Annotated in this window: 117 protein-coding genes and 1 tRNA gene (2 of these 118 running past the window's edge); 49 read left to right on the plus strand and 69 right to left on the minus strand. The window is 64.8% G+C overall.

The features are described 5' to 3' along the window. From M9955_01690 to M9955_01735, 10 genes are all read right to left on the minus strand, one after another. A protein-coding gene (locus M9955_01690; GenBank protein ID MCO5080350.1) for a branched-chain amino acid ABC transporter permease crosses the window boundary here: on the minus strand, positions 1 to 122 show its start. The gene continues 955 nt to the left of window position 1, outside the view; the window shows 122 of its 1,077 coding nt (coding positions 1-122); it begins with the start codon at positions 120 to 122; its stop codon lies off the left edge, out of view. A 12-nt stretch (positions 123 to 134) separates the two neighbouring features. Continuing rightward, complete coding sequence (locus M9955_01695; protein ID MCO5080351.1) at positions 135 to 1,094, minus strand: branched-chain amino acid ABC transporter permease; 960 nt, start codon at positions 1,092 to 1,094, stop codon at positions 135 to 137. A 13-nt stretch (positions 1,095 to 1,107) separates the two neighbouring features. Next, positions 1,108 to 1,257 (minus strand): DUF3096 domain-containing protein, encoded by a 150-nt coding sequence (locus M9955_01700; GenBank protein MCO5080352.1) that lies wholly within the window; start codon positions 1,255 to 1,257, stop codon positions 1,108 to 1,110. Positions 1,258 to 1,268: 11 nt separating this feature from the next. Then, the gene (locus M9955_01705) at positions 1,269 to 2,093 is read right to left on the minus strand and encodes an ABC transporter ATP-binding protein (GenBank protein ID MCO5080353.1); all 825 of its coding nucleotides are present in this window, start codon (positions 2,091 to 2,093) and stop codon (positions 1,269 to 1,271) included. Continuing rightward, positions 2,090 to 4,075, minus strand: coding sequence for an AMP-binding protein (locus tag M9955_01710; GenBank protein MCO5080354.1), 1,986 nt, complete (start codon positions 4,073 to 4,075; stop codon positions 2,090 to 2,092). Before M9955_01710 ends, M9955_01705 begins: the two co-directional genes overlap by 4 nt. A gap of 145 nt (positions 4,076 to 4,220) precedes the next feature. Further along, positions 4,221 to 4,904, minus strand: coding sequence for a hypothetical protein (locus M9955_01715; GenBank protein ID MCO5080355.1), 684 nt, complete (start codon positions 4,902 to 4,904; stop codon positions 4,221 to 4,223). Positions 4,905 to 5,190: 286 nt separating this feature from the next. Further along, positions 5,191 to 7,515 carry an EAL domain-containing protein gene (locus M9955_01720; protein ID MCO5080356.1) on the minus strand — a complete coding sequence of 775 codons (2,325 nt, stop codon included), beginning with the start codon at positions 7,513 to 7,515 and terminating at the stop codon, positions 5,191 to 5,193. A gap of 107 nt (positions 7,516 to 7,622) precedes the next feature. Then, the gene (locus tag M9955_01725) at positions 7,623 to 11,102 is read right to left on the minus strand and encodes an indolepyruvate ferredoxin oxidoreductase family protein (GenBank protein MCO5080357.1); all 3,480 of its coding nucleotides are present in this window, start codon (positions 11,100 to 11,102) and stop codon (positions 7,623 to 7,625) included. Positions 11,103 to 11,224: 122 nt separating this feature from the next. After that, a complete protein-coding gene (locus M9955_01730; protein MCO5080358.1) occupies positions 11,225 to 11,749 on the minus strand; it encodes a hypothetical protein in 525 nt (174 codons plus the stop codon). Beyond that, on the minus strand, positions 11,742 to 12,353 hold the full coding sequence (locus tag M9955_01735) for a CGNR zinc finger domain-containing protein (GenBank protein ID MCO5080359.1): 612 nt from the start codon (positions 12,351 to 12,353) through the stop codon (positions 11,742 to 11,744). The genes M9955_01730 and M9955_01735 overlap by 8 nt, the downstream gene beginning before the upstream one ends. A gap of 86 nt (positions 12,354 to 12,439) precedes the next feature. Between M9955_01735 and M9955_01740 the strand changes: the two genes are divergently transcribed. The 3 genes from M9955_01740 (at position 12,440) to M9955_01750 (ending at position 15,846) form a co-directional block, all read left to right on the plus strand. Then, a complete protein-coding gene (locus M9955_01740; GenBank protein ID MCO5080360.1) occupies positions 12,440 to 13,342 on the plus strand; it encodes a branched-chain amino acid ABC transporter permease in 903 nt (300 codons plus the stop codon). Between the two features lie 132 nt (positions 13,343 to 13,474). Continuing rightward, positions 13,475 to 14,059 (plus strand): TRAP transporter small permease subunit, encoded by a 585-nt coding sequence (locus M9955_01745; GenBank protein MCO5080361.1) that lies wholly within the window; start codon positions 13,475 to 13,477, stop codon positions 14,057 to 14,059. Continuing rightward, entirely contained in the window at positions 14,056 to 15,846 is a 1,791-nt protein-coding gene (locus M9955_01750) for a TRAP transporter large permease subunit (protein ID MCO5080362.1), read from the plus strand. The genes M9955_01745 and M9955_01750 overlap by 4 nt, the downstream gene beginning before the upstream one ends. A gap of 70 nt (positions 15,847 to 15,916) precedes the next feature. Here the strand turns inward: M9955_01750 and M9955_01755 are convergent, their stop codons facing one another. Then, positions 15,917 to 17,023, minus strand: a complete 1,107-nt coding sequence (locus tag M9955_01755; protein MCO5080363.1) for a TRAP transporter substrate-binding protein — start codon at positions 17,021 to 17,023, stop codon at positions 15,917 to 15,919. 311 nt (positions 17,024 to 17,334) lie between these two features. On the opposite strand from M9955_01755, the gene M9955_01760 reads away from it, so the two are divergent. Further along, positions 17,335 to 18,108 (plus strand): gamma-glutamyl-gamma-aminobutyrate hydrolase family protein, encoded by a 774-nt coding sequence (locus M9955_01760; protein ID MCO5080364.1) that lies wholly within the window; start codon positions 17,335 to 17,337, stop codon positions 18,106 to 18,108. A gap of 22 nt (positions 18,109 to 18,130) precedes the next feature. Here the strand turns inward: M9955_01760 and M9955_01765 are convergent, their stop codons facing one another. The 5 genes from M9955_01765 to M9955_01785 all read right to left on the minus strand — a co-directional run bounded on the left by M9955_01765 (position 18,131) and on the right by M9955_01785 (position 23,105). Then, complete coding sequence (locus M9955_01765) at positions 18,131 to 19,108, minus strand: 2-hydroxyacid dehydrogenase (protein MCO5080365.1); 978 nt, start codon at positions 19,106 to 19,108, stop codon at positions 18,131 to 18,133. Between the two features lie 26 nt (positions 19,109 to 19,134). Continuing rightward, positions 19,135 to 20,157 (minus strand): LacI family transcriptional regulator, encoded by a 1,023-nt coding sequence (locus M9955_01770; protein MCO5080366.1) that lies wholly within the window; start codon positions 20,155 to 20,157, stop codon positions 19,135 to 19,137. Positions 20,158 to 20,228: 71 nt separating this feature from the next. Beyond that, positions 20,229 to 21,161 (minus strand): DMT family transporter, encoded by a 933-nt coding sequence (locus tag M9955_01775; protein ID MCO5080367.1) that lies wholly within the window; start codon positions 21,159 to 21,161, stop codon positions 20,229 to 20,231. 86 nt (positions 21,162 to 21,247) lie between these two features. Then, positions 21,248 to 21,715 (minus strand): MarR family transcriptional regulator, encoded by a 468-nt coding sequence (locus M9955_01780; protein ID MCO5080368.1) that lies wholly within the window; start codon positions 21,713 to 21,715, stop codon positions 21,248 to 21,250. 226 nt (positions 21,716 to 21,941) lie between these two features. After that, positions 21,942 to 23,105, minus strand: coding sequence for a fumarylacetoacetate hydrolase family protein (locus M9955_01785; GenBank protein MCO5080369.1), 1,164 nt, complete (start codon positions 23,103 to 23,105; stop codon positions 21,942 to 21,944). A gap of 168 nt (positions 23,106 to 23,273) precedes the next feature. Here M9955_01785 and M9955_01790 point away from each other — a divergent pair, with 168 nt between their 5' ends. Next, complete coding sequence (locus M9955_01790; protein MCO5080370.1) at positions 23,274 to 24,332, plus strand: GTP-binding protein; 1,059 nt, start codon at positions 23,274 to 23,276, stop codon at positions 24,330 to 24,332. 32 nt (positions 24,333 to 24,364) lie between these two features. Then, on the plus strand, positions 24,365 to 25,339 hold the full coding sequence (locus tag M9955_01795; GenBank protein MCO5080371.1) for a WD40 repeat domain-containing protein: 975 nt from the start codon (positions 24,365 to 24,367) through the stop codon (positions 25,337 to 25,339). On the opposite strand, the gene M9955_01800 is transcribed toward M9955_01795, so the two are convergent. Continuing rightward, positions 25,336 to 25,803: a hypothetical protein gene (locus M9955_01800; protein ID MCO5080372.1), complete on the minus strand. Its 468-nt coding sequence runs from the start codon at positions 25,801 to 25,803 to the stop codon at positions 25,336 to 25,338. The genes M9955_01795 and M9955_01800 overlap by 4 nt on opposite strands. Positions 25,804 to 25,918: 115 nt before the next feature. On the opposite strand from M9955_01800, the gene M9955_01805 reads away from it, so the two are divergent. Continuing rightward, entirely contained in the window at positions 25,919 to 26,308 is a 390-nt protein-coding gene (locus tag M9955_01805) for a MarR family transcriptional regulator (protein ID MCO5080373.1), read from the plus strand. Between the two features lies 1 nt (position 26,309). On the opposite strand, the gene M9955_01810 is transcribed toward M9955_01805, so the two are convergent. Next, positions 26,310 to 26,762: a hypothetical protein gene (locus M9955_01810; GenBank protein MCO5080374.1), complete on the minus strand. Its 453-nt coding sequence runs from the start codon at positions 26,760 to 26,762 to the stop codon at positions 26,310 to 26,312. Positions 26,763 to 26,875: 113 nt separating this feature from the next. Between M9955_01810 and M9955_01815 the strand changes: the two genes are divergently transcribed. The 3 genes from M9955_01815 (at position 26,876) to M9955_01825 (ending at position 30,480) form a co-directional block, all read left to right on the plus strand. Beyond that, the gene (locus tag M9955_01815) at positions 26,876 to 28,249 is read left to right on the plus strand and encodes an aspartate aminotransferase family protein (GenBank protein MCO5080375.1); all 1,374 of its coding nucleotides are present in this window, start codon (positions 26,876 to 26,878) and stop codon (positions 28,247 to 28,249) included. Positions 28,250 to 28,280: 31 nt separating this feature from the next. Beyond that, positions 28,281 to 29,669 carry a glutamine synthetase family protein gene (locus M9955_01820; GenBank protein MCO5080376.1) on the plus strand — a complete coding sequence of 463 codons (1,389 nt, stop codon included), beginning with the start codon at positions 28,281 to 28,283 and terminating at the stop codon, positions 29,667 to 29,669. Positions 29,670 to 29,760: 91 nt separating this feature from the next. Then, positions 29,761 to 30,480: a Crp/Fnr family transcriptional regulator gene (locus M9955_01825; GenBank protein MCO5080377.1), complete on the plus strand. Its 720-nt coding sequence runs from the start codon at positions 29,761 to 29,763 to the stop codon at positions 30,478 to 30,480. Positions 30,481 to 30,487: 7 nt separating this feature from the next. Here M9955_01825 and M9955_01830 read toward each other — a convergent pair whose 3' ends face one another. From M9955_01830 to M9955_01840, 3 genes are all read right to left on the minus strand, one after another. Beyond that, positions 30,488 to 30,730: a hypothetical protein gene (locus M9955_01830; GenBank protein ID MCO5080378.1), complete on the minus strand. Its 243-nt coding sequence runs from the start codon at positions 30,728 to 30,730 to the stop codon at positions 30,488 to 30,490. A 325-nt stretch (positions 30,731 to 31,055) separates the two neighbouring features. Beyond that, positions 31,056 to 31,613, minus strand: a complete 558-nt coding sequence (locus M9955_01835) for an HNH endonuclease (protein ID MCO5080379.1) — start codon at positions 31,611 to 31,613, stop codon at positions 31,056 to 31,058. A 103-nt stretch (positions 31,614 to 31,716) separates the two neighbouring features. Next, positions 31,717 to 32,385 carry a DNA-3-methyladenine glycosylase gene (locus M9955_01840; GenBank protein MCO5080380.1) on the minus strand — a complete coding sequence of 223 codons (669 nt, stop codon included), beginning with the start codon at positions 32,383 to 32,385 and terminating at the stop codon, positions 31,717 to 31,719. Positions 32,386 to 32,460: 75 nt separating this feature from the next. Between M9955_01840 and gluQRS the strand changes: the two genes are divergently transcribed. Beyond that, on the plus strand, positions 32,461 to 33,357 hold the full coding sequence (gluQRS, locus tag M9955_01845; protein MCO5080381.1) for a tRNA glutamyl-Q(34) synthetase GluQRS: 897 nt from the start codon (positions 32,461 to 32,463) through the stop codon (positions 33,355 to 33,357). An 18-nt stretch (positions 33,358 to 33,375) separates the two neighbouring features. Here the strand turns inward: gluQRS and M9955_01850 are convergent, their stop codons facing one another. Next, positions 33,376 to 33,762 (minus strand): hypothetical protein, encoded by a 387-nt coding sequence (locus tag M9955_01850; GenBank protein ID MCO5080382.1) that lies wholly within the window; start codon positions 33,760 to 33,762, stop codon positions 33,376 to 33,378. 127 nt (positions 33,763 to 33,889) lie between these two features. Beyond that, positions 33,890 to 34,177 carry a hypothetical protein gene (locus M9955_01855; GenBank protein MCO5080383.1) on the minus strand — a complete coding sequence of 96 codons (288 nt, stop codon included), beginning with the start codon at positions 34,175 to 34,177 and terminating at the stop codon, positions 33,890 to 33,892. Between the two features lie 167 nt (positions 34,178 to 34,344). Here M9955_01855 and M9955_01860 point away from each other — a divergent pair, with 167 nt between their 5' ends. Continuing rightward, positions 34,345 to 35,235, plus strand: coding sequence for a DMT family transporter (locus M9955_01860; GenBank protein MCO5080384.1), 891 nt, complete (start codon positions 34,345 to 34,347; stop codon positions 35,233 to 35,235). On the opposite strand, the gene M9955_01865 is transcribed toward M9955_01860, so the two are convergent. Further along, positions 35,202 to 36,053 carry a YihY/virulence factor BrkB family protein gene (locus tag M9955_01865; protein ID MCO5080385.1) on the minus strand — a complete coding sequence of 284 codons (852 nt, stop codon included), beginning with the start codon at positions 36,051 to 36,053 and terminating at the stop codon, positions 35,202 to 35,204. The genes M9955_01860 and M9955_01865 overlap by 34 nt on opposite strands. 108 nt (positions 36,054 to 36,161) lie before the next feature. On the opposite strand from M9955_01865, the gene M9955_01870 reads away from it, so the two are divergent. The 8 genes from M9955_01870 to M9955_01905 all read left to right on the plus strand — a co-directional run bounded on the left by M9955_01870 (position 36,162) and on the right by M9955_01905 (position 41,777). Further along, a complete protein-coding gene (locus tag M9955_01870) occupies positions 36,162 to 36,986 on the plus strand; it encodes an SDR family oxidoreductase (GenBank protein ID MCO5080386.1) in 825 nt (274 codons plus the stop codon). Positions 36,987 to 37,010: 24 nt separating this feature from the next. Further along, positions 37,011 to 37,202: a twin transmembrane helix small protein gene (locus tag M9955_01875; GenBank protein ID MCO5080387.1), complete on the plus strand. Its 192-nt coding sequence runs from the start codon at positions 37,011 to 37,013 to the stop codon at positions 37,200 to 37,202. An 11-nt stretch (positions 37,203 to 37,213) separates the two neighbouring features. Further along, a complete protein-coding gene (locus M9955_01880; GenBank protein MCO5080388.1) occupies positions 37,214 to 37,789 on the plus strand; it encodes a cob(I)yrinic acid a,c-diamide adenosyltransferase in 576 nt (191 codons plus the stop codon). 33 nt (positions 37,790 to 37,822) lie between these two features. After that, on the plus strand, positions 37,823 to 38,593 hold the full coding sequence (locus M9955_01885; protein ID MCO5080389.1) for a rhomboid family intramembrane serine protease: 771 nt from the start codon (positions 37,823 to 37,825) through the stop codon (positions 38,591 to 38,593). Positions 38,594 to 38,638: 45 nt separating this feature from the next. Continuing rightward, complete coding sequence (locus tag M9955_01890; GenBank protein ID MCO5080390.1) at positions 38,639 to 39,526, plus strand: DMT family transporter; 888 nt, start codon at positions 38,639 to 38,641, stop codon at positions 39,524 to 39,526. Positions 39,527 to 39,624: 98 nt separating this feature from the next. After that, a complete protein-coding gene (locus M9955_01895) occupies positions 39,625 to 39,939 on the plus strand; it encodes a hypothetical protein (protein ID MCO5080391.1) in 315 nt (104 codons plus the stop codon). A 53-nt stretch (positions 39,940 to 39,992) separates the two neighbouring features. Further along, positions 39,993 to 40,742 carry an electron transfer flavoprotein subunit beta/FixA family protein gene (locus tag M9955_01900; GenBank protein ID MCO5080392.1) on the plus strand — a complete coding sequence of 250 codons (750 nt, stop codon included), beginning with the start codon at positions 39,993 to 39,995 and terminating at the stop codon, positions 40,740 to 40,742. A gap of 105 nt (positions 40,743 to 40,847) precedes the next feature. Next, on the plus strand, positions 40,848 to 41,777 hold the full coding sequence (locus M9955_01905) for an electron transfer flavoprotein subunit alpha/FixB family protein (protein ID MCO5080393.1): 930 nt from the start codon (positions 40,848 to 40,850) through the stop codon (positions 41,775 to 41,777). 61 nt (positions 41,778 to 41,838) lie between these two features. Here the strand turns inward: M9955_01905 and M9955_01910 are convergent, their stop codons facing one another. Continuing rightward, complete coding sequence (locus tag M9955_01910; GenBank protein MCO5080394.1) at positions 41,839 to 43,467, minus strand: MFS transporter; 1,629 nt, start codon at positions 43,465 to 43,467, stop codon at positions 41,839 to 41,841. Between the two features lie 279 nt (positions 43,468 to 43,746). On the opposite strand from M9955_01910, the gene M9955_01915 reads away from it, so the two are divergent. Next, positions 43,747 to 44,622: a 3-hydroxybutyryl-CoA dehydrogenase gene (locus M9955_01915; GenBank protein ID MCO5080395.1), complete on the plus strand. Its 876-nt coding sequence runs from the start codon at positions 43,747 to 43,749 to the stop codon at positions 44,620 to 44,622. Between the two features lie 58 nt (positions 44,623 to 44,680). Here the strand turns inward: M9955_01915 and M9955_01920 are convergent, their stop codons facing one another. The 6 genes from M9955_01920 to M9955_01945 all read right to left on the minus strand — a co-directional run bounded on the left by M9955_01920 (position 44,681) and on the right by M9955_01945 (position 51,093). Beyond that, positions 44,681 to 45,787, minus strand: coding sequence for a pyridoxal phosphate-dependent aminotransferase (locus M9955_01920; GenBank protein ID MCO5080396.1), 1,107 nt, complete (start codon positions 45,785 to 45,787; stop codon positions 44,681 to 44,683). Positions 45,788 to 45,871: 84 nt separating this feature from the next. After that, entirely contained in the window at positions 45,872 to 46,897 is a 1,026-nt protein-coding gene (locus tag M9955_01925; GenBank protein MCO5080397.1) for a sn-glycerol-3-phosphate import ATP-binding protein UgpC, read from the minus strand. A 4-nt stretch (positions 46,898 to 46,901) separates the two neighbouring features. After that, entirely contained in the window at positions 46,902 to 47,750 is an 849-nt protein-coding gene (gene ugpE / locus M9955_01930) for a sn-glycerol-3-phosphate ABC transporter permease UgpE (GenBank protein MCO5080398.1), read from the minus strand. A 179-nt stretch (positions 47,751 to 47,929) separates the two neighbouring features. Continuing rightward, entirely contained in the window at positions 47,930 to 48,814 is an 885-nt protein-coding gene (gene ugpA / locus M9955_01935; protein MCO5080399.1) for a sn-glycerol-3-phosphate ABC transporter permease UgpA, read from the minus strand. A 55-nt stretch (positions 48,815 to 48,869) separates the two neighbouring features. Further along, positions 48,870 to 50,168 carry a sn-glycerol-3-phosphate ABC transporter substrate-binding protein UgpB gene (gene ugpB / locus M9955_01940; protein MCO5080400.1) on the minus strand — a complete coding sequence of 433 codons (1,299 nt, stop codon included), beginning with the start codon at positions 50,166 to 50,168 and terminating at the stop codon, positions 48,870 to 48,872. 250 nt (positions 50,169 to 50,418) lie between these two features. Continuing rightward, a complete protein-coding gene (locus tag M9955_01945) occupies positions 50,419 to 51,093 on the minus strand; it encodes a TlpA family protein disulfide reductase (protein ID MCO5080401.1) in 675 nt (224 codons plus the stop codon). Positions 51,094 to 51,125: 32 nt separating this feature from the next. Between M9955_01945 and argH the strand changes: the two genes are divergently transcribed. From argH to M9955_01970, 5 genes are all read left to right on the plus strand, one after another. Beyond that, positions 51,126 to 52,526, plus strand: a complete 1,401-nt coding sequence (gene argH / locus M9955_01950; protein ID MCO5080402.1) for an argininosuccinate lyase — start codon at positions 51,126 to 51,128, stop codon at positions 52,524 to 52,526. Between the two features lie 59 nt (positions 52,527 to 52,585). Further along, positions 52,586 to 52,792: a hypothetical protein gene (locus M9955_01955; GenBank protein MCO5080403.1), complete on the plus strand. Its 207-nt coding sequence runs from the start codon at positions 52,586 to 52,588 to the stop codon at positions 52,790 to 52,792. Between the two features lie 57 nt (positions 52,793 to 52,849). Continuing rightward, positions 52,850 to 54,118 carry a diaminopimelate decarboxylase gene (gene lysA, locus M9955_01960; GenBank protein MCO5080404.1) on the plus strand — a complete coding sequence of 423 codons (1,269 nt, stop codon included), beginning with the start codon at positions 52,850 to 52,852 and terminating at the stop codon, positions 54,116 to 54,118. Between the two features lie 110 nt (positions 54,119 to 54,228). Next, positions 54,229 to 56,787 (plus strand): TIGR02302 family protein, encoded by a 2,559-nt coding sequence (locus M9955_01965; GenBank protein ID MCO5080405.1) that lies wholly within the window; start codon positions 54,229 to 54,231, stop codon positions 56,785 to 56,787. A 313-nt stretch (positions 56,788 to 57,100) separates the two neighbouring features. Then, positions 57,101 to 59,026: an LTA synthase family protein gene (locus tag M9955_01970; protein ID MCO5080406.1), complete on the plus strand. Its 1,926-nt coding sequence runs from the start codon at positions 57,101 to 57,103 to the stop codon at positions 59,024 to 59,026. A 35-nt stretch (positions 59,027 to 59,061) separates the two neighbouring features. Here M9955_01970 and hpt read toward each other — a convergent pair whose 3' ends face one another. Together hpt and M9955_01980 are read right to left on the minus strand one after the other, a co-directional pair. Further along, positions 59,062 to 59,598: a hypoxanthine phosphoribosyltransferase gene (hpt, locus tag M9955_01975; protein ID MCO5080407.1), complete on the minus strand. Its 537-nt coding sequence runs from the start codon at positions 59,596 to 59,598 to the stop codon at positions 59,062 to 59,064. An 11-nt stretch (positions 59,599 to 59,609) separates the two neighbouring features. After that, the gene (locus tag M9955_01980) at positions 59,610 to 60,266 is read right to left on the minus strand and encodes a hypothetical protein (protein ID MCO5080408.1); all 657 of its coding nucleotides are present in this window, start codon (positions 60,264 to 60,266) and stop codon (positions 59,610 to 59,612) included. Between the two features lie 184 nt (positions 60,267 to 60,450). Here M9955_01980 and ftsE point away from each other — a divergent pair, with 184 nt between their 5' ends. From ftsE to M9955_02000, 4 genes are all read left to right on the plus strand, one after another. Continuing rightward, complete coding sequence (gene ftsE / locus M9955_01985; protein ID MCO5080409.1) at positions 60,451 to 61,110, plus strand: cell division ATP-binding protein FtsE; 660 nt, start codon at positions 60,451 to 60,453, stop codon at positions 61,108 to 61,110. Further along, positions 61,103 to 62,074, plus strand: coding sequence for an ABC transporter permease (locus M9955_01990; GenBank protein ID MCO5080410.1), 972 nt, complete (start codon positions 61,103 to 61,105; stop codon positions 62,072 to 62,074). The genes ftsE and M9955_01990 overlap by 8 nt, the downstream gene beginning before the upstream one ends. Next, positions 62,064 to 62,843: a YdcF family protein gene (locus M9955_01995; GenBank protein ID MCO5080411.1), complete on the plus strand. Its 780-nt coding sequence runs from the start codon at positions 62,064 to 62,066 to the stop codon at positions 62,841 to 62,843. Before M9955_01990 ends, M9955_01995 begins: the two co-directional genes overlap by 11 nt. Positions 62,844 to 62,921: 78 nt before the next feature. Next, on the plus strand, positions 62,922 to 63,710 hold the full coding sequence (locus M9955_02000; GenBank protein MCO5080412.1) for a 1-acyl-sn-glycerol-3-phosphate acyltransferase: 789 nt from the start codon (positions 62,922 to 62,924) through the stop codon (positions 63,708 to 63,710). Between the two features lie 3 nt (positions 63,711 to 63,713). On the opposite strand, the gene M9955_02005 is transcribed toward M9955_02000, so the two are convergent. Both M9955_02005 and gloB read right to left on the minus strand, forming a co-directional pair. Continuing rightward, positions 63,714 to 64,139 (minus strand): cupin domain-containing protein, encoded by a 426-nt coding sequence (locus M9955_02005; GenBank protein ID MCO5080413.1) that lies wholly within the window; start codon positions 64,137 to 64,139, stop codon positions 63,714 to 63,716. A gap of 23 nt (positions 64,140 to 64,162) precedes the next feature. Then, complete coding sequence (gloB, locus tag M9955_02010) at positions 64,163 to 64,930, minus strand: hydroxyacylglutathione hydrolase (GenBank protein ID MCO5080414.1); 768 nt, start codon at positions 64,928 to 64,930, stop codon at positions 64,163 to 64,165. A gap of 105 nt (positions 64,931 to 65,035) precedes the next feature. Here gloB and M9955_02015 point away from each other — a divergent pair, with 105 nt between their 5' ends. Continuing rightward, positions 65,036 to 65,815, plus strand: a complete 780-nt coding sequence (locus M9955_02015) for a class I SAM-dependent methyltransferase (protein ID MCO5080415.1) — start codon at positions 65,036 to 65,038, stop codon at positions 65,813 to 65,815. Here the strand turns inward: M9955_02015 and M9955_02020 are convergent. Next, positions 65,797 to 67,047 (minus strand): TCR/Tet family MFS transporter, encoded by a 1,251-nt coding sequence (locus M9955_02020; GenBank protein ID MCO5080416.1) that lies wholly within the window; start codon positions 67,045 to 67,047, stop codon positions 65,797 to 65,799. The two genes, M9955_02015 and M9955_02020, sit on opposite strands and share 19 nt — an antisense overlap. Positions 67,048 to 67,366: 319 nt before the next feature. Here M9955_02020 and aroE point away from each other — a divergent pair, with 319 nt between their 5' ends. After that, entirely contained in the window at positions 67,367 to 68,212 is an 846-nt protein-coding gene (gene aroE, locus M9955_02025) for a shikimate dehydrogenase (protein ID MCO5080417.1), read from the plus strand. Between the two features lie 3 nt (positions 68,213 to 68,215). Here the strand turns inward: aroE and M9955_02030 are convergent, their stop codons facing one another. Further along, positions 68,216 to 69,985, minus strand: coding sequence for an SLC13 family permease (locus M9955_02030; protein MCO5080418.1), 1,770 nt, complete (start codon positions 69,983 to 69,985; stop codon positions 68,216 to 68,218). Positions 69,986 to 70,186: 201 nt separating this feature from the next. Between M9955_02030 and M9955_02035 the strand changes: the two genes are divergently transcribed. The 3 genes from M9955_02035 (at position 70,187) to M9955_02045 (ending at position 73,245) form a co-directional block, all read left to right on the plus strand. Continuing rightward, positions 70,187 to 71,068, plus strand: coding sequence for a lipid kinase (locus M9955_02035; protein MCO5080419.1), 882 nt, complete (start codon positions 70,187 to 70,189; stop codon positions 71,066 to 71,068). 108 nt (positions 71,069 to 71,176) lie between these two features. After that, on the plus strand, positions 71,177 to 72,289 hold the full coding sequence (gene hisC / locus M9955_02040) for a histidinol-phosphate transaminase (protein MCO5080420.1): 1,113 nt from the start codon (positions 71,177 to 71,179) through the stop codon (positions 72,287 to 72,289). Between the two features lie 2 nt (positions 72,290 to 72,291). Beyond that, entirely contained in the window at positions 72,292 to 73,245 is a 954-nt protein-coding gene (locus M9955_02045; GenBank protein MCO5080421.1) for a prephenate/arogenate dehydrogenase family protein, read from the plus strand. 37 nt (positions 73,246 to 73,282) lie between these two features. Here the strand turns inward: M9955_02045 and M9955_02050 are convergent, their stop codons facing one another. Further along, positions 73,283 to 74,266, minus strand: coding sequence for a DUF2125 domain-containing protein (locus M9955_02050; GenBank protein ID MCO5080422.1), 984 nt, complete (start codon positions 74,264 to 74,266; stop codon positions 73,283 to 73,285). A gap of 61 nt (positions 74,267 to 74,327) precedes the next feature. Here M9955_02050 and M9955_02055 point away from each other — a divergent pair, with 61 nt between their 5' ends. Continuing rightward, positions 74,328 to 74,888, plus strand: coding sequence for a gamma-glutamylcyclotransferase (locus M9955_02055; GenBank protein ID MCO5080423.1), 561 nt, complete (start codon positions 74,328 to 74,330; stop codon positions 74,886 to 74,888). On the opposite strand, the gene M9955_02060 is transcribed toward M9955_02055, so the two are convergent. Genes M9955_02060 through M9955_02070 form a run of 3 tightly spaced genes read right to left on the minus strand, consistent with a single transcriptional unit; the run spans position 74,843 to position 77,231 of the window. Beyond that, a complete protein-coding gene (locus M9955_02060; protein MCO5080424.1) occupies positions 74,843 to 75,523 on the minus strand; it encodes a lysoplasmalogenase in 681 nt (226 codons plus the stop codon). The two genes, M9955_02055 and M9955_02060, sit on opposite strands and share 46 nt — an antisense overlap. Next, positions 75,520 to 76,407 carry an EamA family transporter gene (locus M9955_02065; protein ID MCO5080425.1) on the minus strand — a complete coding sequence of 296 codons (888 nt, stop codon included), beginning with the start codon at positions 76,405 to 76,407 and terminating at the stop codon, positions 75,520 to 75,522. The genes M9955_02060 and M9955_02065 overlap by 4 nt, the downstream gene beginning before the upstream one ends. A 26-nt stretch (positions 76,408 to 76,433) precedes the next feature. Further along, positions 76,434 to 77,231 (minus strand): DUF3108 domain-containing protein, encoded by a 798-nt coding sequence (locus M9955_02070; protein ID MCO5080426.1) that lies wholly within the window; start codon positions 77,229 to 77,231, stop codon positions 76,434 to 76,436. Between the two features lie 263 nt (positions 77,232 to 77,494). On the opposite strand from M9955_02070, the gene rpmB reads away from it, so the two are divergent. The 3 genes from rpmB to M9955_02085 all read left to right on the plus strand — a co-directional run bounded on the left by rpmB (position 77,495) and on the right by M9955_02085 (position 79,240). Then, entirely contained in the window at positions 77,495 to 77,791 is a 297-nt protein-coding gene (gene rpmB, locus M9955_02075; GenBank protein ID MCO5080427.1) for a 50S ribosomal protein L28, read from the plus strand. Positions 77,792 to 77,882: 91 nt separating this feature from the next. Continuing rightward, the gene (locus tag M9955_02080; protein MCO5080428.1) at positions 77,883 to 78,566 is read left to right on the plus strand and encodes a queuosine precursor transporter; all 684 of its coding nucleotides are present in this window, start codon (positions 77,883 to 77,885) and stop codon (positions 78,564 to 78,566) included. After that, complete coding sequence (locus M9955_02085; protein ID MCO5080429.1) at positions 78,563 to 79,240, plus strand: MnmC family methyltransferase; 678 nt, start codon at positions 78,563 to 78,565, stop codon at positions 79,238 to 79,240. The genes M9955_02080 and M9955_02085 overlap by 4 nt, the downstream gene beginning before the upstream one ends. Before the next feature lie 6 nt (positions 79,241 to 79,246). Here M9955_02085 and M9955_02090 read toward each other — a convergent pair whose 3' ends face one another. The 5 genes from M9955_02090 to M9955_02110 form a co-directional block, all read right to left on the minus strand. Further along, on the minus strand, positions 79,247 to 79,624 hold the full coding sequence (locus M9955_02090) for a VOC family protein (GenBank protein ID MCO5080430.1): 378 nt from the start codon (positions 79,622 to 79,624) through the stop codon (positions 79,247 to 79,249). 73 nt (positions 79,625 to 79,697) lie between these two features. Further along, complete coding sequence (locus M9955_02095) at positions 79,698 to 80,738, minus strand: esterase-like activity of phytase family protein (GenBank protein ID MCO5080431.1); 1,041 nt, start codon at positions 80,736 to 80,738, stop codon at positions 79,698 to 79,700. Then, complete coding sequence (gene cobT, locus M9955_02100; protein MCO5080432.1) at positions 80,735 to 82,627, minus strand: cobaltochelatase subunit CobT; 1,893 nt, start codon at positions 82,625 to 82,627, stop codon at positions 80,735 to 80,737. Before cobT ends, M9955_02095 begins: the two co-directional genes overlap by 4 nt. 18 nt (positions 82,628 to 82,645) lie before the next feature. Further along, complete coding sequence (gene cobS, locus M9955_02105; protein ID MCO5080433.1) at positions 82,646 to 83,632, minus strand: cobaltochelatase subunit CobS; 987 nt, start codon at positions 83,630 to 83,632, stop codon at positions 82,646 to 82,648. An 83-nt stretch (positions 83,633 to 83,715) separates the two neighbouring features. Then, on the minus strand, positions 83,716 to 84,330 hold the full coding sequence (locus M9955_02110) for a J domain-containing protein (protein MCO5080434.1): 615 nt from the start codon (positions 84,328 to 84,330) through the stop codon (positions 83,716 to 83,718). A 146-nt stretch (positions 84,331 to 84,476) separates the two neighbouring features. On the opposite strand from M9955_02110, the gene M9955_02115 reads away from it, so the two are divergent. From M9955_02115 to M9955_02125, 3 genes are all read left to right on the plus strand, one after another. After that, positions 84,477 to 84,779, plus strand: a complete 303-nt coding sequence (locus tag M9955_02115) for a BolA family transcriptional regulator (GenBank protein ID MCO5080435.1) — start codon at positions 84,477 to 84,479, stop codon at positions 84,777 to 84,779. 68 nt (positions 84,780 to 84,847) lie between these two features. After that, positions 84,848 to 85,174: a hypothetical protein gene (locus tag M9955_02120; GenBank protein ID MCO5080436.1), complete on the plus strand. Its 327-nt coding sequence runs from the start codon at positions 84,848 to 84,850 to the stop codon at positions 85,172 to 85,174. Positions 85,175 to 85,236: 62 nt separating this feature from the next. Further along, entirely contained in the window at positions 85,237 to 85,497 is a 261-nt protein-coding gene (locus tag M9955_02125; protein ID MCO5080437.1) for a glycine zipper domain-containing protein, read from the plus strand. 90 nt (positions 85,498 to 85,587) lie between these two features. Here the strand turns inward: M9955_02125 and M9955_02130 are convergent, their stop codons facing one another. From M9955_02130 to M9955_02195, 14 genes are all read right to left on the minus strand, one after another. Then, positions 85,588 to 86,493, minus strand: a complete 906-nt coding sequence (locus M9955_02130) for a hypothetical protein (GenBank protein ID MCO5080438.1) — start codon at positions 86,491 to 86,493, stop codon at positions 85,588 to 85,590. A gap of 121 nt (positions 86,494 to 86,614) precedes the next feature. Further along, a complete protein-coding gene (gene phoB, locus M9955_02135) occupies positions 86,615 to 87,304 on the minus strand; it encodes a phosphate regulon transcriptional regulator PhoB (protein MCO5080439.1) in 690 nt (229 codons plus the stop codon). A 32-nt stretch (positions 87,305 to 87,336) separates the two neighbouring features. After that, positions 87,337 to 88,044 (minus strand): phosphate signaling complex protein PhoU, encoded by a 708-nt coding sequence (phoU, locus tag M9955_02140; GenBank protein MCO5080440.1) that lies wholly within the window; start codon positions 88,042 to 88,044, stop codon positions 87,337 to 87,339. A 32-nt stretch (positions 88,045 to 88,076) separates the two neighbouring features. Then, positions 88,077 to 88,901, minus strand: a complete 825-nt coding sequence (gene pstB / locus M9955_02145) for a phosphate ABC transporter ATP-binding protein PstB (GenBank protein ID MCO5080441.1) — start codon at positions 88,899 to 88,901, stop codon at positions 88,077 to 88,079. 17 nt (positions 88,902 to 88,918) lie between these two features. Then, positions 88,919 to 90,229: a phosphate ABC transporter permease PstA gene (pstA, locus tag M9955_02150; GenBank protein MCO5080442.1), complete on the minus strand. Its 1,311-nt coding sequence runs from the start codon at positions 90,227 to 90,229 to the stop codon at positions 88,919 to 88,921. Then, on the minus strand, positions 90,226 to 91,689 hold the full coding sequence (pstC, locus tag M9955_02155) for a phosphate ABC transporter permease subunit PstC (protein ID MCO5080443.1): 1,464 nt from the start codon (positions 91,687 to 91,689) through the stop codon (positions 90,226 to 90,228). The genes pstA and pstC overlap by 4 nt, the downstream gene beginning before the upstream one ends. A gap of 85 nt (positions 91,690 to 91,774) precedes the next feature. Beyond that, a complete protein-coding gene (locus M9955_02160) occupies positions 91,775 to 92,812 on the minus strand; it encodes a substrate-binding domain-containing protein (GenBank protein ID MCO5080444.1) in 1,038 nt (345 codons plus the stop codon). 157 nt (positions 92,813 to 92,969) lie between these two features. Further along, entirely contained in the window at positions 92,970 to 94,583 is a 1,614-nt protein-coding gene (locus tag M9955_02165) for a copper resistance CopC/CopD family protein (protein ID MCO5080445.1), read from the minus strand. Between the two features lie 57 nt (positions 94,584 to 94,640). Further along, complete coding sequence (locus M9955_02170) at positions 94,641 to 95,165, minus strand: YcnI family protein (protein ID MCO5080446.1); 525 nt, start codon at positions 95,163 to 95,165, stop codon at positions 94,641 to 94,643. A gap of 153 nt (positions 95,166 to 95,318) precedes the next feature. Continuing rightward, a complete protein-coding gene (locus M9955_02175; GenBank protein ID MCO5080447.1) occupies positions 95,319 to 95,693 on the minus strand; it encodes a hypothetical protein in 375 nt (124 codons plus the stop codon). Positions 95,694 to 95,883: 190 nt separating this feature from the next. After that, the gene (locus M9955_02180; protein MCO5080448.1) at positions 95,884 to 96,045 is read right to left on the minus strand and encodes a hypothetical protein; all 162 of its coding nucleotides are present in this window, start codon (positions 96,043 to 96,045) and stop codon (positions 95,884 to 95,886) included. 33 nt (positions 96,046 to 96,078) lie between these two features. Further along, positions 96,079 to 96,339 carry a hypothetical protein gene (locus M9955_02185; GenBank protein MCO5080449.1) on the minus strand — a complete coding sequence of 87 codons (261 nt, stop codon included), beginning with the start codon at positions 96,337 to 96,339 and terminating at the stop codon, positions 96,079 to 96,081. A 178-nt stretch (positions 96,340 to 96,517) separates the two neighbouring features. Then, positions 96,518 to 96,592, minus strand: a tRNA-Glu gene (locus M9955_02190). Between the two features lie 109 nt (positions 96,593 to 96,701). Beyond that, complete coding sequence (locus M9955_02195) at positions 96,702 to 97,085, minus strand: fimbrial protein (protein ID MCO5080450.1); 384 nt, start codon at positions 97,083 to 97,085, stop codon at positions 96,702 to 96,704. A 14-nt stretch (positions 97,086 to 97,099) separates the two neighbouring features. Between M9955_02195 and M9955_02200 the strand changes: the two genes are divergently transcribed. Then, complete coding sequence (locus M9955_02200; protein ID MCO5080451.1) at positions 97,100 to 98,143, plus strand: RluA family pseudouridine synthase; 1,044 nt, start codon at positions 97,100 to 97,102, stop codon at positions 98,141 to 98,143. A gap of 178 nt (positions 98,144 to 98,321) precedes the next feature. After that, positions 98,322 to 99,230 carry an RNA polymerase sigma factor RpoH gene (rpoH, locus tag M9955_02205; GenBank protein ID MCO5080452.1) on the plus strand — a complete coding sequence of 303 codons (909 nt, stop codon included), beginning with the start codon at positions 98,322 to 98,324 and terminating at the stop codon, positions 99,228 to 99,230. A gap of 79 nt (positions 99,231 to 99,309) precedes the next feature. On the opposite strand, the gene M9955_02210 is transcribed toward rpoH, so the two are convergent. Then, a complete protein-coding gene (locus tag M9955_02210) occupies positions 99,310 to 100,074 on the minus strand; it encodes a class I SAM-dependent methyltransferase (GenBank protein ID MCO5080453.1) in 765 nt (254 codons plus the stop codon). Between the two features lie 81 nt (positions 100,075 to 100,155). On the opposite strand from M9955_02210, the gene M9955_02215 reads away from it, so the two are divergent. Then, the gene (locus tag M9955_02215; protein MCO5080454.1) at positions 100,156 to 100,962 is read left to right on the plus strand and encodes a helix-turn-helix transcriptional regulator; all 807 of its coding nucleotides are present in this window, start codon (positions 100,156 to 100,158) and stop codon (positions 100,960 to 100,962) included. Positions 100,963 to 100,969: 7 nt separating this feature from the next. Here the strand turns inward: M9955_02215 and M9955_02220 are convergent, their stop codons facing one another. The 3 genes from M9955_02220 to M9955_02230 form a co-directional block, all read right to left on the minus strand. Further along, positions 100,970 to 102,715, minus strand: a complete 1,746-nt coding sequence (locus tag M9955_02220; protein ID MCO5080455.1) for a hypothetical protein — start codon at positions 102,713 to 102,715, stop codon at positions 100,970 to 100,972. A gap of 60 nt (positions 102,716 to 102,775) precedes the next feature. Beyond that, positions 102,776 to 104,074, minus strand: coding sequence for an adenylosuccinate synthase (locus M9955_02225; protein MCO5080456.1), 1,299 nt, complete (start codon positions 104,072 to 104,074; stop codon positions 102,776 to 102,778). Positions 104,075 to 104,225: 151 nt separating this feature from the next. Continuing rightward, positions 104,226 to 105,119: an SMP-30/gluconolactonase/LRE family protein gene (locus tag M9955_02230; GenBank protein MCO5080457.1), complete on the minus strand. Its 894-nt coding sequence runs from the start codon at positions 105,117 to 105,119 to the stop codon at positions 104,226 to 104,228. Between the two features lie 106 nt (positions 105,120 to 105,225). Between M9955_02230 and uxuA the strand changes: the two genes are divergently transcribed. Beyond that, positions 105,226 to 106,428, plus strand: coding sequence for a mannonate dehydratase (uxuA, locus tag M9955_02235; GenBank protein ID MCO5080458.1), 1,203 nt, complete (start codon positions 105,226 to 105,228; stop codon positions 106,426 to 106,428). Between the two features lie 83 nt (positions 106,429 to 106,511). Here uxuA and M9955_02240 read toward each other — a convergent pair whose 3' ends face one another. Beyond that, a complete protein-coding gene (locus tag M9955_02240; GenBank protein ID MCO5080459.1) occupies positions 106,512 to 107,528 on the minus strand; it encodes a PRC-barrel domain-containing protein in 1,017 nt (338 codons plus the stop codon). A gap of 221 nt (positions 107,529 to 107,749) precedes the next feature. On the opposite strand from M9955_02240, the gene M9955_02245 reads away from it, so the two are divergent. Further along, positions 107,750 to 108,700 carry a diacylglycerol kinase family lipid kinase gene (locus M9955_02245; protein ID MCO5080460.1) on the plus strand — a complete coding sequence of 317 codons (951 nt, stop codon included), beginning with the start codon at positions 107,750 to 107,752 and terminating at the stop codon, positions 108,698 to 108,700. On the opposite strand, the gene M9955_02250 is transcribed toward M9955_02245, so the two are convergent. Further along, entirely contained in the window at positions 108,697 to 108,873 is a 177-nt protein-coding gene (locus tag M9955_02250; protein MCO5080461.1) for a hypothetical protein, read from the minus strand. The two genes, M9955_02245 and M9955_02250, sit on opposite strands and share 4 nt — an antisense overlap. 100 nt (positions 108,874 to 108,973) lie before the next feature. Between M9955_02250 and M9955_02255 the strand changes: the two genes are divergently transcribed. Next, positions 108,974 to 110,500: a PAS domain-containing protein gene (locus tag M9955_02255; GenBank protein MCO5080462.1), complete on the plus strand. Its 1,527-nt coding sequence runs from the start codon at positions 108,974 to 108,976 to the stop codon at positions 110,498 to 110,500. A 14-nt stretch (positions 110,501 to 110,514) separates the two neighbouring features. Here the strand turns inward: M9955_02255 and M9955_02260 are convergent, their stop codons facing one another. Continuing rightward, on the minus strand, positions 110,515 to 111,276 hold the full coding sequence (locus M9955_02260; GenBank protein MCO5080463.1) for a Crp/Fnr family transcriptional regulator: 762 nt from the start codon (positions 111,274 to 111,276) through the stop codon (positions 110,515 to 110,517). 137 nt (positions 111,277 to 111,413) lie between these two features. On the opposite strand from M9955_02260, the gene M9955_02265 reads away from it, so the two are divergent. Then, entirely contained in the window at positions 111,414 to 111,791 is a 378-nt protein-coding gene (locus tag M9955_02265) for a response regulator (GenBank protein ID MCO5080464.1), read from the plus strand. Here the strand turns inward: M9955_02265 and M9955_02270 are convergent. Both M9955_02270 and M9955_02275 read right to left on the minus strand, forming a co-directional pair. Then, positions 111,780 to 112,328 (minus strand): RNA polymerase sigma factor, encoded by a 549-nt coding sequence (locus M9955_02270; GenBank protein MCO5080465.1) that lies wholly within the window; start codon positions 112,326 to 112,328, stop codon positions 111,780 to 111,782. The two genes, M9955_02265 and M9955_02270, sit on opposite strands and share 12 nt — an antisense overlap. Before the next feature lie 4 nt (positions 112,329 to 112,332). Continuing rightward, positions 112,333 to 112,416, minus strand: the 3' end of a protein-coding gene (locus M9955_02275; protein MCO5080466.1) for a hypothetical protein. It continues 111 nt past the right edge of the window; the window shows 84 of its 195 coding nt (coding positions 112-195); its start codon lies beyond the right edge, outside the window; its stop codon occupies positions 112,333 to 112,335.

A 112,416-nucleotide genomic window follows, 5' to 3' on the forward strand; every position in this document is an offset into this window, starting at 1 on the left:
GGGATGATGACGAAGGCGAAGACGAGAATGGCCGCCAGCAGCCACGCATCCTGCCTGACCGGGAACAGCGCATGATCGGCGACGTAGGATGTCTTGAACTGGCCGGCGGTGCGGTAGAGCATTAAGTCGATCCCTCACACCCGCTCAATGATACGTTCGCCGAACAGGCCCTGCGGCCGGAACAGGAGCACGATGAGCGCGAAGACGAAGGCGAACCACGTCTCGGTGTTGCCGCCGAGCAGCGGCTGGCCCCAGTAGATTTCGAAGAGCTTTTCGAGGATGCCGATCGCCAGCCCGCCGATGATCGCGCCGAGGACCGATTCCAGCCCGCCCAGCATCAGCACCGGCAGGGCCTTGTAGGCTATCACCTCCAGCGCGAAGGAGACGCCGGCGCGCGCGCCCCAGACGATGCCGGTGGCGAGCGCGATGACGCCGGCGATGAACCAGACCAGCACCCAGATGGTGGACAGCGAAATGCCGACCGAGAGCGCCGCCTGATGATCGTCGCCCAGCGCACGGATGGCGCGCCCCATCTTGGACTTGTTCAGGAACAGGATCAGCACCGCGACGAGAACCACCGCGCCCACCACGGCCGTCACGTCCTTCTGCTCGATCGAGACGAAACCGCCGAACGGCTCGAACTCGAACGAGCCGGTCGGGATGAACAGCGCCTCCGTGATCATCACCTTGTTCTCGCCGCCGAAGATCAGTTCGCCGAAGCCGACGAGGAATAGCGTGATGCCGATCGTCGCCATGAACAGGATGATGTCGGGCTGGTTGACCAGCGGTCGCAGCACCACGCGCTCGATGGCGACGGCGAGGCAGAACATGACGACCAGCGTCAGCGGCAGAGCGAGCAATGCCGGCACGCCAGCCTGATAGAGCGCGATCAGCGTCAGCGCCGCGAAGACGACCATGATCCCTTGCGCGAAGTTGAAGATGCGCGAGGACTTGTAGATCAGCACGAAGCCAAGCGCGATCAGCGCGTAGAGCACGCCGGAAACAAGACCCTCCCACAGCACCTGCAGCAGGAAATCGGGCGCGGCAGCCATGTCCGCGAAGGGTTTTATGACGAGCGCGTTCAGGAGGTCCATGGTATCTCCACCCCTACCCCGCCAGATTTGGAAACAGGCCGAGCAGGCCGACGATGATGAGATAGATGGCGACGATGTAGTTGAGCAGCCGGGGCACGATCAGGATCAGCACGCCTGCAATCAGCGAGACGAGCGGCGTGAGGGTGACTGCGGTGATTTCCATGCGACGTTCCTTCAATGCGCGACGCCGAGATAGGCGTCGATGACCTGCTGGTTGGACTTCACGGCGTCGGGGACGCCGTCGGCGATCTTCTTGCCGTAGTCGAGAACGACGACTCGGTCGGAAAGGTCCATGACCACGCCCATGTCGTGCTCGATCAGCGCGATCGTCGTGCCACGCTGCCGGTTCACGTCGAGGATGAAGCGGCTCATATCCTCCTTCTCTTCAAGGTTCATGCCGGCCATCGGCTCGTCGAGCAGCAGCAGCGACGGCTCCATGGCGAGGGCGCGGCCAAGTTCCACCCGCTTCTGAAGGCCGTAGGGAAGCTTGCCGACCAGCGTGCGCCGCACATGCTGGATCTCGAGGAAATCGATGATCTCCTCGACCTTTTCGCGATGCTCGATCTCCTCGTTGAGCGCCGGGCCGTGCCAAAGCATCTGCCAGAAGAGATTGCGCTTCATCAATACCGAGCGGCCGGCCATGATGTTGTCGAGCGTCGACATGCCCTTGAACAGCGCCACGTTCTGGAAGGTGCGGGCGATGCCCTGCCGCACCGCGTGATGCGGCTTCATCGCGCGCCGCTCCTGCCCGCGGAAGACGATGGTGCCCTCCTGCGGCGTGTAGAAGCCGTTGATGACGTTGAGCATGGACGTCTTGCCGGCGCCGTTCGGGCCGATGATGGCGCGGATCTCGCCCTTGCGCACGTCGAAGGAGATGTCGGTGATGGCCTTCACGCCGCCGAAGCGCAGCGAGACGTTCTTCACCTCCATCAGAAGGTCGCCCGGCAGGAGGCCATCGTCGGAAGCCGCGATCTTCTCCGGGGCCGGGCGTATGTTCATGCGGCGGCCTCGCGGACGGTCGTCTCCGGCGGATAGGTCTTCGCATCGGCGATGCGCACGGTGGCGCGGATGATGCCCTTGCGCCCGTCCTCGAAGGTCATTTCCGTTTCGACATACCTTTCGGTCGATCCGTCGTAGAGCGCTTCGATCAGTGGCCGGTAGCGGTCGGCGACGAAGGCGCGGCGCACCTTCATCGTGCGGGTCAGTTCGCCGTCGTCGGCATCCAGTTCCTTGTGCAGCACGAGGAAACGCCTGATCTGGCCGCCGGCCATCATCGGCTCGCGCGCCAGCCGCCGGTTGGTCTCGTCGACATGCCGGGCGATGATGTCGTAGACCTGCGGCAGCCCGGCGAGCTCCTGATAGGAGGCGTAGGCGATGTTGTTGCGCTCGGCCCAGTTGCCGACCGCCGTCATGTCGATGTTGATGAAGGCCGCGCAGAAATCCCGCCCGTCGCCGAAGGCCACCGCCTCCTTGATGTTGGGAAAGAATTTCAGCGCGTTCTCGATGTATTTCGGCGCGAACAGCGCGCCGTTCCTAAGCTTTCCGACATCCCTGGCGCGGTCGATGATGCGGAGCTGCCCGTCCTTCTCGAAGAAGCCGGCATCGCCCGTCTTCACATAGCCGTCCGCCGTCAGCGTCTCGACCGTCTGCTCGTCCTGCTTGAAATAGCCGGCGAACATGCCGGGCGAGCGGAACAGCACCTCGCCATTGTCGCCGAGACGGATGTCGACATTCGGAGCGGCGGGCCCGACCGTGTCGGAACGCACGGCTCCGTCCTTCTGGACGGTGACGTAGAGAAAAGCTTCCGTCTGGCCGTAGAGCTGCTTGAGGTTGATGCCGAGAGACCGGAAGAAGGAGAAGAGATCCTCGCCGATCGCCTCCCCCGCCGTGTAGGCGACCCGGATTCGCGACAGGCCGAGCACGTTCTTCAGCGGCCCGTAGACCACGAGGTCGCCAAGCCCGTAGGCCAGGCGTTCGCCGAAGGACACCGGCCGTCCTTCGAGGATGGCCTCGCCATGTCTGCGCGCGACAGCGATGAAATGCGCGAACATCCTGCGCTTCAGCCAGCCGGCGTCCTCCATGCGGATGGTGACGTTGGTCAGCATGTTCTCGAACACGCGCGGCGGGGCGAAATAGAAGGTCGGCGCGATCTCGCGGAGATTCTGCGCGACGGTTTCCGGGCTTTCCGGGCAGTTCATGCAGAAGCCGGAAACGTAACCCTGCGCGAAGTTCAGATAGTGGTCGCCGACCCAGGCGAGCGGCAGATAGGCGAGCACGTCGTCATTCTGGGTGAGCCCGTCGAAGATCGCGGTGTCGAGCGCCGCCTGCACTGCGCCGGCGGCCCGGATCATCACGCCCTTGGAGCGCCCCGTCGTTCCCGACGTGTAGAGCATGACGGAAATGTCGTCGCCGCCGGCCTCGCGTATGGCGAGCTCCCATTTGGCGGCCGCGGCATGATCGGCTTCCATGATCGCGCGGCCCCGCGCCTGCACGTCGCCGAAATCGTGCAGGCCGACGGGATCGTAATCGGCGAGACCGCGGGGTTCGTCGAAGATGATGTCGGTGAGCGCCGGTATCCTGTCGCCGCAGGAGCGTATCTTGTCGACCTGTTCCTGGTCCTGCACGACGGCGAAGCGGACGCCGGCATGGTCGAGCACATAGGCCATCTCGTCCGCGACTGCATCGGCATAGACCGGCACCGGCACCGCGCCGAGCGACTGCGCGGCGGCGAACGTCCAGTAGAGCCGCGGACGGTTGGAGCCGACGATGGCGACGCGGTCGCCCTTCCCCAGCCCCATCGCCTTCAATCCGAGCGCGAACGCACGGATCTCGTGCATCTGCTCAAGCCAGGTCCAGCTCTGCCAGATGCCGTAGTCCTTGTGGCGCATGGCGGGACGGGCGGCAAAACGCTGCGCGTTGAGCAACAGATATTTCGGGAACGTATCCAATGTCATGCCGGCGGCGGATGCCGTCACAGTCATGTTGAATTCCTCCCAGCGCCGCCTTTGCGGCAGTCATGGAGGGGATAATGACAAGCTTCGCGTCCGAAGCAAGTACACCGTTAGGATAAGCCGCCGCCGGTTGTACCGGCGGCGGCGGCGTCAGGCCCGGTTGATCTGCCGTATTTCAGGCGGCGCGGGCAAGAAACTTGGCGGTCGGAAGAATGGTGAGCGGAGGAAGCTCGCCATGGGCCGGCGTGCCGAAAAGCATCCGCCGCTCCAGCGCCGTCGACCGGAAGAACGGGAAACGCTCGAAAAAGCTCGCCTGATCGGTATGGGCGTCCGTCATGTAGAGCGCGACGTTCTTCATGAAGCCGGGGTAAGGCCGGCCGGGGCCGATCTGCTGCGAGCGGTAGATACGACGGTAGAAGCCGCCATGATCCTCGCGCACCGTCGAAAGGCCGAAGGGAACCTTGAAATAAAGGCAGGCCATGCTGGCGAGCCTGAGCGTCACATAGGGCAGTTGCGGCAGTTGCCGCGACCATTCGGGATCGGACCCGAACCTGCTCATGCAGACGAAGGTGACGCCGCGATCGAGCATCGGCTGGAGAATGTCGCTGAACGTCTTGTAGGAGGCCGACCACGGCGTCTCCCTGGTCACATGATGAACCCGCAGCGTGCTCACCAGCGTCTGATCGACGTAGATCCCGAACTTGTAGACGTTGGGCACGTCGTCCAGTTCGTCCTCGATCATGTGGTCCTGGCTGTCGGGGACCACACCGTTCATGCGGTAGGCCTTGTAGCGAAGCCGATAGATATCTTGAAGATCGTCGCCCTTCTCGCAGCGCCGGTATTCGGTGCGCTCCAGCAAGGAGAATACGTTTTGGACGAAATCCGAGGTGCGCCCGATCCTGGCAACAACACTCGCGTCCGTGTTTCCGCCAAACACAGATTCCTGAATACTCATTCTTTCCCCGCATCGTGTCGAGCGGTTGAGCCTCCCGCACCGCACTGATCATGAAGGGTATACGAGGGACGCCGGGTGTAAAGCGAGCAATTGTCGAGTAGTCATTTACCTAACGTTAACCTTAACCATTCGTTAACGACGCTGACGGCGAAGTCCCTATGCAGCCACGAGGGACGCCTGTGAGGGTGGGTCAGCCTTTGGAATATTGCGGAATCGACCGCAGCGACGCCGCCACTTCCTTGTCGAAGTGCCAGACGATCGTCGACATCGTCTCGATCCCGTGCGCCGACAGCGCGGAGCCGAACAGGAAGCCCTGCGCCAGATCAGGCTTCACGTAGAGCGACAGCAGCTTGAGCTGCTCGAAGGTCTCAACGCCTTCGATCGTCACCGACAGGCCGAGCGCGCGGCAGAGGGTGACCACGTTCTTCAGCAGCTCCAGCGAGCGGTTGTTGTAGCCGAGATCGAGGACGAAGCTGCGGTCGATCTTGACCTTGTTGAGCGGCAGCCTGTGGAGATAGCTGAGGCTCGAATAGCCCGTGCCGAAATCGTCGAGCGCGATCCGGACGCCGATCGTCTTGAGTTCCTCGATATAGCTGGCCGTCAGCGCCTTGTCGTCGAGCAGCGCCGTTTCGGTGACCTCGAGTTCCAGCCGCTGCGGCGCCAGGCCGGAGTTCTTCAGCGCCAGGCGAACCTGCTGGATGATGTCCTGATTGCGGAAATCCTTGGCGGAAAGGTTGACCGAAACGCTGATCTCGTTCGGCCATTTTGCGCATTCGAGGCATGCCGCGTTAAGGACGAAGATGCTGATCGACGAGATGATGCCCATCTCCTCCGCCAGCGGAATGAAGATCGCCGGCGAGATGGATCCGAGTTCAGGATGATCCCACCGGCAAAGCGCCTCGCAGCTGGCGATACGCATGGAATCCATTGCGATGATCGGCTGGTAGACGACCCGCAGCCCGTTGGTTTCGATCGCATTGCGCAGCTCGGCCTTCATCAGCTGCCGGCTGCGGAACTCCTCGTCCAGCGCCGTCTCGAAAAGCTGCCAGGAATTCTTGCCGTGTTCCTTGGCCTTGTAGAGCGCTAGATCGGCCTTGACGATCATCGCGTCGAAATCGCCTTCCCGCGCGGTCGTCATGACGGCGCCGCAGCTCGCCTGGATGCGCAAGGCATGGCCGCCGACGTCGATCTCGCCCTGCAGGCCTTCGAAGAGGGCTTCCATCCGCATCGCCAGATCGTGCTCGTTGTCGATCCGGTCGAAATAGAGCACGAACTCGTCGCCGCCGAACCGGCTGATCGTTGCGCTATCGGCGAGAAGGCGTGTCAGCGTCTCGCCCACCGCATAGAGAAGCCCGTCGCCGACCGGATGGCCGAGCGTATCGTTGACGGTCTTGAAGTCGTCGAGGTCGAGCACCACCAGTGCGCATTTGCGGTAGGGGTCTCCCGCGGCCATGGTCTCGACGACCACCTCCTGGAAGTAGCCGCGATTCGCAAGGCCGGTGAGGTTGTCGAACCGCGCCATGGAGCGGATCTTCTCCTCCGCCTCGACGCGTTTGGTGACGTCCTCGAAGGTGATGACGCCGAGATCCTGGCTGCCTTCCCGGGCCGAGAACTCGTAATAGGTGCCGTTGGCGAAGGCGACCAGAACCTTGCGATCCCTGCCCTCGCGCAGGGCGCGCGTCAGCTGGCCCTCGATGTAGCGGCAATCTTCCTTGGCGAGCAGTCTGCCGGCGACGCCGCGCATCAGCAGCGCATGGATGCTGCGTCCCATCAGCGCTTCCGTCGAACGATATCCGAGCAGCTTGGCGGCCTCGGCGTTGGCGACGACGATGCGGGCATCGGGTCCGAGCATGATCAGGCCGTGCGGCATGGTGTTCAGCGCGCGGTTGAAGCGCTGGGCGAGCCGCGTCGCGCGCTTCTCCGCGGAAAGCGCGGTGAACAGCACGTCGCGGACATTCTCCGCATAGCGATGGATGGCGAACAGGAACGGCACGGTGAGCAGGCCGAGCGCGACGTGGTAGAAATCGCCGCGCAGGACCAGCCCGGTAGCCATCGGCAGGCTGATCACCACGATCAGGATATAGACCATGCGCGGCGAGCCGTAGTTGCGCCCGGAGATCGCGGTGGCGGTGGCGAGCGGCACGGCCAGGCCAGCCAGCTCCGCGAAGGAATTCTCCGCGTTGTAGAGCGCCATCAGGCTGAAGACGCCGAGCGCGCCGCCATGCAGCGCGCTGAACACCGTGTAGCGGTTCTCCAGCACACGCGCTTCGGCGGCGGTTTCGCACGGGGGACGGGCGTTGATGCGGCGCATGTCTATCAGCCGCAGCACACCGAGCACGAGCAGCCACAGCACGACGAGCAGATAGGCGGGATTTCCGGTCTTGACGTGGACGAGGCTGATCAGAACGCACTGCAGCACGATGCCGAGCGCCAGCGTAAACCCGTCACGAAACAGCGTTTCGACGAACGGGATGTAGATGTCGTCCGGAAGTTCCTTCGCCTTTAACCTGTTCACACCAGTGTCCCACCGGGGAGCCACAGATGTGCCATATCCCGATTAAGAATTGCTTAGACCGAGGCCCTTGAACGGCGTTCCTGCGCCGCAGGTGCTTGATTCCAAACCTATTCCGCGGCCTGTAGACTCAAGCCGGCGGCAGGGTCCTCGAACCGGTCGATCAGGCGCCGGCGCTCGGCCTCGGCCTTCCGCGCGGCAGCCCGCCTTACATGCCCGTAGCCCCTGATCATCATGGGCACGGAAGCCAGCGCAGCGGCAGCCGCCAGCCTGTCTACGGTCAGCCCGGCCTCGATCCTGTCGAGGTCGGCTTCGAACTCGCGCAACTGCCGCCTCTCCTCGCGCCGTTCCGCCGTATGTCCGAAGACGTCGAGGACGGTGCCGCGCAGTGCGCGCAGGGCCGCGAGCACGCGGAAAGCCGGCATCATCCATGGACCGAAGCGGGATTTGCGCGGGCGGCCGTCAGCGTCCTTCCGTCCGAGGATGGGCGGCGCAAGGTGGAACTCCAGCCGGTCGTATGACTCGAAAGTCGAGGCAAGCTGGCGCGCGAACGAGCCATCTGTATAGAGCCGCGCCACTTCGTACTCGTCCTTGATCGCCATGAGCTTGAAGAGGCTGCGGGCGACGGCCTCCGTCACCGCCGTCGAACCTCGGGAAGCCTCATTTTCGGCGCGGCGCAGACGCTCGATGCGGTCGGTGAACCGCCGCGCGTAGGCCGCATTCTGGTAAGCGCGGAGAAAATCGGCGCGCCTCCCGATCACATCGTCCAGCGTGGCCGCCATGCGGGCATTCGCAAGCTGTTCCTTCGGTTCGCCCGCGCGTTTTTCAACGAAGGTGGGATCATGTCCCGCACGCCTTCCCCATCGGAATGCGGCGACGTTCATGGCGGCGGCTTCGCCGTTCAATTCGATAGCCTTTTCAATTGCTTCGGCTGCAAGCGGCAGTCCGCCGCGCTGGTAGGCGACGCCCAGCATGAACATGTTGGCGCCGAGCGAGCTGCCGAACAGCGCGGTGGCCGTTTTCGTCGCATCGACGAAATGCGCCTTTCCCTCTCCGGCGGCGGCGCGGATCGCCTTCTTGAGCCGCTCGGTCGGCAGGGAGAAATCGGCCGAGCGCGCGAAATCCCCCGGCATGACCTCGGCGGTGTTCGCCACGAAAAGCGTATGGTTCTCACGCACCGCCGACAGCACCTTCTTGTTGCCCGACACAACGAGGTCACAGCCGAGGATGAGATCGGCCTTGCCCGCGGAGACGCGGATGGCGTGGATGTCTTCCGGCTCCGCGGCGATGCGGATGTGGGTGAACACCGCGCCGCCTTTCTGCGCGAGGCCGGCCATGTCGATGAGACCGGCGGCCTTGCTCTCCAGATGCGCGGCCATGCCCAGGATCGCGCCGATCGTCACCACGCCGGTGCCGCCGACGCCGTCAAGAATCGCCGACCAGCCTGCCTTCCCCAGTTCGAACGGCTTCGGCTCCGGCACCCCGTCCAGCGGATCAGCGCTTGCGGCGGAGCCTGCGGCTTTCCTGAGCTTCGCGCCGTGGACGGTGACGAAGGACGGACAGAAGCCGTTGACGCAGGAAAAATCCTTGTTGCAGCTCGACTGGTCGATGCGGCGCTTGCGCCCGAACTCGGTTTCGACGGGCTGGACGGACACGCAGTTCGACTGCACGCCGCAATCGCCGCAGCCTTCGCAGACCAGTTCGTTGATGATGACGCGCCGGTCCGGATCGGGAAACGTGCCGCGCTTGCGGCGGCGGCGCTTTTCCGCCGCGCAGGTCTGGTCGTAGAGCAGCACGGAGACGCCTTCCACCTCCCGCAGCTCGCGCTGCACGGCGTCGAGGTCATCGCGATGATGGATCGTCGCCCCGGCCGGAAACTCCGCTTTTCCCGCATATTTTTCCGGCTCGTCGGTGACGATGGCGATACGGTCGACACCCTCGGCCCGCACCTGCGCGGCGATCATGTCGACGGTCAGGCCGCCCTCGTGGCGCTGCCCGCCGGTCATGGCGACCGCGTCGTTGTAGAGGATCTTGTAGGTGATGTTGGCCCTGGACGAGAGGGCGAAGCGCAGCGCGAGCGCGCCCGAATGGTTGTAGGTGCCGTCGCCGAGATTCTGGAAGATGTGGCCGCGCGTGCTGAACGGCGCCTCGCCCACCCATTGCGCGCCCTCGCCGCCCATCTGGGTGAAGCCGACGGTCGAGCGGTCCATCCACAGCGCCATGAAATGACAGCCGATGTCCGCCCCGGCGATGGAGCCTTCCGGCACCTTCGTGGACGAATTGTGCGGACAGCCCGAGCAGAAATAGGGCGTGCGGACGCCCACATCCTTCGTGTCGGCCAGCATCGCCTGGAACTGCTTCAGCCGCGCCACCCGCGCCGCGATCTCCTCCGAGGGGCCGATCACCCGGAGGATGCGCTCGCCGAGCGCAATCGCAATGTCGTTCGGATCGAGCGCACCCTTGGACGGGAACAGCCAGGCGTCACGCTCGTCCTTCTTGCCGACGATGAGTGGCTGTTCCACACGGCCATAGAGGTTTTCGCGCAACTGGGCCTCGATGAGCGAGCGCTTCTCCTCCACCACCACGACCATGTCGAGACCGCGCGCGAAATCGCGGACATGCTCGTAGTCCAGCGGCCATGGACAGCCGACCTTGAACAGGCGGATGCCGATCTCGCCGGCGCGCCGCTCGTCTATGCCGAGTTCGTCCAGCGCCTGCCGCACGTCGAGATAGCTCTTTCCGACGGTGATGATGCCGAGCTTCGGACTGGCCCCGCCGGAATAGACGATGCGGTTGATGTTGTTGGCGCGCACGAAGGCGGCGGCGGCCGGCCGCTTGAACTCATGCAGCCGCTCCTCCTGCCCGAGCATGTTGATCTCGTGCCGGATCGAGAGGCCGCCCGGCGGCAGGTCGATCTCCGGCAGCACGACATTCAGCCGCGCCAGCGACACGTCGACGGACGCCGTTGATTCCACATTGTCCTTCACGCATTTGATCGCCGTCCAGGTGCTGGCGAAACGCGACAAGGCAAAGCCGTAGAGGCCGAAGTCGATCAGTTCCTGAACGCCGGCCGGATTGAGGATCGGTATCATCGCGTCGACGAAATGGAACTCCGTCGCATGCGCGTTGGTGGAGGATTCGGCCATGTGGTCGTCCCCCATCAGCGCCAGCACGCCGCCATGCGGCGAGGTGCCGGCCAGATTGGCGTGGCGGAACACGTCGCCGGAACGGTCGACGCCCGGCCCCTTGCCGTACCAGACCGAAAAGACGCCGTCGTGCCGGCCGGTGCCGGTCAGTTCCGCCTGCTGCGTGCCCCAGCAGGCGGTCGCGGCCAGTTCCTCGTTGAGGCCCGGCTGGAAGACGATGTTCGACCGGGAGAGCTCGTCTCTCGCCTTCCAGAGCTGCATGTCGAGCCCGCCCAGCGGCGAGCCGCGGTAACCCGAAACGAAGCCTGCGGTGTCGAGCCCCGCAAGCCGGTCGCGCTCGCGCTGCATCAGGAGCATGCGCACGATCGCCTGTGCTCCCGTGACGAAGATTCGCTCCTTGCCCAGGTCGAACTTGTCGGAAAGAGCCACGTCGTGAAGCGTCATTCAGGCGGACCCTCTGCGGAAGCCGCGAGTCGAAACGGCCAACGTCGATAGCCAACCCTAGCGCCTAACTACAGCAATTGCACGTCAAACGCATTTGATAGTGCCGCCGGCCGACGGTGACGTCATGCCGGACATTCCACGCCATCGCCTTCCGGCAGCTTTCCATCGGGATGCTCCGCCAGATCCGGATTGAGTTCGTAGACCGGACCGATCACCAGCGGCCTGTCCGGCAGGATGCTCTGATCGAGGTTCGAGGTGATGGTCGTCTCCAGTTTCTGCAGCGCTTCACCCGCGCCGCTCCGCACGACGAGCGAAACCGCGTAGGGGCGGTCCTTGACGACGCATTCGAGCGGCGGGCTCTCTATCGTCACCTTGGCGAGATTCGGCCAGACCTTCTGTTCCACCACGATCGGCGCGCCGCCGGCCGGATTATCGAAGGTCGCGACGACCACCTGCCCCTGCTGCATCGGCTGCAGCGGCCGCAAGGTCACGACGTAGACGGCGGTCGCGAGGCGGTAGTTGAAGGAAAACAGCCTTCCGCTGATCTCGAAATAATCGCCGGGCCCGCCCGTATCGCGGCACCCGCAAAGAACCGCCGCAAGCAGCAAAAGCGGCGTCAGAACCTGCCTCGCCGGTCGTCTAGACATTGTCGCCTCCCCGTTCCAGCGCCCTATGGCGCATGTAGTGGCGCTTCGCCTTCTGCCGGTTGCCGCACACGGCCATGTCGCACCACACCCGGCTGGCATTGCGGCTGTTGTCGAGGAACAGCCAGGAACAGTTGGCGCAGATCCGGACGCGTCTCAGGCGGTCGGCGGTAAGCAGCGAAATCGCCGAAACGGCGAGCGCCGCCCCGAAGGCGATCGGCCTCGCCGGATCGCCGAACGGAGAGCCCGCACCCATCACCAGCTCTTCTCCGCCGTCCAGCCCGTCGGCGCAAGCCGCGAGCATTCCTGCCAGCCTGTCGCCATGCATCGCGCCAGCCGTCGCGAAACCCCGAAGCGCAGCATCCGTCGCCTCGCGCATGGCAAGCACCTTCCCGCGTATTGCCGTCGGATCGGCCGCAGACAATCGTCGCCCACAGAGTTCGGCGCTGCGGAAGAGGCTGGCGGCGTCCGCGAATCGCGCGATCTCCGCCGGATCGTCGAAACGGTCGAAGCGGCGCGCGGGATCGTTGCGCAGCACGACCGTATTCGTCGTGTCGAGCGCCAGCACGCCGCCCGTGAAGCGATGCGGTGTCCATTCGACGGCCATCGACTCACTCTAACTGGTAAAATGCATTTGACAAGTTAGAGATCGGGCGGCACGGTTCGCGACCGGTACGAAACCGCCGGACGGCGATGCTCTATTTCCTGCAACAGGTGCTGAACGGCCTGCACAACGGCGCGCTCTACGCGCTGCTGGCTTTCGGCTACGCGCTAACCAACGGCGTTCTGCATCGGACCAATCTCGCCTATGGCGCGATCTTCGCCTTTTGCGGGCAGGTGACGATCCTCGTCGCGGTGTTCGGCTGGTACGTGCTGTTCCTGACATTGCCGGCCACGGTGGCGCTCGGCGTATTTGCCGCGCTCGCCTATGCGGCGCTTGTCAGCGATGTCCTGGCACGCCGGGTGTTCGCGCCGCTGGCGGAACGATCTCCCAACACCATCGTGACGGCGACGCTCGGCGTGTCGATCGCGTTGATGGAACTCGTGCGCATCGCGGCCGAGACGAAGGATTTCTGGCTGCCGCCGATGCTCGCCACGCCGATCGTCTTTACGGGCGGCGACGGCTTTCGCGTCACGCTCACCGCGATCCAGCTCGTCAACTGCGCCGTCATCGCGCTGCTGATCGCCGTGGGCGGCGGCGTGCTCGGCGGTAGCCGCTACGGCAGGTTCTGGCGCGCGGTTTCCGACGATCCGGGCGCCGCGGCGCTTTCCGGCGTCGATGTCGGGCGCGTGTTCCGCGCCTCCGTGCTCGCCGGCTCGCTTGCCGCCGCGGCGGCCGGCATCCTCGCCGCGCTCTACTACGGCAACATCAGCTTCGGCACGGGCCTCGTCTTCGGGCTGAAGGTGCTGTTCGTGACGGCTGTGGGCGGCTATCGCTCCCCGGTCTGGGCGGCGCTCGGCGCCATGGCCTTCGGCATGACCGAAGCCTTGTGGTCCGGCTATTTTCCCCTGGAATGGCGGGACGCGTGGATCTTCGCGTTCCTCGTCACGATGCTGGTGCTGAAGCCCGAACAGGAAAACGTGGCCGGGAAGTAGCGCCGGCGGCGCCTGCCGCAGCGTAGTCCAGAAGTTGAGTTGACCTCGCCGCGGCCAGTGGTCATAGGCTTGCCGACCGCGATTGCCGAAAACAGGGGAACAGTGGCGATCCGCAGCGAACCGGGAGGAACCATGTCAGGGCTTCTCGCTCTTTCCAGAGCAATCGATCATATAAACGAATTTATCGGCAAATGGATTTCGTGGCTTATTCTGGTCTCGATCCTGGTCAGTGCCGGCAACGCAGTCATCCGCAAGGTGTTCAATGCCTCGTCCAACGCCTGGCTTGAGCTGCAATGGTATCTCTACGGCGCCGCCTTCCTGCTCGCCGCGGCATACACGCTGAAGCAGAACGAGCACATCAGGATCGACATCGTCTACGGCGCGTTCTCGCGGCGCAAGCAGCACTGGATCGACCTGTTCGGGCATGTCTTCTTCCTCATGCCCTTCGTCCTTCTGATGCTCTACTATTTCGTGCCATACTTCCTGCTTTCATTCCGTAGCGGGGAAATGTCCTCCAGCGCGGGCGGCCTCATCATCTGGCCGGCCAAGCTGATGCTGCTCATCGGCTTCTTCCTCCTCGCCATTCAGGGTGTCTCCGAGATCATCAAGAAAATCGCGATCATGCGCGGCGACATGGACGACCCGACCCCCTTCGTCTCGGCCCATCAGGCGGCTGAGGAAGAAGGCAAGGCGCTCGCAGAGGAGCTGCGCGCATGATCGAGTTCATCGCCGTGAACATGGCGCCGATCATGTTCGCCTCGCTCATCATCTTCCTGCTGCTGGGCTATCCCGTCGCCTTCTCGCTGGCCGCCAACGGCCTGCTCTTCTTCGTCATCGGCGTCGAGCTGGCGCCGCTGTCCAACGGCAACATCACGCTTTCCTGGCCGCTGCTCTACGCATTGCCCGAACGTTTCTACGGCGGCGTCATGGCGAACGAGACGCTGCTCGCCATTCCATTCTTCACCTTCATGGGCATCGTGCTCGAACGCTCCGGCATGGCGGAGGACCTGCTTGACACGATAGGACAGCTCTTCGGTCCGATCCGCGGTGGCCTCGCCTACGCGGTGATCCTCGTCGGCGCGCTGCTCGCGGCGACGACCGGCGTCGTCGCCGCCTCGGTGATCGCCATGGGCCTGATCTCGCTGCCCATCATGCTGCGCTATGGCTACGACCGCCGCATCGCCTCAGGCACGATCGCGGCCTCTGGAACGCTGGCGCAGATCATCCCGCCCTCGCTGGTGCTGATCGTGCTCGCCGACCAGCTCGGCCGCTCGGTCGGCGACATGTATCGCGGCGCGCTGATCCCCGGCCTCATCCTGACCGGTCTCTACATGAGCTACATCCTGTTCATGTCGATCGTGCGCCCGAAATCCATGCCGGCTTTGCCGCTGGAAGCGCGCACGCTCGGGCACGGAGTGACGTCGCTGCTGGTGGCGCTCGTCGCCGTCGTAGGCATCAGCTACATCGCCCACGTCCTGCTGTCGCCGACGCAGGGCGCGAATGCCGACATCCTCGGCGCGACGGTCGGCGTCATCGTGATCTACATCGCCGCGCTTGTCGACAAGACGATGGGTTTCGGCATGATGTCGCGCCTGGCGCAGCAGGTCATCATCGTGCTGATTCCGCCGCTGGCGCTGGTGTTCCTCGTGCTCGGCACCATCTTCCTCGGCATCGCCACGCCGACCGAAGGCGGCGCCATGGGCGCGGTGGGGGCGCTGATCCTCGCCGCGGCCAAGGGCAGGCTGAACCTCGACGTGGTGAAGCAGGCGCTGGCCTCGACCACCCGCCTCTCCTCCTTCGTCATGTTCATCCTCATCGGCGCGCGCGTATTCTCGCTGACCTTCTACGGCGTCAACGGACATCTGTGGGTGGAGCACCTGCTGACCTCGCTTCCGGGCGGGGAACTGGGCTTCCTGATCGTGGTGAACATACTGGTGTTCGTGCTGGCGTTCTTCCTCGATTTCTTCGAGCTCGCCTTCATCATCGTGCCGCTGCTGGCGCCCGCCGCCACCGCGCTCGGCATCGACCTGATCTGGTTCGGCGTGCTGCTCGGCGTCAACATGCAGACGAGCTTCATGCATCCGCCCTTCGGCTTCGCGTTGTTCTACCTGCGTTCGGTGGCCGCGCGCGTGCCCTATCTCGACCGCATCACCGGCAAGACGATCCAGCCGGTGACGACCGGCCAGATATACTGGGGCGCCGTGCCTTTCGTCGGCATCCAGTTGCTGATGGTGGCGCTTGTCATCGCCTTCCCGCAGATGGTGATGCATTACAAGGGCAAGGTGGTCGATCCGAGCGAGATCGAGATCATCCTGCCGCCGATCGGCGGTGGAGACCAGCCCGGCCTCGGACTGCCGCCCCTGGGCCAGCCTCCGGCGGACGGCTCGTCTCCGCCGGCCGGTGGCGGAGCGCCTGATCTCTCGCAGCCGCCCAGCTTCGGCAACTCCGCGCCGGCGCAACCCGCGCCGGCAAACGACCTGTCGAAGCCGCCGAGCTTCAACTAAACAGGGCGATAGAATCAAAAGCCCCGGGATGGCGACCATCCCGGGGCTTTCTTACTTGCTGACGAAACGTCTACAGCTTGCCGCCGCGCTGCTGGAGCATCATGAAGGTGTCGTAGTTGTATTCCGCGATCTGCATGTTGAGATAGTAGTCCTTCCGGAACCCTTTGATCGACTCCCAGATCGTCTTGAAGTCGGCATTATTGGCTTCCATCTCGGCATAGACCTCGTTCGCCTTGTCGAAGCAGGCCGCGAGGATTTCCTGGCTGAACGGCCGCAGCTGCGCGCCGCCGGCAACGAGCTGCTTGATCGCGGTCGGATTCAGGTAATCGTACTTCTGCAGCATGTTGGCGTCCGCCGCCTGCGACGCCGTCCTCAGCAGCGCCTGATAGGAAGCCGGCAGTTCGTCATACTTCGCCTTGTTGAACAGGAAGTGGACGGTCGGCCCGCCTTCCCACCAGCCAGGATAGTAGTAATACGGCGCGACCTTCTGGAAGCCGAGCTTCTCATCGTCATAGGGACCGACCCACTCGGCCGCGTCGATCGTGCCTTTCTCGAGCGCCGGGTAGATATCGCCGCCGGCAAGTTGCTGCGGCACCACGCCGAGGCGTTCGACGACCTTGCCGGCGAAGCCGCCGATGCGCATCTTCAGGCCGGAAAGGTCGGCGACCGTGTTGATCTCCTTGCGGAACCAGCCGCCCATCTGGACGCCGGTATTGCCGCCGGGCAGGCCGAACAGGCCCTGCTTGACGAGGAAGGTGTTGAACAGGTCGATGCCGCCGCCATGATAGTGCCAGGCGTTCATGCCGCGCGCGTTGAGCGCGAAGGGAACGGCCGATCCGAGCGCCCAGGTCGGGTCCTTGCCCCAGTAATAATAGGCGACGGTATGGCAGGCTTCGACCGTTCCGGCAGACGTCGCATCGGCCGCCTGCAGGCCCGGCACGATCTCGCCGGCCGCGAAAGGCTGGATCTGGAAATTGCCGTCCGTCGCCTCGGACAGCATCTTCGAGAGCACCTCAGCGCCGCCGTAGATCGTGTCCAGCGACTTCGGGAACGACGACGTCATGCGCCAGGTGATCTTCGGGTTGGATTGGGCGATGGCCGGAGCGGCCAGCGTGGTGGCTGCCACCGCGCCGACGCCGGTCGCACCCGCTTTCTTGAAGAATGAACGACGATCCATTGAACTCCTCCGGTAAGGATCAACCCATCGGCCGGCCGGAAGATCTCCCTCAAGGCCGGGATGAACCCCGAACAATACAGGGTAAGACCGCCCTGTCCAGCGCGGGAATCCATGAAATCGACCATTCCGCAGCGGCAGCACTGCCTATAAAATCATCATCTTAGACTATAGTCGCGCTTCGGCACTTCTTAGCGAGGCCGATTGCGCAGATGACAGTTGGAAATAAGGCGCGAACGACTTAGATTTGGGCATCCGGCGCGAGTGCGCCTCCATTCGTCAAGGCCAGCCGGCTCTTTCAAGGCAAGGTTCGCATGTCGCAGCCCATCGTCGCCGTTTCGACGGACACCAGGCATTTCGAGAATTACACCTGGCACGCCGCGCCTCAGCAATATCTCGAGGCGGCGATTACCGGCGCGGACGTGATCCCCCTTCTCGTTCCCTCCTTCGGCGACCGGCTCGACCTCGACGCCGTTCTCGACCGCGTCGACGGCGTCCTGCTCACCGGCTCGAAATCGAATGTCGATCCGGCGCTCTATGGCGGCGACGCCAGCGAAGCGAACGGCCCTTACGATACCGCGCGCGATTCGACCACGCTGCCGATGATCCGCAAGGCGATCGCGCGCGGCATCCCGCTGCTCGCCATCTGCCGCGGCATACAGGAACTCAACGTCGCGCTGGGCGGCACGCTGGCCACCGAGATACAGGAGCGTGACGGATCGATGGATCATCGCGCGCCCGTCAGCGACAATCAGGATGAGCGCTTCGCCATAAGACAGGTCGTGACCATCGCGCCGGGCAGTTGCCTCGCCGGCATTTTCGGCGCGGGCGACATCATGGTGAATTCCGTTCACCGGCAGGCTGTGGATAGGCTCGGGTCGCGGCTTCAGGTCGAGGCTCTCGCTCCCGACGGAACGGTCGAGGCGGTTTCCGTCAAGGACGCGCGCGGCTTCGCCGTCGGCGTCCAGTGGCATCCGGAATACTGGGTGAAGTCCGACAGCGAATCGCAGAAGATTTTCCGAGCCTTCGGCGAGGCGGCGCGCGCCTACGCCCGCACCCGAAACGCGCTGCCGCAGGCGGCCGAGTAGGACAGGGCCGGAGGGCGGCCCCTCAACGCGGCTTTACGCCGGCCGTCTCGGGAACCGGCGTGATCGCCTTGCCCTGGCTGAACCACGAAACCAGATTGTCGACGCTGAGGTCGGCCATGGCGCGGCGCGTATGCACCGAGGCCGAGCCGACATGCGGCAGCAGCGACGTGTTGGGCGCGTCAAGCAGCACCTGCGAAACGTTCGGCTCGTCGGCGAACACGTCCAGTCCCGCCGCCGCGATGGTGCCGTCGTTGAGCGCCTTCGCCAGCGCATCCTCGTCGACCGTGCTGCCCCGCCCGATATTGACGAACACGCCGTCCGGTCCGAGCGCTGCCAGAATCTCCGCATTCACCGCCTTGGCGGTCGACGGCGTGCCCGGCGCCACCGAGACCAGCGTGTCGACCGATTCGGCCAAGCCCTTCAGCGTCGGGTGATATCTGTAGGATACGCCCTCGGCCGGCCGGCGGTTGTGATACTCGACGGTGAGACCGGACGCCTCCAGACGGCGTGCGATCGCAAGGCCGATGCGGCCCATGCCGAAAATGCCGGCGCGGCGCCCGCGCAAGGTGAGCCGCGTCAGCGGAAACGGCCCCTCGGAAGCCCATTTGCCGGCGCGCAGCCAGTTTTCCGCCGCCCTCAGTTCGCGGACGGTGTTGAGAAGCAGGCCCATGGCCGTGTCCGCCACCTCCTCGGTCAGCACATCCGGCGTGTTGGTGACCATCACGTCCCTGGTCGCGGCATGCCTCGCGTCGACGGAATCGTAGCCCACGCCGTAATTCGCGATGATCTCCAGATTCGGCAGCGCGTCGATGAGCGCGGACGTGACGGGCGTGACCATCGCCGACAGGCCACGCACCTTCCCGGCCATTTCGGGAGTGACATGGGCCGCCGACCCGTCCGGTATGCGAACGATCGAGAACTCGGCCTCTATGCGCTTCAGCGCGTGCAGATTGAGGGCGCCGGGCACGAGAATTGCGATCGGCTTGGTGCTGGCGGTCATTGTCGGTCTCGCAGTCGGGGAAGATTCTACGTGCGCTCGACCGGACGTCCGGTCGACTGGCGGATATGAAGTTCCGGGCGAATCAGTTCCAGCGTCGTCTTGACGGCGGCGCCGTTGAGGCGGTCGAGAAGCACGCGGGCGGCGCGGCGGCCCACCTCGCGCTGGCCGTTCCAGACGGTGGTCAGCGCCGGCGTCGCGATGGCCGCCTCCTCGAGATCGTCATAGCCGGTGACGGAAATGTCGACGCCCGGCCGCAGGCCGGCGCGCGCGATGCCGTTCATCAGGCCGATGGCGACGAGATCGTTCCAGCAGACGGCCGCGGTCGGCTTGTCCTTCAGCGCCAGGAACTGGCTGGCGATCTCGAAGCCGGCCTGCTTGTTGCGCGGTCCCGGCAGGCGCCAGCCGGATCGCAGTTCCAGTCCCGCGGCCTCCATGGCGTTGACGTAGCCCTGATAACGGTCGCGGCCGGTGGAGGTCTGGTCGGTGCCGCCGATCATGACGATGCGCCGATGGCCGAGCGAGATCAGATGGTTGGTGGCGAGCGCGATGCCGTAGGCATCGTCGCCGCGAAAGGCCGGCACGTCGGCGCCGTCCACGGAACGCGCCACCAGCACGGCCGGAAGGCCGTTATGCTCGGCCACCATGATGTCCTCCGGCGGCGTGCCGATGGCGGGCGACATGATGACGCCGTCGGCGCCGAGCTGGAGCAGCGTGTCGATGAAATTGCGTTGCTTTTCGAGATCGTCGTAGTGGTTGGACAGGATGAAGGTCTGCCGGCCGCGATCGAGCTCCATCTCGATCGAGCGCAGGATCTCGGCATAGAAGGGGTTCATGATGTCGTGCACCACGACGCCGACGATTCCCGAGCGCGATGTGCGCAGGCTCGCGGCGCGGCGATTGTAGATATAGCCGATGGCGCGCGCATGTTCCTTGATGCGATCGCGCGTCGCCTCCGCCACCAGCGGACTGTCGCGCAGCGCGAGCGACACCGTTGCTGTGGAAACGCCGAGCGCATCCGCAATCGTGGAAAGCTTGATCTTCTGGGCCAGCCCCGCCTCCCCGTGGCGTAGAACTTTTTAAACTGTTTAAATGCGCTCTATGCCATCGGAAATCATACAATTCAAAGCTTTTTTGCCAGCTCGCTGTCTTCGGCGCTGGGCGTGGACCGGTCGCGCAGTCTGAGCCTGTGCTCGCGGTGCACGATGTAGAGCCCGCTGAGGACGATGATCGCGGCGCCGACAAGCGTCCATCCGTCCGGCAACTGCCCGAAAACCAGATATCCGGAGATCATCATCCAGACCATCTGGAGATAGGGATAGGGCGCGAGCGCCGTCGCCGAAGCCTGCCGGTAGGCTTGGATCAGCAGCCAGTGTCCGAAACCGCCGAAGAAGCCGAGGCTGAGCAGCAGAAGCCATGCGACCGCCGTCGGCGGCGCCGAGGCGGTGAACGGAACGGCCGGCGCCATCAGCACGGCAGGCGCCAGCGCCGAATAGAAGATCAGGCTCGGCGGGTTCTCGGTGGCGCTCATTCGCCGCGTCATGATGACGTAGAAGCAGTAGCTCAGCGTCGCGCTGAGCGCATAGACATGCCCGATCGAGAAGGCGTGGAAGCCCGGGCGCGTGATCACCAGCACGCCGGCGAAGCCGACCAGCACGGCCATCCAGCGGCGCCACCCTGCCCATTCGCCGAGCAGCGGCCCGGCCAGCGCCGTGATCACCATGGGCGCGAAGAAAAAGATCGACGTCGTTTCCGCAAGTTGCAATGTCCGCAACGCGGCGAAATTGAACACGGTCGAGCCGAAGAGGAAAACGCCCCGCAATATCTGTTGCGGCAGCGAATTGAACCGGAACATCGCCGTGTGATGCCAGCTCCGGAACAGGATCAGGACCAGCAGGAGATGCGAAAAGAACCGCACCCACGCGATGAAGGGCGCCGACATGCCGGAAAGCACGAGATACTTCGCCCCGGTGTCGAGACCGGTGAAGAGTATGCCTGTCGCGAAAACGAGCAGGATCGCCGAAAGTGGCGTGGCTCTATCGTCGGATGCGCTCAAGGGATGGGAATCTTCGCAGCGGCGGTCGCCCGCTCTTTAACGCGTTCGAAGCAGGCCGCAACCCCAAAAGCCATAGGGAAGACGAATCACTCGTCCGCCTCGTCGTCCTCGAGCTCGGCCACGGCGTTGGCTGAAAGATTGCTCTCGACGCGGGCGAGCAGCTTGGCGAGCGTTTTCTGCTCCTTCTTGTCCATGCCCTTGAACGCCTGCTTTTCGGTCTTGCGCACGGACTTCTCGATCGCCCGGATGGCTTCCCGTCCCCGTTCTGTCAGGAAGATATGCGCCTGCCGCGCGTCCTCTTCCGAAGCGCGCTTGTCCAGCACGCCCTGCGCCTGAAGGCGATTGATGGTCTTGGTGATCGTCGGCGGACGCACACCGAGCTTGCCGGCGAGCTGGCCCGGCGTCTGTCCGTCGAGCTGCGAAAGGGCCAGCATGATCTGGTCCTGCCCGGCATAGAAGCCGTGGTCGAGCAGACGCGCGGCGAGCGCCGTTCGCGCGAGGCGCGTCGCCGACTGCAGTCGCGCCATGGTTGCGCTTCGATCCGACTTTGCCATTCGACGCCCCTCTCGAACTGCGACGCGGGACCCGGTGCCTCCGCTTCATCCGCAACGACGCCGTCTGGCCGGAACGTTGCCGGCAATGGACAGGATCGCGCCCGGCTAATCGCACGCGATCATAACAGCTGAATGACAGCCGGCTGTGCAAATACAGCAGATATCGTCAGACTGCGACAAGGTGCGCGGAACCGCCGAAGCCGATCCCACGGAATTGCGCCTGACCTCAGGCAAGCAATCCGCGCTTCGCCAGATTCTCCATCAGCGCGCGCGTGCCGAAGGTCCAGGGGTCGATGGCGTCGCAGCGGTCGACGATGTTCACCAGCGCGCCCAGCTTCGGCGAGGATATGGTGACGCGGTCGCCGGCATCGTGAGTGAACCCCTGCCCAGCCGCCTTGCGGTCCTTCACCGGCGCGAACATCGTTCCCAGGAACAGCATGAACCCGTCCGGATATTGATGGTTCTTGCCGATCGTCTGGCCGACGATGTCGGCCGGCGGCCGGGAGATCGCGCTCATCAGGCTCTCGCCGGCGAGTTCGAAGCCGTCCGCGCCGAGAATGTTCAACGAGATCGCGGCGCTCTCCACATCGGAAAGCGCAAAGGTGTCGTCGAAAAGGCGGATGAACGGGCCGATCGCGCAGGCGCCGTTGTTGTCCTTCGCCTTGCCGAGCAGAAGGGCGGAGCGGCCTTCCACGTCGCGCAGGTTGACGTCGTTGCCGAGCGTCGCGCCCCTGATCTCGCCCCGCGAATTGACGGCCAGCACAACCTCCGGCTCCGGATTGTTCCAGCTCGATATGGGATTGACGCCGACCTTGGCGCCGCAGCCTACCGAGGACATGGGCTGCGCCTTGGTGAAGACCTCGGCGTCCGGGCCGATGCCCACTTCGAGATATTGCGACCAGAGCCCGCGCTCCTGAAGCAGCGCCTTGACCTTCGCCGCCTTTTCGGAGCCCGGCTGCACGCCGCGCAGGCTCTCGCCGACAACCGGCGCGAGCTCGCGGCGGATGGCCTCGGCGCGCTCGGGCTCGCCCTTGGCGCGCTCCTCGATGACGCGTTCGAGCATTGAGCCGGCGAAGGTGACGCCGGCGGCCTTGACGGCTTGCAGGTCGCAGGGGGCGAGCAACTGCCCGGCAGGCCCCTTGTCGAAGCCGTTACTCAGGAAATCGTCCAGCCTGCCGATTGAAGGCGATGCCGCAGCGGCAATCTCCTGCGTGGGCCGTTCGAGCAGACCCGACATGGTGGGCGAAAGCGCGGAAAGGTCGCGCAACACCTCGCCGTCGACGAGCACCGGGCAAGGACCGCCGCGCTCATTCGGCCAGACACGGCCGACGAGCAGCCCCGGCCCGTCCGTGGGCAGAATGTCCTTTGCGGCAAGATTGAGTTCCGACACGCTATCCCTCCCGGCGTTCTATCAGGCGTCACCGGGATAGCGGGTGGCGGCCGGCTTCTCAAGGGCGGCGGTTGAATCGGAAAGACGGAGCCGGGTCCTGCAAGACCCCGTGCAATCCGCTTCGCCACCGCCTATATGGAGGCGACTTTCCAATCTGAGACCGGAATCATGGCCGACGCATCCGTCCATCAAATCCCCGTAACCGTCCTGACCGGCTACCTCGGCGCGGGCAAGACCACGTTGCTCAACCGCATCCTCTCCGAGAACCACGGCAAGCGCTACGCCGTGATCGTCAACGAATTCGGCGAGATCGGCATCGACAACGATCTGATCGTGGAATCCGACGAAGAGATCTACGAGATGAACAATGGCTGCGTCTGCTGCACGGTGCGCGGCGACCTGATCCGCGTCGTGGAAGGGCTGATGCGCCGTCCGGGCCGCTTCGATGCGATCGTGGTGGAGACGACCGGTCTCGCCGACCCGGTGCCCGTGGCGCAGACTTTCTTCATGGATGAGGACGTGCGCTCAAAGACCAGACTCGACGCCGTGGTGGCGCTGGTCGACGCCAAGCATTTGCCGCTCAGATTGAAGGACTCCAAAGAAGCAGAGGACCAGATCGCCTTCGCCGACGTCGTCGTGCTCAACAAGACCGACCTTGTCACGCCGGAGGAATTGGCCAGGGTGGAAGCGACCGTCCGCGCCATCAACCCGACCGCGAAAATCCATCGCACCGAACGGTCTGGCGTGAACCTCGCCGAAGTTCTCGACCGCGGCGCCTTCGACCTCTCGCGCGCTCTGGAGAACGACCCGCATTTCCTCGAGGCCGACGATCACGACCATGATCATGTCTGCGGTCCCGACTGCGACCACGATCACCACCATCATGACCATCACCACCACGCCCATGGCGGCGCGTCGGAAATCCATGACGTGACGGTGAAGTCGATCTCGCTGCGCGGCGGCGAGATGGACCCGAAGCGCTTCTTCCCGTGGATCGAGAAGGTGACGCAGTCGCAGGGTCCGAACATCCTGCGGCTGAAGGGGATCATCGCCATCAAGGACGATCCCGACCGCTATGTGCTGCAAGGCGTCCACATGATCATCGAGGGCGATCACCAGCGGCCGTGGAAGGATGGCGAGAAGCACGAGAGCCGGCTCGTCTTCATCGGCCGCGGTCTGGACGAAGCCGTTCTTCGCCGGAGCTTCGAGGCATGCCAAGCGGCTTGACCGCCAAAGCCGGCGGGGATAGCAGCGGCACCATGCCCACTGTCGCCCCTCTCGATCTTGACGGACATTGCCTCGCCGCGGGCTTTCTCGGCGAGGTGCCATTCTTCTGCCTCGCCGACGGCTCTATCCACCGGCTCGACCACGGCCACAAGCACGAAGCGGTCCATGACGGCCTGCTTTGCGCAGAGTTCGATGCGGTCGGCCGGCGTCTGATCACAGGCGGCGAGGACGGCAAGGTCGTTGCGACGAAACCGGGCGGATCGTTCGAAACGCTGGCCGAAGCCGGGAAGAAATGGGTGACGAGCGTCGCCGCGGGTCCGCAAGAAGCCGTCGCCTGGGCGGTCGGGCGATCGGCGTTCTGCCGTCTGCCGGACGGCAAGGTGAAGGAGTTTTCGCATCCGCGCTCGGTCGAAGGGCTCGCCTTTTCGCCCAAGGGCATGCGCTTCGCCGTCGCCCGCTACAATGGCGCGACGCTGCACTTTCCCGCCACCGACGGCAAGCCGACGGAGCTGGAATGGGCCGGAGCCCATACCGGCGTCACCTTCTCACCGGACGGCGCCTTCCTCGTCACAACCATGCAGGAGAATGCGCTGCACGGCTGGAAGCTCACCGACGGCAAGCACATGCGCATGGCGGGCTATCCGGCAAAGGTGAAAAGCCTGTCATGGAGCGTCAAGGGCCGTTGGCTGGCGAGTTCCGGCGCACCGGCGGCCATCGTCTGGCCCTTCACCGGAAAGGACGGCCCCATGGGCAAGGCGCCGCTGGAACTCGGCACGCGCGGCAATGTGATGGTGACGTCGGTCGCCTGCCATCCGACCGAGGAGGTCGTCGCCATCGGCTATACGGACGGCATGGTGCTGGCCGCCCGCTTCACGGACCAGAAGGAAGTGCTGCTGCGTCGTCCCGGCAAGGGAGCCGTCACCGCGATGACCTGGGACGCCGAGGGCCGCCGCGTCGCCTTCGGCAGCGAGGCTGGCGACTGCGGCGTCATCGACGTGGCCGGCTAGCCGGTCGCCTTCCCGGCAGCGGCGGAAGCCCGCGAAGACGGGCGGCGAAGCGCGAAACCGTCGCGCATGTTCAGCGACAGAAGCGCGATATTGACCGCTCCGGCAATCAATTCGAGCGCCTGAACGACAAAGAACGACGCATCGAACTGGCCGGCGTCGGCCCTGCCTGCAAGAAAGATCGCGGACGGCACGAGAACGACGAGGCCGTTTGCAGCGACGATCTTCATGCGCCGCTTCTTCCGGTCGACCACCGGGCTGCGCCACCGGCCGCCGAGGGAAAACCCGGTCCCGCCGGCAATGGCCATCGACGGCACCAGGAGCAGCATGCCGGCCAGAATGGCATTCTTCGCAATGGCGATCGCCGACGCGTCTCCGAAAAGCTCGGTCAGCACAGTGGCCGTCCAGAAGGCGCAGATCGTCAGCAGCGCCAGCGCGCCACTGAAAGCATGAATCCTGAGTTTCATGACAAATCCCCAGTTAGATAGCATGCTATATACTATTGCATAGCAAGCTATTCAACTGCTATTTGCGGCCATGTCATTCGATAGAACGCGCTCCGCCGGCTTCCTGGCGAATCAAATGGCCAGACTTTTCGCCAAAGGTCTTCAGCGGAACATCAGGCAATTCGGACTGGCGCCGGCCCAGTTCATGACCCTGCTCGCGCTTTGGGAAGAAGACGGGCTGACCCAACGTGAGCTCAGCGAGCGTCTCGATGTCGAGCAGGCGACGATGGCGAATACGCTCACAAGGATGGAACGGGACGGATTGATCGAGCGGCGGACGCTGCCGGAGGATGGGCGGTCGCAGTCGATCCATCTCACCCGCAAGGCGATCGGCCTCCAGGAGGCGGCGACGGATGCGGCGAAATCCGTCAACGCGACGGCGCTCGGCAATTTGACTAAGGAAGAGCGCACGCTCTTCCTCGATCTCGCCTCCAGGATCATCAGCGCCCTTAAAGAACGCTATTAGCTCACTCGACGAAGCAGCCGACCTTGCCCTTGAACTTCGCCTGTTTCGCTTGAACGTTGTCGCCCACCGTATCGTAGACAATCAGTTCGTACGTTCCGGCATATTCGTTCTCGTCGCCCTTCGCCTTGGTGTAGAGCACCAGCTCGACATAGCCGTGCGGCTTGCTGCCCTCCCGCTCGCGGTAGAGGTCGAGGCGAAGCTCCTTGCCGTCAAGCCAGTACTGCGCGACGTGGTCCATCTTGAAAGCAGTCTTGCGCAGATCGGCCGCGACTCCCTTGTCCCTGATCTCGACCTTGCCGTCGAAGGAGAAGATGGGGCTGCCCATGCCTCGCGTGATGCCGGCATTGAGCTCGAATGCCACCTTCTTGTCCTTGGCGGTGCAGCCCAGCCCTCCGGACGCGGCGGCAGGCACGATGCTTGACAGAATGGCGATGGCGGCGATCTTGGCGCGCATTTGGTTCCCTCATGAAAACGCTGTTGGCGGCGCTCTCGCATGAGGTTGTATCGATAGTGTGTCTGCCGATTGCAGACAACGTGGCGGGTTCGTTACAATTGTGTGAGGGAAACATGAGTGCAGCCGGCGTCGGGCATAACAGCGTCATCGAAGGCAAGGCCGGGATGCTGCGTCAACGGGAGGCTGAGGTCTTCCGTCGGGCGCGGCCGAAATCGAGGGCCGCGATCGGCAAAGGCGCCGCCGGTTATCTCGGCGGCGTGCCGATGCACTGGATGAGCGACTGGCCGACGCCCTTCCCCATCGTCGTGGAAAGCGCAAGCGGCGCGACGATCGTCGACATCGACGGCAACCGGCTGGACGATTTCTGCCTCGGCGACACCGGCTCGATGTTCGGCCACTCGCCTGCCCCGGTGGCGCGCGCGCTCCGCAGGCAGGCAGGGCGCGGCCTCACCTACATGCTGCCTTCCGAGGATGCGCTGGCAGTCGGAAAGCTGCTGACGGCGACATTCGGCCTGCCTTACTGGCAGATCGCGACGACGGCGACCGACGCCAACCGCTTCGCGCTCCGGGTTGCCCGCGCCGTGACCGGACGGGCAAAGATCCTCGTCTTCAACGGCTGCTATCACGGCGCGGTGGACGAGACGATGGTGCGGCTGGCGGATGGCAGGCCCGTCAACCGGCCCGGATTGGCCGGAGAGTTCCGCGATCTGACGCGGGACACGAGGATCGTGGAGTTCAACGACCTGCCGGCGCTGGAAAAGGCGCTCGCCCCCGGCGACGTCGCCTGCGTCATGACCGAGCCGGTATTGACGAACTGCTGCATGGTGCTGCCGGCCCCGGGCTTCCACTACGGCTTGCGCAGGCTAACGCGCGACGCAGGCACGCTGCTTTTGATCGACGAGACGCATACGGTCTCGACCGCGGTCGGCGGCTACACGGCGAAGCATGGCCTGGCGCCCGACCTTTTCGTCCTTGGCAAACCGGTGGCGGGCGGCGTGCCGGCGTCGATCTGGGGCATGAGCGCCGCTGTCGCCGATCGCTGGGAAGCCTACAATCGCACGAAAGAACCCGGCTATTCCGGCATGGGCACGACGCTTTCGGCCAACCCGCTGCAATTCGCGACGATGCGCGCGACGCTGGAAGAGGTGATGACCGAAGCAAACTACGCGCATATGGAGCGGCTGGCGGCCCGACTGGAATCCGGCCTGCGCGACGCCATCGAAAACGCCGGCCTGCCATGGCACGTCGTGCGGGTCGGCGCACGCGTCGAGTTCATCTGCGCGCCCGGGCCGCTCAGGAACGGCGGCGAGGCGGAGTACGCGCACCAGCCTGCGCTGGAGGCAGCGATTCATGTCGCGCTGGTCAATCGTGGCGTGCTGATCGCGCCCTTCCACAACATGATGCTTGTCTCGCCCGCGACGACGGCGCGTCAGGTCGACCGGCTGGTCGCCGCCTTCGCCGGTGTTGCGGGCGAACTCGCGTCATGAGAGAAGCGCCGCAGGCAGGACTGGACACATCATGACATCGCCATCGGACTCGACGCCCGCCGAAGCCAAAGCCTTTCTCGACTCCCATCCCGAGATCGAAGCTTTCGACATCGTGCTGACCGACACCAACGGCGTCGGGCGCGGCAAGATCGTGCGCAGGCATGAGCTGAAAGGCCTCTACGAGAACGGCCGGCACATGCCGATCTCCATCCTCGGCCTCGACATCACCGGCGAGGACGTCCACGAAACGGGCCTCATCTGGGATTCCGGCGACGGCGATCTGCGCGCATGGCCCCTGCCCGGCACGCTAGTGCCGCTCCACGGCACGATCCCGCCGCGCGGGCAGGTGTTGATGGGCATGTACCATCTCGACGGCAGGCCGATGACGTCGGACCCGCGCCATGCGCTGGCGCGGCAGGTCGAGGCTTTTGCCGGAAAGGGCCTGCATCCGGCCGGCGCCTTCGAGCTGGAGTTCTTCCTCCTCGCCAACGAGCGCGACGCGGAAGGCCGCGTGCAGCCGGCGCGCGCCGTGCTCGACGGCCGCGTCTCGGGCAAGACGGAGGTCTATTCGGTCGATCACCTGCATGGCATGGAGCCGCTGTTCTCCGACATCTATGCAGCGGCGGAGGCGCAGGGAATCCCGGCCGAGACGGTGATCTCCGAATACGCGCCCGGCCAGTACGAGCTGACGCTCAACTACCGCAAGGATATTTTGCGCGCGGCCGACGATCTCGTCATGCTGAAGCGGCTGGTCAGAATGCAGGCGCGACGGCATGGCGTCACCGCCTGCTTCATGGCCAAGCCCATCGAGAAATATGCCGGCTCCGGCATGCATCTGCATGTCTCGCTGCTTGACGACGAGGGCAGGAACGTCTTCACGGAGCCGCAGGAAGGCAAATGGGAACCCACGATGCTCCATGCTCTCGGCGGGCTCGCCGCGACCATGGCGGAATCGATGCTGGTCTTCGCGCCGCACGCCAATTCCTGGAGGCGCTTCGTCTCGCAGTCCTATGCGCCGGTCGCGCCGACATGGGGCGTCAACAACCGCTCGGTGGCGCTTCGGGTGCCCGCAGGCGACGCGAAAAACCGCCGCATCGAGCATCGCCCGTCGGGCGTTGACGCCAATCCCTATCTGGTTGCCACGTCGGTGCTCGCCGGCATCGCAAGGGGCATGGACGAGAAGCTCGATCCGGGGCCGGAGACCACCGGCAACGGCTATGAGGCGGCGGATGCGCAGCGCGGCGCGATGCCGGCCGACTGGCGCGACGCGATAGAGGCGGCGAAGGCGTCCGGATTCCTGAAAAACGCGCTCGGCGCCGACCTGCACAGGACGTTCTGCGCCATCAAGGAAAGCGAGTATCTGCGGGTCGCGCGCACGGTGAGCGAACTGGACTATCATCTTTATCTGCACGAGGTTTAGGATCAGGACCTGTTGACGACCGCGCGGAATCGCTCCCGGCGGCGTGGAACTCTTCGACGGCATCGCTGTTGCTGTAGCGAACGGAGGCGGGATGCAGAATCCATTGCTGTTGCAGTTGCGCTTGCGCGACGCCATCTCCGACGAGGAAGCCGCGCTCCTGGCCGCCTCGTTCAGCGGCGAACGCACTTACGCCGCCGATCAGGACATCGTCGCGCAGGATGCGCGGCCGGGCACCAGCCAGATGCTGCTCGACGGGCTGGCGGGGCGCTACAAGGTGCTCGCCGACGGTTCGCGCCAGATCACCGCCGTGCATGTGCCCGGCGATTTCATGGACCTGCACGGCTTCCTGCTGAAGAAGATGGCGCACGGCGTCGTTGCGCTGACGCCCTGCCGGCTTGCGATCGTGGAGCACGCGACCCTGAAGCGCCTGACCGAGACCGCGCCGCATCTGACGCGCATGCTCTGGCTCGATACGCTGATCGACGGCTCGATCCATCGCGAGTGGATCGTCGCCATGGGGCGGCGCGGCGCCGAAGCGCGCATGGCGCACTTCCTGTGTGAGCTCTATGTGCGGCTGAGGATCGTCGGCCGGGCCGACGAACTGTCGTTCCGCCTGCCGCTGACACAGTCCGAAATCGCCGACGTGCTCGGCATGTCCGTGGTGCATGCCAACCGCACGATCCAGAGGCTGCGCCGCGACGGCGCGGTGAAATGGGAGGGCGATCTGGTCAGGATAGAAGACTGGGACAAGCTGACGGAGCTGGCGGAGTTCGACGACACTTATCTCTGCCTCGAAAAAGAGCCTCGCTGAGAGGCGCTTACTCCCCGTCAAGCCAGCGCGATTCGAAGATGAGCGACGCCTCGAAGATCGCGGAACCGGTATCGTCCCGGACCTTCACCGTGAAAACGTGGTTGTCGCCGTTCGGCAACCGCTCCCGCGCGATCTCCGGCAACGAGTTGATGGCGTTTTCCCTGAGTTCGGCGCGCGTTTCGCAGACTATTCCATGATCGTCGCTGTGCAGCTGTCCAGCGTCGTAGGTATCGAAGAAGTATCGGGGCATGGCGTCGTCCTTCGGCGTCGCAGTTGAACGCCGAAGATGCCGCTGCGTTCCGCGAGCCAGAGCCTTTCATGGTTGGCCGGAAACGGTTCTGTTTGTCCGATGGCGGGACGATCTGCGCGAAGGCCGGTGCAGGTCGTACCGGGGGTACGGCCAAATCCGGCCGACAAAGCGGGCGCCCGCCAGCGGCAAACCCTTCGGGCCGGGTGCATTTGGCCCATTTCTTTCGGCTCGGCCGTGGCGCCACCACGCCCTTCGCCGAAACCCTCGACCCTGGGACCAAATGCTCTCCGGCAGAACGGTTCCGGGTAGCCATGAAAGGCTCTGGTTACGGCTCCAGTTCCACGTCCCAGTAGAGATAGTCCATCCAGCTTTCGTGGAGGTAGTTCGGCGGGAAGAGTCGGCCGTTGTTGTGCAGATCCTGCACGGTGGGCTGGTATGGCTTCTGCAACGGCCACATCTTCGCCTGGGCCGGCAGCAGTCCCCCCTTGCGGAGATTGCAGGGCGAACAGGCGGCCACCACATTGTCCCAGGTCGTGGCGCCGCCGCAGCGGCGCGGAATGACGTGGTCGAACGTCAAATCCTCATGCGTGCCGCAATACTGGCACTGGAAGCGGTCGCGCAGGAAGACGTTGAAGCGCGTGAAGGCCGGATGGCGCGACGGCTTGACATAGCTCTTGAGGCAGACCACCGACGGCAGCCGCATCTGGAAGGACGGCGAGGACACCGACTGCTCGTATTCGGCGACGATGTTCACCCGGTCGAGGAACACGGCCTTGATCGCATCCTGCCAGGACCAGAGCGACAGCGGATAGTAGCTGAGCGGCCGGTAGTCGGCGTTCAGCACCAGTGCCGGCAGAGCCTCTGGCGATACATGAACCGTCACTTCAATCGCCCTCCTGAGGCGTCGAACCTTTCGGCGCGGATAGTGTAATCAGGAGATTGCAGGATTGTGAAGCTGTGTGATCACCTCAGCAGCCCTGAAAAATTCAGGATTCGCGTTGATTTTCAGGCAGTCCCGACGGTGGTGTGGCATCCTTGCCGCGCATTTTGCGGTAATAGGCCCAGAACAGGCGCGAAGCGACGCCCCGCCAAGGCGACCATGATTCGGCCAGCGCGGCGAGCGCCTTGTCGCCGGGACGCGGGTCGATGCCCAGCGCGTGGCCGACGGCGCTTTGCAGCGCCACGTCCTTTGCCGGGAAAATATCCGGATGGCCGGCTGCGAAAAGCAGGTAGACTTCTGCTGTCCAGGGACCGATCCCCGACACTGCCGTGAGCGCCCGCATGGCTATCTCGCCGTCCAGGCCGGCGAGCGCGACGAGGTCGAGGCCCTCCTCCACCGCTTGCGCCAGCGCCAGCACCGTCCGTTGCTTGGGACGCGACAGGCCGGCCTCCCGGAACACGTCTTCGGGCGCATCGAGCACGGCGCGCGGCGTCAGCGGATCGAGGAGGCGGATGAAACGTCCGAGGATGGCGTCGGCGCTGGCGCGCGACACCTGCTGCGAGACGATGATGGCGACGAGGCTGGCAAAACCGGGCTCGGAGAGGCGCAAGGGAACGGTCCCTGCCCGCTCGATCACGGCGGAGAGCCGGGGATCAAGACGTATCAGGGCTTCGAGGCCTTGAGAAATATCATCCAGCGTCAAAATTCTACGCATCCTACGCCTTGTTCGCGCCCACGGCCGGAAGTAGCAATCGCAAAACGTTGAGGAGCATCCATTTCCCGCCATATGGTGACACGACCCGTCTTCCGCTTCGCGCCAAGTCCCAACGGCGCCCTCCACCTCGGCCACGCCCTTTCCGCGCTGCTGAATGCCGAGATGGCGCGGGCGACTGACGGGCGCTTCCTGCTGCGTATCGAGGACATCGATGTGGCGCGCTGCACGCCGGAATTCGAGGCCGCCATCCATGACGATCTGCGCTGGCTGGGGCTTGCCTGGGAGGAGCCGGTGCGCCGGCAGTCCGAACACTTCACCGAATACGACGCGGTGCTGCAGAAGCTCATCAGGGCGGGGCTGGTCTATCCCGGCTTCATGAGTCGCGGCGACATCCGCGCCCATATTTCGGAAGCCGGCGATCACGGAAAAAGCTGGCCGCGCGATCCCGACGGCGTGCCCCACTATCCACCGGTCGACCGGAACCTGTCTCAGCGGGAGCGCCGGAAACGCATGGACAGCGGCGCGCCCTTCGCCTGGCGGCTCGACGTAAACGCCGCGCTCGCCCGGATCGGCCAGCCGCTGACCTGGACAGAATATGCCGACGAGGAACTGACCCGTTCAAGCCTGGTGGAGGCGCGTCCGCAGGACTGGGGCGACATCGTCATCGCGCGCAAGGACGTGCCCACCAGCTACCATCTCGCCGTGGTGCTCGACGACGCCGACCAGCGGATCACCCATGTCGTGCGCGGCCGCGACCTCTATCATGCCACCGCCATTCAGCGGCTCTTGCAGGAACTGCTCGGACTGACCGAACCGGTCTATTTCCATCACCGGCTGGTGCTGGGCGAGGACGGGCGAAAGCTCTCCAAGAGCGCGAAGGACACCGGCCTGCGGGAATTGCGCGAAAACGGCAGGACGCCCGACGACATACGCCGTCTCGTCGGCCTCGAACCCCTGCACGCCGACGCCTGAACGCCGAAAGCGGCAGCGTCAGGCGGGGCCGTTGCCGTCGACCTTGGTCTGCCAGCCGCCTTCCTCGATGCGGTAGTAGTCCGAGCCGATCTGGGCATACCTGTCGCAGCGCCTGCCGCCGTCCTCGAAGGTGATGCAGACCGCATCGCCGGAGATCGCATAGGTGCCTGCGTCACGCACCTCGTAGTCGCGATAGCCGTAGCGACCGTCGGCGTAGAAGGTCGAGACCGCGCCGTAATGGTTGTAGCGCAGCGCCCTGCCGACGATGAAGCCGCGCAGAGCTTCGCCGGAGAGGGTCGGAACCGAAGGCTTCGCCGGCGCCTTCTCCTCGGCGGTAAGCGTGGGCGTTGCGGACTGGCATCCCGCCAGAAGCATGGCGACAAGGGCGGCCACGGCGCGCTTCATGCAGCTCTTCCTCGCGGACTGAACGGATTCGGCGGGAACGCCGTAGACCACGTCCCCGGGTCGCTTTCAATCCGGGAATCCGGCATTCAGGCGACGGTGGATGCGCCTTCCACCGGAATTCGACGCTTCATACTTTGTAGAGTCGCAGCGGCCGCTCGCCGGTCCTGGCGATCACGCCCTTGGCTTCCAGATCGAGCTGGACGGTTTTGGCCCACCAGCCTGTCCTGACGGGGTCCGGAAACAGATCGGGCGACACAGCCCCGAGCAGCCGGGTATGGATTTCCGCGATCGTCAGGCCCGGACGACGCTCCGGCACCACGGAGAGATACGCCTCGCGCATCGCCTCGTACATCATCGCGTCGACCCGCCGGAGCGAGCCGGGATGGTTGATGTTCTCGACGCTGATCCTCGTCACACGAACCTCCTGCTTCCACGGAATCGCTACCGAGGACGTCTGACCGGCGCTCCCGCCGACACCGGAAGGCGGAATTGTCGTCAAGCCCGGCTCAATCATTGCTTCAACGCTTTTGCGTTGCCTCGCCGAAGCCGGGGGACTATCCACGCCGCGACTCTGGAGCCCCGATGCCCGACATCAAGCGATCAATCCCGGCGGCCTTCGTCGTCCTTTGGGCGACGGGCTTCATCGGCGCGCGCTACGCCATGCCGTGGTCGGAGCCGTTCACCTTTCTCGCGGCGCGTTTCCTGCTGGCCGCCGCCATCCTGCTTGCGCTGGCGCTCGCGCTGCATGCCCGGGCGGCGTCCCGGCGGCAGGCATTCCACTCGCTGATCGCCGGCGCGCTGATGCATGGCGGCTATCTCGGCGCGCTTTTCTGGGCGATCCGGCATGGTATGCCGGCGGGCATCTCGGCGGTGGTGATCGGGCTGCAGCCGCTGCTCACCGCGCTCATGGCGGGTCCCGTGCTGGGCGAGAAGATCCTGCCCAGACACTGGCTGGGGCTGCTGATCGGCTTCGTCGGGGTGTTCGTCGTGCTGTCGCCGAGACTCGGCGTCGGCGCCAGCGGCGTCACCATGCCGACGCTCGCCGCCATGGGCATTTCCGTGACCGCCATGAGCGCCGGCACGATCTGGCAGAAGCGCCACGCCACCTCCGCCAACGTCTTCACCGGCACATTCTGGCAATATGTCGGCGGCGCCATGCCCATGGTGATCGGCTCGGCGCTTTTCGAGACTCGGACAGTCGTCTGGAACGGCGAACTGATCTTCGCCATGGCCTGGCTGGTGCTTGTGCTCTCGATCGGCGCGATCTTCCTGCTGATGATCCTCATCCGCGAAGGCGAAATGGCCAAGGTCGCCTCGCTTTTCTATCTGGTTCCCGCGGTGACGGCCGTGATCGCCTGGTTCCTCTTCGGAGAGGAACTGACGCCGGTGCAGATCGGCGGCATGGCGATCGCGACGGTCGGCGTCTGGCTGGCGACGGCTCAGGCCCCGACCTTGGCCCGAGCGTCGAGATAGCGGCGAATGGAGGCGTTCAGCTCGCCGCCCAGGATGAAGATCACGGAGACGATATAGAGGAAGACCACGGCGATCATGATCGACGCGAGGCCGGCATAGGTGGTCACGTAGGACGAGAAATTGTCGAGGTATGTGGCGAAGAGCGTCGATCCGATAAGCCAGCCGACCAGGGTGAAGATGATGCCCGGGACGATGTCGAGCAGCGGCCGCCTGCCATCCGGCAGCCAGATGTGCACCGCCACCAGACCGAGCACGATGACCGTCGAGGCGATGATGAAGCGCCACAGCGTGATCGTGCCCATATAGGGCTTGATCCATTCGAAGTTCGCTTCCAGGAAGCGCGCGATCAGCGGCGCGAAGACCAGCAGGATGCTGATGACGACGAAGCCGATCGTGGCGATCAGCACGAAGCCGAGGCTCTGCGTGCGCCGATACCAGATGGAGCGCGTTTCCACGACGCGATAGGCGCGGTTGAGCGACGTGCGCAGCGCCTCGATGCCGTTGGAAGCAAAGAAGGCGGCCAGCGCCACGCCGTAGGTGAGCAGGTCGCCGCGCTGCACGGTGAGCACGGTGACGACCTCGCGCGCGATCGGCGCGGCGATCTGCTCCGGCCAGGTGTCGAAGACCAGATGCACCGCCGTCTCGGCGAAGGCCTGCGCGCCGAGGAAGCTGGCGAGCGTGGTGGCGAAGATGAGGAACGGAAATATCGCCATGAGCGCCGAAATGGCGAGATAGCTCGCCATCGCCCACCCGTCGTCGTCGTTGAAATGCCCTGCCGCATCCCAGATGATCCGTCGCAGCGCGACGATCCTGCGCATCACTTGCTTGTCCGGCCGTTTCACGCGTTGTTTCGAGGCCGCGAATATGGGAAGGGATTGCCTCCCTTGGCAAGCTTTCGCGCCAGATAAACGGAGGCGCATCGGGCATTGCGCACAATCATCGTCACCGGTGCCTCGTCGGGCATAGGCGCCTATTGCGCGCGGGCGCTCAAGCGCGACGGCTGGCGCGTCTTCGCCACAGCGCGCAGGCCCGGGGACATAGCGGCGCTGGAGGCCGAAGGGCTGGAGGCCTTCTATCTCGATTACGCCGAACCGGAATCGATCGCCGCGCTCGTCGACGCCGTGCTGGCGCGCACGGACGGCACGCTGGACGCCCTCTACAACAATGGCGCCTATGCGCAGGCCGGCGCGGTTGAGGACCTTCCCGTCGCCGCGCTTCGGGCGCAGTTCGAAGCGAATTTCTTCGGCTGGCACGACCTCACGCAACGCGTCGTTCCGGTGATGCGCCGGCAGGGGCACGGCCGGATCGTCCATTGCTCCTCAATCCTCGGCCTGACGCCGATCCGCTTCCGCGGTGCCTATGCGGCCTCGAAGCACGCGATCGAGGGCCTGATGCTCTGCCAGCGCCTAGAACTCGCGGGTTCGGGCGTCAGCGTGTCGCTGATCGAGCCCGGCCCGGTCGTTTCGAGGATCGCATCGAACGGCCTGCCGTTCTTCGAGGCAAATATCGACTACGAGAACTCCGTCCACCGCGAGGCCTATCGGGCACAACTGGCGCGGCTGCGACAAGGCGGCTCCAGATCGCGGTTGAAGCTGGGACCGGATGCGGTTTATGCGGTATTGCGTCACGCACTGGAGCATCCGCACCCCAAGCCGCACTATATCGTAACCCTGCCGGCCAAGGTCGGCGTCTTCCTGAAGCGCATCCTGCCGTCAACCTTGCTCTATCGCATCCTCGGCAAGCAGGACTGAGTTTCGCAAAACGGACAGGTGCAGATGTCTACGGTCTTCAACATTATCGCCATCGTCTTCATGGTGGCCGTCGTCGCGGTGCTGATCAGGGGCCTCGTCAATCTGCTCAGGGGCGGCTCCGGCAACACATCGAACAAGCTGATGCAAGCGCGCGTGGTGCTCCAGTTCATCGCGCTGTGCTTCATCCTGCTGGCGGTCTATTTCACCCGGGGCTGAGGCGCGCGCTGATGGTCAAGCTGAACAAGATTTATACCCGCACCGGCGACAAGGGCACCACCGGTCTCGGCACGGGCGAACGCCGGTCGAAGGCTGATCTGCGCATCGAGGCGTTCGGCACCGTCGACGAAGCCAATTCCTGCATCGGCATGGCGCGCATCCACACCGGCGCGTCGCATCCGGAGATCGACGCGATGCTCGCCCGCATCCAGAACGAGATGTTCGATCTCGGCGCCGACCTCTGCGTGCCCGACGACGGCAAGCCGCCGGAATACGAGCCGCTGCGCATAATCGCCTCGCAGGTGAAACAGCTCGAGGCCGACATAGACCGCCTGAACAAGGCGTTGCAGCCGCTGAAATCCTTCATCCTTCCCGGCGGCTCGCCGGCTGCCGCCGCGCTCCATCTCGCCCGCACCACCGCGCGGCGGGCCGAGCGTCTGATGGTGGCGCTGGCCGAAAAGGAAAAGGTCGGACCCGAGGCGCTGAAATACATCAACCGCCTGTCGGACTTCCTGTTCGTGGCGGCCCGGGCGGTCAATGACAACGGAAACGCCGACGTGTTATGGGTGCCGGGCAAGAGCCGGTAGGATGGAGAACACGGCCCGGGCGGCGAGGGATCGATGTTCATTCCGTTGCATGACGCGAACAGCCTGAAACGGATCAGGTTCCAGTATGTGACCTGCGGCCTGATCGTCGCCAACATCGTCATCTTCGCGCTGACGGCGCTGAACGGCGAGGAGACCGAGATCGCTGCGGTGCTGGGTCTGGGCTACATCCCGTCGGTGGTCTTCGACACGGTGGAGTTGCCGCCGCAGTTCGTCATCCTTCCCGAGGACCTCACCTATGTCACCTATGCCTTCCTGCATGGCGACATCTGGCACCTCGGCGGCAACATGCTGTTCCTGTGGGTGTTCGGCGACAATGTCGAGGACGCGCTAGGCCATTTCCGCTTCGTCGTCTTCTATCTGCTTTGCGCCGTCGCCGGCGCGCTGTTCCACGGCCTCGTCGCGCCGGCTTCGCAGGTGCCGCTGATCGGCGCATCGGGCGCCATCGCCGGCGTGGTCTCGGCCTATCTGATCCTGCACCCGAAGGTGAAGATCTGGGTTCTGGCCTTCGGCCGTATCCCGCTTCGCGTTCCTGCCTATATCGCGCTGGCGCTGTGGATACTGTTCCAGGTTTTCATGTTCCTGGCCGCCGGCGACGCGCAGATTTCCTGGGCGTGCCATCTCGGAGGCATCGGCGCCGGCGCCATCCTTGTCCTGCTCCTCAAGCGGCGCGACGTCCCGGTGCTCGACCGCGAGATCGTCTCGCCGCGCGCCGTCGTCGTCGAACAGCCGAGTGCCGTGCGGCCCGATGCGGCGCAGCCCGTCACCCGCTGGGGACGGCAGTAGCGAATCCCGTCCCTTTCCTCAGCAACACGCCCGAGCAGCCCCGCAATGTCCCTGCAGAACCATCCTTTCCGCGGTCCCTTCTTCATGCTGATCGCGACGGGAGCGTATATCATAAACGATACGTTCATGAAGCTCGCGACGGAAAGCCTGCCGCCCTATCAGGTTCTCATGCTGCGCGGCGTTGCCGGGCTGATCTGGGGGCTGCCGCTTCTCTACGCGCTGGGCTACGGCGGGCGGCTGAGGCAAATGTTCGACGGCCGGGTCCTGGCCCGCAACCTCAGCGAGACCCTCTCCGTCCTGTGCTATGTGGTGGCGCTTGCGAACATGCCCATCGCGGATGTCATAGCGCTGATCCAGATTACGCCTCTGCTCGTGCTGCTCGGCGCTTCCCTGATGTTGCGGGAGCGGATTGCCCGCGTCACCGTCGTGCTGATCGCCGTCGGTTTCCTCGGCGCGTTGATGGTCGCGCAACCGACGGGTGCCGGCGTTTCCGTCTACGCCGTTCTGGCGATCGGGACAGCAGTGCTGGGGGCCGGCCGGGATCTTCTCGGCAGGCAGGTCTCTCCTGCCATCCCGGGCATGATCGTCTCCATCTCGACCATTCTCGTCGTGCTTGCGGGTGCCGGTCTGGCCCATCTGGCGTTCGAGGAATGGGTTCCGCTGGACTTCTACGCGACTCTGCTTCTGCTGGGGGCCGGCCTCTTCCTGATCTTCGGCCATTTCTTCCTGTTCATGGCCTACCGTATCGGACCGACCAGCGCGGTCGCGCCGTTCTATTATTCCTTCACGATATGGGCGGTGCTGTCCGGCCTGCTCGTCTTCGGCCATATGCCGAATGCGCTTGCCGTTGCGGGCATCGCGCTGGTGATCGCAAGCGGCCTTGCCATCGCCTTTCTGGACGAGCGCCGCAAGCGTCTCATGCCTGCGGAGTAACGCGGGTTGCGTTCCGGGATTATTGCGTTTCCGCCTGGTTCATCTCGCTCGTCGCGACGATGGGATTCTGTGGCCCGAGCTGAAAACCCTTCGGAGCCATGATTGCGATCACGATGCTCGCTGCGATTGCTGCGATCACGGCTGTCGTTTGCAGAATATCCTTCATCATACGGCTCTCGGCTTTGCTGACGGATCAAACGCCGGACGCCCGATTCCGTTCCTGGCGGGAAAAGCAGCAGCTCAAGAGCAAAAATTCAAACGGTTTGAGCCAATTCGGCGTATTGACGCTGGCAACGGCGCTCACTAGACGAATGCCCAGCCATCGCCGGTTCCCAAGGCCGGCAAGCCGCTCGAAGGTCTTTTCCGGCATGAACGATGTCGGCTTCCGACAAACTGAAGAAGCCGGCATCTGATATGGGCGCTCCCCAAAAGGACGTCCGAGATCCCATCGAAGAGGTGCAATCGCATGAAAATCCTTGTCCCGGTGAAGCGGGTTGTTGACTACAACGTTAAGATCCGTGTGAAGGGCGACGGGTCTGGTGTCGAGCTGGCGAATGTGAAGATGTCGATGAACCCGTTCGACGAGATCGCGGTTGAGGAGGCGATCCGTCTGAAGGAAGCGGGCAAGGCGGATGAGATCGTGGTTGTGTCGGTCGGTCCTGCGCAGGCGGCCGAGACGCTGCGCACCGCGCTTGCGATGGGCGCGGACCGGGCGATCCTGGTGAAGGTTGACGGCGAGGTCGAGCCGCTGGGCGTTGCCAAGGTGCTGAAGGGCGTGGCGGAAGCCGAGCAGCCGGGTCTGGTGATCCTGGGCAAGCAGGCGATCGACGACGACGCCAACCAGACCGGCCAGATGGTTGCGGCGCTGCTCGGCTGGGGCCAGGCGACGTTTGCCTCGAAGGTCGAGATCGACGGCGGCAAGGCGAAGGTGACGCGCGAGGTCGATGGCGGCCTGCAGACGGTGGAGCTGAAGCTGCCGGCGATCGTGACGACGGACCTGCGGCTGAACCAGCCGCGCTATGCGTCGCTGCCGAACATCATGAAGGCGAAGAAGAAGCCGCTCGACGAGAAGGCGCCGGCCGATTTCGGCGCGGATGTGTCGCCGCGTCTAAAGGTTCTGAAGACGGAGGAGCCGGGCGGCCGCAAGGCGGGCGTCAAGGTGGGCTCGGTCGCCGAACTGGTCGACAAGCTGAAGAACGAGGCAGGAGTGCTGTGATCGGTGAACGGTGAGCCGTGAACGGAAGGCTCGACGCCCTCTGTTCACGGTTCACCGTTCGCTGCTCGCCCTCTGATGACTGTTTATCGAAGGAACGTATGCACTATGGCAATTCTGCTTATCGCCGAACATGACAATGTCTCGCTGTCGGACCAGACGGCCAAGGCGCTGACGGCAGCAACGAAGATCGGCTCCGACGTCGACGTTCTGGTGGCCGGCAAGGGCGCCAAGGCGGCGGCCGACGCGGCTGCGAAGCTGACCGGGGTGCGCAAGGTCCTGCTGGCCGAGTCCGACGCTCTCGCCGAGCGGCTGGCCGAGCCTCTGGCGGCGACGGTCGTCTCGCTCGCCGGCAACTATGATGCCATCGTGGCGGCGGCGACCGCCGCCGGCAAGAACGTCATGCCGCGCGTGGCCGCCCTGCTCGACGTGATGCAGGTGTCGGAGATCATCGAGGTGGTGTCGCCCGACACGTTCAAGCGTCCGATCTATGCCGGCAACGCCATCCAGACGGTGCAGTCGGGCGACAAGGTGAAGGTCATCACGGTGCGCACGGCCTCCTTCCAGTCGGCGGCCGAGGGCGGCTCGGCTTCGGTGGAGACGGTTTCGGCCGCGAGCGATCCGGCGCTGTCCTCCTTCGTGGAGAATCGCCTGTCGGAGAACGACCGTCCGGAACTGACCTCGGCCAGGATCATCATCTCGGGCGGCCGGGCGCTGGGTTCGTCCGAGAAGTTCCAGGAGGTCATTCTGCCCGTCGCCGACAAGCTGGGTGCGGCCGTCGGCGCCTCCCGCGCTGCGGTCGACGCCGGCTATGCGCCGAACGACTGGCAGGTCGGCCAGACCGGCAAGGTGGTGGCGCCGCAGCTCTACATCGCCGTCGGCATCTCCGGAGCCATCCAGCATCTGGCCGGCATGAAGGATAGCAAGGTCATCGTCGCCATCAACAAGGACGAGGAAGCCCCCATCTTCCAGGTCGCAGACTACGGCATCGTCGGTGACCTCTTCACAATCCTGCCAGAACTCGAAAAGGCGCTGTGAGCCTCTCGATTCCAAAAACGATACCGAAAGGGAGGCTCCGGCCTCCCTTTTTCGTTGAAGCCTATGGAACTTCCGGATTGCCCTTCAGCGGCATGTCGTCCTGCAACGGCACGGTCTGGCGCTCGATCATGCGATGAACGCGCGGGCGTTCCGGTCCGCGATGCAGCTTCATCAGCCGTTCGGTGACGTCGGCATCGGCCTTGGTCCGGCGCTGGTTGTGCCGCACATATTCGACCCAGGTCGCGACGTGGTAGCTTTCCGTCCAGATCTCCGGGTTTTCCAGATCGCGCAGCAGCACCCATTGCCGCGCCCCGTCCCGGATGCGGATGCGGCGGCGGTCGGCCATGGCGGCGAGAAACGCCGGCACATCCTCCTGCGCGATCCGGAAATCCACCATGATCATGATCGGGCCGCTCCGGGCCTTGAGATCGAGCATCAGCTGCGGCTCGCTGAACTGGTCGAGAGGCGCCAGATTGAGCGAGCTGAATTCCGGCAACCGATAGCGCAGGCCCACCAGCGCGGTGACGACGAGCAGCGCACCCGCCGCCATCAGCGCGCCGGGCGTCCCCTGCGCCTCCGCGACCTCGCCCCACAGCCAGCTGCCGGCCGCCATGCCGCCGAAAGTGGCGGTCTGGTAGAGCGAAAGCGCCCGCCCCACCACCCAGCGCGGCGTGGACAGCTGGACGGTGACGTTGAACAGCGAGAGCGCCAGCACCCAGCAGGCGCCGGCCGGCAGAAGCAGCAATCCGCTCAGCCATGCCCTGCTGCTCATCGCCAGCAGGATGCAGCTCACCGCGAAGCCGGCGCTGGCGACCCGGACGATGGTCTCGTTGCTCATCAGCTCGCGCACGCGCGCATTGAGGAAGCCGCCGATGATCGCACCCAGTCCGAAGCAGCCGAGCAGCACGCCGTAGCTCAGCGCCCCGCCCTTCAGCAGGTTGCTGGCGACGAGCGGCAGCAGCGCGAGGATGGCGATTGCCGCGCAGCCGAAAAGCATGGCGCGGAAAAGCACGGTGATCAGGTTGGGGGACATGGAAATGTAGCGAAGCCCCGCCCATACCGCGCTGCCGAACTGCTCGCGTGGCAGCTTGTTCTGGGTCGGCTCGGGCTTCCACCAGACGAGCGCGGCGATAAGCGGAATGTAGCTCGCAGCGTTGATGGCGAAGGCTGTCGCCGCACCGGCCACGGCGACGATGAAGCCGCCGAGCGCAGGCCCGATGCTGCGCATGAGGTTGAAGCCCATACTGTTCAGCGTGACCGCGCCGGGCAGGTCGTCGCGCGGCACAAGATCGCCCACGGACGCCTGCCATGACGGATTGTTGAGCGCCGTGCCGCAGCCGATCGCAAAGGTGAAGCCGAGCAGCAGCCAGGGCGTTAACCAATCCTGAAAGGCGAACAGCACCAGAAGGCAGGAGGCGATCATCATCAGCCCCTGCGCCGCGAGCATCACGCGGCGACGGTCGAAATTGTCTGCCAGCGCACCGGATGCGAGCGAAAAGAGCATGATCGGCAAGGTCGTGGCGCCCTGCACCAGCGCCACCATGCCTTCGGACTGGGCGATCATGGTCATCATCCAGCCGGCGCCGACGCCCTGTATGAGCCCGCCGAGATTCGACGCTTGCGTCGCGGTCCACAGAATGCGGAAGGTCCGATGCTGGAATGGAGCGAGGGTCGACGCTCTTTGCGGCACGATAAGGTCTTCCTCAGGCGCGGCGATGGCCGTGTCGGCATCGTTCAGGACTGAGATAGCGCCACGGGCCTGCGATGCCTATCCCCAACCGCGCGCGATGCGATCGGATGTCGTCAAGGAACATAAGATGGCCCGTCGTGCAGGTGGCGCAAAATGACGTTTGACTTTTACGCAAGGCGCACAAAAAGTGGCCAGATCGGGGTAGACGAAGTTCCTGGGCTCTTTTAGGTTGCGCTGCACAATAATGCGGGCGCAGCCGCCCCGACGGGATACGACCAGATGAAGATCGAGACGGTGGGCATCATCGGCGCCGGCCAGATGGGCGGCGGTATCGCGCATGTGACGGCATTGGCCGGCTACAATGTGCTGCTTTTCGACATCGCGCCCGCCAATATCGAAAAGGGCATCGCGACGATCAGCGGCAACATGGCCCGTCAGGTTGCCTCCGGAAAGCTGGACGACGCGGTTCGCCAGGCCGCGCTCGCCCGCATCAGCGGCGCGAACGAAATGGCCGGCCTCGCCGAGGCCGATCTCGTCATCGAGGCGGCGACCGAAGACGAAACCGTCAAGCGCAAGATCTACGCGCAGCTCTGCCCGCAGTTGAATCCGGAAGCCATTCTCGCCACCAACACCTCGTCGATCTCGATCACGCGGCTCGCCGCGCAGACCGACCGGCCGGAGCGCTTCATCGGCATCCACTTCATGAATCCGGTTCCGGTGATGAAGCTGGTCGAGCTGGTGCGCGGCATCGCCACCGAGGACATGACCTTCGAGACGGCCAAGGGCTTCGTTAAGAGCCTCGACAAGACGATCACCGTCGCCGAGGATTTCCCCGCCTTCATCGTCAACCGCATCCTGCTTCCCATGATCAACGAGGCGATCTACACGCTCTACGAGGGCGTCGGCTCGGTGGAGGCCATCGACACGGCGATGAAGCTCGGCGCCAACCATCCGATGGGGCCATTGCAGCTCGCCGACTTCATCGGCCTCGACACCTGCCTGTCGATCATGCAGGTGCTGCATGACGGCCTGTCGGATTCGAAGTACCGCCCCTGCCCGCTGCTGGTGAAATATGTCGAGGCCGGCTGGCTCGGCCGCAAGACCGGCCGCGGCTTCTACGACTACCGCGGCGAGCATCCCGTCCCGACGCGCTAGAACCCGAAAGTGGCGCCGGTTTCGGCGCTGCGACACGCGATAAGGATCGCAGCGCGCTTCAAAGCGCGCGCAGCGTCTTCTCGAAGATAGCCAGCGCATCGGAAAAGCCCTCCGCCTGCGCGCCGAAGCCGACACGCATGTGGTCCGGCATCTCGAAACAGTCACCCGGCGCGACAAGCACGCCTGCCGCAGCGAGCCTTTCGCAGAACGGACGGCTGTTACGGCCGTCACGGAACCACGGAAAGCACACCGTGCCGCCCTCCGGCCTGACCCAGCCGAGCACGTCGGAAACGCGCTCCATCGTCCGGGCGAGAGCCTCGAGATTGGCGGTCGCGACATCCGAAAGGCGATCGAGCACCGCGCCGCTGTTGATGAGCGCATGCGCCGCGAGCTTTTCCAGCAGGGGCGAACTGCTGATGGTGAAATAACCGCGGGCGTCGACGATCTTCTTCCGGCGTTCCGGGTCGTGTTCGATCAGCCAGCCGATGCGGAGGCCGGCCAGCGACATCGCCTTCGACATGTCGCCCATGACATTGACGTTCGCGATCGACGCGGCCGTCTTCTGCGGCGCACCGAAATAGAGCGGATGGTAGACCTCGTCGACGATCAGCGGAATGCCGCGTTCCGCCAGACCGCCCGCGATTGCCTCGATCTCTTCCCGCGGCGCGACTGAGCCGGACGGATTGTGCGGCGTGTTCACGAGAGCGATCGCCGTCTGCGGATTGGCCGCGGCGACGACGGCATCAGGCGAAGCACGGAAGCCGCGTTCCCGCGAAAGCGTGTAACGGCGCGTGCCCATGCCCCACGCCCTGGCCATCGCCGGAAACGCCCCGAAAGCGGGACGCGGCAGCAGCACGTTGCCAAGCGGCTTTGCGGCCAGACAGAAAAGGATCGAGACCGCTTCCGATGCGCCGGTGGTGACGACGACCCAATCCGGATCGACGCCGAGGAACGCGCCAAGCGCCGCGCGCAATTCGGCCGACCCTTCTGGCGGGGCATAGCCTATCTTCAGGTCGTCCAGCGAAAGGACCTCGTCGCCGATCGCCAGAAGCTCCTTTAGCGCCCATTTCGGACCGGTGCTGGACGCCAGATTGTAGCGGATCGGCGGCGTCGCGAACTCGTATCTCGCCAGCCAGTGGTCGAGCAGGAAGGGCGGCAGGTCCATATCCGCGGCTCCGGTCTATCTGTCGGCTTCAGGAGATCGGCAAGGCCAATCCGCGTCGAGAGCCAGAGGGTTTCGCACGCTGGCTCAGCCGAGCCGCTTGCCGGCCTTGTCGAACCAGTGCAGCTTTTCGGGCGAGGCAGCGATCGTCAGGCGATCGCCGACGCTGACGCCCGAACGTCCCGCCACCCGCACGACCAGCTTCTGGCCATCCGCGGAGCAATAGAGAAAGCTCTCAGCTCCGACGGGTTCGACGGCTTCGACCGCTGCCGTCAGCGTCAGGACGCCCTCGCCCGCCGGCGCTCCAATGACGACGTCCTCCGGCCGGAAGCCCAGCGTCGCCGCTCCGTCCGGCGCTGCCGGCTGGCCCCCGCCACCGGCAGGCAGCATGTTCATAGGCGGCGCGCCGATGAAACTGGCGACAAAGGTCGAGGCCGGCTTCTCGTAGATGTCCAGCGGCGCGCCGGCCTGCTCGACCACGCCGGCATTCATCACCACCAGCGTGTCGGCCAGCGTCATCGCCTCGAGCTGGTCGTGGGTCACATAGACCGACGTGACGCCGAGCGAACGCTGCAGGTTCTTGATCTCCACGCGCATCTGGCCGCGCAGCTTGGCGTCGAGGTTGGACAGCGGCTCGTCGAAGAGGAACACCTTCGGCTTGCGCACGATGGCGCGGCCCATGGCGACGCGCTGGCGCTGCCCGCCGGACAGTTCGCGCGGCCGGCGTTCCAAGAGGTGCGACAACTCCAGCGTCCCGGCCGCCTCGCGCACGCGCCGGTCGATCTCATCCTTCGGCGTGCCGCGGTTGCGCAGCCCGTAGGCCATGTTGTCGTAGACCTTCATATGCGGATAGAGCGCATAGTTCTGGAACACCATGGCGATGTCGCGCTCGGCCGGGCCGATCTCGTTCACAACCTTGCCGTCGATGGAGACCGTGCCGCCGGTGATCGTCTCCAGCCCCGCGATCATGCGCAGCAGCGTCGACTTCCCGCAGCCCGACGGCCCCACCAGCACGCAGAGCGCGCCATCGGGAATGGCGATGGAGACGCCCTTCACAGCCTCGACATTGCCGGCATAGACTTTTCGGACGTCCTTCAGGTCGACTGTCGCCACGCAGTCACTTCTCCGTTTCGATCAGGCCGCGCACGAACCAGCGCTGCATGAAGACCACGACAAGGATTGGCGGCACGATGGCCAGCATCGCCGTGACCATGACGAGATGCCATTGCGTGTCGGCATCGGCGAAGGACACCATCTTCTTCAGGCCGATGACGATTGTGTTCATGTCGTTGCGGTTGGTCATCAAGAGCGGCCAGAGATATTGCGTCCAGCCGTAGATGAAGAGAATGACGAACAACGCCGCTATGTTGGCGCGCGACAGCGGCAGCAGGATATCCTTGAAGAAACGCCACGGGCCGGCGCCGTCTATGCGCGCCGCCTCGACCAGCTCGCCGGGGATGGTGAGGAAGAACTGACGGAAGAGCAGCGTCGCGGTGGCCGACGCCATCAGCGGAAGCGTAAGGCCCGTATAGGTGTCGATCAGGCCGAGATCGACCATCACCTTGTAGGTCGGCATGATGCGGACCTCGACCGGCAGCATCAGCGTAATGAAGATCAGCCAGAAGAAGGTCATCCTGAGCGGGAAGCGGAAGAAGACGATCGCATAGGCGGACAGGATCGAGATGACGATCTTGCCGATGGCGATCGCCAGCGCCATGACGGTCGTGTTGAAGAGCAGCGTCCAGACATTGACGCCGCCGATGCGGCCGATGCCGCCGAACAGCGCCTCGTAGTAGTTGGTGAAGAATTCCGGCCCCGGCAGCAGCGGCAGCGGCGGCCGCAGAATCGTCTGCAGCGTGTGGGTCGAGGCGACGAAGGTGTAATAGATCGGGAACGCCACGATCAGCATGCCGAGGATCAGCACGATGTGGGCGATCACGCCGCGTGTGCGCGAGAGGCCGATCATGAAAGCGCACCCCTCCCTTCTCCCCTTGTGGGAGAAGGTGGATCGGCGCGTAGCGCCGAGACGGATGAGGTGTGTTGGACGGAGTGCCGACGTCTCATTTCTTCCAGCACCCCTCATCCGCCTTCGCTTCGCTCAGGCACCTTCTCCCACAAGGGGAGAAGGAAGAGGCTGCAAAGCCCTCACCCATAATGCACCTTCTTCTCCACGTAGCGGAATTGAATGGCGGTGAGGGCGATGACGATCACCATGAGGATGACCGACTGCGCGGCCGAATCGCCGAGGAGCTGGTTCAGCGCGCCGTCGCTATAGACCTTGTAGACCAGCGTCTCCGTCGCCTTGCCCGGCCCGCCGCCGGTGACGGCATGAATGATGCCGAACGTGTCGAAGAAGGCGTAGGTCGTGTTGATGACCAGCAGGAAGAAGGTGGTGGGCGCCAGCAGCGGGAAGACGATCGTCCAGAAGCGCTTGGTCTCTCCAGCCCCGTCGATCGCGGCGGCCTCGATCAGCGTCTTCGGGATCGCCTGCAAGCCGGCGACGAAGAACAGGAAATTGTAACTGATCTGCTTCCACGCAGCGGCGGCCACGACGAGGATCATGGCCTGGTTGCCGTTGAGCAGCGGGTCCCATGGGATGCCCAGCCAACGAAGGCCGATGGCGAGGCTGCCGATGGAAGGATTGAACAGGAACAGCCAGAGCATGCCGGCGATCGCCGGCGCCACCGCGTAAGGCCAGATCAGCAGCGTGCGGTAAAAGCCTTTGGCACGGATGACGCGGTCGGCCATCACGGCCAAGAGCAGCGCCAGCGCCATTGCCACGAAAGCCGTGGATACCGAGAAGATGACGGTCACCTTGACCGAATTGAGGTAGTTGGGGTCCGACAGCACCTTCTCGAAATTGTCGAACCAGACGAAGCGCGATCTCAGCCCGAACGGATCTTCCTTCAGCATTGACTGGCGCAGCGCCTGGCTGGCCGGCCAGTAGAAGAACACCAGCGTGATGGCGAGTTGCGGCGCCAGCAGGAGGTAGGGCAGGAGCTTGTTGGGAAAGACGACGCGTGGCGACAAGCAGTTGTCCTATCGTCAGATGGGGTGGGGCCGGCCAAGGGCCGGCCCCTTCCGGTCAATTACCCATCGCTTCCTTGATCGCGGCATTGCCGCGCGAGACGATGTTGTCCATCGCCTGCTGGGCCGTCTGGTCGCCGGCCAGCATCTTCTCGTATTCCTCGTTCATGATGTCCCGGACCTGCGGCAGGTTGGCGAGGCGCACGCCCTTGGAGTTCTCCGTCGGCGCCTTGCCCATCATCTGCTTGATCGGGATCTCGCGGGCCGGCTCCTTCTCGTAGAAGCCGTCCGCCTTGGTCTTCTCATAGGCCGCCAGCGTCACCGGCAGGTAGCCGGACACCTGATGCAGGCGGGCCTGGATATCGGTCTGCGACAGGAAGTTGAAGAAAGCCGCGACGCCCTTGTATTCCTCATCCGATTTGCCGCCGAACACCCAGAGCGACGCGCCGCCGGGAATCGTGTTCTGCGGCTCGGTGTCATAGGGCAGCATACCCGTGCCGTAGTTCATGCCCGACTTCACGATGTCGCCGAGGCCGCCGGACGATTCGGTGAAGAAGCCGCATTCGCCGGCGAGGAAGACCTGCTTGGCTTCCGAGGTACGGCCGCCATATTTGAAGGTGCCGTCCTTGGCGAGGTCGGCGAGCGCCTGGAAATGCTTCACGAAGGGCTCGGAATTGACCTTCAGCTCGACGTCGAGCGCGGCGATGCCGTTCTCGTTGGTGCCCCACTGGTAGTTGTTCCAGGCGGCGAAGTTCTCGGTGTGAATCCAGGTCAGCCAGGTCGAGGTGAAGCCGCAGGGCGCGGCGCCGCTCGATTTGATCTTCTTCGCCGCATCCCAGATTTCGTTCCAGGTCTTGGGCGGATTTTCCGTGTCGAGGCCGGCCTTCTGCAGGATGTCCTTGTTGAAATAGAGGATCGGCGAGGACGAATTGTAGGGGAACGACAGCATGGTGCCGTCCGGCTTGGAATAATAGGCGACGATGCCGGGCAGGTACTGGCTCTTGTCAAACGGCTGGCCGCCCATGGAGAGCACTTCGGCAACGGGCTTCATGGCGCCCTCGGCCGCCATCATCGTGCCGGTGCCGGCATCGAAGACCTGCATGATGTGCGGCGCCTGTCCGGCGCGGAAAGCGGCGATGCCGGCATTCAGCGTTTCCGGATAGGTTCCCTTGAACACCGGAACGATCTTGTAGTCGCTCTGGCTCTCGTTGAATTCCTTCGAAAGCTGCTCGACGACCTCGTTGTTCGCGCCGGTCATCGCGTGCCACCAGGAAATCTCGGTGACGGCGAAGGCGGAACTTGTGGAAAGCAGCGTGGCAAAAGCGGCGAAGCCGGCCGCGAAACCGGAAATTCTCATTGGTTCGCTCCCTGTTCGTTGGCGAAGAAAGGACGGCGAACCCGCGGGCGGCGCGTTCTCCTCCTAACCGCTCCATCGATTATTGTCACAATGCGACAGCTGCACAATCCTTTTGTTACGGTTTCATGACGGCGCGTGTGCGACGCGGGTGGCTTTCGTTTGGACAAAGGACGTGCAAAGCCTTGCGGAAATCATGCAAGGTAGGCATTCGGCCGCATCATGCGCGGCGAAGATTAGCCGGCTTCGAGGCTCACTTCACCGCGGCGAGCAGCGCTTTGGCGTCGGCGCCGGACCAGTGCGCCGGTCCGTTGAGGCTGGCAAGCAGGCAGCCTTCCTTGTCGATCAGCAGCGTGACCGGAAGGCCGAGCGCCAGGCCACGGGTCTTCAGATCGTCGAAGAGGTCGAGCGTGTTGTCGCGATAATAGGCCAGCGACTGCACGCCGATCTCGGCAAGGAACTTCTTCGGCTTGGAGTCGTCGCCCGTATCGACATTGACGGCGATGACCTCGAAGTCGGCGCCGCCCATTTCCTTCTGCAGCGCGTCCAGAGCCGGCATCTCGGCGCGGCACGGCGCGCACCAAGTCGCCCACAGATTGAGCAGGATCGTCTTGCCGGCGCGGTCCGCGAGCGTCATCGGCGCATCGTCCGGGCCGTTGAACGCCAGCCTCTTCATCGACTGCGGCGGATCGGCCGGCAGCATCGCGGCCACGTCGCCCTTCGCCGCGGCAGCGATCGCCCTGGCTTCGTCCGCCTTGTCGGCGCAATTGTTGTCACCGGCATCGACGACGGCCTCGCCCGCAGAATCGCTCGGGTTGCCAGACAGCGGCCCGGTGACATATACCGCGACCGCCCCGGCGAGGAGCCCCGCTATCGCGGCTGCCGCGAGCAGTCTTGGAGCGGGCAGGATTTTCCTCGGTTCGGCCATTCTTTTTGTTCTCCAGCCTTCCGGTTACCACGATGAGCGACGCCAAGACCAGCAACCAGATGTGGGGGGGACGATTTGCCTCCGGCCCCGCCGCCATCATGGAAGCAATCAACGCATCGATCGGCTTCGACCGGAAGCTTTATGCGCAGGACATCCGCGGTTCGCTCGCCCACGCCGAAATGCTGGCGGAAACGGGCATCATTTCCAAGGCCGATCAAGAGAAAATCACTCACGGCCTGAACACGATTTTGAAAGAGATCGAGAGCGGCGCCTTCACCTTCTCCACGAAGCTGGAAGACATCCATATGAACGTTGAGGCGCGGCTGGCCGAACTGATCGGTCCCGCCGCAGGCCGCCTGCACACGGCGCGTTCCCGCAACGACCAGGTGGCGGTCGATTTCCGCCTGTGGGTCAAGGACGAGTTGCATCGGGTGGCGGCCGCGTTGAAGAGCCTTATGAAGGTCTTCCTACGCCGGGCGGAAGAACATGCGGCGACGGTCATGCCGGGCTTCACGCATCTCCAGACCGCGCAGCCGGTGACCTTCGGCCATCACTGCATGGCCTATGTCGAGATGTTCGCCCGCGACCTGTCGCGCGTACGCGACGCCATCGAACGCATGGACGAAAGCCCGCTGGGCGCGGCAGCACTCGCCGGCACCGGCTTTCCCATCGACCGGCACCGCACCGCCCAAGCGCTGGGCTTCCGCGAGCCGACCCGCAATTCGCTGGATTCGGTGTCCGACCGCGACTACGCGCTGGAATTCCTGTCGATCGCAGCGATTGCGGCCACGCATCTGTCGCGGCTGGCGGAGGAGATCGTTATCTGGTCGACGCCGCAATTCGCCTTCGTGCGGCTTTCGGACAGGTTCTCGACCGGCTCGTCCATCATGCCGCAGAAGAAGAATCCTGACGCCGCAGAACTGGTGCGCGCCAAGACCGGCCGCATCAATGGCGACCTGATCGGCCTGCTGACCGTGATGAAGGGCCTGCCGCTGACCTATTCGAAGGACATGCAGGAGGACAAGGAAGCCGTCTTCGATGCCGCCGAGACGCTGGACCTCATGCTCGCCGCCATGACCGGCATGGTCGGGGACATGACCGTCAACGAGCAGGCGATGAAGAAGGCCGCCGGTTCCGGCTATTCCACCGCCACGGACCTCGCCGACTGGCTGGTGCGCGTATTGGGCATTCCGTTCCGCGAGGCGCATCATGTAACCGGCCGCGCCGTCGCGTTGGCCGAAGAGAAGAAGGTCGGGCTGGAGAAGCTGACGCTCGCCGATCTGAAGTCGATCCATGACGGCATCACCGACGACGTCTTTTCGGTGCTCGCCGTGCAGAATTCGGTGAAGAGCCGCAAATCCTTTGGCGGCACGGCCCCGACCGAGGTGAAGAAGCAGATTCGCTACTGGACGAAGCGGTTGGCCAAAGCTTGATCGTGCAAAACGGACGAAACTTGGCTACAAGCGCGCGACACATCTCCGGAAGGGGTTCCATGCGAACGCGCACCGTGACCTTGCTACTTTGCCTCGCCGCACTCGGCCTCACGGCCGCCTGCGGCCGCAAGTCGGACCTGTTGACGCCCTACGAGGCGCAGGTCGAGGCGCAGAAGGCGGCCGAAAAGGAGGGGCAGCCGGCCCAGCCCGTGCCGGAGAAGCCCGCGAACGACAAACGCTTCATTCTCGACGGCTTGATAGACTAGAAGCCGCCGGATATTCGGACCCGGCTTCCCGTACGACCTCCTTTTGAAGACAAGACCGTGAACCATTTCGAATACCGCGATGGCGTTCTGCATGCCGAGGACGTTCCCCTGCCAGAGATCGCGGCGGCGGTAGGCACGCCGTTCTACTGCTATTCGACGGCGACGCTGACGCGCCACTTCCATGTCTTCAGCAAGGCCTTTGCCGGCGCCGACATGCTGGTCTGCTATGCGCTGAAGGCGAATTCCAACCAGGCCGTCATCCGCACGCTGGCGAAGCTCGGCGCCGGCGCCGATGTCGTCTCGGAGGGCGAACTGCGCCGGGCGCTGGCCGCCGGCGTTCCGCCGGAGAAGATCGTCTTCTCCGGCGTCGGCAAGACGGCGCGCGAGATGGATTTCGCACTGGAAGCGGGAATCCTGTGCTTCAATGTCGAATCCGAGCCGGAACTGGAGCTCTTGTCGGCCCGCGCCGTGGCGCTCGGCAAGATGGCTCCGGTGTCGCTGCGCATCAACCCCGACGTCGACGCCAGGACCCACAAGAAGATCTCCACCGGCAAGGCAGAGGACAAGTTCGGCATTCCGCTGACGCGGGCGCGCGAGGTCTATGCCCATGCCGCGCGGCTGCCCGGGCTGAAGGTGACCGGCGTCGACGCCCATATCGGCAGCCAGATCACCGATCTCCAGCCTTATGACGACGCCTACCGCCTGCTGGCGGAACTGGTGCGGACGCTGCGCGCCGACGGGCACCGCATCGACCATGTCGACCTCGGCGGCGGGCTGGGCATCCCCTACCGCACAGACAACGATCCGCCGCCGCTGCCGGACGCCTATGCCGAGATCGCGCGCAAGCACACGGCCGACCTCGGCGTAAAGGTCATCTTCGAGCCGGGCCGCATGATCGTCGGCAACGCCGGCATCCTCGTCACGCAGGTCATCTACCTGAAGGAAGGCGAGGCGAAGAACTTCATCATCGTCGATGCGGCGATGAACGACCTCGTCCGCCCGACGCTCTACGACGCCTTCCACGAGATTCGCCCCGTGGTCCAGACCGCACCCGATGCGTCCCGTGTCCGGGCCGATGTTGTCGGACCCGTCTGCGAGACCGGCGACTATCTGGGCCACGACCGCGACCTGCCGCGCCCGAATCCCGGCGATCTTCTGGCGGTCGGCACGGCGGGCGCCTATGGCGCGGTGCAGGCAGGCACGTACAACAGCCGTCTGCTCGTCCCGGAGGTTCTGGTCGACGGCGACCGTTTCCACGTCATCCGCCCGCGCACCAGCTACGATGCGCTGATCGGGCTCGATTCCGTGCCCGGCTGGCTTGCCTGATCGGGGTTGCGAGCTTCACGTTTTCGCTAGCGCGCCTCGCCTTTGCCGTGTTTGCTGCTATTGTTTGAGTCCGTAGAGCGGCGCCGCGCCGCGCCACCCGGAAAGGGCGGATGAGCGACAACAAGGCAGCAAACACGACCAGACCGACCGTGGCACGCCTCCGCCGGGCCCGGCTCGGCACGTGGATGGCGGTGTATGTGGAGCGGCTTTGGCCGCTGCTCCTGCCCGTCGTCGTCGTCGCAGGCCTGTTCGTCAGCGCCTCATGGTTCGGCCTGTTCAGGTTCGTGCCGGACGCCGCGCGCATCGCTCTCGTCAGCCTCTTCGCGATTGCCGCGCTGGCGGCTCTCTATCCGTTGCGCTTCTTCCGCCGTCCGCGTGCTGCCGAGATCGACCGCCGCATCGAGCGCGCCAACGAGCTGCCGCATGCGCCGGTGACGACGCAGAACGACCGGCCGGCCGGCGGCGACGGCTTTGCCGGCGCGCTGTGGCGCGAGCACCAGCGACGCATGGCCGAACGTCTGGCGAATGTCGCCGGCGACCTGCCGCATGCCCGCCTGCCAGAACGCGATCCGTGGGGCCTGCGCGCCGTCGCCGCGCTTCTCGTGGTGACGGCTTTCGCCTTCTCCTTCGGCCCGCTGGGCGGCCGGCTCACCGATGGTTTCAGCGCCCATGCCGGCGCGGAAGTCCTGCCGCCGCGCATCGACGCCTGGATCACGCCGCCCGCCTATACGCGCAAGGCGCCGATCTTCCTTACCGCGGATGTGAACCAGCCCGGCGCCACCTTCACCGTGCCCAAGGGCAGCGACCTAGCGTTGCGCGTGACGGGCGGCAGCGGCGACGAGACGCTGAACTTCACCGGAGCGGACGGCATGATCCGCGAGATCGCGCCGAAGGGCGCGGCCGCCGATACGCCGCAGGGAGGCGTCGCCGCAAGGCAGTTCGAGGGCAAGCTAACGGCTGACGGCGTGCTGGCGCTGACATCCGGCGAGAGCGACCTGCGCAACTGGACCTTCCGGATCATTCCGGACAATCCGCCGACCATAAAATTCATCGGTGAGCCGAAGCGCGCCGCCAACGGCACGCTGGAGCTCAACTACGAGATCGCCGACGACTACGGTGCGGCCTCCGCCAAGGCCGAGTTCGATCTCGCCGAGCCGCAGGCGGAAGACGCCCGCCCGCTCTACAGCGCGCCGGAAATGCCGCTCGCCCTGCCCCGCCGGGGCAACGAGTCCAGAGCCGCCAAGGTATCCCGCGATCTCACCGAACACGTCTGGGCCGGAGACGCGGTGAAGCTGACGCTGAAGGCGGTCGACGATGCCGGTCAGGAAGCGGTCAGCGAGACGAAGACCTTCATCCTGCCGGCGCGGCCATTCACCAATCCGCTCGCCAGGGCGGTGGTGGAGGACCGCCGTATCCTGTCGCTCGACGCCAATCGAAAGCGCGACGTGCTCGACCTGATGGACGCCGTCACGCTGCGTCCCGAGGACACGTTCGACGACATGGCGCATTATCTCGGCATCGTCGCCGGCCGCACGCGGCTGGCGCTGGCCGCCAGCGACGAACAGTTCCGCGAGGTGGCCGACTATCTCTGGCAGATGGCGCTGACCATCGAGGACGGCGACCTTTCGGCGGCCGAGAAGCGGCTGCGGCAGGCGCAGGAGAACCTCAAGCAGGCGCTGGAGAACGGCGCGAGCGACGAGGAGATCGACCGCCTGATGAAGGAACTGCGCGAGGCCATGAACGAATTCCTGCGCGAATTCGCCGAGCGCGCCCAGCAGAACCCGAACCTCGCCGATCAGATGCCGCAGAACGGACAGGAACTGCGCCAGAGCGATCTCGACCGCATGATGGACCAGATCGAGAATCTGGCGAAGTCCGGCAACCGCGATCAGGCGCGGGAACTGCTGTCGCAGCTTCAGGACATGATGAACAATCTGCAGGCCGGCCGTCAGCAGCAGCAACAGCAGCAGAGTGGCCAGAGCGACCAGATGCGGCAGCAGATGAACCGGCTGGGCGAGATTATGCGCCGCCAGCAGGAGATGATGAACGAGACCTTCGGGCTCGGCCAGCAGCGCCGCGGCCAGCAGCAACGCGGCCAGCAAGGCCAGAACGGCGAGCCACAGCCAGGCGAGAACGGGCAAGGCCAGCAGCCCGGCTCCGGCATGGCGCCCGAGGAATTCGCCGAAGCTCTGAAGCAGCTGCAGCAGGGCCAAGGTCAGCTCCAGCAGGATCTGCAAGGCCTGATGAAAGATCTCGAAGGCATGGGCATCCAGCCCGGCGAAGGCTTCGGCGACGCCGGAGAGGCCATGGGCGAGGCCGAAGGCGCGCTCGGACAGGGCGAGGGCGACCGCGCTGTCGGCGAGCAGGGCCGCGCTCTGGAGGCCCTGCGGCGCGGTGCGCAGAACATGATGCAGCAGATGATGCAGGCCATGCAGGGCGATCAGGGCGGCAGCGAGAACGGCGGTCGTCAGCAGAACGCAGACCGCGACCCGCTGGGCCGTCCGCGTGCCACCACCGGCCCGGACTTCGGCGAATCGGTGAAGGTGCCGGACGAGATCGACATCCAGCGCGCCCGCCAGATCCTCGAAGCGATCCGCAAGCGGCTTGGCAACGCGCTCAGCCCGGAAATCGAGCGGGATTACCTCGAGCGCCTGCTCGAGATGCGCTGAGCCTCAGCGCGCGGCTTGCCGGCCGCGCACGACCACGATCCACAGATACCTGACGGCCTGCCGACGGCGCTCTGTCGCCACGCCAATTCTCCAGTTTCCGCAACGTCTTGAGCCGGCATCGCCCCGCGGCGACGCACCCGCCGCGAATCAATTCATATGACAAGGCCATGATGCCCTTCACATTTTTGCCGTCTCCCCTAGCTTTCATGACAATTCAATGACAGAGGCATGACACCGTATCGCCCGAGGGTACGCTTTGGTTTCAGTAGCAGTGGCAGGCGCAGCGACGCCGAAGAACAGGTTCCTTCCGGCGTTGACGCCTCCGGGGCGGCAGCGATTCGGGCGTGGCTTCAGGACGGTGTCGGTCACCTTGCTGATCGCCCTCTTGTTGACGCTCGCCATCGAGATGGTCGCGCGCGGTTCGGCCGGCAGCGCTCTCAGCTTCCTGATCCAGCCCTACAAGCCCGGCTGGACGACTGTCGCCGTCATCGCGCTGCTTTTCCTGGCGCTGGACGCGCTGTTGGGCCGGGCGCATCAGGGCCTGCTGGTGCTGGCGCCGATATTCATGCTGCTCGCCTTCGCCGGGCATCAGAAGGCGTATTATCTCGGCGACCCGCTCTATCCGACCGATTTCCTCTATGCCCGCCAGATTGTCGAGCTGATGCCGCTGCTCGTGGCGGACCGGCCGTGGACCGCAGTGGGCATGGCGCTGTCGATCGCCGGCGTCGTCATCGCGCTCGTCTATGCATGGCGTTTCTGGCAGCGAAAATTTCCGAAACTCTCGCCCGCCAACCGCATCACGCGCCTGCTGATCGCGGTACCCGCGCTGGCGTTCTTCGCTTCCATCATGGACTACGCGACGTTTTCCTGGACTCGCGACCGCCTGCAGATCTTCCCGATGATGTGGGATCAGAAGGAAAACTACGCCCAGAACGGCTTTGCGCTCGCCTTCGCCATGAATGTGCCAATGGCCAAGGTCGCCGCGCCCGAAGGCTATTCCCCCGAGGCCATCGCGGCGGCGCCGCAACCGGCCGCCCTTCCCGCCGTGCCGCTGAACCGGCCCGACATCATCGTGGTGATGAGCGAATCGTTCTGGGACCCGGCGCGGCTTCCCGGCACCCGGATTCTGCCCGACCCGATCGAGAACGTCCGCAGGCTGCAATCCGGCAGCGTGTTCTCACCCGAGTTCGGCGGCATGACCGCGAATGTTGAATTCGAGGCGCTGACCGGCTTCTCCAACGCCTTCCTGCCTTACGGTAGCATCCCGTATCAGCAATATGTGCGCGACAAGCTGCCGTCGATGGCGACCTTTCTCAAGGATCAGGGCTACGGGACGCTCGCGATCCATCCCTTCGAAGGCTGGTTCTGGAACCGTACCTCCGTCTACAAGGCGTTCGGTTTCGATCGCTTCCTTTCGTCGGAGGAGCTGCCGCCATTGAGGAAACGGGGCCAGTTGGCGTCGGACGCCGCGCTGACCGAGGAGATCATCGCCGAGGCCGAGGCGGAGACCAGGCCGTTCTTCATTTTCGCGGTCAGCTTGCAGAACCACGGCCCCTACGAGCCGAACCGCTACGCGACCGCGTCCCACTCCGTCGGCACCATCGGCGGCCCATGGGCGCAGGGCTCGATCCTCACCTATGCGGAGGGCATATCGGACGCCGATCGCGGCCTGCAGGATCTGGTCGAATGGGCCGAGCGCCGCGAGCGGCCGACAATCATCGCGTTTTTCGGCGATCACCTGCCGCCGCTCGGGCCGGCCTATGTCGAGACGGGTTTCCTCGAAAAGCCGGTGCCGGAGCGCAAGGAGTCGGCCGAGAGCATGGCGCTGCATCGCGAAACGCCGCTGGTCATCTGGTCGAACCGGTCCGGCTCGACCAAGACCGGATCTATCAGCCCCGCCTTCCTGCCGCTGGAGATTTTCCGCACGGCGGGTATCGAGCATCCCTACTATACGGATTTCCTCGCCAGGGTGCGGGACCAGTACCGTGTGGTGGAGCGCAACATGCTGATCGGCGCCGACGACACCCCGACGGCAGACTGGTCGCGGGAAAAGGCGATCCCGCCGATGATCCGGGATTTCCGCTACCTGCAATACGACATGATGTTCGGGAAGCGTCACGCCCTGCCGACATATTTCCCGGAATTGCAGCCCAGGAAGGACGACGCGATCTCGCGCCACTACAAGGGAATCGTCGGCTTCAACCTGACCGGGCCGCAACCTGTGTTCTCGACGCTGTAGGCGCCTCGCCGCCCGTCCGGAAAGCCCGAGGCGCCTCAGGACTTGACCACGCCGACGAAGGGCAGTTCGCGGAACGCATGGGCGACGTCCATGCCGTATCCGACGACGAAATAGTCCGGGCAGTCGAAACCGACGAAATCGGCTTCGATATCGGCCTTACGGCGCATGCGCTTGTCGAGAAGCACGGCGAGCGAGCAGCTTTTCGCGCCGCGCGACAGCATGAGATCCCGCGCGAATTTCAGCGTCTTGCCGGATTCGAGGATGTCGTCGACGAGAAGCACGTCGCGCCCGGCGACATCGTTGTCGATATCGCGCAGCACCTTCACCTCGCCGCTCGTCGTGCCCGTTCCGTAGCTCGATATGAAGATGAACTCGACTTCCGGCGACAGGCCGACGTCGTGCATGGCGCGGATGAGATCGGCCGCGAAGATGAACGAACCCTTGAGCACCGAGATGACCAGCAGGTCATGATAGTCGTGCTCGGCAATCTGCTTGGCGAGTTCGAGGTTGCGCCGCGCGATGGCGGACGCGGAGAACAGCACCTCGATCTCTTTGTCGCGGACAACAGGCATGGGAGAGGCCCCTAATCGTCAAAGGCGACCGAAACGGTCTTCACTCCGTCCTTAGGCATGACAAGGCGCCCGGAAAAGCTGTATTTTGCGCCAGGCGCCAGTGGCGTGCGCAATGTCCCCAGCCTGTACACCGCCGTTTCGCCACCCTGCGACAAAACAGTCACCGCCAGCGCGGGCACCTTGCCGGACAGTTTGCCGTCATTGCGGATCTCTCCGTCGACCACGAGCGCGTCCTCGCCCTCCACCGTGCCGGTAATGGACCGGACATTGTCTATGCGCAGGTCGGGTTCCTGCGCCGAGATCGCGGCGACAAGCCCCGGCCCGAGGGCGGAATGCCCGCCGGCGACCCAGAACGCCGCGACGACCGCGACGCCGCCTGCAAGCCAGAATAGCGGACCTCCCCGCGTTCCGCCGGCCTGCGAGCGGCCGTTTCCCCGCTGCAGAAAGGCCAGACCCGCCGGCTTTCTCGGCGCGGCACGCGGTGTACGAGCATGCGAAATTGATATCTGAGGCTCCGGCGACACCTCGATATAGTCGGCGTCGATCACGTCATGGGCCGCCCAGTCTCCCGCCGGCATGCCAGCCGGCTCCGCCGACGCGCGCACAACGTCGCGCCTTCCGGCCATCATTTCGCCGGAAACGGAGCGTGCGGTGCCGGAATCAGCCATCCGTGCTGCGTCTTTCTCTTTATCCGTTGTCTTAAGCAGGCGTAAAAGAGAATGGTTAACGCTTCTTCACCGGCCTCGCCGCGAAGCGTTCGCAACCGCGGAAATTTAACCGCCGGTTAACCATGCCGGGACGATTGTCGCCAAGGGTCGGCGCTGCCGCCCGAACCCCTGAGGAAGTCGCAAATTGATCCGGTTCGAGAATGTCGGCCTGCGCTACGGACTCGGTCCGGAGATTCTGCGCGACATTTCGTTCGACCTGCCGGAGCGCTCCTTCCAGTTCCTGACCGGTCCTTCCGGCGCGGGCAAGACGTCGCTGCTCCGGCTGCTGTTCATGTCGCTGAAGCCGACACGCGGACTGATCAACATATTCGGCAAGGACCGCTCGCGAATCACGCCGAAGGAACTGCCCTATCTGCGCCGCCGCATCGGCGTCGTGTTCCAGGATTTCCGCCTGCTCGACCATATGTCCACCTTCGACAATGTCGCGCTGCCCTTGCGCGTGCGCGGGCGCGAGGAGGCAAGCTACCGGCACGACGTCGCCGAACTCCTGAAATGGGTCGGCCTCGGCGACCGTATGCACGTCCTTCCGCCGGTGCTTTCGGGCGGCGAGAAGCAGCGCGTCGCCATCGCCCGCGCCCTGATCGAGCAGCCGGAAATCCTGCTGGCCGACGAACCCACGGGCAACGTCGACCCGCCTCTGGCGCGCCGCCTGCTGCGCCTCTTCATCGAAATGAACAGGCTTGGCACCGCCGTCGTCATCGCCACCCACGACCTGCACCTGATGGAGCAGGTCGACGCACGCCGCATGGTGCTCACCGACGGAAGGCTGGACGTCTATGACTGATGTTCCGGCCGACGTTCCGCGCGCCCAGCCCGCCTACCGCGCCGCGCGGCGGCCGGCGCCGATCATTCCGGAGCAAAGCCTGTCCGGGCAGTCGCTGGTGCTCGTCATCGCCATCATGACCTTCCTGTCGTGCCTGACGCTGGGCGCGGTGACGATGATCCGCGACACCGCATCCGTGTGGCAGACCCAGATCGCGCGCGAGGCGACCATCCAGATCAAGCCGGCCGAGGGACTGGACATGAACGCCGCGCTCGGAAACGCCGCCAACATCGCCGCCGGCTTTCCCGGCGTGACCGGCACGCGCATCGTCGACGAGGCGGCGACCGCGCGGCTTCTGGAGCCGTGGCTCGGTGCCAACATCGACTTCGCGCAGCTGCCGATCCCCCGCCTCGTCATCGTCACCATCGACCGCGCCAGCCCGCCCGATTTCGCGGCCATACGCAGCGCATTGGCCACGGAAATCCCCTCGGCCAACCTCGACGACCACCGGACATGGGTGGACCGGCTTGTCTCCATGGCGCGCAGCATGGTGACGATCGGCATGTCGGTGCTGGCGCTGATGCTGACGGCGACGGTGCTCACCGTGATCTTCGCGACGCGCGGGGCGATGGCGGGGTCCGGTCATATCATCGACGTGCTGCATTTCGTCGGCGCCGAGGCGCGCTTCATCGCCGTGCAGTTCCGCCGGCATTTCCTGGCCACCGGCGCGAAGGGCGCGGCGGCCGGCGGATTGGCCGCGGTCCTCACCTTCATCGTCTTCTCCTGGTGGTCGTCCATCAACATGGCGACGCCGGGGGCCGATCAGGCCGCCGCCCTTTTCGGCAATTTCGCCATCGGCGCCAGCGGCTATGCCGGCGTGTTCTTTGTCATGCTGGCCGTCGCCGGCATCACCGCGCTCACCTCGCATCTCACCGTCGTCGCCTATCTCACCGATATCGAGAACAGGCAACCCGATGGCGGTTGATGACGGAAAAACCGTCTACCGTGGCCTGCCGAATGGCGCTAGCCTTCACGGCATGGCCGAGGACCAACCGACGCCGCCCTCTGGCTTCGATTCCGCTGCGACCGGGAGCCCGCGCCTCCGGCCGAGTTCGGTATTTCGCGTTTTCCGATTCGTGTTCCTCGCGGCGCTCGCCTGCGTCGCCGTCCTCGCCGGCGGCTTCGGCTTCTTCGCGGACTATGTGAGCACGCTCGCAACGCCGCGCAATCCGGACCCGGCGGACGCCATCATCGTCGTCACCGGCGGCCGCTCGCGGTTGGAGGCGGCTGTCGGGCTGCTGAAATCCGGCAAGGGCGAGCGCCTGCTGATCAGCGGCGTGCATCCGGCGGCCGATCTCGACGATCTGCGCGCCGTGACCGGCGGCGACCGCACGCTGTTCAAATGCTGCGTCGATGTCGACTATGCCGCGCTGGACACGATCGGCAACGCGCAGGAAAGCGCCAAATGGCTGAAGGACCACAAATTCGCCCGCGCCATCCTCGTCACCAACAACTACCACATGCCGCGCACGCTGCTGGAGATGAAGCGCTTCGTTCCGGACACGGAATTCGTGCCCTACCCGGTCGTCAACACGCGCATAGACCACGGCAACTGGCTAACCAGCGGCGAGGTGCTGCGGGTACTTTTCACCGAATATGCGAAGTATCTTGCGGCCGTCGCCCGTGGCCTGCTGCCGCTCGACGGAGACGAAGAGCCCGCCGAGATGGTCAACGTAGCGCCTTCCAACGGCTGACCGCACGGCGAAGCGCCGGCTTTCCATGGCGCGGCGCAATGGTGTAACAGCGGCCGACTCCTATCTGCGGACCGCTGCATGCTCGTTCTGAGATCCCTGGCCTTCAATACGGTCTTCTACGCCAGCCTGATTGTTCAGATGATCTTCTGGGCGCCCTTCTATTTCCTGTCGCCCCGGCATGCCGCATGGTTCGTGCCGAAGTTCTGGGCGCGCACCTGCGCATGGCTCTACGAAAAGATCGCCGACACGCGCTCCGAGATCACCGGCGCCGAAAACCTGCCGGAAGGGTCGTTCATCCTCGCGCCGAAGCACCAGTCATTCTGGGACGCCATCAGCTTCTTTCCGTATCTCGACGATCCGCTCTACATCCTCAAGCGGGAGCTGCAGTGGATTCCCTTCTTCGGCTGGTACATCATGAAGATGCGCATGATCCCGGTTGATCGCGGCAGCCGCTCGAAGGCGCTGAAGGCGGTGGTGGCCGCGACAAGGGCCGAGATGGCGCGCAACCCGCGCCAGCTCATCATCTATCCCGAAGGCACCCGCCGCGCCCCCGGCGCCGAGCCGGCCTATAAATGGGGCATCGTCGAACTCTACACTTCCCTCGGCATACCCGTGGTGCCGGTGGCTCATGTCGCCGGCCTCTACTGGCCGCGCCGGAAGTTCCTGCGCTTTCCGGGCACCATCAAGGCCCGCTTCCTGAAGCCGATCGAGCCCGGCCTGTCGAAGGAGGAATTCATGGCCCGCCTGATCGCCGAGACCGAGGCCGCCTGCGACGCGCTTCTGGTCGACGCCGCGCGTTCGGAGAACCCACCCCCCATGCCGCCCACCGCCATCAAGCGGCTGGCGGAACTGGGCGTGAAGACCTGAAGCTTATGCGCCGGGCGACCAGTCCGGCGGGGCCAGTTCAAACGACGAGAAGCTGAAGCCCGGCGAGACGGTGCAGCCGACCAGCGTCCAGTCTCCAAGGCTTCGTGCCGCCTGCCACCAGCCCGCCGGAACGACGAATTGCGGCCGCTCCCCGGCCGTCAGGTCGATACCAAGGATATGCCGGACGAGCGGTCCGGCGTCATGTTTCGCCACCTGCAATTCGAGCGGCGCGCCGGCATAATGGTGCCAGACCTCGGCGGCATCTGCGACGCGGTGCCAGTGAGACCGGTCGCCCGCCTCGAGAAGGAAATAGATCGCGGTCGAATGGCCGCGCTCGCCCCCAGCCTCGTCCCGGAAGGTCTCGGCATACCAGCCGCCTTCCGGATGACGCTTCATGCCGAGCAATGCGATGATCTCGCTGGCGTTCATGCTGCCGCCGCTTGCCGACGAGATCAGAAATTGTCCTTGCGCTTGCGGATCTCGGCGAAGACCTCGGCGTCCGTCGCCTTCTCCATGCCGAGATGCTTGCGGATCGACGGATCGTCCCAGCGCAGGAACGGATTGGTCTCCAGTTCCTCGCCGATCGTGGTCGGCAGCGTCGCCTTGTCCTCGGCGCGCAGCGTCTCGATCCGTACCGCCCGCGCCTTCAGTTTATCGTTCTCGGGATCGACCGTGAGCGCGAACTTCGCGTTGGACAGCGTATATTCATGGCCGCAATAGACCACCGTTTCAGGCGGCAGCGCGGCGAGCTTCTTCAGCGACTGGTACATGACCGGAGGCGGCGCCTCGAACAGCCGTCCGCAGCCGAGCGCGAACAGCGTGTCGGCGGTGAAGGCGATTTTCGACTTCGGCAGATGATAGGAGACATGGCCCGCCGTATGGCCCGGCGTCTCGATGACCCGGATCTCCTCGCCGCCGAACTTGATGACATCCCCCTCCCTCACCTCTTCGTCGATGCCCGGAATCTTGTCCGCCTCGGCTTTCGGCCCGATGATCTTCAGATTGAACTTCTGCTTTAGCGCGAGGTTCGCCTCGACATGATCGGCGTGGTGATGCGTGGTCAGGATGAGGGTGGGCTTCCAGCCCGTGCGCTCGATCGCGGCGAGAATGGTCGCCTCCTCCGGCGCATCGATCAGCGCCGTCTCGCCGGTTGCCGAATCGTGCATGAGCACGCCGAAATTGTCGGCGCGGCATGTGAACTGGTCGATCTGGATCGTCATGAAGTGTCTCCGGATTGCGGCCGGAACATAGGGTCCGGAGACCTGCCTGTCACCCTCCCTCACCCATTCTTGCAGTCGCGAACGGTCGCAGATAGCTTTCCGCCAATGAATTCCGACATCATCGTCCTGCGCTCTTTCTATGGTTCGGTGCTCGGCCGGCTGGCCGAGCGCTCGATCACCATGGCTCTGGCCTCGATCTGGGCCAAGCTGCCCAAGGAACGGCTGGTCGGCCTCGGCTACACGGTGCCGTGGCTCGACCGTTTCGGAACCGATGCCGAATGCGCATGCGCCTTCATGCCGGCCACGCAGGGCGCCGTGGTGTGGCCGGCGGGCGGTCCTTCGGCGACCGCGCTCGTCTTCGACGAGGAACTGCCGCTGGTCGATGCGTCGATCGACCGGATGCTGGTCGTCCATGCGCTGGAACACGCGGAAAATCCGCGCGAGACGCTGAAGGAGATCTGGCGCGTGCTCTCCCCAGCCGGCCGCGTCGTCATCGTCGTGCCGAACCGCCGCGGCGTCTGGGCGCGATTCGAGCACACGCCGTTCGGCACCGGCCGGCCATTTTCGCGCGGGCAGTTGACCGAACTCCTGCACGAGGCGAATTTCACGCCCTCGGCCTGGGCGGAGGCGCTGCTCTTCCCGCCTTCGAAGCGCCGCTTCATGATGCGGCTGCACGGCATGTTCGAACGCATGGGACGGCGATTCTGGCCGATCTTCTCCGGCGTCATCGTGGTCGAGGCGCAGAAGCGCATCTATCAGGGGCTCCCGGCGACGCAAAGAGCCTCCCGGCGCGTCTTCGTGCCGGTGCTGACACCCCAGAACGCAAGAACGGCCCCGGTGACGGCCGCACGCAAGGCCGCCCCGCGTCAGACGGCAGGCTGCTGAACGGCCTCCGCAGACCCGGCGCGCCGGGCAACCCACCAGCCAAGGATCGCCGCGGAAAGCAGGACGCCCGATGCGATCAGCAGCGACAGCCCCGACAGCCAGACCGGGGCGCCGTCGTAGATCGAGTGCGAATAGACCCAGCCGAAGAACAGCGGCGATAGCACGCCTGCAATGCTGGCGAGGCTCATATTCGCGCCCTGCAATTGCCCCTGCTCCGATTCCGAGACGTGACGCGTCATCAGGGACTGCAGCGTCGGCATGGCGAGGCCCCAGAGCGCGTTTGGCAGCATGGCGAGGGTGAAGGTGATCCAGTCCGGCGCAAAACCCATGCAGGCGATGCCGACCGAGCCGCCGAACAGCCCGAACACCATGACGGCGCGGTCGCCGAAGCGCTTGACCAGCGGCCCGACGACGACGCCCTGCGCGATCATGTCGAGAACGCCCACCAGCGCCAGCACCGCACCGACCTGCCACGGCCCCCAGCCGTAGCGATAGCCGGCATAGAGCACGAACACGGCCGAAAAGACGTGATGCGCGAAATAGAGCAGGAAGTTGACGCCTGCGAGCCCGAAAAGCTCGGGATGCGAGCGCAGCAGCACCATGGCGCCGAAGGGATTGGCCCGCTTCCACGAGAAGTTCATGCGCTTTTCCGCTGCAAGCGATTCCGGCAGCACCAGAAGCCCATAGAGGAAAGCGAGGCCGCTCATGGCTGCTGCCGTCCAGAATGGCGCGCGCGGCGAAATCTCCCCGAGGAAGCCGCCGATCACCGGCCCGAGCACGAAGCCGCCGCTGAAGGCCGCGCCGATCAGGCCGTAGGCGCGGGCGCGCCCTTCCGGCGGCGTAATGTCGGCCATGTAGGCGAAGGCTGTCGTGAAGCTCGACGAGGTGATGCCCGCGACGATGCGTCCCGCCGCCAGCCACCAGAGGTTCGGCGCCAGCGCCATCAGCACATAGTCGGCCGCGAGCCCGAGCGTCGACAGGAGGATCACCGGCCGGCGGCCGTAGCGATCCGACAGCGATCCCATGATCGGCGAGCAGACGAACTGCATCAGCGCCCAGAGCGCCACGAACAGCCCGTTGTACCAGCCCGCCTCGGCGTTGGAGCCGGTGAAATCCTCGATGAGGATCGGCCAGACGGGAATGATGATGCCCATCGAGATGATGTCGAGGGCGGCCGTGATCAAAATGAAAGCGATCGCCGCCTTGCGTTTCGAACCTGCCAGGACTGACATGACCGGTACCTCGAACGATTGGAGGCGGGCTTATACGTGCGTCGGCGGGGCAAGGCCACCCCGACGCCTGCGGGATAATGCAGCCTCCTGACAAACGCTGAACTGCCCGCCGGGGCGCGAAAAACTCGGCGGCAGGTTCGCGAGGCAGAAGCATGATCCCGAAAAGGCGGGTGACGACAGAGATCATGGCTCCAACAAAAACGTGGAGCCGGACGACGTTCCAACGAAACGGAAGCGGGCTCTGGCGTCGCCCGCTCGTTGCGCTACCATCGTCCGAACCGGAGCGCGATGCCGTCCGGCATGAGAACAGGGAGGGAAGATGAATTTCCTGAGCACGATCACCGGATCGTTCGCCATGCCGGCGGCGGAGAATCCCACCGTCGCCATGATGGACGCCGCCTACGGCCACCATGGCATCGACGCGCGTTACATCAACTGCGAGGTGCCTCCGGAAAAGCTGGCGGATGCCGTGCGCGGCGCCCGCGCCATGGGCTGGAAAGGCTTCAACTGCTCGCTGCCCCACAAGGTGACGGTCATTCAACACCTCGACGGCCTGGGCGAATCGGCCGCGATCATGGAAGCGGTGAACTGCGCCGTCATGCGCGACGGCAGGCTGATCGGCGAGAACACTGACGGCAAGGGTTTTCTGAAATCGCTGCGGGAAGTGGTCGACCCTGCCGGGAAATCGGTCGTCGTGTTCGGCGCGGGCGGCGCCTCGCGCGCCATCTGCGTGGAACTCGCGCTCGCGGGCGCGGCGGCAATCACAGTCGTCAACCGCGGCCGCGAGCGGGGCGAGGAATTGGCGCGGATGCTCGGCGAAAGGACGAACACCAAGGCCGATTTCCGGCCTTGGACGGAGAATTTCGCCATGCCGGCCGGCACCGACATCGTCGTCAACGCCACCTCGATCGGACTTTTCCCGGATGTCGACGCGACGCTCGATATCGACATGGCAACGCTGACACCGGGCATGGTCGTCGCCGACATCATACCGAATCCGCCGCGCACGCGGCTGGTCCGCGATGCGGAAGCGCGCGGCTGCACGGTGCTCGACGGCCTTGGCATGCTCGTCAACCAGGGCATCATCAACATAAAATACTGGACCGGCGTCGATGCCGACGCGAGCGTCATGCGCCGTCGGATCGAGGAGATTTTCGGCGTCTGAGAGCTACTGAAGGGGCCAGACGACGAGCAGCGCCGGCACGGCGACGATGATGACGAGGATCGACAGCGGCAGGCCGAGCCTCGGATAGTCCGAGAAGCGGTAGCCTCCGGGTCCCATCACCAGCGTGTTGCACTGATGCCCGATCGGCGTCAGGAAGTCGCACCCCGCCCCGATGGCCACGGCCATGAGGAAAGCTTCCGGGCGGTAGCCGAGGCCGCTGGCGAAACCCGCCGCGATGGGCGCCATGACGAGAACGGTCGCGGCGTTGTTGAGAAACGGCGTCACCGCCATGGCGCAGATGAGGATCAGTGCCAACGAGCCGTAGCCCGGCAATGCCCCGCCTATGTCGGCCAGTGAAGCGGCAATGAGATCCGTGGCGCCGGTCGCCCGCAGCGAATCGCTCACGGGGATGAGCGCCGCCAGCATCACGAGGATAGGGCCATCGACGGCCGTGTAGACGGCGCGGATCGGCACGACGTTGAACGCGACCATGGCGACGGCGGCGGCGAAGAAGGCGACGGAGACGGGCAGCACGCCGACGGCGGTCGCGCCCATCGCCGCGGCAAGGATCACCAGCGGCACGATGCCGCGCCGCACGCTGCCGAGCAGAAGCGAGCGTTCCGCCAGAGGCAGGCAGCCGAACTCTCGCAGGATTTCGGGAATGGCGGCACGCGACCCCTGCAGCACGATCACGTCGCCCAGCCGCAGCGTCACCTCGCCAAGCCGCTCGTTCAGCCTTTCATTGCGCCGGCTCACCGCGAGCAGATTGACGTTGAAGCGCTCGTACAGCGCCAGGCGCTTCGCCGACCACCCGATCAACGGCGAGTTCTCGGCGATCACCGCCTCGATCGCCTCGGTCTCGACTCCGAGACCCTTGGCGAAGTCGCGGTCGCCGGTGAGATCGAGCTTGCCGTGGGAAACCACCCGGTTGAGCGCTTCCGGATCGCCCTCCAGAAGCAACACATCGCCCTCGCGGAACACCGAATCGGGCAGCGGCGCGATGCGCAACCCGCTCCGCATGATCGAGGTGACTGCCACCTCGCCTTCCGCGATCTTCAGCAAGTCGCTGACGGATTTGCCCCGCAACGCGGACTTTGCCGAGATTTTGGCTTCGGCGAGGTAGTTCTTGATGTCGATCGCCTCGTGCATGGCCGCGCTTTCGCGGGAGCGCATAGGCACCAGCCAGTAGAACAGGATCAGGAAAGCGATGCCGGCGACGCACAGCACGGCCGCGACCGGCGTGAAGTCGAACATGGTGAACGGCGTTCCCGTCATCTCGCCGCGCACGCGCGACACCACGATGTTCGGCGATGTGCCGATCTGGGTAAGCAGCCCGCCGAGCAGGGAGCCGAACGCCATCGGCATCAGGAACACCGAGGGAGAGGCGTTCGACCGCTTGGCGAACTGGAAAGCGATGGGGATCATGATTGCCAGCGCGCCGATATTCTTCACGAAGGCTGAAAGCACGGTGACGACGATGACGAGAAGCGCCAGTTGCGCCCGCACCGAAGAGACGTCCGGCGCGTAGCGCTGCACAGCATATTCCATGACGCCGGACCGGGCGACGCCATGACTGACGACCAGCGCGCTGCCGACGATGATCACGATGTCGTCGCTGAAGCCGCTGAACGCGGCTTCGAAAGGCACGACACCGACGGCAAGGGCGACGAGCAGCGCCGCCGTCGCTACCAGGTCGTAGCGGAATCGCCCCCAGACGAAGGCGGCCATCATCAGCGCGATCACCGAGAAGGACAGCAACTGGCTGCTTGTCACGGAATTCCCCCGAATCGAACACATCAGCAACGCGCGACATGGCCGAGTGTTGCGGGGCCTGCGCTTCATTATAAATGCAGGTCGTCGAATAGCGCGGCGCGCCGGATTGCCGCAATGCCTGACATCCTGTTTGTCCGCACCTAGATAGGTCTGCGACGAATTCGCCCGTCCTGCCCTTCACCCCCTCTTGCACTCCGCCCCATGACAAAGAACGCCGGCAAACGCGCCCTGATGATCGTGAATCCCCGCGCCCGTCGAGGGGCGGCCTCGATCGCACCGGTGCGCGATTTTCTTGCGGCCTCGGGTTTCAGGCTGATCGATGAGCAGCCCACCGGAGGCGACAGCATCTCGGATCTTATCTCGCGTCACGCCGACCGCTGCGATCTCGTCATCGTCGGCGGCGGCGACGGCACGCTGAACGCCGCCGCTTCCGCTCTCGTCTATACCGGCCTGCCGCTCGGTGTTCTGCCGCTCGGCACGGCCAACGATTTCGCCCGGACGATGAACATCCCGCTCGACCCGCTAAAGGCCGCCGAACTCATCGTGCAGGGAAGGACGAAGCATGTCGATCTCGGCGAGGTGAACGGCCATCTGTTCTTCAACGTCGCCTCTATCGGCTTCAGCGCCGAACTCGCGGCGGAACTGACCGAGCATGCCAAGAAGCGCTGGGGCGTGCTCGGCTACGGCATAGTCGCAGCGCGCATCCTGTTGCGTTCGCGGCTCTTCACCGCCTATCTCGACCATGACGGCGCCACGGAAAAGATCAGGACCATGCAGGTCTCCGTCGGCAACGGAAGGCACTATGGCGGCGGCATGACGGTCGAGGAGAAGGCGTCGGCGGACGATGGCTGGCTCGATCTCTACAGCCTTGAGGTCGACCATTGGTGGCGGCTGCTGCGTCTGCTGCCCAGCCTGCGCCGTGGCACGCAGGGACAGTGGGACGACGTACGCGCCTTCAAGACGACGGAGATCACAATCCGCACCAAGGCGCCGCGCCCGGTCAACACCGACGGCGAACTGAGCACCTGGACGCCGGCGCATTTCCGCATCCGGCCGAAATCGGTAATCGTCTACGCGCCCTAGGCGCGGCCCGGCACGTCCGGCCACCCGCCGCGCCAGCAAACCCTCGACATTCGCCGCCGCCGCCTGTATGCCGCTGGCGCCCTTCCCAAGGGCGGAACGGACGATAGAATGACCGAAACCAGCCAGAAGAACCGTCCAGAACCGAAGCCCGGAGTGCTGGACATCGCAGCCTATGTGCCCGGCAAGAGCAGCGCTCCGGCCGGCGTCGTCAAGGTGCACAAGCTTTCATCCAACGAAACGCCGCTCGGCCCTTCGCCGAGCGTGGCCGAGGCCGTGAAGAAGGCGGCAGGCTCGCTGGAGCTGTATCCGGACGGATCGTCGACGCGCCTGCGCGAGACGATCGGCGAGGCTTACGGGCTCAACCCGGCGAACATCCTCTGCTCCAACGGATCGGACGAGAGCCTCGCCCTGATCGCGCAGACCTATCTCGGGCCGGGCGACGAGGCGATCCTCACCGAGCACGGCTTCCTTGTCTACAAGATCGCCACGCAGGCCGCGAGCGCGACGCCCGTCACCGTGAAGGAGAAGGACGCCCGCGCCGATGTCGACGCCATCCTGGCCGCCGTGACGCCGCGCACGAAGATCGTGTTCCTCGCCAATCCCAACAACCCGACCGGCACCTATCTGCCTTTCGAGGAGGTGCGCCGGCTGCACGCCGGCCTGCCGAAGGACGTGCTTCTGGTGATCGACGCGGCCTATGCCGAATATGTCCGTCGCAACGACTACGAAGCCGGCATCGAGCTGGTGTCGAATTCGCAGAATGTCGTCATGACGCGGACCTTCTCCAAGATCTACGGTCTGGCAGGCCTGCGGATCGGCTGGCTCTATGCCCCCGCCCATATCATCGACGCGCTGAACCGCGTGCGCGGACCGTTCAACGTCAATGCCGTCGCCATCGAAGCCGGCATAGCGGCGATGCGCGACCGCGCGCATCTCGCCGCCGCGGTGGAGCACAACGACCGCTGGCTGCCATGGACGACGGCGGAACTGGAGAAGCTCGGCCTGAAGGTGACGCCAAGCGTCGGCAACTTTATCCTCATCCACTTTCCCGACGATAAGAAGCTTTCGGCAGCCGCAGCGGACGACCATCTGACGGCGCGCGGCTTCATCCTGCGCCGCGTATCGGCCTACGGTTTCCCGAACGCGCTGCGCGCGACGATCGGTTCCGAAGAGGCCAATCGCGGTCTCGTCGCGGCGATCGCCGAATTCCTGAAGAGTTGACCATGGCCGAGCCCCTTTTCGACCGCATCGCCCTGATCGGAATCGGCCTGATCGGCTCGTCGCTGGCCCGCGTCATTCGCCGCGAAAACCTTGCCCGCCATGTCGTCATCGCCACACGAAGCAAGAAGACGCTCGACCGGGCCGCCGAACTGAAGCTGGGCGACAGCTACACCACCGATCTCGCAGAATCCGTGCGCGACGCCGATCTCGTCATCGTCTCGGTGCCGGTCGGCTCGTCCGCGGAGGTGGCGGAACTCATCGCCCCCGCCCTCAAGGCGGGAGCCATCGTCACCGATGTCGGCTCGACCAAGGCGTCCGTCATCGTACAGATGAAGCCGCATATGCCGGAGGGCGTGCATTTCATCCCCGGCCACCCGCTGGCGGGCACCGAGAAATCCGGCCCGGACGCTGGCTTCGCCGACCTGTTCGAGAACCGATGGTGCATCTTCACGCCGCTGCCCGACACCGACCCCGCGGTGTTGGAGAAGCTCTCGGAATTCTGGCGGCGCTGCGGCTCCAACATCGACACGATGGACCCCGAGCATCACGACAAGGTGCTGGCCATCGTCTCCCACCTACCGCACATCATCGCCTACAACATCGTCGGCACGGCGGACGATCTCCAGACGGTGACCAAATCCGAGGTCATCAAATATTCGGCCTCGGGTTTCCGCGACTTCACCCGCCTCGCCGCTTCCGATCCGACCATGTGGCGGGACGTCTGCCTGCACAACAAGGACGCCATCCTCGAAATGCTGGCGCGCTTCTCCGAGGACCTTGCCTTTCTCCAGCGCGCGATACGCTGGGGCGACGGCGAAAAGCTGTTCGACCTTTTCACCCGCACGCGCGCCATCCGCCGCTCGATCATCGAGGCCGGGCAGGAGATCGATGCACCGGACTTCGGCCGTCAGGCCGTGGAGCATCCGGGACAGGCAGACTTGAAGAGTGAACGGTGAGCAGTTCACCGTTTACTGTTCCACCGATCCCTTCGCTTCATTTCACCGGCGGGATGTCGCCCAGCCCGATGAATCCCAGCGACGCCTTGCCCTTTACGATCTTGAGCGGCAGCGACGTGTTCTGACCGAGCATGCCGATGCCGATCATCGCCTTCTCGATCCGGTCCCTGGCCTCGGGAAACGCCGTGGCGGCCGCCTCTGCGAGACCTTTCGCATTGCGCACGGTCAGCGTCAGATCCGCATCGATCAGCCCGGCCTCGTCGACGGAAACGGGTCCGGCTATGCCGACGCCGGTACTGGCGTCGGTGGAGATCGTCAGGGTGCGGAATATCGCCGACTGGCCGCGCAGGCTTTTGGGGCGCAATTGCAACAGCGCGACGCCGTTCGTCACGGTCGCGTCCACCTCCGCCGAGAGCGGCGGCACGACGCGCCCCTGAAGCACCGAAGCATCGGCGACAAGGTTGCCGACGCTGCCGGCGACGTCGAGATCGGCGCCGTTCGGACGCATATGGCCCTGCACCGACGCCGCCTTGGCGAGCGGCTGACCCGACGCGGGACCGGCGGCGACGTCTGTTCCCTCGACCGAGATGCGCTCCGGCAGCGGGGCGGCAAGCCGCACGCTGGCGCGCAGCCCTTCCCAGTTGAAGCGCAGAGGCGGTGAGCCGGCGGCGTCGATCACCGCCGGGCCGTCCAGTTCCGCAACGATGTGGAACGGATTGTAGACCTGCGCGGCGGAGCGGAAAGCCCCTGCCGACACGCTGGCGCCCTTGCGGCTGTCGAAGCTTACGGCATCGCAGAACAGCCCGATGCGGAAGGGAAAGCCCCGCGCCGTGGGGTTGGCGCAATCGGCCGAAACGCCTTTCGCGTTGGCGTCGGCCAGCGCCGTCTTCACCTGGTCCTGCAGAAGCTTGCCGACATAGAACCATCCGGCGCTGTAGCCGCCGAACAGCACGGCGACAAAGACCGCGATCCACATCATGCGGCGGGAATAGGATGGCTTGCGGGTCTCGCTTGACGTCATGAGGCGGCTTTCGATAGGGCTCGGGCTACGCTCCGGCAGAGCGGCATACAGGCTTGGCGATATGGGCGATTTTTGGGTGTTTGGCTATGGCTCGCTGATGTGGCGGCCGGGTTTCGCGCATGTCGAGGTCGAGCGCGCGCGGCTGCACGGCTTCCGACGCTCGCTCTGCGTGCGCTCCTTCGTGCACAGGGGGACGCGGGAGAGGCCGGGCCTCGTCCTCGGCCTCGACCGGGGCGGCTCCTGCATCGGCCTCGCCTTCCGCGTGCCGAACGAACTGCGCGGCGAGGTGCTCGCCTATCTTCGCGAGCGCGAACTCGTCACAAACGTCTATCTGGAACGCAGTCTCCCGGTGCGACTTGATAGCGGCGGCGCGGTGATGGCCGCCTGCTACGTTGTCGACCGCCGCCACGAGCAGTATGCTGGCAATCTGGACTCTGCCCACGCCGCCGAGGTCGTGGCGGGGTCCATCGGCCAGTCGGGACCGAACGAGGAGTATGTGTTCAACACGCTCGACCATCTGAAGGCGCTGAACATCCGCGATTACTGGCTGGAAGATGTCGGCCGCCGGCTGGGATTTCAGCCGGACAAAGGAAGCAGTCCGGCAAGCACGATCATCAGCTGAGCCGTGTAGTAAGTGATCCAGACGGCATACCGAAGCGCGCGGCGCCTCTCGCCATTGCCGGCAATCAGGAACTTTTCCGTTCCGAGCAGCGCATCCGAAGCCATGAACAGCGCCGCACCGAGCGCGACCCAGGGCCCGGGCACGCTGAGCGCCGACAGACCCATGGCAAGAATGGCGGCCGCATAGGCGGTAACCGCGTTTCGCATCGGGCCATCGACGGCGTTACGCAGCCGAAACAGGAGAAACGCGGTGGCGGCAATCATCAGCGCACCCGCCAGAGGTCGCCAGAATTCCTGCGCGACGATACCGAAGCCCTGTCCGGAGATCGCGAACAGCACGACATAGACGAGATGCGCGACAAGGAAGCAGGCCAGGCCGGCCAGGAACGCCTGCTCTCCTTCGCGCGAAAGAAACGCGTCCCCGATCGCCGAGAGCGCGAGCGCGGCTGCGAGCAGCGGCGACCCGCCTTCGAGCGCGGCGAGCACCGCCAGCAGTGCGACAGCCATCGTCTTGGCGGCGGTGCGGCGAAGGTTTGCCTCCCGCTCGACCATGCCGAGATAGAGCAGTGCCGCGGCGGCCGACAGGATCAGCGTGCCGTTGGCCGTCGATTCGATCCCGCCCGGGAAAGGCATCATGCGCGGGAAGCCTCGGCGCTGACGCGCGGCTTGAACAGCAGGGACTTCGCGGCAAGCACCGCGCCGGCCGTGATGAGCACGCAGGCTGCCAGCACATGCGGCGTCGGTTCCGAAAAGCCTGCCGCGATCAACACCAGCGTGGAAAGCAGCGGCGCGGCATAGCTCGCCGCGCCCAGCACCTGGATATTGCCGCGCTTGACGCCATGATCCCAGGCATAGAAGGCCGCACCCACAGGCATCAGCCCGAGCCCGATGACCGCCAGCCATTCGCCCGGGCCGGACGGCAGCACGGTCTCCTCCAGCAGGAAATGGCAGGCGAGCGACAGCGCCGACGTCGCCGCGCAGAACCACGTCACCACGCTGGTCGGCACCGCCGGGAAACGCCGCGACAGGAGCGAATAGGCGGCCCAGATGAAGGCGCAGGCGCCCGCCATGGCATAGCCGAAGACATAGCGGCTGTCGAAGGCCAGCTTTCCGCCGTTCGTCACGATGAGGAAGGTGCCCGCGAGCCCGAGCAGCGCGCCGGCCACATGGTGCCATTGCAGCCTTTCGCCCGGCATCAGCGCCGAGCCGAGCACGATGAGCAGCGGCCAGAGATAGGCGATCAGGCTGGCCTCGACCGCCGGTGCGCTGCGCAGCGCGGTGAAGTAGAAAAAGTGGTAGCCGAACAGCCCGGCTATGCCGATGACCCACACCTGCGGCGGAATTTTAACCGGCTCCGGCGCGGGCATGAAAAGACGTGCAGCGAAGCCGACAAGCGTTCCGATGGCGAAGGTGATGGCCGAAAGCAGGAATGGCGGCACGCTGCCCGACGCGTCGGTAAGCAACGCCAGCAGCGCCCACATGGCAACCGCCGAGAAGCCGATCAGTGTCGCCCGCCCCATGAGATTCCTCCGGGGCAGTCACCCCTCTACTCGACCATTTCGACCTTGCGCGCCTGCAGGGTCAGCGTGCCCATCTCCGTGCCAACGCTGGCATGGACGGGCGCATATACCCCGGTTGTGCCGAGCGGCGCAAACGTGATCGAGATGCGGCTCTTGTCACGCATGAACTTCACCGACTTCTTGTTCGCCCGATAGCCGGAAACCGGGCTGAAGCGGGCCGTGCAGGTCACCGCAGGTCCCTGATAGCCGTCCAGCTTGATGTCGGCCGTCTGCTTGTGGCTGAGCTTGAGATCGACCCGCATCTCGCCGTCATACATCCTCAAGGGCTTCGAGCAGACGTCGGCGATATCCTTGGCCTTGACGAGAAACGCCGAGAGCGGATCTAGAACCGAGCGCAACTGATCGTCCGCCACCGGAATCCAGTCCTTCGCCCGCGGCTTCGGCGGAGGCACCATCTCGGTCGACACCACATCGCCCTTGGCGAAGCTGATGGTCAGGCTCTTGCTCTTCTTCTCATGCTTGTAGCTGGTGAAGGCTCGCAACGGCACCGCGCCCCCGGCCGACATCTGGCCGTTGACCGAGAGCGTCGCCCTCGTATCGTCGAAGATCTTGCCGAGCCCGGCGGTCGAAACCGAGCCCTCGATCGCGTAGGACGTGCCGTTGAGGGTCGAAACCATGGTGGATCGCGCGACCGGCAGGCCGAGATAGGTCACCGAATAGTCGCCGCGGAACGAAGTCGATTCCGTTCGCGCGGTGGACGCGGAAGGCGCGGCGCCGGCAAGGGCCACGGCCGTTCCGAGCAGGGCGCGGGAAAGCACGTTCATGGTCGCTGTCGTTCGATCGGAAGCTGCATCATCAATCGTTGCGGCGGGAATCGGGCAATTCTGTGGGAACGTCCGGCGAGGGGTGTTGCGTCATGGCTGGCGGCATCGCGGCGGGCGGTCTGCGGAACCTGATGCTTCGACTTGACGCTTCGGCGAAATGCCACTATGGAACGCCGACTTTTCCCAAAGGCCGCTCGAAGAAACCGCGCGCCGCATCAGGTGCGACCGAGGATTTTGGGCAGAACGAGAACGAAGGTAACAAAATGTCCCGCTCCTGCGATCTGACCGGCAAGGCCGTCATGTCCGGCAACAATGTAAGCCACGCCAACAACAAGACCAAGCGTCGCTTCCTGCCGAATCTCGTCAATGTGACGCTGCAGTCGGAAGCCCTGAACCAGAACGTGCGCCTGCGCATCTCCGCCAACGCGCTCCGTTCGGTCGAGCACCGCGGCGGCCTCGACGCTTTCCTGGCCAAGGCCGACGCGGCCGAGCTTTCGCCCCGCGCCCGCCTGCTGAAGAAGCAGATCGCCAAGAAGGCCAGCGAGCAGGCTTCCGCCTGATCTGATATCGAGGCGGGGGACATCCGCCTGACCGGAGCCGGCGATCGGGGGATTGGCCGGCACCACTGGTTCCATCACCCAGGATAAAAAAATGAATTCCTCTTCGATCTATCTGCCCTTCGTGGCCGCTATGGCGCTCGTCGTGGTGGCGTCGAACACCCTCGTCCAGTTCCCGGTGCAGGGAACGCTGAGCGGCCTGTCGCTGGCCGACGTGCTGACCTGGGGCGCGTTCACCTACCCCTTCGCCTTCCTCGTCACCGATCTCGCCAACCGTCGCCATGGGCCGCGGATCGCGCGGCGCATCGTCTTCGTCGGCTTCATGACGGCGGTCGTGTGCTCCATCGTGGTGCCGCCGCTGCTGTTCCGTTTCGGCCTGATCGAGTTCGAGACCGCCGCCGGTCGTCTCGTACGCATCGCCATCGCCTCGGGCACGGCCTTCCTCACGGCGCAACTGCTCGACGTCACGGTGTTCAACTGGCTGCGCCGGCAAAGCTGGTGGCGCGCGCCGATCTTCGGCACGCTGGCGGGCTCGGTCGTCGATACGCTGATCTTCTTCTCGGTCGCCTTTTCCGCCGCCTTCGCCTTTGTCGGCCCGGAAGACGGCTTTGCGCTGGAAGCAGCTCCCCTGCTCGGCCTGTTTGCCGCCGAGGCGCCGCGCTGGCTCTCCTGGGCGCTGGGCGACCTGACGGTGAAGCTGCTGATCGCCGTCTTCGCGCTCATCCCCTACCGGCTGATCGCGGCGCGCTGGAGCCAGCCCGTGGTCAAAGCCGCTTGATCCCCTGGGTTCAGCTCGACAGCGCCGAGATGCCGGACGGCGGCGGCGCAATCCGCCTGAAGCGGCGCGGCGCCGAATTCTCCATCATGCTCGGCGCCACCGAGCTCATGAACAGCCGCCTCAGCGGTTCGGAAGAAGCGCTGGCGCGCCTGCCCTGCGAGCGGATCGGAGCCCGGTCCTCGGCGCATGTCATGATCGGCGGCCTCGGCATGGGCTTTACGCTTCGCGCCGCCCTTGCGGCACTCCCGGCGACAGCCCGCGTCACCGTCGCGGAACTCGTTCCCGCGGTCGTCCGCTGGGCGCGCGGCCCGATGGCGGAACTGTTCGGCGATTGCCTCGACGACCCGCGCGTGACGATATGGGAGGGCGATGTCGGAACCCTCGTCAGGTCGAGCCCGGCCGCCTACGACGCCGTGCTGCTCGATGTCGACAACGGCCCGGAAGGATTGACCAGACGCGCGAACGATGCGCTCTACGATGTTTCAGGCCTCGCCAGAGCGCGCGGATCGCTGAGGCGCGGCGGCGTGCTGGCGGTCTGGTCGTCGGCGCCTGACGCCGCCTTCACGAAGCGGCTGAAGCAGGCGGGTTTCGCCGTCGAGGAAGTGAAGGTGCGGGCCAACAACAAACGCGGCGCGCGCCACACAATCTGGCTGGCGACAAAGCAGGCCGCCTGAGCGAGCCTACATGCTGTTCAGGTGCAGGATATTGCCGTCCGGGTCCTTGAACCAGACCATCTTCATGCCGCCGCCGACATAGACATCGCCGTCCAGTTCCAGACCCATTTCCGGATAGCGCTCGAAGCGGACACCCTTGGCGCGCAAGTCGTCCACGATCGCCTCCATATCCTCGCCGACGCTCCAAACGACCGCATTGGCGCGGTTTGTCCCCGCTTCATCCGAGCGGTAGACCACCAGCCAGGTATCGCCGGTGCGGAAACCGAGCACGCCCTCCATGCCGTCGTCGCCGAGTTCAAGTCCCAGAACGTCCTGATAGAATGAACGGGCGCGGTCGATATCCTTGACGGCAACGATGGCCGATGATGACTTGTCCTTGAGCATCGTCGTTCCTCGCAACGCATCAGAATGGGGAGGAAACGTATCCCAACCCCGATAGTTGCGAGCGCGGACCTGCTTAATCGGGGTGCAGCACGAATTCGAGATAGAGATTGCGCTGGAGGATCGAGTGGTTGTCGTCGGACATCAGCGACACGATCACCGCGCCGTCCTCACGCGTCCAGACGTCCATGGCTTCCATATTGTCGATCTGGTAGCTCATGTCGGCCTCGAAAAGCACGGGGCCGTCGGCCACGGAACCCTTGGCGACCGATTCGCCATAGATGCGTCTCAGCCGCATCTTGACGCCGGCGCTCATCGAAAAGCTGCGTTCGAGCAGCAGCAGGTCGCCATCCGGCAGGAACGCGCCGTCAGTGATGTCGAACTCGCCGCTGCGCTTGACGGTGAACACACCCTTCTTCGGCCCCTCGATGATGGCTGCGAAGATGTTGCCCGCCTTGTCGAGGCTCTTTTCGGAGACCACGACCAGCCCGCCTTCGTGCTGTCCGTAGGGATGCGCGCGGGTCACGGTCTCAAAACCGCGATTCTGGCGCAACTCGTTCTTCGGCACGAGAAAATTCACGGTCTTGAACGGACCCTTCATGCCGGCGGGATCGATCCGGAACTGGGCGATGCGATGGTTGCGCTCGAAACCGACTGTCGCGATGTCACCCTCGACATCCAGCCCCTCGGCATCCACCTCCCATTTGCGCGAGATCGGCTTGCCGGTCCCGTCCACCATCTGGGTCATCGAGAAATTGCTGACGCCGCTCGGCCGGCCGGCGGAGTCGCGCTCGATCCTGCCCAAGAACCAGAAGCCCGTGTCGGCGACGCCGATGAAATCGCTGCCCGGCTTCATGAAGCGAAAGGCCGAACTGGCGCCGAAATGCCGGGAGCTTCCGGTCATCTCCAGCCCGCCGACGAATTCCAGCGGCCCGAATTGCCTGTCGTCGCGCCCGATGCGAAAGCCCATGATCGGCCGCGACTTTATCTCGACGGCGAAAGGCGCTGCCGATTCGTCCGCCACCGGCGACTGAACGGGGAGCGCGAGAAGCGAAAACACCGCCAGAAAGCCCGCCGCCGAAGCCGCGGGCAGCCAACGGCGCAGGCGCGCCATCATCCGGCGCGTCTCAGCCCGCCGCGACGATCGCGCGACGGCGTTTCCTCGAAGAGAGCGGCAAGCTGTTCGGTCATCGCACCGGCGAGTTCCTCCGCGTCGACGATGGTGACGGCGCGCTGGTAGTAACGCGTGACGTCGTGGCCGATGCCGATGGCCAGGAGTTCGACCGGCGAACGCGTTTCGATGAGATCGATGACGCCGCGCAGATGCCGCTCCAGATAGTTGCCCGGATTGACCGACAGCGTCGAATCGTCGACCGGCGCGCCATCCGAGATCATCATCAATATCTTCCGCTGCTCCGGCCGCCCGAGGAGACGGTTGTGCGCCCACAGAAGCGCCTCGCCGTCGATATTCTCCTTGAGCAGTCCTTCGCGCATCATCAGGCCGAGATTGCGGCGGGCGCGCCTCCACGGCGCATCGGCGCTCTTGTAGATGATATGGCGCAGATCGTTGAGTCGGCCGGGCGCCGGCGGCTTGCCGTCCTTCAGCCATTTCTCGCGCGCCTGCCCGCCCTTCCAGGCGCGGGTGGTGAAGCCGAGGATCTCCACTGAGACGCCGCAACGCTCCAGCGTGCGCGCCAGAATGTCGGCGCAGGTCGCAGCGACCGTGATCGGACGGCCGCGCATGGAGCCGGAATTGTCGAGGAGCAGCGTCACCACCGTGTCGCGGAATTTTGTATCCTTCTCCTGCTTGAAGGAAAGCGGCTGCATCGGATCGATGACGACACGCGCCAGCCGCGCCGGGTCCAGATGGCCTTCCTCAAGATCGAAATCCCAGGAACGGTTCTGCTGCGCCATCAGGCGGCGCTGCAATCGGTTCGCCAGCCGACCGACGACGCCCTGCAGATTGGCGAGTTGCTTGTCGAGAAAGGCGCGCAGCCGGTCGAGCTCTTCCTCGTCGCAGAGTTCCTCCGCCCCGACCGTCTCGTCGAAGGCGGTGGTGAAGACCTTGTAGTCGAAATCCCTGGGCAGGCCGGTCAGCGGATTGTCCGGGCGCTTGGCTTCGCCGGGCGTCTCGGCATCCGCTTCTTCCTCGGAAACATCATCGGCGGTGGTGTCGGCGGCTTCCATCTCGCCGGCCTGTTCGTCGTCGGAGGAGGCGTCGGCATCGTCGGACTGCGACTGCTCGCCGCTCGAATCATCCTCGCCCCCTTCCTCATTGTTCTCCTCGCCCTGCGGCTGATCGTCCTCGCTGGAATCCGATTCGTCCTGCTGCTCGTCGTCGCCGAGTTCCTCGGCCATTTCGAGCGACACCAGCAAATCGCGCACGAGGCGCGCGAAGGCCTGCTGGTCGTCCAGACGGGACGAAAGATCGTCGAGATTGGCACCGGCCTTCTCCTCGATCCAGTCCCGCCACAGCCCGACCAGTTTCTCGCCGCTCCTCGGCACGGCGCGGCCGGTGAGCTTCTCGCGCACCATCAGCGCCAGCGCTTCCTCAAGCGGCGCGTCCGCCTGCTCGCGCACCTCGGAGAGGTTGGCGCGCAGATACTTGTCTTCCAGCATCGAGGTGATGTTGTCGCCGACGCCCTGCATGGCACGGCTGCCGATCGCCTCGACGCGCGCCTGCTCCACCGCGTCGAAGACGGCACGGGCGAGCTTGCCTTCCGGCGCGAGCTTCAGATGCACGCGGCTGTCATGGCAGGCGCGCTTCAGGGCCATGGAATCGCCGAGGCCACGCGTTATCGCTATGTCGCTCGCGGTGGGCTTCTTCGGCAGTTCCGGCAGACGCGCGCGATTGCCCGCCAGCGCCGGCTTGTCCTTGGCGAAGCCGACCTCCATCTCGTTGTCGCCCGCGAGCGCACGCATGCACACCGTCAGCGCGCGCTTGAAACTGTCCGTCTCCGCGCCCGCCTTGGGTTTGTTGCGTGTGTTGTCGCCCGGCCCGGCCATCAATGACGCTCGAAATCGCTACCCGAGCACGACGTTCGCCGCGCTTTCCGGCAGGTCCTGGCCGAAGGCGCGCTGATAGAATTCAGCCACGACCGGGCGCTCGAGCTCGTCGCACTTGTTGAGGAAGGTCAGCCGGAAGGCGAGGCCGATGTCGCCGAAGATCTCGGCGTTTTCGGCCCAGGTGATGACCGTGCGCGGGCTCATCACGGTCGACAGGTCGCCATTGATGAAGGCCGAGCGCGTCATGTCGGCGACGCGGACCATCTTGTTGACGATCTCCCGACCCTTGGCATCGCGATAGTGCTTGGCCTTGGCCAGCACGATGTTCACCTCGTTGTCATGCGGCAGGTAGTTCAGCGTCGTAACGATCGACCAGCGGTCCATCTGCGCCTGGTTGATCTGCTGCGTGCCGTGATAGAGGCCGGTCGTATCGCCGAGGCCGACCGTGTTGGCGGTGGCGAACAGGCGGAAAGCCGGGTGCGGACGGATGACGCGGCTCTGGTCGAGCAGCGTCAGGCGGCCTGACGATTCCAGCACGCGCTGGATGACGAACATCACGTCCGGGCGGCCGGCATCGTACTCGTCGAAGCAGAGCGCGATGTTGTGCTGGTAGGCCCAGGGCAGGATGCCGTCGCGGAATTCCGTCACCTGCTTGCCGTCCTGCAGCACGATGGCGTCCTTGCCGACGAGATCGATGCGGCTGACATGGCTGTCGAGATTGACACGCACGCAGGGCCAGTTGAGCCGCGCCGCGACCTGCTCGATATGCGTCGACTTGCCGGTGCCGTGGTAGCCCGACACCATGACGCGCCGGTTGTAGGCGAAACCTGCCAGGATCGCGATCGTCGTCTGGCGGTCGAACAGATAGTCCGGATCGACATCCGGCACATGCTCGGTGGCCGCCGAATAGGCCGGCACCACCATCTTGGAGTCGAAACCGAAGACATCCTTCACCGAGACGGTGGTATCCGGCAGATTGGCGATATCGCGATCGATCTTGTTCATTCCAGCCTCATGCCGGCTGCCCGGGAGGACGGAGCCGGCTCAAAAACATCGTTAGTCGGAGGCGGTCTTATCAGACGCGCGGCTCAACACAAACCAGCTTGTTTGAGCACGCGGTAGGCCTGAAGCACGTCGCGGAACCGGTCTTCCGAACCTCGGTCGCCACCATTCGCATCGGGATGATGACGCTTCACCAGTTCCTTATAGCGCGCCTTGATGTCCGCGCCAGTCGCCTTCGTATCAAGTCCAAGCGTTTCCAGCGCCTTGGCCTCAAGCGGCTTGGCCTTGCGCTCGCGCGGCGCCTCCCGCATGCGGTCGCCGAACATGTTGAACGGGTCGCGCACGCGCTTGTAGTAGCCGGCCCGGCCGGACCGCATCTGCGCGAAGTCGGAGGCCGCGCGGCTGCCGCTGTTGGCTCCCATCACCCAGGTCGGCCGGTGACCCGTCATCGCCTCCTTCTGGAAGCGCGCGATCTCGGTGTCGGCAAGGCCGGAGAAGTAGTTGAAACCCTTGTTGTATTCGCGCACGTGGTCGAAGCAGAAGCGGAAATACTCGCCCTCGCGCATGCGGCCGACCGGCGCGCGATGCGTGCCCGCCTCGACGCAGCCATCCCACTGGCAGCGCGGCGCGTGCGACTTCACCTCGGCCTGCGGGTCGGGGCGCACGCGAATCTTCTCGAAATATTTCGAATAGCTGCTCATGGACGGACGGGATTATGAGATGTTCGCCGTGCGATACAAGAATTGACATTCGGCGCGCGATGGACCTAACCGCTGAATCGCGTCGACGCAATCCGCACCAGCTGTCTTTGTGATGGATGCGGCATATTTGGGAAGTGAGGCTGCAAATGTCCATCCGGACGACGATCGAGGACAAGCTGACGCAGGCCTTCGCGCCGGAACGCCTCCTCGTAATCAACGAGAGCCACCTTCATGCCGGCCATCATCATGAGGAGAGCGGTCACCACGCCGTATTCGACGGCGAGGGAGAAACACATTTCCGTGTGCGAATCGTGTCGGCCGCCTTCGCCGGCATGAGCCGTGTGGCCCGCCATCGCGCCGTCCACGATCTGCTGGCGGCGGAACTGAAGGCCGGCGTCCACGCTCTCGCCATCGAACCGGCCGCGCCCGGCGAGGCGACGCGCTGGTAGCCAGCGCGCCCCGAAAATCCGGAACCGAAACTCCCGAAAATCCGTTCATGGTCCGAAAGGAGTGGGCCATGGAACACATTGCCGCACTGTTGCTGATCGTCGGGTGCTCGGGAGACCTCTCCGAATGCCGGGAACTGCCGGCTCCCGTTCCGGTCTTCGAAACGATGGAAGAATGCACGGCCGCGCTGCCGTTGCCTCTGAAGGGCGCACGCGGTAGTAAAGACGCGCATGTGCTTGCAGATTGCGTCTATGTCGATCCGGCGATGGAGGAAGAAGACGCCGTGCTCGAATGGGACGTCACCAAGGATGGCCGGCTGGTCGCCGAAATCACGGCCGATGGGCAGAAGACGCTTGTTGCTTCTTCCGAACGCCGCGAGGGCAACCCGCTTCGCTGATGCAGGAAGGGACACCTGCGGCGGAATAGTCCGCAGCGGCGAAACATGAGGAGAGAGCGACAATGAAGGCAGTTATTTTCGCCATGGCGGCGTCCCTGGCCCTCGCCGGCTGCACGACGGCCGAGCAGGACGTGGCGGTCGGCGCGGCCGTGGGCGCGACGGCCGGCGCCGTCATCAGCGGCGACGTCGAGGGAGCCCTTGTCGGCGGCGCGGCTGGCGCGCTGGCCGGCTACCTGATCACCAAGCAGCGCGACGGCCGCTGCCTCTATCGCGACCGCCGCACCGGCGAGCGCTATGTGACGCGCTGCCCCGACGGCTATTGAGCGCCGGGCGCGGGCGCGACATCGGACAAATTGCGACAACCCCCGCCCTTTTGGCGGGGTTTGCGTTTGTGCCGCCAAGGGCATCAGCCGTCACGAATAATAAAAGTCCTTTGCCGGGATCATCGGAGGCGCGGGCTCCCCGAGCGCCTCGAAGACGGAAATCTCGCAGACCCGGCAGAGCCCATCCAGCGCAAGGTCGTTGGGTTCGAGCCCGAACGGGTCCTCCAGTTCCTCCGACAGCGCGTCGAGCCCGAAAAACGTGTAGGCGATGAGCGCCGTGAACAGCGGCGTCGCCCAGCCGGTCGCCGAAACCAGACCGATGGGCAGAAGCAGGCAGACGATATAGGCCGTGCGCTGCAAGAGCAGCGTGTAGGCGAAGGGCAAAGGCGTGCCGGCGACCCGCTCGCAGCCCGCCTGGATCGCTGCCAGGGCGGCCAGCCGTTCGTCAAGGATTCTGTAGCCGATGCTGTCTATCCCGCCGCGGGCCAGCACGCCGGCGCTCTGCTGCCCCATCTCACGCAGAACGGCATCGGGCGGATTGGACGAGGCGCGGAAGCGCTCGACACCGTCGCGGACAAAAGCTTGCTCCTCCGTGCTCACATCCACGTTGCGCAGACGTCCCCGCAACAGATGGCAGAAAAGAAGCAGGTTCATCAGCAGCGGCCGCTTCTCAGGTGCGCCGGACAGCAGCGCCAGAGCGACACGCGACAGATTGCGCGTCTCGTAGACGAGCTGCCCCCAGAGCTTGCGCGCCTCCCACCACCGGTCGTAGGCGGCGTTGTTGCGAAAGCCGAGATAGATGGACAGCGTCACCGCCAGCAGCCCGAAAGGCGCAATGGTGAAATCCGACGTATCGAGTTCGAGGAATTCGACCAGCTGCACGATCGCTGCCGCATAGACCGCGAAGCCGATGATCTGCGGCAGGATACGCGGGACGACAGATCCATGGATGACGAAGAACAGTTTCAGGAAACCGGGGCGAGGTCGGACGATCAAGGGAAGCTCCGCGAAAATTGCAGGCCGCCCTCATAGCGCATGCCGGCGCGACGCACAGTCTCCCGTGCGTCAAAACCTGACGTCCGGCGCGGACAATGCCGCAACCAGATCGCGATAAGCCCTAGGCCTCGTTGATGGCGTAGCCGGCGCCGCGGATGGTGCGGATCACGTCGGGCATGCGGCCGTTGTTGACCGCCTTGCGCAGCCGGCCGACATGGACGTCCACCGTGCGCTCGTCGATATAGATCGTCTCGCCCCAGACATTGTCGAGAAGCTGCCCGCGGGAAAAAACCCGGCCCGGATGCTGCATCATGAATTCGAGCAGCCGGAATTCGGTCGGCCCGAGCTTGATCTCGGTCTTCTTGCGGTAGACGCGATGCGCCTCGCGGTCGAGCACGATCTCGCCGACCTTGAGCACGCTGGACAGCACTTCCGGCTTGGCCCGGCGCAGCAGCGCCCTCACCCGCGCCACGAATTCCGGCGTCGAGAACGGCTTGACGAGATAGTCGTCGGCGCCGGTGGAAAGGCCGCGCACGCGGTCGCTCTCCTCGCCGCGCGCGGTGAGCATGATGATCGGCAGCCGCTCCGTCTCGGCCCGCATCCTCAGCCGCCGGCAAAGCTCGATGCCGGATACCGCCGGCACCATCCAGTCGAGCACCAGAAGGTCCGGCACGTTCTCCTGAAGGCGCAGTTCGGCCTCGTCGCCGCGCGTCACGATCTCGACCTGATAGCCCTCGGCCTCGAGATTGTAGCGGAGCAACTCGCAGAGCGGCTCCTCGTCCTCGACCACCATGATCTTCGGTGCGATCATTGCAAAATCCCGGTTCGCTCCCGATCCTGTCGCTATTCGGCCAGAGCCGGCACGGATGTCTCGTCCTGCTTGGGCCGGTTTATCGGAAGCTGCGTTCCAGTCATCACATAATAGGCGTTCTCGGCGATGTTCGTCACGTGATCGCCGATCCGCTCCAGATTCTTCGCGCAGAACAGCAGATGCGTGCAGGTCGTGATGTTGCGCGGGTCTTCCATCATGTAGGTGAGAAGCTCCCGGAAAATAGACGTGTACTTGATGTCGATCTCCTCGTCGTCGGCGCGCAGCGTGACCAGCGCGTCGGCATCGCGCGCGACATAGTGGTCGACGACGCCCTTGACCTGCCCGAGCACCAGCCCCGCCATGAGGTCGATGCTGTTCGACAGCGTCTTCGGCGTCACCGTCTTGCCGACGGCGCCGACGCGCTTGGCGATGTTCTTGGCAAGGTCGCCGATCCGCTCCAGATCCGCGCCCATGCGGATCGCGCCGACCACGGCCCGCAGATCCTGCGCCATGGGCTGGCGCTTGGCGATCAGCGTGATCGCCCGGTCGTCCAGCTCGCGCTGACGGGCATCCATGATGACGTCATCCGAGATGACGTTCTGGGCGAGGCCGGCGTCCGACGTCAGCAGCGCGCGCGTGGCGTTCTGAACCATGCGCCGGGCATGATCGCCCATGTCGGTGATGAGCCGGTCGATATGGTCCAGTTCCTCGTCGAAGGAGGTGACGGTGTGTTCGCCCATGATGTCCTCGGAACTTTCGGGTGCCTGATCGCTCAGCCAAAACGGCCGGTGATGTAGTCCTGCGTGCGCTTGTCGTCGGGGTTGGTGAACATCTTCTCGGTCGGCCCTTCCTCGACCAGATAGCCGAGATGGAACATGGCCGTCCGCTGCGAGACGCGCGCCGCCTGCTGCATCGAGTGGGTGACGATCACGATCGTGTAGTTCTGCCGCAACTCGTCGATCAGTTCCTCGACCTTCGCCGTTGCGATCGGATCAAGCGCCGAGCAGGGCTCGTCCATCAGGATGATCTCCGGCGCGACCGCGATGGCCCGCGCGATGCAGAGGCGTTGCTGCTGGCCGCCGGAAAGGCCGGTGCCCGGCTCGTGCAGACGGTCCTTCACCTCGTTCCAGAGTGCGGCGCGCTGCAGGCTCTGCTCCACGATGCGGTCGAAGTCGGCCTTGCTGCGGGCCAGCCCGTGGATGCGAGGACCATAGGCGACATTCTCGTAGATCGACTTCGGGAATGGATTCGGCTTCTGGAACACCATGCCGACGCGGGCGCGCAGTTCCACCACGTCGATCTTCGGATCGTAGATGTCCTCGCTGTCCAGCGTGATCTTGCCGCCGACCTTGCAGCCGTCGATCGTGTCGTTCATGCGGTTCAGGCAGCGCAGGAAGGTCGACTTGCCGCAGCCGGACGGGCCGATCAGCGCCGTCACCTGCTTTTCGCGCACGTCGAGATCGACGCCGAACAGCGCCTGCTTCTCGCCGTAGTGCACGGTGACCTTGTCGCCCTTCATCTTGATCGGTTCGTTGGTCCCCGCATTCATACTGTCGCTCACCGCCTTTTCGAGGGACGTATCGGTCATGATGTTCATCTTCGAACTCTCCCTGCCTACCAGCGACGCTCGAACCGCCGCCTCAGCACGATGGCGGTGATGTTCATCACCATCAGGAAGGCAAGCAGGATGATGATCGCGCCGGACATTCTTTCAACGAAGGCGCGTTCCGCCTCGTTGGCCCACATGTAGATCTGCACCGGCAGCGCCGTCGCCGGATCGAACGGCGTCGCCGGATAATTGGCGACGAAGGCCACCATGCCGATGAGCAGCAGCGGCGCCGTCTCGCCCAGCGCGCGCGCCAGTCCGAGGATGGTGCCCGTCAGGATGCCCGGCAGCGCCAGCGGCAGGACATGGTGGAACACCATCTGCATGCGCGAGGCGCCGAGCCCCAGCGCGGCGGAGCGGATCGACGGCGGCACGGCCGCGAGTGCGGCGCGCGTCGCGATGATGATGGTCGGCAGCGTCATCAGCGTCAGCACCAGACCGCCGACCAGCGCCGCCGAGCGCGGCAGGCCCATGAAGTTGATGAAGACCGCGAGGCCCAGCAGGCCAAAGACGATCGACGGCACAGCCGCGAGGTTATTGATGTTGACCTCGATGATGTCCGTCAGCCGCGTCTTCTTGGCGAATTCTTCGAGATAGATCGAGGCGGCGACGCCGATGGGCAGCGCCAGCACCAGTACGATCAGCATCATGTAGAGCGAGCCGATGATCGCCACGCCCATGCCCGACGTTTCGGGGCGGCTCGACGCGCCGAAGGTGAAGAGGCCGGTGTTGAACTTCTCCGCCAGCACGCCGTCGGCGGCGAGCTTGTTCATCCACTCCACCTGCAGGTCGGAAACCTTTCGGCGCGCCTCGTCGACGGAGAGGTCGATCTGACCCTTGTAGGCGGAATCGATATTGGCCGAGGCCAGTATGCCGACTGGAACGGTTTTGCCGATGATCGACGGATCCGCCATCACCATGTCGCGAAGCGTGACGCGCGAACTGTCGGACAGGAAGCCCTTGAGGTTGCGCACCGCGACCCTGTCGCCGGGATCGATGCCGAGTGCCGCGACCAGGGCGTTTTCCGCGAGCTTCGGGTAGTTGGCTGTGACAAGCACGTTCGGGTCCGTCGCGCGCTGGTTCTGCGGATCGATCACCGTCTCCTCGAAGGTGACCGGGAGCGTCACCGTCGTCTGCCAGAAGGCGGTGTAGCCCTTCGATACGATCGAGAGCAGCATGACCGCCAGGAAGATGATGCCGACCGAGATCGCCAGCACGCCGTAGAGGCGGAAGCGGCGCTCGGCCGCATAGCGCTTCTTGAGCCCGATGTCGCGGCGCGGACGCGCGACGGAGACCGATCCGATGGCGATGTCGGTCATTCGTACTGCTCCCGGTATTTGCGGACGATGTAGAGGGCGACGATATTCATCGCGAGCGTCACGAAGAAGAGCGTGATGCCGAGCGCGAAGGCGACCAGCGTCTGCGGCGAATTGAATTCGAGATCGCCGGTCAGCTGGTTGACGATCTTGACGGTGATCGTCGTCATCGCCTCGAACGGATTGAGGGTGAGGTTGGCGGCGACGCCGGCCGCCAGAACCACGATCATCGTCTCGCCGACGGCGCGGGAAGCGGTCAGCAGGATGGCGCCGACGATGCCGGGCAGCGCGGCCGGCAGGATGACACGCTTGATCGTCTCGGAACGCGTCGCGCCGAGGCCCAGCGAGCCGTCGCGCATGGCGCGCGGCACTGCCGTGATGATGTCGTCGGACAGCGAGGAAACGACCGGAATGAGCATGATGCCCATGACAAAGCCGGCGGTGAAGATCGACTGCGCCTGGATGAAGGGCGATCCGCCAGCCAGCGCGGCGCTCAAATCACGCAGGAAGGGCCCGAGCGTCACCAGCGCGAAGATGCCGTAGACGATGGTCGGGATGCCTGCCAGCAGCTCCAGCGCGGGCTTCACGACGGCCCGCACCTTGGGCGAGGCGTATTCGGCCATGTAGACGGCCGACATCAGCCCGATCGGCACGGCGACGAGAAGCGCGACCAGCGCGATGTAGATCGTGCCGGCCAGCAGCGGTATCAGGCCGAACTGGCCCTCCGAGCCGCCGGAGCCGGCCGCCGCGAAGCGCGGGTCCCAGACCGTGCCGAAGAAGAAATTGATCGGCGAGACGCTCTCGAAGAAGGTGATGGTCTGGAACAGCATCGACAAAACGATGCCGATGGTGGTGAGGATGGCGATGGTGGACGCGCCCAGCAGGCCCCACAGCATCAGCTTCTCGACCGAATTGCGCGCCCTCGCCCGAGGCTCGATCTGGCGCAGGCCGATCACGGCGCCGCCGAGCGCCAGCATGATCGCGACCGCACCGCCGACGAGGGAAAGAAGCGACGACTTCGCATTCAGTTCCACCGCGGCGGGGATCATGTAGTCCTGCGTGTCGGGAGCCAGCGCTACGCCCTTCGCCGCGAGAAGCGGCTGCAGTTCGGCGAAAGTCCCGGGAAGGTTCGCCTGTGTCTCGGCATCGAGCCGGTTGATGCCCCGCGCCAGGCTCTTGATCAGGCTGACCGCGAGCGTTTCGCTCGTACCGCTTTCGGCGACTTCCGCTGGCAGCGCTGCATGCACGCTGCGCTCGATATAGATCGACGAGCCGATCAGCCACACCGCGAGGAAAAGGAACGAGGGCACTACGGCCAGCAAGAGGGCCCACCAGCCGTGATAGTGAGCGCGCGAATGCGGCTTGATCTGGCCGCCCTCGAACCGCACGGCCCGCGTGCGACCGATGAAATAGGCCACCAGCCCGATGGCAAGCAGCAGCACACAGACAAGCAAAGGCGACATCAGCGAATCCCGGCGACCGGCGTCGAGGTGAAATCGAAACGGGAGGACCGGCGGCGCGAAGCCGCGCCGCCGGTCGCTCCGCTCATTACATGGTCTTGCCGGCGGCGAAATCGTCGCGCTGCTGCTGGCGCTCCGCGTCCGGGGCGGCAACGAGGCCGTAGTCGGCCAGCGGGCTTTCCGGACCGACCATCTGGTCGTCGAGGAAGAACTCGACATACTCCTTGAGGCCCGGGATCACGCCGAGATGCGCCTTCTTCACGTAGAAGTAGAGCGGGCGCGACACCGGATATTCACCGGAAGCGATGGTCTCGACCGAAGGGGTGATGCCGCCGACGGTGGCGACCTTCAGCTTGTCGGCGTTGTTCTCGTAGAAGGCGAGGCCGAACACGCCGACGCCGGTCTTGTTGGAGTCGATGCGGGCCAGCGTCTCGGTGTAGTCGCCATCGATGTCAACGGCCTTGCCATCCTTGCGCACGGCCTTGCACGCCGCGTCGGCGGCCTTCTCGTCCAGGCCCGAAGCCTTGGCGGCCTCGGGACCGCCAAGCGCCTTGCAGCCGGCGATCAGCAGCTTTTCCTCAAAAACTTCGCGCGTGCCGTGCTTCTCGCCCGGAATGTAGGCGGCGATGTCCCAGTCCGGCAGATTCGGGTTGACTTCGTTCCACTTGGCGAAGGTGTTGTCGACCAGCTTGCCGTCCACGACGACCTTGGCGGCGAGCGCCTTGTAGACGTCTTCCGGTGTCAGCGCCCAGTCCGGACCGGTCGCCGAGGTGGCGAAGACGATGCCGTCATAGCCGATCTTGATTTCCTCGACGTCCTTCACGCCGGCGTCCTGGCAGGACTTCAACTCGTCTTCCTTCATCTTGCGCGAGGAATTGGCGATGTCGATGGTGCTTTCGCCGACGCCCTTGCAGAATTCCTTGATGCCGGCGCCCGAACCGCCCGACTCGACGACCGGCGTCTTGAAGTTGGTGAAGGTCTCGCCGAAGGTCTCGGCGACGATCTTGGCATAGGGCAGAACGGTGGACGAACCGGCGATCTGGATCTGGTCGCGGGCGGCGGCGTAGCCGGCCGAGGCGGCGATCGCGACCACCGCGGCGGAAGCCGTGAGGAGGAATTTCTTCATTGGGCCTGCTCCTGTTCGGAAAACATTTCGTGACGCTTCTGCGTCTGCGGGCAGGCTCTAACGCTCCTTTGTAACAGCTGGATGACAGTTTTATGTAGCTTCGATCACGATGCACCGGTCCGGTTCGCCCACCCCCTTCGGCTGCGCTCCGGCGGTGTCAGGGCCTGATCCGGATTTCACCGTGGAGCCTCGCGATGTCGAAATCGCTGATGAGCACGTCGACACGAACCTGCCACAGGCCGGCGAGCGGAATCGCGACGCCATCGGCATGCCAGTCCGCCATGCCTTCTCCCCGTGAGAGCGGACGTTTGAAAGGTTCGATGCCGGCATCCGGCTTCGAGAAAGTGATCGATACCTGCCTGGGTTCGATGGCGCCGTAATCCGCCGCGAGCACATTCGCCACAACGTTGACCGGCCCGGCTCGCGCCGGGCCTACCCAGAGAACCACCGCTGCCTTGTCGGACTGCAGTTCGACCGTGACCGGCTCTACCGCCTGGGCCGCAAGCACCCGCGGCGGAGGCGTGAACCGCCAGACGGCCGCCGTCCCGAAAATCGCGATCGCAACGACCGTCTCCACGGCGATTGAACGCACCAGCCTGCGTGTCGCGGATTCGTCTCCCGACTGGACGGATTCCGTCAACGACCACCGGTTGACGCCGGCCAGCAGAAAGAGGCCGACGAGAAGCATGAGTTTGACAAACAATACCTGTCCGTAGGCCGTATAGAAAAGGGCTGCCGGCCGCTGCACCTGAACAACAGCCAGCGCAAAGCCCGTAGCCACCAGCATTCCCACAAAGACGGGAATGGCGCGGGAGAAGCGCCGCAACGCGGCCTTTGAATCTTCCCCGTTCCGTCTCAGGGCCAAGCCCAGCGGAACAAGCGCTCCAATCCACACCGCCAACGTCACCGCATGCAGAAAGACAGCCGGCCGCATAAGCCATTGGGGCGCCGCCGCGCTGGCATGGCCGCTTAGCGAAAGCGCCATGCCGACCATGAGCAGCGCGACGACAGCGGCTGCAACATCGAAGCGTCGAGGCAGCGCCAGACCGGATGCCGCAAGGGCAATGGCCGCCAGCGACACGAGTATCGTCCAGCCATAGGTCGTGGTCAGCCCGGCGGACCAGACGATCGGGTCAAGGAAGTTCTGGGCGGGCGCCGCGAGCGCGTCCAGTCCCTGGAAGCCTCCTGAAAGGATCGCCCCTCCCGCACCGATCACCAACGCAGCGCCCACGAACCGGCGGCCGCTCGCCATGCGGGGCATAAGGACGGCTTTGGCGAAAACGCCGCCGACGCCCGTGAACAGCCCGACATAAAGAGCGAGCTTCGAAAGCCAGAGTCCGCCTCTGACCGTCCAATCGATCTGGTCTTCGACCGCCGGCGCCTGGACGCTGGCTTCGCCGATCGAAAACACCACCGAGCCTCCGATGGGATGACCATCTTCGGACACGACTCGCCAGCTCAACACATGCGTGCCGCGCGATAGGGATGAGGGCGCCTCGATCTCGACCGTGCGGTCTCTGAGCTGGTACAGATCCAGCGCAATCGACCCGCCATCGGGCTTCACCAGCTTCAGCGCCAGCGGCGAAACCGGTTCGCTGAACGTCAGCAAATACCGGCTCGGCGCATGTTCGACCACCGATCCATCCGCGGGCTCGGCTACCGTAAGCGACGCGTGCGCGCATGCCGTCGCGACATGCCAAAACAGGACAAGCATCGCGGACGACAGCAGCCTGACAACGCGGGCAAGGCTCATCTGGAACGCCTGCACCATATCGGCCTCTCCGAAGAGTGGGACGGCAACGCCTGCAACATGCGCCGCAGCGCGATGTCAATGGCCGCCGGCCTGTTCCAGCAGCTTCACCCCCGGCGCCGGTAGTTCAAGATCGTCGCCCGATTGACCAGCCGCGGGGATTTCAATCCAGCGCTCGGCCTTTCCCTCCGGGCATTCTTGCACGACCGGGAAATAGAGGGTTTCCCCGACCTTCAGGTCTCCCGTGACGTAGCCGCGCAAGACGAACTCGTCATACTCATCGTCACCGAGACTGCCGCCGCTCCAGACGACTTCCTTCACGCCTTCGCTCGTCGGCGTTCCATAATAATCATACGTCTTTGCGTATTTGCCTCTGACCTTTTCCAGTTTCCAACCGGCCTTCGGTTGCGGTTTGACGGAAATGACGCCTTCCGGGATCTGAACGCGGATGACATTGGTAGGCGTACCCTCGCAACCATGCGGAACGCGGAATATCGCCTTGTATGTCGACGCCACCGGCGCCTCGGTTTTTTCCAGCGACACGTGAGCGAAGGCGGAAGAGGACATGCTGGCGATAGCCGCCACAAGAAGAAGCTTTTTCATATCATGATACCGTGATTGTCGTCCGGCGCTGCGGCCGGCACATGGCTGATTTCTCTGATGCTGGCGCATACCGGCAATCGGGGCGGACGCCCCCGGAACCGCGACGCGCGCATCCGTTTCACGGACGACGAATCGGATCGGTATGCGCGGTTCTCAGGATTTCAGCGGCGGCGCCCGGGGCTGTCCCTGATGATGCGCCAGACCGGAGACAGCGGGCCCTTCGGAAACTCCAGGTTCGAAAACCGTTACGAAGAAGGGGATCGCGCCATGGCCGTCACTGGCCGGCAGGGCCACGAGCGGGGAAGCGCTGGCGCATCCCATCGTGCAGCAATCAGGAAGCGAAGAGTGGTTTTCCGAAGGCGGAGAGTGTTCGGTGCTCGTAATGCAGAGCGGATTGCCAAACGCATCCAGCATGGGACCCAGCGACATGATGCCGGCCGACCACGCCGTGACGACGCCTTGCAGAAAAAGCATCACGCTCGCGACAAGCGCGATCGTTATGTTCTGCGTTCGGCGGGATTTCTTCACTGAGCCACTCCGCTTTCGTCCGTAGCGCAGAGACTGGCAGCAGCGCCAGATGCTCTTTTGTCGCTGCGTCATGACGTCAGTTGCGCGGGATGGTGCGTAGCTCGGCCAGTCCGGACAAGTGGTCGTCGCCGTGATACTCGCGGATATCGTGCCGCCACGTCAAAACGCGGAGAAACGATCCTCGTATGCCTCAGATCTGCCGCGTCGGCTTCGGCATGTCGTCAGGATGCGGCACGGGAACGTCGTCAGGTTCGATGACCGGCTCCGGATCATGGACGTCCGGGGGTGAATCCGGCGCGGGCGGCGTCACAAGATCGTCCGGATTTTCCAGCGGCGGCTCTTTCGGGTCCATCACCCGGCCTCCGTTCCTGTCCCGCATGACACACTATACGGGATCACCAGCCTCGCGGATGTTGCGGCGCCTGATCGCCCGCTCCTCCGCATCGTCGGGCAGCGCCTCGTCGCTCTCCTGAAAGGGATTATCGTCATCCTCTTCCGGCGCGTCGTCAGCTTTCGGCTCCTCCGACAGTTCGTCCGCCAGAATCTCGTCCGCCGGCGTTTCTATCTCATCTCCCGCCATCGCGTCCCAGTCGACGCCCACCGGAAGGGGAAGGTCATCCGTATCGATTTTCCGTTGACGGGGCATGGCGCGGTTCCTCGTTTCCACGCCAACGATCAGCGTCACGATCCGTTGCATTCGGGAATCGAAAGAGGGGATGTGGAGGATGCCGGATCACGCCTGCCGCCGGAAACAGGACATGGCGAACCATGCGGCGAGCGCCTTGGGCCAACCGACTTCCAACTATTTGAAACATCAGGAAAACTGGTACGCCCAAGGGGAATCGAACCCCTGTTTGCGCCGTGAGAGGGCGCCGTCCTGACCGCTAGACGATGGGCGCAGCCGATGACGTCACTTAGTCCGCCGGATCGGAAATTGCAACTCTCAATCTGCCGATTGCCTTCCTGCGAGCGACGGGACGCAGCGGGCAGCGAGAATGGCGATACGGATCATTGCGATGCCAGGGCGAGACGGGCGATCACCCGGCGCTGTCCGATATCGTACACGAGGATGATACGTTCGCCGTTCGCCGTTTCGAGATCGAGCGAGACGCGATTGCCCGAAAGCGACTGCGAAACAAGGCGCGACCCGGCCGGAACCGGAATCTGCGCGTCGATCATTTCTCCGTCCGGGACGGCGATGTCGGTCGCGACTGGCGGCGCATCCTTCGTTGCCGATCTATAGACAACGGCGGCGATGACGATGATAACGGCCGTGAACAGCAGGCCAAGATTGATGACGACGAAGCGCAAGAGCCTGCGCCGGACGCGCTCGACGGCGGGATCGAGCGGCTTTTCCTCGTTTTCGTCGGTCAACGGCCCTGTCCTGCTCATAGGTTCTCGAACGGATGATGGACGACCCTGATAGCGAAGCCGGGCCGGCATTGAAAGTGGTCGCCGGCGGCGAGGCGAAAGGCCAGCGGCTCGACCAATGGCTGGCGGCCGCATTGGGAGCCGACTTTTCGCGCAGCCGCGTGCAGCAGCTGATCCGGCAAGGCGCGGTGCGGGTGGGAGACGCCGTCGTATCCGAGCCGAAGCGGAAGATGCTGGCGGGCGATATCGTCGAAGTGGATCTGCCCGAGCCCGAGCCTGCCGAACCCGTGGGCGAAGACATACCGCTGTCGGTTCTCTACGAGGACGATCATCTGATCGTCATCGACAAGCCGGCGGGGCTTGTCGTCCATCCCGGCGCGGGAAACTGGACCGGCACGCTGGTCAACGCGCTGATCCACCATTGCGGCGACAGTCTGTCCGGTATCGGCGGCGTGAGACGCCCCGGCATCGTCCATCGCCTCGACAAGGACACGAGCGGCGTGATGATCGTCGCCAAGACCGACACAGCGCATCGCAGGCTTGCGGAGGCCTTTGCCGATCATGGCCGTGAGGGCGATCTCGAACGCGCCTATGCCGCCCTCGTCTGGGGCGCGCCGACCCGCGATGCGGGCTCTGTCGAGGCGCCGATCGGACGCGCCGCCCGGGACCGCACGCTGCGCGCCGTCGTGAAGGAGACGCAGGCGGATGCAAGGCATGCGGTGACGCACTATATTGTCGAGGAGCGGTTTGGTGGCGCACGGGAAAACGCGGCCGCTTCGCTCGTCGAATGCCGGCTTGAGACGGGCCGGACGCACCAGATCAGGGTGCACATGGCCCACATCGGCCACCCGGTGATTGGCGATCCCGATTATGGCGCGGCATTCCGGACCAAGGCCAACAAGCTGCCGGAACCGCTCGGAGGAATGGTGAAAGCCTTTCCGCGACAGGCGCTCCACGCGAAGCTGCTGGTGTTCCGCCATCCGGCGACCGGCGAATTGATGCGCTTCGAGACGCCGCTGCCGGAAGACATGGCGACGCTTGTAGACGCCTTTCGGAAACTTGATCGAAGCATCAAGTAGTTTGACTGGCGCCCATCACTTCGCCGTGACAATCTGTTCTGGCTTGAACAATTTGCTTGGTTTTCTCGTTTTGTTCCTATATAAGCCGGTTGTCGCTGCATTGCAGCCACCATTGGGGTGCAAGCGGCATGTGCCCGCCTCATTCAGGGGGCACGACTGAAGAGAGGAGGGTGCTTGAATGGCCCAGACACTACCCAGCATCGTTTCCGGTGAAGGCGGCCTGTCCCGCTACCTGGAAGAAATCCGCAGATTTCCAATGCTTCAGCCGCAGGAAGAGTACATGCTCGCCAAGCGGTATGCGGAGCATGCCGATACCGGCGCAGCGCACAAGCTGGTCACCAGCCACCTGCGTCTCGTCGCGAAGATCGCGATGGGTTATCGCGGCTATGGCCTGCCGATCGGCGAGGTGATTTCGGAAGGCAATGTCGGCCTGATGCAGGCCGTGAAAAAGTTCGAACCGGAGCGCGGCTTCCGCCTGGCGACCTATGCCATGTGGTGGATCAAGGCCTCGATCCAGGAATACATCCTGCGCTCCTGGAGCCTGGTGAAGATGGGAACGACCGCTAACCAGAAGCGGCTGTTTTTCAACCTGCGCAAGGTGAAGGGCAAGATCCAGGCTCTTGACGACGGCGATCTCAGGCCGGACCAGATTGCCGAGATCGCGACGCGGCTGAACGTCAGCGAGGAAGAGGTCGTTTCGATGAACCGTCGCCTTTCGGGCGATGCGTCACTGAACGCTCCGATCCGCGCGACGGAAGGCGAATCCGGCGAGTGGCAGGACTGGCTTGTCGATGAACACGACAACCAGGAAGAGATGCTGATCGAGCAGGACGAACTGGAGAACCGCCGCACAATGCTGGCGGGCGCCATGTCCGTGCTGAACGATCGCGAGCGCCGCATCTTCGAGGCGCGCCGTCTCGCGGAAGAGCCGCTGACGCTGGAAGAACTCTCCAGCGAGTTCGACATCAGCCGCGAACGTGTACGTCAGATCGAGGTGCGCGCCTTCGAGAAGGTGCAGGACGCGGTGAAGGCAGCCGCCAAGCGGCAGGCCAGCGCGCTGCGCACCATTGAGGCCCGCCCCCAGTAAGCGCGGAACGTTCCCTAGAACAACAACCGCCGCCCCTTCGGGCGGCGGTTTTGTTTTCGAGCCGACATACACGCCGGGCTTATGTCGCGCGGGCGCGGATCATCATCACGTCGAGCATGAAAGAGCCGTCGGCCTCGATGGCGAAGTGACGCCGCACTTCCTCCGAAGCGCCCTGCTGCAGTGCGCGGATTGCCCGCACATTGGTCTCCGGCGTCTGCATGCGCGCGATCCAGACGGGAAAATCCATGCGCACCCGCCAGGTCTGGTGGCCTTCCGTCACGAAACCCGCCCTGCCCGCCGCACGCAGCCATTCCGACAGCGAATGGTCGCGGACATGCGACATGTCGCGCAGGAGTTCCACCGCCTGCAGATGCGTGTCGAGCAGCGGCGTCTCGGACGCGAAGACGTCCATGAAGACAGCCGTCGCGCCGTGTCGCGCCACGCGGCGCGCTTCACGCAGCCCGCCCTCGAAATCGTGCCAGTGATGCGCCGAGTAGCGGCTGGCCACGAAGTCGTAGACGCCATCGGCAAAGGGCAGTTTTTCCACCGCCGCCTCGACGGTCCCGATGTTGCCGAGTCCTTTGGCCCGCGCCGTTTCCCTGACAGCCGCAAGCATTTCCGGCGACAGGTCCGCCGCCGTCACCGAACCGGCATGGCGGGCCATCAGGTAGGAGACGTGGCCGCCACCGGCGCCGAGGTCGAGCGCGCGTTCCGGCCGGATCGCCGCGACGACCGCCTCGAGCGCCGCGAGATCCTCGCCCTGCGCATGCACGGCGCTCTCGACATAGGCGGCGGCGCGCGGGCCGAACTGAGCCTCGACGAGTTCCTTGTGAGCCTGGGTCATTTTGTCTCCTCGGTTGCGGATACGGATGCCACAAGCGTATCCTGTTACAATCGAAAATCTTATTCCGGTATAAAAACTATCATGATCGAGCATGACCAACGCCGACTCCTCGGCGAATTTGTTCGCGCTCACCGCGAACGCCTGCCGCCGCCTGAGCCGGGAGGCAGGCGGCGCACGCCGGGTCTGCGTCGCGAGGAACTGGCGGCACGCGCCGGCATCAGCGCCACGTGGTGCACATGGATAGAGCAGGGCCGCGAGGTTCGCGCCTCTCCGGAGACGCTGAAACGGCTGGCCGTCGCGCTGGCGCTGTCGCCGGCCGAACGAAGCTACATGTTCGAGCTGGCCGGCCGGATCGATCCCGACGCCGGTGACGCCGACGGTCCGGACGCTTTGGTTTCGCTGCGGACGGCAGTCGGGCTGCTGGACTGCCCGGCCTACGGGCTCGATCCATTCTGGAACGCCTGCTGCTGGAACACGCCTGCCGGGGCGCTGTTTCGCGGCTGGCTTGACGGCGGAAGCGACAGGGCCGGTAAGCGGAATCTGCTCCGTTTCGTCTTCCTCGACCACGCCGCGCCGACGTTGATCCCTGAATGGGAGGAGCGTGCGCGCCGCCTGCTCGCCGAGTTTCGCGCCGATTTCGCCCACAATTTCAGAGATATGCGGATGCGGGCGCTCGTCGACGATCTTCTCGCCGGAAGTCCGCTGTTCGCGAAGGCCTGGCACGCGCAGGACGTCCAGCATCGCGAGGGCGGACTGCGCAGTTTTCGCGACCGTGACGGCGGCGTGCTGCGTTTTATCCAGCACACGTTCCATCCGGCCGGACATGCCGGCTACAAGCTCGTGATTCTGCTGCCTGCGCCGGTGGAAGACCGACCGGAACCGCGCTGAACGCGCCTCAGCCGGCGGTGTTCGGCTGCCAGGCCTTGATCGTCTCGTCGAAGACCTTCTCGCCCGGCACGCCCTTTTCCATCGTGAAAAGCGCGCGACGCCCGCTCTTGTAGACGATCGGAATATCGATCCAGTTCTGCCGCCGCAGCAGGTTGAGGTTCGTCTCGATCTCGTTCTTGCTGTCGTTGAGCGCGATCAGGAAAAAGCCGTCCGCGATCTTTGCGGGAATGCCGAGCAAGGGGCTGCCGGCGTCCTGTTCCGAACCCTTGAGCGCGATGCGCAGCACGTTGTCGATGCCGCCGCCGTCGAAGCCTTCCGGCGTCAGGAAGATCATTTCGATGATGTGGCTGGCAGGCAGGGTCTTGTCCCCGTTGCGCCGGATCGTCATGCGAAGCTGGATATCCTTGCCGGGTATCGTCGCCTCGGCGCGGATGGCCGGCTCGGGCGGCAGGTCGCCGCCCGGCGACTCCTGCACTTCCGTCCAGACGATGGTGCCGGGCTCGGCCGAGCCTTGCGCGGAACTCGTGCGCTCCTCGTAGAAGATGGCGCGCTGGCCGACCGCCACCTGCTGTTGCCCCGCAGGCGCTGCGGCAGGCTGGGCCGGCGGAACGACATTTGCGGGCGCGGCAGGGTCCGGCGTCGCAGCCGGATCTGCCGGCGCAGCGGGATCGGGCGCGCTTGCTTCGGGCGGCGCAGCGGCGGGGTCTGCGGCAGGTGCGGAAGCGGCATCCACGGGTGGCGTAGCGTCTGCCGGAGCAGTCGCAGCATCGGCTGGAGGCGTCGCGTCGGCAGGCGCGACCTGATCGGAAGAGCCCCCGGACGGCGGCAAGGTCGGCGGCTGATCGGAGGCGACCGGCGTCGTCAGCGAGGCGACGGATGTCCCTTCGCCAAAAGTCTGCTCGCCGCCCGCCGGGCCGGCATCGACTTCCGTACCGTCGGCATTCAGCCGCTGCGTGAATTTCGGCGGGCCTGCCGGTTGCTCCTGTCCAGCCGGCGTCGCCGCATCGCTGGCCGGCGCAGCGGCGACATCGGCCGGCTGCTGCGTTTCGCCCGCCGGCGTCTCCGCAGGCTGGCTGGCCGGCGTTGTCGGCAGGGGACCGGACTGGCTCAACCCGAGCATCTGGGTGAACTCGTCCTTGTTGAGCCAGATGCCGTATCCACCGCCGCCAATCACCGCGAGCGCGATGACCGCCGCGATGACGCCGCCATAGCTGCGGCGCCGCGGCTCCGGCTCGTCATAGTCGATATTGTCCTGGAACGGACGCTCCTCGACCGGAGCAGCTTCAATCTCGTCGTCCGGCTCTGACGAAGGCAATGGCTGCGGGGTGACGGCCTTCGGCATGGGCACCGATTTGGGCGCTTCCACACTGGCCGTGACGGGAGCGGGCTGCGCCGCCGGCTTCAAGGTCGGCGTGGCGAGCGACGGCTTCGCCGCAGGCGCGGCGGTCGCGGTCGGCTTCGTCGGCGCCAGCGGCTTCGCTTCCTTCAGCGCAGCGAAGACGTTCTCCAGTTCCTCCAGCGGGTCCTCGAAGGCGGGCTTTGCCGGCGCATATTCCGATTCGATCGTGACGATCGCGTCCTCGAGCACCTTCTTCTGCCGTTCCGCGACGGCCGGCGGCGGCGGCGGATTGAGCGCGGCGAGCTTGGCGGCGACCGTCGCACGAGCCTTGTCATAGACTTTCGTGCGAATCTCCGGAGTGGTCTCGCCGAGACCATCCAGCGTCTTCCTCAAAACAGCGACGAAATCAGCCATTCGTTCCTGACCTGTCCTCCCCCGGAGCGCTTTTTCGCGGCGCTCGACGGGGCACAAAAATTAATCTTGAAACGGGTCCGTCACAAGTATCGTGTCGTCCCGCTCGGGGCTTGTGGACAAGAGCGCCACCGGAGCCCCGATCAGTTCCTCGATATGGCGCACATACTTGACCGCCTGTGCCGGCAGGTCGTTCCAGCTGCGCGCCCCGCCGGTCGTGCCCTTCCAACCTTCCAGCGTTTCGTAAACCGGCTCCACCCGCGCCTGCGCGCCCTGGCTTGCCGGCAGATAGTCAATCAGTTCGCCGTCCAGCCGATAGGCCGTGCAGACCTTGATCTCGTCCAGCCCGTCGAGCACGTCGAGCTTCGTCAGCGCGATGCCCTTGATGCCGTTGACGGCGACGGCCTGGCGCACCAGCACCGCGTCGAACCAGCCGCACCGCCGCTTACGCCCGGTAACTGTGCCGAATTCATGGCCGCGCGTGCCGAGGAACTCGCCGATCTCGTTGTCCTGCTCAGTCGGAAACGGTCCCTCGCCCACCCGCGTCGTATAAGCCTTGGTGATGCCGAGCACATAGTTGATGGCGTTCGGACCCAGACCGGAACCGGAGGCCGCCTGCCCCGCCACCGTGTTCGACGACGTCACGAAAGGATAGGTGCCGTGGTCGATGTCGAGCAGCGTGCCCTGCGCGCCCTCGAACAGGATGCGATCGCCGGCGCGGCGCGCGTCGTCCAGGATTTTCCAGACGCGGTCCATATAGGGGAGGATGTTGCCCGCCACCGAGGTGAGCTCGTCCATCAACGCGGCATGCGCGACTTCCGGATGGCCGAGCCCCTTGCGCAAGGCATTGTGATGGGTGAGCAGCCTGTCTACCTTGAGGGGGAGCGTTTCCAAATCCGCCAAATCCATGACCCGGACAGCGCGGCGGCCGATCTTGTCTTCATAGGCTGGCCCGATGCCACGCCGGGTCGTTCCGATCTTCGTTCCCGAGTTCGACGCCGCGTCCTCGCGAAAACCATCGAGTTCCCGATGCACCGACAGGATAAGCGCCGTGTTTTCGGCAATTTTCAGGCGGGCGGGCGAAACATCGACGCCCTGCCCCTTGAGTTTCTCGACTTCCGCGACGAAGGCGTGCGGATCGAAGACGACGCCGTTGCCGATGATGGAAAGCTTGCCCTCGCGCACGACGCCGGACGGCAGCAGCGAAAGCTTGTAGACCTTGCCGTCCACCACCAGCGTATGGCCGGCATTGTGACCTCCCTGGAAGCGCACCACCACGTCGGCGCGCTCCGACAGCCAGTCGACGATCTTGCCCTTGCCCTCGTCGCCCCACTGCGAGCCGACGACCACCACATTAGCCATGAAATCTTCCCGAACAGCGCGTGCCGGATCGGGGCACGCCAAAATCACCGGCCTCTATAGCGTCAAGATCGTGCCGGCGCGACCCTTCATCGCCGCGGAAACGCGGATTTGTCACGGTTTTCCGCCGTGCCATCCCGGCAGTTCGTCGCACTCAGCCGAAGAGGTTGGGCAACAGGCCGCGTGCCCCCGCATCCACGGCGAAGAGCCCGCCCTCCTGGGGATTTGCGACGAGATGTCCTTCGCTCATCGTGAAGCGCGCCGAAGTGACATAGAGAGTCGTCAGATCGGAACCACCGAAGGCGCAGCTTGTCGGCCAGGAACAGGGCAGTTCCACCACCCGGTCGATTGCGCCGGAGGGCGAGAAACGGGCGACGCACGCGCCGCCGACGACACGGCAGTTCCAGAGAAAACCTTCGGCATCCACGCAGGAGCCATCCGGAAGGCCCCGCTCGAACCCTTCGACGAAGACACGGCGATTCGACAGCCCGCCATCCGCGCCGATGTCGAACTGGTAGAGCGTATTGGCGGTGGTGTCGGCGGTCACGAACCGTCCGCCCGGCAGCCATCCCATCGTGTTTGTGATGCCGTATTCGTTCGGTGTCAGGCGATGGACCGAAAAATCCGGATCGATCCGATAGTAGGCGCCCGATTTCGCGCTTTGTTCCTTGGGCGAGCCGTCGGCATCGAGATTGTTGTCCATGGTGCCGACCCAGAACGAGCCGTCCGGCGCGACGACTCCCTCGTTCAGGCGGTTGCCCGGAAATTCCGGCTCGGGTGTTGCGACCGGCTCGAAGATGTCGCCGGGCTCCCAGAGGCAGACGTCGCGCGTCAGCCCGACGATGAAGCCGCCATCCTTGCGGCAGCCGATCGACGTCGGGAAATCCGGCGTGGGCCAGGTCTCGAAATGGCCGTCGCACGGCCGGAACATCGAGATCGACTTGCCGCCTATATCGACCCAGAAGAACGCCGCGTGGTCGGCGACCCATATCAGGCTTTCGCCGACGATGTTCTTCGCGTCGAGCACCAGTCTGGCGGTTGCCGCCATTTCCCTCCCCGTAATGTTTGCCGATGCGAGGTTGACGCGCGAGGCCACGGATACGTACACCTCACTGCGCCGGACGGTCAATTTCGCAGCCGGCCGGGAGGAACGAATGGAACAGACCTGGCGCTGGTTCGGCCCCAAGGATGCGGCCACGCTTGCCCATGCAAGGCAGGCCGGCGCGACGGGCATCGTGACCGCCCTCCACGACATCCCCTACGGCGAGATCTGGCCCATCGAGGCGATCCGGCAGCGCAAGGCCGAGATAGAGGAGGCCGATCCGTCGCTCGGCCTGCGCTGGAGCGTGGTGGAGAGCGTGCCGGTGCACGACCATATCAAGAGCGGCCACGGCGATCTGAAGACGCTCTATGCCAACTTCGCCCAGACGCTGCGCAATCTCGGTGCGTGCGGCATCCGCACCGTCTGCTACAATTTCATGCTGGTGCTGGACTGGACCCGCACCGATCTCGCCGTACCCCTTCCCGGCGGCGGACGGGCGCTGAAGTTCAACATCCACGAGGTCGCGGCCTTCGATTGCCACATCCTCAAGCGCCAAGGCGCCGAACGCGACTATGCCCCCGCCGTGCTGCAACGCGCGAGCCGCTGGATGGACGAGACGCCGGAGGCCGCGAAAGCCGGCCTTCTCGCCAACATCATGGCCGGCCTTCCCGGCGCCTTCAAACGCTATGGCGTGGAGGAGCTGCGCGACGTGATCGCCGAGCAATCGCGGATGACGCACGAGCGGCTGCGGGCAAATCTTGTGCAGTTCCTCGAAAACGTCCTGCCGGCCGCCGAGGAAGCCGGCGTCTCCATGTGCATCCATCCGGACGACCCGCCGCGCGACATTATGGGGCTAAGCCGCATCGTCAGGAATGCCGAAGACATCGCCTTCATCCTCGACGCGGTGCCGTCGCCGAACAGCGGCCTGACCCTGTGTTCCGGTTCGCTCGGCGCCAATCCCGAGAACGACGTGGCCGCGATCGCCGGGCGCTTCGCAGCCAGGATATTCTTCGCCCACCTGCGCAACGTCTCGAAGGAAGCCGACGGCTCGTTCATGGAGGCAGAGCATCTTGGCGGCGATGTGGACATGGTGGCGGTGATCGACGTGCTGCTCAACGAGGAAAGGCGGCGCAGAAAGGACGGCTTGCCACGGTCTCTCATCCCCTTCCGCCCGGATCACGGCCACGAGCTCATAGACGACGTGACGCGCGCCACTCATCCCGGCTATCCGGTCATCGGGCGCTTGCGCGGTCTGGCGGAACTGCGCGGCGTCATGACCGCCCTTGAACGGAACAAGGTGGCGGCTACGGGCTGAGCAGATCAAACTGCCGGCCGGGACGCAGGCCATGAAAAAGGCCGGCGTGTCGCCACGCCGGCCTGTATTCAAGAACCGGGAAATTACCGGATCATCATGCGCTGGGTGTCGCGCTGCTCTGCCCAGGTGCTCTTGTCATAAGCGGGCTGCGCCTCGAGCTGTTCCTTGGTCATGTTCGTGTAAAGGTACTTGTTGCCGTCCTTGTCGGTCATGAAGGAGAGGTTGTCCATGCCGACGGCCACTTCCTTCTCGCCCATGCCAAGGAAGCCACCGACATCGATGATGATCGAGTCGACCTTGCCGTCCTGGCTGACAACGACGTCGCCGATCTCGCCGACATTGGCGTCGTCGGCACCGTAGACCGTCGTGCCGACCAGATCCTCGGCGCGCACGGCCGCGGTGTCGAACGGCGACAGCGTCGACTTGTCGATAGCGGCAGTCGACATTGTGTCGGTCGTCGCTGCATTGTCATTCGCGGCAGGTGCCTGTGCCGTCTCATCGGCAGGCATCGCCGGATCGCTGGCTGCGGGGGCCTCGGCTGCCTGATCAGCAGGAGCCGCCGGAGCAGGCGCCGCAGCTGTCTCGTCAGCGGGTGCTGCCGGGGCCGGCGCCGTGGCTGTCTGGTCCGCGGGCGCCATGGTGGCATCCGTCGCCGCTGCCGGCGGGGCGGGGTCATACGGACGACGGTCGAAGTCCGGCAGGCCCTCCAGCGCCTCCTTCGAGGTCGGGATCACGATCCAGCGATCACCGTTCTGTTCGGCCCAGCTGATCTCCTTGTATTCGAGCGCGACGTTTTTCTGTCCGATGCCAAGAAAACCGCCCACACCGACGACCACGGCCTGAATCGAGCCGTCCTCGCCGATCACCAGATCGTTGACGGAACCGATATTCTGGGCCTGTTCTCCGGTGCCGTCGTAAACCGTCTCACCGATCATATTGGTCGCCAGATAACCCGACGAAGGCTGAACGGCGGCCGGCACGCCTGTTGCGGGTTCGGTCGCGGCAGGAGCGGCAGGGGCCGGCTGCGTGGCCTCCTGAGCCATAGCGCCGGTGGTGAGCAGGGTGGCGACTGCCGTCGTAGCCAAAAGAGTGCGGATCATGGTAATCGTCTCCTCGTGCGTGATCTCTTCATGTACGCCGCGCCGGTTCCCACCTTCCAAGTCGAGCCGGCGCGGCCTCGCCATCACACAACGCCTTGATACGGTAGTGGTTCCGCAGACAAAGGCTGCCGGGCCGTCCCGACATATCGGAACCAATCCGGCGCGTCCGCGTTACACGGCGCAGCCCGCATCCGGGCGGGCGGGAGTTGGATGAGGGTGTGTTGCGTTTCCACACGGTTCTCAACAGCGACGGGGGCACCCTTCGCACCACGGATTTGAAAGCGCTCACGGATCGCATCGCCAGGACGTTGGCGGAACACGACCATTCGGTTTCCTTCGAGGTGGTGTCGGGCGAGGAAGTGGTGACCGCGCTGGAACGCGCCGCCCGTGCCCGCAAGGTCGACGTGGTCATGGCGGGCGGCGGGGACGGCACCATTTCAGCCGCCGCCGCAGCGCTGATGGGCAAGAAGAAGGCGCTCGCCGTCCTGCCCGCCGGAACCATGAATCTCTTTGCACGCGGATTGGGAATTCCCCTGTCGCTGGACAAGGCGATCGAGGCTTTCGCGACCGGCGAGGCGAAGGCCGTCGACACGGCAACGGCCAACGGCCGTCCGTTCGTGCACCAGTTTTCGATCGGCATGCATGCGAAAATGGTGCATTTGAGATCGAAGATGGAATTCGGGTCGCGATGGGGAAAGATGGGCGCCTCGGCACGCGCGGCCTATGCAACCCTGATGACCCCGCCTTCCCTGCGGGTCGGACTGAAATTCCGCGACGTGGAGCTGACCACCAGGACGACAGGGATCGGGATAACCAACAATCTCTTCGGCGAGGGCACATTGCCTTACGCGCATGATCCGGCCGGCGGCACGTTGGGTGTCTATATTACCGTGGCGCGGCAGCGCGGGGAACTATTGAGATTCATTGCGAAGCTCGCCCGCGGCAAATGGCGCGACAACGAACAGGTGGAAGTTCACGAGGCGGAGGAAGCGGTTCTTACAATCCTTTCCAAGCGTTTCCGCCACAGTTGCGTCATCGACGGAGAATTGATGAAGCTCGACCGGGAAACGACCCTGAAAATCCACCCCTCTTCGCTCAACGTATGGGTGCCCAGGACCGAGGGCACCGAAAGACCGGAATCGGGCAGGCGAAAAAATGCCGTTCGCGCCTAGTTCGTGGTGGTCGACTGCGTCGCGGCCGGCGTCTGATCGGTATCGGGCGCGAGGGTCTCGGCGGCGTACCAGGCTATCATGGCAAGGAGCAGCCCGCCGACCAGGATTGCGAGGACATGCCAGCCCCACCTGCCCTGTCGCGCCTTTTCGGGTTCGATCGTCTTCTGCACCATCGTCTTCTCGCATTCTGCCGGAATTGAGCAACGTTTGGGAAATGTCTCGGTCCGATGTTTGTTCCGCCAGCGGCAGGCGGCTTCTGTTCGGGGACGCGGGATGGCTTTCGCCCAGCTAGAGGAACTGTTGGCTATAACCGGACTTCCAGCCGAAATCGCGCAGTTGCTCGCCGACCCCGAACATCGGGCCGCTTTGGGCAAGTTCAGGCTGCCGCGCTGCGATCCCGATATCGACAAGCTTGTCGATCTCGCATCCGCCGTGTTCGCAGCGCCCGTCACGCTTGTCAGTCTGGCAGATATGGAAAGCCGATGGGAAACATCCCGCACCGGCGTGGACGACACCACCGACATGCGCGTTCACGCCATGCTGACAGCGCTTGCAGTGGTTGCCCCGGATGGCGTCTTCGCCAGCGCGGATGCGCGAACGGAACCGGGACTGGCGGCGGTGGCGATGGCCGGAACCGGCTTTTGCGCCGCCGCGGCTCTGACATTCGACGGGGCCAGGGTGGGCGCACTGTGCGTCGTCGCGCCCGAACCAAGGCCTCCCGATGCGTTTCGGCTCGATCGGCTTGCGAACTTCGCCGCACTGGCATCCAGCCTGCTTGCCCTGAAGGACAGCGAGCAGCGGGGGAGCGTGGCGGCGCTCGCCCTGACCCGCGTGGAAAAACGCCACCAACTCGCGCTGGAAGCGGCGACGATCGCAAGCTGGATGTGGGACGTGAAGACCGACATGGTCGAGTGCGATCCGCTTCTGCCACAGTTGTTCAATCTGCGGCCCGGCACGCGGCTGCGCGCCCGAAAACTCTTTTTCGCGATCGATCGGCGCGATCTGAGGCAGACCACGCGTGAACTCGATGCCGCTCTGGCGACCGGGGCCGATTATTCCGGAGAGTATCGCATACGCGGCGCCAGCCCGCCGCGCTGGGTATCGACGCGCGGCCGGGTCATCGAGCGCGACGGCGAAGGAAAGCCCTCGCTCGTCATCGGCGTGAGCTACGACGTCACGCGCCGCCGCTCCACCGAGGAAAGCCAGCACACGCTGCTCCGCGAGTTGAACCACCGCGTCAAGAACACGCTGGCGACCGTGCAGGCTCTGGCCTCGCAGACGGCCCGGCACACCCGGCAGCCCGAAGAGTTCGTCGAGGCTTTCAGCGCCCGCCTGCAGAGCCTCGGGCGCGCTCACGGCCTGCTGTCCGACCACGAATGGCGTGGCATTTCGCTCCGGGATCTGGTCCGGCTCCAGACCCTGCCCTTCGACGACGTGCGGTCGTCCCGGTTCAACGTTGTCGGTCCCATGGTGTGGCTGACGCCGGATCAGGCGCTGGCGCTCGGCGTCATGCTGCATGAACTGGCGAGCAACGCGGCCCGCCACGGGGCGCTTTCCGTGCCCGGAGGCGCCGTGGACATCTCCGCTGCCATGGACGGCCAGAACGACATGCAGCGCATCGTGCTCGTCTGGCAGGAGCGCGGAGGCCCTGTTGTCGCCGCGCCCGGCCGCGTGGGCTTCGGCTCACTCCTCATCAGGCGCAGTCTCGACAAGCTGCTGAAGAGCAGCGTGAAGCATGAATTCCGCCCGGACGGCGTCAGGGTCGAGGTGACGCTGCCGTTCGAAGCGTCTGCACTGTGAGAAGGCGGCAGTGCTCAGATCAGGGGGCGCGTCCGTTCGCCGAGACCTCTCCATCGCGCGACGGCGGCCAGGGCATCGACGTCGAGAACCTGGCACGCGCCATCCCGCCATGCGATCAGATGACGGTCCGCGAGTTTCTTCATCGTGCGATTCGTATGCACGAGGGAAAGGCCGAGTGTATCGGCGACATGCTGCTGCGTGATCGGAATGCGCACCGGTTCATCGGGCCGCGCCCCGAGCAGACGCGCCCGCGCCGACAGGAAAGCGAGGATGTAGGCTGCACGCTCGACCGCGCTGCGGCGGCCAACGCTCAACAGGTTTTCGTCCAGCATCTGCTCCTCGCGCGACGCCAGCCATGTCACGTCGAAGGCAAGGCCGGGAAAGCGCACATAGAGTTCGCGCAGGCGCTCCCGGTCGAAGGTGCAGAGCACCATGGGCGATAGCGCATCGACGGAATGCTCCATCTCTCCGACAAGGCTCGCCTGCAACCCGATGAGATCTCCGGGCAGGATGTAATTCAGGATCTGCCGCCTGCCGTCCGACATCAGCTTGTAGCGGAAGCCCCATCCTTGCAGCACCGTATGGAGATGGGCGCTGCGACTGCCCTCGTGCAGGATGGTCGAACCGCGTTCGACCACCAGTTCCCCGCGCTTGAATCCGCTGACGAAGGCGAGTTCGTCAGGCTCGAAGTTGCGAAATACCGGACGCGGTCTCAACGGGCAGTTGACGCAAGGCGTTGTCTTGCCGACCGCACGCTTGGCAGTCTCTTCCGCCATTGACGTTCCCCTCAGCGACGCGCATCGTCGCACCGGCAGGGTTGCAGCAGACTTCCCGCCTGCTGGCTATGTCTTTTTTAAATGACTTTTCGCCTCGGCGCATCCAAACGTGCGTCGTTGCCGCTTCGGAGTTTTCATTGACCAATAATCCTTTGACGGGCCTTCGCCTGCTTGTTCTCGAAGACGAATTCCTCATCGCTATGGATGTCGAGCAACTGTGCCGGGATCATGGCGCCGCGGACGTCGTGGTATGCAAGAACCTCCAGGAGGCCAATGCCGTACCCGGACCGTACGACGCGGCCATCATCGACCTGATATTACACAATGAAAGCACGCTGCCTTTCGCGGAAAGGCTGCGCAGCGAAGGCGTGCCCTTCATCTTCGCTTCGGGCTATACGGAACGCGGCGATGTGGCGGAGGCGTTTCCGGGCGTTTCCATCGTCGGAAAACCCTACCAGGGCGACGACCTCATCGGCGCGCTGGCGGACGCGATCCGCTCCAGATCAGGCCGCTGACGATCCCATCACCTGGGCCGAAATCGCATCCGGCCCGTATTCCGCCTCGCCCGATACTTTCAGGATGTCCTGAAGCCGCGTGCGTGCACGGCTCACGCGGCTCTTGATCGTGCCGACGGCGCAGCCGCAGATCAGCGCGGCCTCTTCATAAGAGAAGCCGGAAGCGCCGATAAGGATGATCGCCTCGCGCTGATCTTCCGGCAGTTGCTCGAGCGCGGCGCGAAAATCCTGAAGGTCGAGCTTGCCCTGCTGGCTTGGATGAACCGCCAGCCGCGCCGTCATCGCGCCGTCGGTATCCTGCACCTCGCGGCCGCGCTTGCGCATCTGCGAGTAGAATTCATTGCGCAGGATGGTGAACAGCCACGCCTTCAGATTGGTGCCCATCTGGAAGCTCTCGTGCTTGTCCCATGCCTTCACCAGCGTTTCCTGCACGAGATCGTCCGCCTTGTCGGCGTTCTGCGAAAGCGACACCGCAAAGGCGCGCAAGCTCGGTATGGCGGCCAAGAGGTCCGCCTTGAAACCGGGAGAGACCGCCATCTGGTTAGTCCTTGCGCTCGGGTTTCTCTGCCTGCTCAAGCTTGCTGAGAAGGTCCGCAAAACGATCGGGAATGTCTTCACTCACGAG

The sequence above is a fragment of the Rhizobiaceae bacterium genome (genome assembly GCA_023953845.1).
Taxonomy (GTDB): Bacteria; Pseudomonadota; Alphaproteobacteria; order Rhizobiales; family Rhizobiaceae; genus Arvimicrobium.

Coding starts and splice junctions, on each gene's coding strand:
- M9955_01695 (MCO5080351.1), bottom strand. CDS start 1,094: ATGGACCTCCTGAACGCGCTCGTCATAAAACCCTTCGCGGACATGGCT.
- M9955_01700 (MCO5080352.1), bottom strand. CDS start 1,257: ATGGAAATCACCGCAGTCACCCTCACGCCGCTCGTCTCGCTGATTGCA.
- M9955_01705 (MCO5080353.1), bottom strand. CDS start 2,093: ATGAACATACGCCCGGCCCCGGAGAAGATCGCGGCTTCCGACGATGGC.
- M9955_01710 (MCO5080354.1), bottom strand. CDS start 4,075: ATGACTGTGACGGCATCCGCCGCCGGCATGACATTGGATACGTTCCCG.
- M9955_01725 (MCO5080357.1), bottom strand. CDS start 11,102: ATGACGCTTCACGACGTGGCTCTTTCCGACAAGTTCGACCTGGGCAAG.
- M9955_01730 (MCO5080358.1), bottom strand. CDS start 11,749: ATGTCTAGACGACCGGCGAGGCAGGTTCTGACGCCGCTTTTGCTGCTT.
- M9955_01735 (MCO5080359.1), bottom strand. CDS start 12,353: ATGGCCGTCGAATGGACACCGCATCGCTTCACGGGCGGCGTGCTGGCG.
- M9955_01740 (MCO5080360.1), top strand. CDS start 12,440: ATGCTCTATTTCCTGCAACAGGTGCTGAACGGCCTGCACAACGGCGCG.
- M9955_01745 (MCO5080361.1), top strand. CDS start 13,475: ATGTCAGGGCTTCTCGCTCTTTCCAGAGCAATCGATCATATAAACGAA.
- M9955_01750 (MCO5080362.1), top strand. CDS start 14,056: ATGATCGAGTTCATCGCCGTGAACATGGCGCCGATCATGTTCGCCTCG.
- M9955_01755 (MCO5080363.1), bottom strand. CDS start 17,023: ATGGATCGTCGTTCATTCTTCAAGAAAGCGGGTGCGACCGGCGTCGGC.
- M9955_01760 (MCO5080364.1), top strand. CDS start 17,335: ATGTCGCAGCCCATCGTCGCCGTTTCGACGGACACCAGGCATTTCGAG.
- M9955_01765 (MCO5080365.1), bottom strand. CDS start 19,108: ATGACCGCCAGCACCAAGCCGATCGCAATTCTCGTGCCCGGCGCCCTC.
- M9955_01780 (MCO5080368.1), bottom strand. CDS start 21,715: ATGGCAAAGTCGGATCGAAGCGCAACCATGGCGCGACTGCAGTCGGCG.
- M9955_01790 (MCO5080370.1), top strand. CDS start 23,274: ATGGCCGACGCATCCGTCCATCAAATCCCCGTAACCGTCCTGACCGGC.
- M9955_01795 (MCO5080371.1), top strand. CDS start 24,365: ATGCCCACTGTCGCCCCTCTCGATCTTGACGGACATTGCCTCGCCGCG.
- M9955_01800 (MCO5080372.1), bottom strand. CDS start 25,803: ATGAAACTCAGGATTCATGCTTTCAGTGGCGCGCTGGCGCTGCTGACG.
- M9955_01805 (MCO5080373.1), top strand. CDS start 25,919: ATGGCCAGACTTTTCGCCAAAGGTCTTCAGCGGAACATCAGGCAATTC.
- M9955_01810 (MCO5080374.1), bottom strand. CDS start 26,762: ATGCGCGCCAAGATCGCCGCCATCGCCATTCTGTCAAGCATCGTGCCT.
- M9955_01815 (MCO5080375.1), top strand. CDS start 26,876: ATGAGTGCAGCCGGCGTCGGGCATAACAGCGTCATCGAAGGCAAGGCC.
- M9955_01820 (MCO5080376.1), top strand. CDS start 28,281: ATGACATCGCCATCGGACTCGACGCCCGCCGAAGCCAAAGCCTTTCTC.
- M9955_01825 (MCO5080377.1), top strand. CDS start 29,761: ATGCAGAATCCATTGCTGTTGCAGTTGCGCTTGCGCGACGCCATCTCC.
- M9955_01830 (MCO5080378.1), bottom strand. CDS start 30,730: ATGCCCCGATACTTCTTCGATACCTACGACGCTGGACAGCTGCACAGC.
- M9955_01840 (MCO5080380.1), bottom strand. CDS start 32,385: ATGCGTAGAATTTTGACGCTGGATGATATTTCTCAAGGCCTCGAAGCC.
- M9955_01850 (MCO5080382.1), bottom strand. CDS start 33,762: ATGAAGCGCGCCGTGGCCGCCCTTGTCGCCATGCTTCTGGCGGGATGC.
- M9955_01860 (MCO5080384.1), top strand. CDS start 34,345: ATGCCCGACATCAAGCGATCAATCCCGGCGGCCTTCGTCGTCCTTTGG.
- M9955_01865 (MCO5080385.1), bottom strand. CDS start 36,053: ATGCGCAGGATCGTCGCGCTGCGACGGATCATCTGGGATGCGGCAGGG.
- M9955_01875 (MCO5080387.1), top strand. CDS start 37,011: ATGTCTACGGTCTTCAACATTATCGCCATCGTCTTCATGGTGGCCGTC.
- M9955_01880 (MCO5080388.1), top strand. CDS start 37,214: ATGGTCAAGCTGAACAAGATTTATACCCGCACCGGCGACAAGGGCACC.
- M9955_01885 (MCO5080389.1), top strand. CDS start 37,823: ATGTTCATTCCGTTGCATGACGCGAACAGCCTGAAACGGATCAGGTTC.
- M9955_01890 (MCO5080390.1), top strand. CDS start 38,639: ATGTCCCTGCAGAACCATCCTTTCCGCGGTCCCTTCTTCATGCTGATC.
- M9955_01895 (MCO5080391.1), top strand. CDS start 39,625: ATGATTGCGATCACGATGCTCGCTGCGATTGCTGCGATCACGGCTGTC.
- M9955_01900 (MCO5080392.1), top strand. CDS start 39,993: ATGAAAATCCTTGTCCCGGTGAAGCGGGTTGTTGACTACAACGTTAAG.
- M9955_01905 (MCO5080393.1), top strand. CDS start 40,848: ATGGCAATTCTGCTTATCGCCGAACATGACAATGTCTCGCTGTCGGAC.
- M9955_01915 (MCO5080395.1), top strand. CDS start 43,747: ATGAAGATCGAGACGGTGGGCATCATCGGCGCCGGCCAGATGGGCGGC.
- M9955_01920 (MCO5080396.1), bottom strand. CDS start 45,787: ATGGACCTGCCGCCCTTCCTGCTCGACCACTGGCTGGCGAGATACGAG.
- ugpE (MCO5080398.1), bottom strand. CDS start 47,750: ATGATCGGCCTCTCGCGCACACGCGGCGTGATCGCCCACATCGTGCTG.
- ugpB (MCO5080400.1), bottom strand. CDS start 50,168: ATGAGAATTTCCGGTTTCGCGGCCGGCTTCGCCGCTTTTGCCACGCTG.
- M9955_01945 (MCO5080401.1), bottom strand. CDS start 51,093: ATGGCCGAACCGAGGAAAATCCTGCCCGCTCCAAGACTGCTCGCGGCA.
- argH (MCO5080402.1), top strand. CDS start 51,126: ATGAGCGACGCCAAGACCAGCAACCAGATGTGGGGGGGACGATTTGCC.
- M9955_01955 (MCO5080403.1), top strand. CDS start 52,586: ATGCGAACGCGCACCGTGACCTTGCTACTTTGCCTCGCCGCACTCGGC.
- M9955_01965 (MCO5080405.1), top strand. CDS start 54,229: ATGAGCGACAACAAGGCAGCAAACACGACCAGACCGACCGTGGCACGC.
- hpt (MCO5080407.1), bottom strand. CDS start 59,598: ATGCCTGTTGTCCGCGACAAAGAGATCGAGGTGCTGTTCTCCGCGTCC.
- M9955_01980 (MCO5080408.1), bottom strand. CDS start 60,266: ATGGCTGATTCCGGCACCGCACGCTCCGTTTCCGGCGAAATGATGGCC.
- M9955_01990 (MCO5080410.1), top strand. CDS start 61,103: ATGACTGATGTTCCGGCCGACGTTCCGCGCGCCCAGCCCGCCTACCGC.
- M9955_01995 (MCO5080411.1), top strand. CDS start 62,064: ATGGCGGTTGATGACGGAAAAACCGTCTACCGTGGCCTGCCGAATGGC.
- M9955_02000 (MCO5080412.1), top strand. CDS start 62,922: ATGCTCGTTCTGAGATCCCTGGCCTTCAATACGGTCTTCTACGCCAGC.
- M9955_02005 (MCO5080413.1), bottom strand. CDS start 64,139: ATGAACGCCAGCGAGATCATCGCATTGCTCGGCATGAAGCGTCATCCG.
- gloB (MCO5080414.1), bottom strand. CDS start 64,930: ATGACGATCCAGATCGACCAGTTCACATGCCGCGCCGACAATTTCGGC.
- M9955_02015 (MCO5080415.1), top strand. CDS start 65,036: ATGAATTCCGACATCATCGTCCTGCGCTCTTTCTATGGTTCGGTGCTC.
- M9955_02020 (MCO5080416.1), bottom strand. CDS start 67,047: ATGTCAGTCCTGGCAGGTTCGAAACGCAAGGCGGCGATCGCTTTCATT.
- aroE (MCO5080417.1), top strand. CDS start 67,367: ATGAATTTCCTGAGCACGATCACCGGATCGTTCGCCATGCCGGCGGCG.
- M9955_02035 (MCO5080419.1), top strand. CDS start 70,187: ATGACAAAGAACGCCGGCAAACGCGCCCTGATGATCGTGAATCCCCGC.
- hisC (MCO5080420.1), top strand. CDS start 71,177: ATGACCGAAACCAGCCAGAAGAACCGTCCAGAACCGAAGCCCGGAGTG.
- M9955_02045 (MCO5080421.1), top strand. CDS start 72,292: ATGGCCGAGCCCCTTTTCGACCGCATCGCCCTGATCGGAATCGGCCTG.
- M9955_02050 (MCO5080422.1), bottom strand. CDS start 74,266: ATGACGTCAAGCGAGACCCGCAAGCCATCCTATTCCCGCCGCATGATG.
- M9955_02055 (MCO5080423.1), top strand. CDS start 74,328: ATGGGCGATTTTTGGGTGTTTGGCTATGGCTCGCTGATGTGGCGGCCG.
- M9955_02060 (MCO5080424.1), bottom strand. CDS start 75,523: ATGATGCCTTTCCCGGGCGGGATCGAATCGACGGCCAACGGCACGCTG.
- M9955_02065 (MCO5080425.1), bottom strand. CDS start 76,407: ATGGGGCGGGCGACACTGATCGGCTTCTCGGCGGTTGCCATGTGGGCG.
- M9955_02070 (MCO5080426.1), bottom strand. CDS start 77,231: ATGAACGTGCTTTCCCGCGCCCTGCTCGGAACGGCCGTGGCCCTTGCC.
- rpmB (MCO5080427.1), top strand. CDS start 77,495: ATGTCCCGCTCCTGCGATCTGACCGGCAAGGCCGTCATGTCCGGCAAC.
- M9955_02080 (MCO5080428.1), top strand. CDS start 77,883: ATGAATTCCTCTTCGATCTATCTGCCCTTCGTGGCCGCTATGGCGCTC.
- M9955_02090 (MCO5080430.1), bottom strand. CDS start 79,624: ATGCTCAAGGACAAGTCATCATCGGCCATCGTTGCCGTCAAGGATATC.
- M9955_02095 (MCO5080431.1), bottom strand. CDS start 80,738: ATGATGGCGCGCCTGCGCCGTTGGCTGCCCGCGGCTTCGGCGGCGGGC.
- cobT (MCO5080432.1), bottom strand. CDS start 82,627: ATGGCCGGGCCGGGCGACAACACACGCAACAAACCCAAGGCGGGCGCG.
- cobS (MCO5080433.1), bottom strand. CDS start 83,632: ATGAACAAGATCGATCGCGATATCGCCAATCTGCCGGATACCACCGTC.
- M9955_02110 (MCO5080434.1), bottom strand. CDS start 84,330: ATGAGCAGCTATTCGAAATATTTCGAGAAGATTCGCGTGCGCCCCGAC.
- M9955_02115 (MCO5080435.1), top strand. CDS start 84,477: ATGTCCATCCGGACGACGATCGAGGACAAGCTGACGCAGGCCTTCGCG.
- M9955_02120 (MCO5080436.1), top strand. CDS start 84,848: ATGGAACACATTGCCGCACTGTTGCTGATCGTCGGGTGCTCGGGAGAC.
- M9955_02125 (MCO5080437.1), top strand. CDS start 85,237: ATGAAGGCAGTTATTTTCGCCATGGCGGCGTCCCTGGCCCTCGCCGGC.
- phoB (MCO5080439.1), bottom strand. CDS start 87,304: ATGATCGCACCGAAGATCATGGTGGTCGAGGACGAGGAGCCGCTCTGC.
- phoU (MCO5080440.1), bottom strand. CDS start 88,044: ATGGGCGAACACACCGTCACCTCCTTCGACGAGGAACTGGACCATATC.
- pstB (MCO5080441.1), bottom strand. CDS start 88,901: ATGAACATCATGACCGATACGTCCCTCGAAAAGGCGGTGAGCGACAGT.
- pstA (MCO5080442.1), bottom strand. CDS start 90,229: ATGACCGACATCGCCATCGGATCGGTCTCCGTCGCGCGTCCGCGCCGC.
- pstC (MCO5080443.1), bottom strand. CDS start 91,689: ATGTCGCCTTTGCTTGTCTGTGTGCTGCTGCTTGCCATCGGGCTGGTG.
- M9955_02160 (MCO5080444.1), bottom strand. CDS start 92,812: ATGAAGAAATTCCTCCTCACGGCTTCCGCCGCGGTGGTCGCGATCGCC.
- M9955_02165 (MCO5080445.1), bottom strand. CDS start 94,583: ATGGTGCAGGCGTTCCAGATGAGCCTTGCCCGCGTTGTCAGGCTGCTG.
- M9955_02170 (MCO5080446.1), bottom strand. CDS start 95,165: ATGAAAAAGCTTCTTCTTGTGGCGGCTATCGCCAGCATGTCCTCTTCC.
- M9955_02180 (MCO5080448.1), bottom strand. CDS start 96,045: ATGGACCCGAAAGAGCCGCCGCTGGAAAATCCGGACGATCTTGTGACG.
- M9955_02185 (MCO5080449.1), bottom strand. CDS start 96,339: ATGCCCCGTCAACGGAAAATCGATACGGATGACCTTCCCCTTCCGGTG.
- M9955_02195 (MCO5080450.1), bottom strand. CDS start 97,085: ATGAGCAGGACAGGGCCGTTGACCGACGAAAACGAGGAAAAGCCGCTC.
- M9955_02200 (MCO5080451.1), top strand. CDS start 97,100: ATGATGGACGACCCTGATAGCGAAGCCGGGCCGGCATTGAAAGTGGTC.
- rpoH (MCO5080452.1), top strand. CDS start 98,322: ATGGCCCAGACACTACCCAGCATCGTTTCCGGTGAAGGCGGCCTGTCC.
- M9955_02210 (MCO5080453.1), bottom strand. CDS start 100,074: ATGACCCAGGCTCACAAGGAACTCGTCGAGGCTCAGTTCGGCCCGCGC.
- M9955_02215 (MCO5080454.1), top strand. CDS start 100,156: ATGATCGAGCATGACCAACGCCGACTCCTCGGCGAATTTGTTCGCGCT.
- M9955_02220 (MCO5080455.1), bottom strand. CDS start 102,715: ATGGCTGATTTCGTCGCTGTTTTGAGGAAGACGCTGGATGGTCTCGGC.
- M9955_02225 (MCO5080456.1), bottom strand. CDS start 104,074: ATGGCTAATGTGGTGGTCGTCGGCTCGCAGTGGGGCGACGAGGGCAAG.
- M9955_02230 (MCO5080457.1), bottom strand. CDS start 105,119: ATGGCGGCAACCGCCAGACTGGTGCTCGACGCGAAGAACATCGTCGGC.
- uxuA (MCO5080458.1), top strand. CDS start 105,226: ATGGAACAGACCTGGCGCTGGTTCGGCCCCAAGGATGCGGCCACGCTT.
- M9955_02240 (MCO5080459.1), bottom strand. CDS start 107,528: ATGATCCGCACTCTTTTGGCTACGACGGCAGTCGCCACCCTGCTCACC.
- M9955_02250 (MCO5080461.1), bottom strand. CDS start 108,873: ATGGTGCAGAAGACGATCGAACCCGAAAAGGCGCGACAGGGCAGGTGG.
- M9955_02255 (MCO5080462.1), top strand. CDS start 108,974: ATGGCTTTCGCCCAGCTAGAGGAACTGTTGGCTATAACCGGACTTCCA.
- M9955_02260 (MCO5080463.1), bottom strand. CDS start 111,276: ATGGCGGAAGAGACTGCCAAGCGTGCGGTCGGCAAGACAACGCCTTGC.
- M9955_02270 (MCO5080465.1), bottom strand. CDS start 112,328: ATGGCGGTCTCTCCCGGTTTCAAGGCGGACCTCTTGGCCGCCATACCG.